This window comes from Kitasatospora sp. NPDC101447, assembly GCF_044767225.1.
Taxonomy (GTDB): Bacteria; Actinomycetota; Actinomycetes; order Streptomycetales; family Streptomycetaceae; genus Kitasatospora.
Genome location: NZ_JBIWNL010000026.1, coordinates 1 through 115,343, shown reverse-complemented (window position 1 = coordinate 115,343; position 115,343 = coordinate 1). Strand labels below are relative to the sequence as shown.

General features: G+C 73.7%; 83 protein-coding genes and 2 tRNA genes. 36 read left to right on the top strand and 49 right to left on the bottom strand.

The annotated features are described in order from the left end of the window. Nucleotides 1-566: 566 nt before the first annotated feature. Nucleotides 567-1,286 carry an SDR family oxidoreductase gene (locus ACIRST_RS29760; RefSeq protein ID WP_350521513.1) on the top strand — a complete coding sequence of 240 codons (720 nt, stop codon included), beginning with the start codon at nt 567-569 and terminating at the stop codon, nt 1,284-1,286. Between the two features lie 109 nt (nt 1,287-1,395). On the opposite strand, the gene ACIRST_RS29755 is transcribed toward ACIRST_RS29760, so the two are convergent. After that, entirely contained in the window at nt 1,396-3,678 is a 2,283-nt protein-coding gene (locus ACIRST_RS29755; RefSeq protein ID WP_402805786.1) for a heavy metal translocating P-type ATPase, read from the bottom strand. A gap of 80 nt (nt 3,679-3,758) precedes the next feature. Next, nucleotides 3,759-3,977, bottom strand: a complete 219-nt coding sequence (locus ACIRST_RS29750) for a heavy-metal-associated domain-containing protein (RefSeq protein WP_402805783.1) — start codon at nt 3,975-3,977, stop codon at nt 3,759-3,761. Between the two features lie 167 nt (nt 3,978-4,144). On the opposite strand from ACIRST_RS29750, the gene ACIRST_RS29745 reads away from it, so the two are divergent. Then, nucleotides 4,145-5,317: a PP2C family protein-serine/threonine phosphatase gene (locus ACIRST_RS29745; RefSeq protein WP_402805781.1), complete on the top strand. Its 1,173-nt coding sequence runs from the start codon at nt 4,145-4,147 to the stop codon at nt 5,315-5,317. Between the two features lie 172 nt (nt 5,318-5,489). On the opposite strand, the gene dhaL is transcribed toward ACIRST_RS29745, so the two are convergent. Together dhaL and dhaK are read right to left on the bottom strand one after the other, a co-directional pair. Beyond that, on the bottom strand, nt 5,490-6,143 hold the full coding sequence (gene dhaL, locus ACIRST_RS29740) for a dihydroxyacetone kinase subunit DhaL (protein WP_402805779.1): 654 nt from the start codon (nt 6,141-6,143) through the stop codon (nt 5,490-5,492). Nucleotides 6,144-6,155: 12 nt separating this feature from the next. Next, complete coding sequence (gene dhaK, locus ACIRST_RS29735; RefSeq protein WP_350521508.1) at nt 6,156-7,151, bottom strand: dihydroxyacetone kinase subunit DhaK; 996 nt, start codon at nt 7,149-7,151, stop codon at nt 6,156-6,158. A 148-nt stretch (nt 7,152-7,299) separates the two neighbouring features. Between dhaK and dhaM the strand changes: the two genes are divergently transcribed. Next, nucleotides 7,300-7,692, top strand: a complete 393-nt coding sequence (gene dhaM, locus ACIRST_RS29730) for a dihydroxyacetone kinase phosphoryl donor subunit DhaM (RefSeq protein WP_350521507.1) — start codon at nt 7,300-7,302, stop codon at nt 7,690-7,692. Nucleotides 7,693-7,757: 65 nt separating this feature from the next. Here dhaM and ACIRST_RS29725 read toward each other — a convergent pair whose 3' ends face one another. Next, nucleotides 7,758-9,470, bottom strand: coding sequence for a bifunctional 3'-5' exonuclease/DNA polymerase (locus tag ACIRST_RS29725; RefSeq protein WP_402805775.1), 1,713 nt, complete (start codon nt 9,468-9,470; stop codon nt 7,758-7,760). Nucleotides 9,471-9,623: 153 nt separating this feature from the next. On the opposite strand from ACIRST_RS29725, the gene ACIRST_RS29720 reads away from it, so the two are divergent. Further along, a complete protein-coding gene (locus ACIRST_RS29720) occupies nt 9,624-11,648 on the top strand; it encodes a M3 family metallopeptidase (protein WP_402805772.1) in 2,025 nt (674 codons plus the stop codon). Nucleotides 11,649-11,667: 19 nt separating this feature from the next. Here ACIRST_RS29720 and ACIRST_RS29715 read toward each other — a convergent pair whose 3' ends face one another. Both ACIRST_RS29715 and ACIRST_RS29710 read right to left on the bottom strand, forming a co-directional pair. Beyond that, nucleotides 11,668-13,122: a cellulase family glycosylhydrolase gene (locus tag ACIRST_RS29715; protein ID WP_402805770.1), complete on the bottom strand. Its 1,455-nt coding sequence runs from the start codon at nt 13,120-13,122 to the stop codon at nt 11,668-11,670. Between the two features lie 118 nt (nt 13,123-13,240). Beyond that, nucleotides 13,241-13,867, bottom strand: a complete 627-nt coding sequence (locus ACIRST_RS29710) for a TetR family transcriptional regulator (RefSeq protein ID WP_402805767.1) — start codon at nt 13,865-13,867, stop codon at nt 13,241-13,243. A gap of 147 nt (nt 13,868-14,014) precedes the next feature. Between ACIRST_RS29710 and ACIRST_RS29705 the strand changes: the two genes are divergently transcribed. Next, a complete protein-coding gene (locus ACIRST_RS29705) occupies nt 14,015-15,241 on the top strand; it encodes an acyl-CoA dehydrogenase family protein (protein WP_402805764.1) in 1,227 nt (408 codons plus the stop codon). A 78-nt stretch (nt 15,242-15,319) separates the two neighbouring features. Here ACIRST_RS29705 and ACIRST_RS29700 read toward each other — a convergent pair whose 3' ends face one another. Beyond that, nucleotides 15,320-16,129: an enoyl-CoA hydratase/isomerase family protein gene (locus ACIRST_RS29700; protein ID WP_350521501.1), complete on the bottom strand. Its 810-nt coding sequence runs from the start codon at nt 16,127-16,129 to the stop codon at nt 15,320-15,322. A 35-nt stretch (nt 16,130-16,164) separates the two neighbouring features. After that, entirely contained in the window at nt 16,165-16,860 is a 696-nt protein-coding gene (locus ACIRST_RS29695; RefSeq protein ID WP_402805762.1) for a TetR family transcriptional regulator, read from the bottom strand. A 169-nt stretch (nt 16,861-17,029) separates the two neighbouring features. Here ACIRST_RS29695 and ACIRST_RS29690 point away from each other — a divergent pair, with 169 nt between their 5' ends. Continuing rightward, nucleotides 17,030-18,544 (top strand): MFS transporter, encoded by a 1,515-nt coding sequence (locus ACIRST_RS29690; protein WP_350521499.1) that lies wholly within the window; start codon nt 17,030-17,032, stop codon nt 18,542-18,544. 171 nt (nt 18,545-18,715) lie between these two features. Here the strand turns inward: ACIRST_RS29690 and ACIRST_RS29685 are convergent, their stop codons facing one another. After that, entirely contained in the window at nt 18,716-19,264 is a 549-nt protein-coding gene (locus ACIRST_RS29685) for a GNAT family protein (RefSeq protein ID WP_350521498.1), read from the bottom strand. 77 nt (nt 19,265-19,341) lie between these two features. On the opposite strand from ACIRST_RS29685, the gene ACIRST_RS29680 reads away from it, so the two are divergent. After that, entirely contained in the window at nt 19,342-19,953 is a 612-nt protein-coding gene (locus ACIRST_RS29680) for a TetR/AcrR family transcriptional regulator (RefSeq protein WP_402805759.1), read from the top strand. A gap of 258 nt (nt 19,954-20,211) precedes the next feature. Here the strand turns inward: ACIRST_RS29680 and ACIRST_RS29675 are convergent. Further along, a tRNA-Arg gene (locus ACIRST_RS29675) sits at nt 20,212-20,287 on the bottom strand. A 634-nt stretch (nt 20,288-20,921) separates the two neighbouring features. On the opposite strand from ACIRST_RS29675, the gene ACIRST_RS29670 reads away from it, so the two are divergent. The 5 genes from ACIRST_RS29670 (at nt 20,922) to ACIRST_RS29650 (ending at nt 26,539) form a co-directional block, all read left to right on the top strand. After that, complete coding sequence (locus ACIRST_RS29670) at nt 20,922-21,500, top strand: single-stranded DNA-binding protein (protein WP_402805757.1); 579 nt, start codon at nt 20,922-20,924, stop codon at nt 21,498-21,500. 387 nt (nt 21,501-21,887) lie between these two features. Beyond that, entirely contained in the window at nt 21,888-23,327 is a 1,440-nt protein-coding gene (locus ACIRST_RS29665; protein WP_350521495.1) for a Cys-Gln thioester bond-forming surface protein, read from the top strand. Nucleotides 23,328-23,558: 231 nt separating this feature from the next. Continuing rightward, complete coding sequence (gene ettA, locus ACIRST_RS29660; RefSeq protein WP_350521494.1) at nt 23,559-25,223, top strand: energy-dependent translational throttle protein EttA; 1,665 nt, start codon at nt 23,559-23,561, stop codon at nt 25,221-25,223. 128 nt (nt 25,224-25,351) lie between these two features. Next, a complete protein-coding gene (locus ACIRST_RS29655; RefSeq protein ID WP_402805753.1) occupies nt 25,352-25,816 on the top strand; it encodes an acyl-CoA thioesterase in 465 nt (154 codons plus the stop codon). Nucleotides 25,817-25,846: 30 nt separating this feature from the next. Next, nucleotides 25,847-26,539 (top strand): hypothetical protein, encoded by a 693-nt coding sequence (locus ACIRST_RS29650; protein WP_350521492.1) that lies wholly within the window; start codon nt 25,847-25,849, stop codon nt 26,537-26,539. A gap of 116 nt (nt 26,540-26,655) precedes the next feature. Here ACIRST_RS29650 and ACIRST_RS29645 read toward each other — a convergent pair whose 3' ends face one another. The 10 genes from ACIRST_RS29645 to ACIRST_RS29600 form a co-directional block, all read right to left on the bottom strand. Then, a complete protein-coding gene (locus tag ACIRST_RS29645; RefSeq protein ID WP_402805750.1) occupies nt 26,656-27,060 on the bottom strand; it encodes a globin in 405 nt (134 codons plus the stop codon). A 119-nt stretch (nt 27,061-27,179) separates the two neighbouring features. Next, on the bottom strand, nt 27,180-28,325 hold the full coding sequence (locus ACIRST_RS29640; protein ID WP_350521490.1) for an ABC transporter permease: 1,146 nt from the start codon (nt 28,323-28,325) through the stop codon (nt 27,180-27,182). Next, nucleotides 28,322-29,239, bottom strand: coding sequence for an ABC transporter ATP-binding protein (locus ACIRST_RS29635; protein ID WP_350521489.1), 918 nt, complete (start codon nt 29,237-29,239; stop codon nt 28,322-28,324). Before ACIRST_RS29635 ends, ACIRST_RS29640 begins: the two co-directional genes overlap by 4 nt. Before the next feature lie 156 nt (nt 29,240-29,395). After that, nucleotides 29,396-30,685, bottom strand: a complete 1,290-nt coding sequence (locus ACIRST_RS29630; protein WP_350521488.1) for an FHA domain-containing protein — start codon at nt 30,683-30,685, stop codon at nt 29,396-29,398. Between the two features lie 73 nt (nt 30,686-30,758). After that, entirely contained in the window at nt 30,759-32,114 is a 1,356-nt protein-coding gene (locus tag ACIRST_RS29625; RefSeq protein ID WP_350521487.1) for a VWA domain-containing protein, read from the bottom strand. A gap of 116 nt (nt 32,115-32,230) precedes the next feature. After that, entirely contained in the window at nt 32,231-33,556 is a 1,326-nt protein-coding gene (locus ACIRST_RS29620; protein WP_350521486.1) for a PP2C family serine/threonine-protein phosphatase, read from the bottom strand. Nucleotides 33,557-33,559: 3 nt separating this feature from the next. Beyond that, nucleotides 33,560-36,100, bottom strand: a complete 2,541-nt coding sequence (locus ACIRST_RS29615) for a tetratricopeptide repeat protein (protein WP_402805745.1) — start codon at nt 36,098-36,100, stop codon at nt 33,560-33,562. Between the two features lie 5 nt (nt 36,101-36,105). Next, nucleotides 36,106-37,467 carry a hypothetical protein gene (locus tag ACIRST_RS29610; protein WP_402805743.1) on the bottom strand — a complete coding sequence of 454 codons (1,362 nt, stop codon included), beginning with the start codon at nt 37,465-37,467 and terminating at the stop codon, nt 36,106-36,108. Between the two features lie 201 nt (nt 37,468-37,668). Then, a complete protein-coding gene (locus ACIRST_RS29605; RefSeq protein ID WP_402805740.1) occupies nt 37,669-38,670 on the bottom strand; it encodes a glutamate ABC transporter substrate-binding protein in 1,002 nt (333 codons plus the stop codon). 21 nt (nt 38,671-38,691) lie between these two features. Beyond that, entirely contained in the window at nt 38,692-40,020 is a 1,329-nt protein-coding gene (locus tag ACIRST_RS29600) for a hypothetical protein (RefSeq protein ID WP_402805738.1), read from the bottom strand. Nucleotides 40,021-40,565: 545 nt separating this feature from the next. Here ACIRST_RS29600 and ACIRST_RS29595 point away from each other — a divergent pair. Then, nucleotides 40,566-41,141 (top strand): nucleosidase, encoded by a 576-nt coding sequence (locus ACIRST_RS29595; protein WP_396551536.1) that lies wholly within the window; start codon nt 40,566-40,568, stop codon nt 41,139-41,141. A gap of 52 nt (nt 41,142-41,193) precedes the next feature. After that, on the top strand, nt 41,194-41,796 hold the full coding sequence (locus ACIRST_RS29590; protein WP_402805736.1) for a DinB family protein: 603 nt from the start codon (nt 41,194-41,196) through the stop codon (nt 41,794-41,796). A 58-nt stretch (nt 41,797-41,854) separates the two neighbouring features. On the opposite strand, the gene ACIRST_RS29585 is transcribed toward ACIRST_RS29590, so the two are convergent. Then, the gene (locus tag ACIRST_RS29585) at nt 41,855-42,829 is read right to left on the bottom strand and encodes a sigma-70 family RNA polymerase sigma factor (protein ID WP_402805734.1); all 975 of its coding nucleotides are present in this window, start codon (nt 42,827-42,829) and stop codon (nt 41,855-41,857) included. Nucleotides 42,830-42,944: 115 nt separating this feature from the next. Between ACIRST_RS29585 and ACIRST_RS29580 the strand changes: the two genes are divergently transcribed. After that, nucleotides 42,945-43,727, top strand: a complete 783-nt coding sequence (locus ACIRST_RS29580; RefSeq protein WP_402805731.1) for an SDR family oxidoreductase — start codon at nt 42,945-42,947, stop codon at nt 43,725-43,727. Nucleotides 43,728-43,898: 171 nt separating this feature from the next. Next, a complete protein-coding gene (locus ACIRST_RS29575; protein WP_350521477.1) occupies nt 43,899-44,423 on the top strand; it encodes a hypothetical protein in 525 nt (174 codons plus the stop codon). 21 nt (nt 44,424-44,444) lie between these two features. Here the strand turns inward: ACIRST_RS29575 and ACIRST_RS29570 are convergent, their stop codons facing one another. Continuing rightward, nucleotides 44,445-45,041: a cysteine hydrolase family protein gene (locus ACIRST_RS29570; RefSeq protein ID WP_402805729.1), complete on the bottom strand. Its 597-nt coding sequence runs from the start codon at nt 45,039-45,041 to the stop codon at nt 44,445-44,447. An 85-nt stretch (nt 45,042-45,126) separates the two neighbouring features. Between ACIRST_RS29570 and ACIRST_RS29565 the strand changes: the two genes are divergently transcribed. After that, the gene (locus ACIRST_RS29565) at nt 45,127-46,086 is read left to right on the top strand and encodes a GlxA family transcriptional regulator (protein ID WP_402805727.1); all 960 of its coding nucleotides are present in this window, start codon (nt 45,127-45,129) and stop codon (nt 46,084-46,086) included. Here the strand turns inward: ACIRST_RS29565 and ACIRST_RS29560 are convergent. From ACIRST_RS29560 to ACIRST_RS29550, 3 genes are all read right to left on the bottom strand, one after another. After that, nucleotides 46,083-46,592: a hypothetical protein gene (locus ACIRST_RS29560; RefSeq protein ID WP_402805724.1), complete on the bottom strand. Its 510-nt coding sequence runs from the start codon at nt 46,590-46,592 to the stop codon at nt 46,083-46,085. The two genes, ACIRST_RS29565 and ACIRST_RS29560, sit on opposite strands and share 4 nt — an antisense overlap. An 86-nt stretch (nt 46,593-46,678) precedes the next feature. After that, on the bottom strand, nt 46,679-47,008 hold the full coding sequence (locus tag ACIRST_RS29555; protein ID WP_350521472.1) for a hypothetical protein: 330 nt from the start codon (nt 47,006-47,008) through the stop codon (nt 46,679-46,681). 196 nt (nt 47,009-47,204) lie between these two features. Then, complete coding sequence (locus tag ACIRST_RS29550; protein WP_402805722.1) at nt 47,205-48,662, bottom strand: aldehyde dehydrogenase family protein; 1,458 nt, start codon at nt 48,660-48,662, stop codon at nt 47,205-47,207. 58 nt (nt 48,663-48,720) lie between these two features. Between ACIRST_RS29550 and ACIRST_RS29545 the strand changes: the two genes are divergently transcribed. Beyond that, nucleotides 48,721-49,404: a TetR/AcrR family transcriptional regulator gene (locus ACIRST_RS29545; protein WP_402805719.1), complete on the top strand. Its 684-nt coding sequence runs from the start codon at nt 48,721-48,723 to the stop codon at nt 49,402-49,404. A 160-nt stretch (nt 49,405-49,564) separates the two neighbouring features. Further along, nucleotides 49,565-50,050 carry an SRPBCC family protein gene (locus ACIRST_RS29540; protein ID WP_402805716.1) on the top strand — a complete coding sequence of 162 codons (486 nt, stop codon included), beginning with the start codon at nt 49,565-49,567 and terminating at the stop codon, nt 50,048-50,050. A 238-nt stretch (nt 50,051-50,288) separates the two neighbouring features. Here ACIRST_RS29540 and ACIRST_RS29535 read toward each other — a convergent pair whose 3' ends face one another. Both ACIRST_RS29535 and ACIRST_RS29530 read right to left on the bottom strand, forming a co-directional pair. Next, nucleotides 50,289-52,049, bottom strand: coding sequence for a DUF885 domain-containing protein (locus ACIRST_RS29535; RefSeq protein WP_402805713.1), 1,761 nt, complete (start codon nt 52,047-52,049; stop codon nt 50,289-50,291). A gap of 88 nt (nt 52,050-52,137) precedes the next feature. Then, complete coding sequence (locus tag ACIRST_RS29530; protein WP_402805711.1) at nt 52,138-53,754, bottom strand: AMP-binding protein; 1,617 nt, start codon at nt 53,752-53,754, stop codon at nt 52,138-52,140. A gap of 292 nt (nt 53,755-54,046) precedes the next feature. On the opposite strand from ACIRST_RS29530, the gene ACIRST_RS29525 reads away from it, so the two are divergent. The 3 genes from ACIRST_RS29525 to ACIRST_RS29515 all read left to right on the top strand — a co-directional run bounded on the left by ACIRST_RS29525 (nt 54,047) and on the right by ACIRST_RS29515 (nt 56,382). Further along, nucleotides 54,047-54,130, top strand: a tRNA-Leu gene (locus ACIRST_RS29525). Nucleotides 54,131-54,490: 360 nt separating this feature from the next. Next, on the top strand, nt 54,491-55,711 hold the full coding sequence (locus ACIRST_RS29520) for a histidine kinase (RefSeq protein ID WP_350521466.1): 1,221 nt from the start codon (nt 54,491-54,493) through the stop codon (nt 55,709-55,711). After that, nucleotides 55,708-56,382 carry a response regulator transcription factor gene (locus ACIRST_RS29515; protein ID WP_350521465.1) on the top strand — a complete coding sequence of 225 codons (675 nt, stop codon included), beginning with the start codon at nt 55,708-55,710 and terminating at the stop codon, nt 56,380-56,382. The genes ACIRST_RS29520 and ACIRST_RS29515 overlap by 4 nt, the downstream gene beginning before the upstream one ends. A gap of 85 nt (nt 56,383-56,467) precedes the next feature. On the opposite strand, the gene ACIRST_RS29510 is transcribed toward ACIRST_RS29515, so the two are convergent. After that, nucleotides 56,468-57,880 carry an amidase gene (locus tag ACIRST_RS29510; protein WP_402805707.1) on the bottom strand — a complete coding sequence of 471 codons (1,413 nt, stop codon included), beginning with the start codon at nt 57,878-57,880 and terminating at the stop codon, nt 56,468-56,470. 124 nt (nt 57,881-58,004) lie between these two features. On the opposite strand from ACIRST_RS29510, the gene ACIRST_RS29505 reads away from it, so the two are divergent. The 8 genes from ACIRST_RS29505 to ACIRST_RS29470 all read left to right on the top strand — a co-directional run bounded on the left by ACIRST_RS29505 (nt 58,005) and on the right by ACIRST_RS29470 (nt 68,025). Beyond that, nucleotides 58,005-58,649 carry a TetR/AcrR family transcriptional regulator gene (locus ACIRST_RS29505; protein WP_402805704.1) on the top strand — a complete coding sequence of 215 codons (645 nt, stop codon included), beginning with the start codon at nt 58,005-58,007 and terminating at the stop codon, nt 58,647-58,649. 153 nt (nt 58,650-58,802) lie between these two features. After that, on the top strand, nt 58,803-60,050 hold the full coding sequence (aroA, locus tag ACIRST_RS29500; RefSeq protein WP_402805702.1) for a 3-phosphoshikimate 1-carboxyvinyltransferase: 1,248 nt from the start codon (nt 58,803-58,805) through the stop codon (nt 60,048-60,050). Nucleotides 60,051-60,244: 194 nt separating this feature from the next. After that, nucleotides 60,245-61,276 (top strand): RNA ligase family protein, encoded by a 1,032-nt coding sequence (locus ACIRST_RS29495; protein ID WP_402805700.1) that lies wholly within the window; start codon nt 60,245-60,247, stop codon nt 61,274-61,276. A gap of 187 nt (nt 61,277-61,463) precedes the next feature. Next, a complete protein-coding gene (locus ACIRST_RS29490; RefSeq protein ID WP_402805697.1) occupies nt 61,464-61,841 on the top strand; it encodes a YciI family protein in 378 nt (125 codons plus the stop codon). Then, nucleotides 61,838-63,181, top strand: coding sequence for an RNA polymerase sigma factor (locus ACIRST_RS29485; RefSeq protein ID WP_402805694.1), 1,344 nt, complete (start codon nt 61,838-61,840; stop codon nt 63,179-63,181). The genes ACIRST_RS29490 and ACIRST_RS29485 overlap by 4 nt, the downstream gene beginning before the upstream one ends. 673 nt (nt 63,182-63,854) lie before the next feature. After that, nucleotides 63,855-64,907, top strand: a complete 1,053-nt coding sequence (locus ACIRST_RS29480) for an alpha/beta hydrolase (protein ID WP_402805691.1) — start codon at nt 63,855-63,857, stop codon at nt 64,905-64,907. A gap of 260 nt (nt 64,908-65,167) precedes the next feature. After that, on the top strand, nt 65,168-66,115 hold the full coding sequence (locus ACIRST_RS29475) for a diiron oxygenase (RefSeq protein ID WP_350521457.1): 948 nt from the start codon (nt 65,168-65,170) through the stop codon (nt 66,113-66,115). 164 nt (nt 66,116-66,279) lie between these two features. Next, a complete protein-coding gene (locus ACIRST_RS29470; protein ID WP_402805688.1) occupies nt 66,280-68,025 on the top strand; it encodes an FAD-dependent oxidoreductase in 1,746 nt (581 codons plus the stop codon). Between the two features lie 466 nt (nt 68,026-68,491). Here ACIRST_RS29470 and ACIRST_RS29465 read toward each other — a convergent pair whose 3' ends face one another. From ACIRST_RS29465 to ACIRST_RS29435, 7 genes are all read right to left on the bottom strand, one after another. Beyond that, nucleotides 68,492-69,511 (bottom strand): aromatic ring-hydroxylating dioxygenase subunit alpha, encoded by a 1,020-nt coding sequence (locus ACIRST_RS29465; RefSeq protein WP_402805686.1) that lies wholly within the window; start codon nt 69,509-69,511, stop codon nt 68,492-68,494. Then, a complete protein-coding gene (locus ACIRST_RS29460) occupies nt 69,508-70,362 on the bottom strand; it encodes a methyltransferase domain-containing protein (protein WP_396551559.1) in 855 nt (284 codons plus the stop codon). Before ACIRST_RS29460 ends, ACIRST_RS29465 begins: the two co-directional genes overlap by 4 nt. A gap of 195 nt (nt 70,363-70,557) precedes the next feature. Next, a complete protein-coding gene (locus ACIRST_RS29455; protein WP_402805684.1) occupies nt 70,558-75,297 on the bottom strand; it encodes a DNA repair ATPase in 4,740 nt (1,579 codons plus the stop codon). A gap of 121 nt (nt 75,298-75,418) precedes the next feature. Next, nucleotides 75,419-77,449 (bottom strand): flotillin family protein, encoded by a 2,031-nt coding sequence (locus tag ACIRST_RS29450; protein ID WP_402805681.1) that lies wholly within the window; start codon nt 77,447-77,449, stop codon nt 75,419-75,421. A 151-nt stretch (nt 77,450-77,600) separates the two neighbouring features. Further along, nucleotides 77,601-78,449: a hypothetical protein gene (locus tag ACIRST_RS29445; protein WP_402805679.1), complete on the bottom strand. Its 849-nt coding sequence runs from the start codon at nt 78,447-78,449 to the stop codon at nt 77,601-77,603. Between the two features lie 276 nt (nt 78,450-78,725). Beyond that, nucleotides 78,726-79,841, bottom strand: a complete 1,116-nt coding sequence (locus ACIRST_RS29440; RefSeq protein WP_402805676.1) for a PucR family transcriptional regulator — start codon at nt 79,839-79,841, stop codon at nt 78,726-78,728. 169 nt (nt 79,842-80,010) lie between these two features. Beyond that, nucleotides 80,011-80,844, bottom strand: a complete 834-nt coding sequence (locus tag ACIRST_RS29435; RefSeq protein WP_402805673.1) for a GntR family transcriptional regulator — start codon at nt 80,842-80,844, stop codon at nt 80,011-80,013. Between the two features lie 229 nt (nt 80,845-81,073). Here ACIRST_RS29435 and ACIRST_RS29430 point away from each other — a divergent pair, with 229 nt between their 5' ends. Then, entirely contained in the window at nt 81,074-81,835 is a 762-nt protein-coding gene (locus tag ACIRST_RS29430) for a tyrosine-protein phosphatase (protein WP_402805670.1), read from the top strand. Nucleotides 81,836-82,011: 176 nt separating this feature from the next. Next, nucleotides 82,012-82,575: a DUF4291 domain-containing protein gene (locus ACIRST_RS29425; protein WP_402805667.1), complete on the top strand. Its 564-nt coding sequence runs from the start codon at nt 82,012-82,014 to the stop codon at nt 82,573-82,575. Between the two features lie 12 nt (nt 82,576-82,587). Here ACIRST_RS29425 and ACIRST_RS29420 read toward each other — a convergent pair whose 3' ends face one another. Beyond that, the gene (locus tag ACIRST_RS29420; RefSeq protein WP_402805665.1) at nt 82,588-83,460 is read right to left on the bottom strand and encodes an ABC transporter permease; all 873 of its coding nucleotides are present in this window, start codon (nt 83,458-83,460) and stop codon (nt 82,588-82,590) included. Then, nucleotides 83,457-84,383, bottom strand: a complete 927-nt coding sequence (locus ACIRST_RS29415) for an ABC transporter ATP-binding protein (protein ID WP_402805662.1) — start codon at nt 84,381-84,383, stop codon at nt 83,457-83,459. Before ACIRST_RS29415 ends, ACIRST_RS29420 begins: the two co-directional genes overlap by 4 nt. A gap of 134 nt (nt 84,384-84,517) precedes the next feature. Between ACIRST_RS29415 and ACIRST_RS29410 the strand changes: the two genes are divergently transcribed. Then, on the top strand, nt 84,518-85,696 hold the full coding sequence (locus tag ACIRST_RS29410) for a histidine kinase (RefSeq protein WP_350521444.1): 1,179 nt from the start codon (nt 84,518-84,520) through the stop codon (nt 85,694-85,696). Next, on the top strand, nt 85,693-86,370 hold the full coding sequence (locus ACIRST_RS29405; RefSeq protein WP_350521443.1) for a response regulator transcription factor: 678 nt from the start codon (nt 85,693-85,695) through the stop codon (nt 86,368-86,370). The genes ACIRST_RS29410 and ACIRST_RS29405 overlap by 4 nt, the downstream gene beginning before the upstream one ends. 91 nt (nt 86,371-86,461) lie before the next feature. Here ACIRST_RS29405 and ACIRST_RS29400 read toward each other — a convergent pair whose 3' ends face one another. The 9 genes from ACIRST_RS29400 to ACIRST_RS29360 all read right to left on the bottom strand — a co-directional run bounded on the left by ACIRST_RS29400 (nt 86,462) and on the right by ACIRST_RS29360 (nt 97,276). Further along, on the bottom strand, nt 86,462-87,550 hold the full coding sequence (locus ACIRST_RS29400; RefSeq protein WP_402805660.1) for a hypothetical protein: 1,089 nt from the start codon (nt 87,548-87,550) through the stop codon (nt 86,462-86,464). 354 nt (nt 87,551-87,904) lie between these two features. Then, nucleotides 87,905-88,570, bottom strand: a complete 666-nt coding sequence (locus tag ACIRST_RS29395) for a hypothetical protein (protein WP_402805657.1) — start codon at nt 88,568-88,570, stop codon at nt 87,905-87,907. Nucleotides 88,571-88,697: 127 nt separating this feature from the next. Then, nucleotides 88,698-89,717, bottom strand: a complete 1,020-nt coding sequence (locus ACIRST_RS29390) for an N-acetylglucosamine kinase (RefSeq protein ID WP_402805655.1) — start codon at nt 89,715-89,717, stop codon at nt 88,698-88,700. 147 nt (nt 89,718-89,864) lie between these two features. Continuing rightward, nucleotides 89,865-91,178: a 6-phospho-beta-glucosidase gene (locus tag ACIRST_RS29385; RefSeq protein WP_350521439.1), complete on the bottom strand. Its 1,314-nt coding sequence runs from the start codon at nt 91,176-91,178 to the stop codon at nt 89,865-89,867. Further along, nucleotides 91,178-92,095 carry a carbohydrate ABC transporter permease gene (locus tag ACIRST_RS29380; protein WP_402805652.1) on the bottom strand — a complete coding sequence of 306 codons (918 nt, stop codon included), beginning with the start codon at nt 92,093-92,095 and terminating at the stop codon, nt 91,178-91,180. Before ACIRST_RS29380 ends, ACIRST_RS29385 begins: the two co-directional genes overlap by 1 nt. A 21-nt stretch (nt 92,096-92,116) precedes the next feature. Next, complete coding sequence (locus tag ACIRST_RS29375) at nt 92,117-93,133, bottom strand: sugar ABC transporter permease (RefSeq protein WP_350521437.1); 1,017 nt, start codon at nt 93,131-93,133, stop codon at nt 92,117-92,119. A gap of 28 nt (nt 93,134-93,161) precedes the next feature. Further along, the gene (locus tag ACIRST_RS29370) at nt 93,162-94,517 is read right to left on the bottom strand and encodes an ABC transporter substrate-binding protein (protein WP_402805648.1); all 1,356 of its coding nucleotides are present in this window, start codon (nt 94,515-94,517) and stop codon (nt 93,162-93,164) included. 105 nt (nt 94,518-94,622) lie between these two features. Beyond that, complete coding sequence (locus ACIRST_RS29365) at nt 94,623-95,813, bottom strand: ROK family transcriptional regulator (RefSeq protein ID WP_350521435.1); 1,191 nt, start codon at nt 95,811-95,813, stop codon at nt 94,623-94,625. Nucleotides 95,814-96,097: 284 nt separating this feature from the next. Further along, nucleotides 96,098-97,276, bottom strand: a complete 1,179-nt coding sequence (locus tag ACIRST_RS29360) for a mechanosensitive ion channel family protein (protein ID WP_402805645.1) — start codon at nt 97,274-97,276, stop codon at nt 96,098-96,100. Nucleotides 97,277-97,776: 500 nt separating this feature from the next. Here ACIRST_RS29360 and ACIRST_RS29355 point away from each other — a divergent pair, with 500 nt between their 5' ends. Beyond that, the gene (locus tag ACIRST_RS29355) at nt 97,777-98,421 is read left to right on the top strand and encodes an HNH endonuclease (protein ID WP_350521433.1); all 645 of its coding nucleotides are present in this window, start codon (nt 97,777-97,779) and stop codon (nt 98,419-98,421) included. Nucleotides 98,422-98,535: 114 nt separating this feature from the next. Here ACIRST_RS29355 and ACIRST_RS29350 read toward each other — a convergent pair whose 3' ends face one another. Continuing rightward, a complete protein-coding gene (locus ACIRST_RS29350; protein ID WP_402805798.1) occupies nt 98,536-102,411 on the bottom strand; it encodes a beta-N-acetylglucosaminidase domain-containing protein in 3,876 nt (1,291 codons plus the stop codon). A gap of 321 nt (nt 102,412-102,732) precedes the next feature. After that, nucleotides 102,733-107,064: a ricin-type beta-trefoil lectin domain protein gene (locus ACIRST_RS29345; RefSeq protein ID WP_402805643.1), complete on the bottom strand. Its 4,332-nt coding sequence runs from the start codon at nt 107,062-107,064 to the stop codon at nt 102,733-102,735. 380 nt (nt 107,065-107,444) lie between these two features. Between ACIRST_RS29345 and ACIRST_RS29340 the strand changes: the two genes are divergently transcribed. After that, nucleotides 107,445-114,734: an RHS repeat-associated core domain-containing protein gene (locus ACIRST_RS29340; protein WP_402805641.1), complete on the top strand. Its 7,290-nt coding sequence runs from the start codon at nt 107,445-107,447 to the stop codon at nt 114,732-114,734. Nucleotides 114,735-115,343 lie beyond the last annotated feature (609 nt).

The following is a 115,343-nucleotide window of genomic DNA, read 5'->3' as shown; positions in this document are numbered from 1 at the left end:
GCGAAGACGCCGACGCCGGGCACCGACCCGGACGGAAGCTGAAAGGGGCCCGGCCGCTGCCTGAGCGACCGGGCCCCTCCGCGTCCCCGCACCGCACCCCCGGAGGGGTCCGTGCGGGGACGGAACCGTACGGCGCACGACTCCGGGGCCGGCCGCAGCCCGAGACGGCCGCTCAAAGCGTCCCTGGCCCGCCAGTACCCCGGCGCCGTGCGCGAAGGCCGTCGAGAAGACGACCCTTCCCGGGGCCCGCCGGAGCCCCGCCGGCGACAGCCGGTGGAAGCGCGGGGACACGTTGCCGTTCAGCGTGCCCCCGCCCATCGGAAAAACTGCCGCACTACCAACCTAAGACGTATCAGGGTGCGAGAAGTTACGCCCGGGGGGTGTGAGCTGCCTCTCGCCACGCTCCGTGTGCGCGTCGTACCCCGCCCATATCACACCTTCTCTCGCGCGGGACGTCACCCTCCCCGCAGTCACGGCAACCGAGCGTGATAGGAATCGTGGCATTCCGGTACGGACCGCCCCGCACACTCGCAGCGCGGCGGCGGAACTGGGGAGGGAGTGCGCAGATGGCCAGGAACGTCGTCGTCACCGGCGGTGGCACGGGAATCGGGTACGAAGTCGCGCGGCGGTTCGCCGAGGCGGGTGACCGCGTGGTGATCGTGGGCCGCCGCCGCGCGGTCCTGGAGAAGGCCGCGGCGGACCTCGGGGCGGACGTCACCCCGCTGGTGTGCGACCTCGCCGACCCGGACGCCGTGGAGGACGCGCTGCGCGAACTGCCCGAGCGGATCGACGTCCTGGTCAACAACGCCGGCAGTCGGGAGACCGTGGTCGGCGGCGGGCCGCACGCGCTGCTCGCCCGCTGGCGCGGCGACTTCGAGCGCAACGTGCTGACCGTGGTGCTGCTCACCGAGTCGATCCGCGACCGGCTCACCCCCGGCTCCGGCCGGGTGGTCACCATCAGCTCCATCGCGGCCCTGCGCGGGGCCGGCTCCTACGGCGCGGCGAAGGCCTCGCTGCACGCCTGGAACAACTTCCTGGCCGCCCAGTTGGGCACCTCGGGCATCACCGCCAACATCGTCGCGCCCGGGACGGTCAGCGGCACCGAGTTCTTCGGGCCGCGGCTGGACGAGGCCGAGGTGGCCCGGCGGGCGGCCCGCACCCTGCTCGGCCGGATCGGGGAGACCGGCGAGGTCGCGGCGGCGGTGCACTTCCTCGCCTCGCCCGAGGCCGGGTTCATCACCGGTGAGATCCTGCACTGCAACGGCGGCGAGCTGCTGGGGCGTTGACGTACGGCGAGGGGCCCGGACCGGTGGCGGTCCGGGCCCCTCGTGCGTGCCCCGGGGCGCGCGGGAGCCGCCTGGCCCCCGGGGCCACGCGGGAGCTTCCCGGGGCCGCTCAGGCGGCCCGGAAGCGGCGCAGGCGCAGGCTGTTGGTGAGCACGAAGACCGAGGAGAAGGCCATGGCCGCGCCGGCGATCATCGGGTTGAGCAGCCCGGCCGCGGCCAGCGGCAGGGCGGCGACGTTGTAGCCGAACGCCCAGACCAGGTTGCCCCTGATGGTGCCGAGGGTCCGGCGGGAGAGCCGGATGGCGTCGGCCGCCGCGCGCAGGTCGCCGCCGACCAGGGTGAGGTCGGCGGCCTCGATCGCGGCGTCGGTGCCGGTGCCCATCGCGAGGCCGAGGTCGGCCTGGGCGAGGGCCGCGGCGTCGTTGACGCCGTCGCCGACCATCGCGACGACCCCGCCCTCGGCCTGCAGCCGCCTGACCGTCGCGACCTTGTCCTCGGGGAGCACCTCGGCGATCACGTCCTGCGCGGGGATGCCGACCTCGGCCGCGACCGCCTCGGCGACCGCCCGGTTGTCTCCGGTCAGCAGCACCGGGCGCAGGCCCAGCGCGCGGAGCCGGGCGACCGCCTCGGCGCTGGTCGGCCGGACCGCGTCGGCGACCTCCAGGACCGCCCGCGCCTCGCCGTCCCAGCCGACCGTGACCGCGGTGCGGCCGGCCGCCTCGGCGGCGGCCCTGGCGCGGGTCAGGGAGGGCGGCAGGTGCAGGGCCCGGTCGGCGAGCAGCGCCTCGTGCCCGGCGACCACCGCGCGGCCCGCCACGACGCCCTCCACGCCCCGGCCGGGGACGCTGCGGAAGCCCTCGACCGGCGGCAGCTCGCCCGTCCGCTCCACGGCGGCCGCGGCGACGGCGGCGGCGATCGGGTGCTCGGAGGCGTGTTCGACGGCGCCGGCCAGGCGCAGCGCCTCGCTCCGGTCGACGCCCTCGGCGGTGTGCACGGCGACCACGGCCATCCGGCCGGTGGTGACGGTGCCGGTCTTGTCGAGCACGACGGTGTCCACCGCGCGGGTGGTCTCCAGGACCTCCGGGCCCTTGATCAGGATCCCGAGCTGGGCGCCGCGGCCGGTGCCCACCATGAGCGCGGTCGGGGTGGCCAGGCCGAGCGCGCAGGGGCAGGCGATGATCAGGACGGCCACGGCCGCGGTGAAGGCCTCGGTGGGGCTGTCGGTGACCAGCAGCCAGGTGACCAGGGTGGCCAGGGCGATCAGGATCACCACGGGGACGAAGACGGCGGAGATCCGGTCGGCCAGCCGCTGGGCGGCGGCCTTGCCGTTCTGGGCCTCCTCGACCAGCCCGGCCATCCGGGCCAGCCGGGTGTCGGCGCCGACCCGGGTGGCCTCGACCACCAGGCGCCCGCCGGCGTTGACGGTGGCACCGGTGACCGGGTCGCCGACGGTGACCTCGACCGGGGCGGACTCGCCGGTCAGCATCGAGGCGTCCACGGCGGAGCCGCCCTCGACCACCACGCCGTCGGTGGCGATCTTCTCGCCCGGGCGGACCACGAAGCGCGTGCCGACGGCCAGCCGGTCCACGGGCAGGCGCACCTCGCGTCCGTCCTGCAGGACCGCGACGTCCTTGGCGCCGAGGTCGAGCAGCGCGTGCAGCGCGGCGCCCGCCCGGCGCTTGGAGCGGGCCTCCAGCAGGCGGCCGAGCAGGATCAGCACGGTGACGGCGGCAGCGGTCTCCAGGTAGAGCGTCGCGGAGGCGTCGGTGTCGCCGACGGAGAGCGAGAAGGCGTGGTGCATCCCGGGCAGGCCGGCGTGGCCCAGGAAGAGCGCCCAGACCGACCAGCCGAAGGCGGCCAGGGTGCCGAGCGAGACCAGGGTGTCCATGGTCGCGGCGCCGTGCTTGAGGTTGGTCCAGGCGGCGCGGTGGAACGGCAGGCCGCCGTACACCACGACCGGGCCGGTGAGCGCGAAGGCCAGCCACTGCCAGTTCGTGAACTGCAGGGCCGGGACCATCGACAGCACGACCACCGGGACGCCGAGGACGGCGCCGATCAGCAGCCGGTCGAGCAGGGGGTCGGTCCGTTCGGGGCGGGCCGGCCCGGGCGCCGCGGTGGCGGGACGGGCCGGCCCGGGGACGGCGGGCGCCGGGGGCGGGGGGAGCTCGGCGGTGTAGCCGGTGCGCTCGACCGTGGCGATCAGCTCGGCCACCGTCACCCCGGGGCCGTAGTCGACCCGGGCCTTCTCGGTGGCGAAGTTGACGGTCGCCTCGACGCCGTCCATCCGGTTGAGCTTCTTCTCGATCCGGGCCGCACAGGAGGCGCAGGTCATCCCGCCGATCGACAGCTCGACCCGGTCCCGGGCCTCGACGTCGGGGGCGGACGTGCTCATGCGGATCAGCTCCTTGCTGGGGGCGTACGGCGGGGCCGTCGGTCGGGCCGCCGGTCGGGGCCCCGCCGTACCTCGGTGGTTCAGGCGCTGCGGCCGACCAGCTCGTAGCCGGCCTCGTCGACGGCGGCGCGGACCTGCTCGTCGTCCAACGGGGCGGCGGAGGAGACCGTCACGGTCCCGGCCTTGGCGTCGGCGGCGACGTCGGTGACACCGGTCAGGGCGGAGAGCTCCTCGCTGATCGCCTTCTCGCAGTGGCCGCAGCTCATGCCGGACACGGTGTAGGTGATGGTGCTGGACATCGGGGCCTCCGGGAGGTCGGTGCGGGTTCCTGTGCTGACGACTGTCGACGACTGCTGATGACACAATACCCCTGAGGGGTATCGGTCGAGGGGGTGGGGGAGGTGGATCGAATCGTAGGCGACGGGGTGGGCGGGTGGGTGCCGTGATCGTCCCTTATGTTCGGTATGTGTTTCCGATCCGCCGCGCCCAGTCACCCTCGGCACCCGGGGCAGCCGGACTGCCGCCGGACCGGCAGCGCGGCGCCCTGCTGGCCGCCGACCTCCAGGACGTGCCGCTGTGGCGGCGCGCCGCTCCGGCGCTGCTCGCCACCCTGCTGGTGGGGCTCGCGGACCTCCTCTCCGGCAAGGACCGCTACCTCGCGCCGCTGATGACCGTCGTGCCGACCATCGCGGCCCTCACCCTGCGGCCCCGCGAACTGCTCGCGGTCTGCACGCTCGGACTGCTCGCGGTGTTCGGGCTCAGCCACTACGACGAGGTCGACAACATCAACGACGCGCGGTTCCTCTACGGCGCGATGGTCAGCTACGTGGTGGTGACGCTGTTCTCGGCCTGGGTCGCCGGGCTCCGGATGCGGCGGGCGGCGGCCTTCGCGGCCGTCAGCTCCGTCGCCGAGGCCGCCCAGCGGGCCCTGCTGCGGCTGCCGGGGCCGGTGGTCGGGCCGCTGCGGCTGGCCGTGCGGTACGTGTCGGCGGCGGACGCCTCGCGGATCGGCGGGGACCTCTACTCCGTCCTGGAGACGCCGCACGGCACCCGGGTCGCGGTCGGGGACGTCCGGGGCAAGGGGCTGGCGGCGGTGCAGACCGCGGCGGTGGTGCTGGGCGCGTTCCGCGAGGCCGCGTACGACGAGGCCGGGCTGCGGGGTGTCGCGGCGCGGGTCGAGGCCAGCGTCGAACGGCACGTCCCGGACGGCGAGTTCACCACGGCGCTGTTCGCGGAGTTCCGCGCGCCCGGGGCCGTGGAGCTGCTGCAGTACGGGCACGTGCCGCCGATCCGGGTCGACGGCGAGGGGCGGGCGCTCGTCCTGCACGCGCCGGACCCGTGGGTGCCGCTGGGCCTCGGCCGGCTGGCCGCGGGGGAACCGACCAGCTGGGGGCAGCCGTTCGGGCCGGAGGACGTGCTGGTGCTCTGCACGGACGGGGTGATCGAGGCACGGCACCGGACGACCGGGGAGTTCTACCCGCTGGCGGAGCGGGTGGGGCCGCTGGTGCGGGGAGCCGCGCGCTCGGCGGGCGAGCTGGAGGCGGCGGTCGGGCGGGTGTACGGGGACCTGCTGGCGCACACCGGCGGGGAGCTGCGGGACGACGCGTTGCTGCTGCTGATCGCGCGGACGGACGGCTGATCGACGCCCGGGGTGCGGCGGGGGCGCGGAGTGCGGGGGAGGGCATGGGGGAGCGGGGCGCGGTGCCGGTCGGGGCCCTCCGTTCCGCGCAGTTCCCCGCGCCCCGGTCGGAGCACGGGGAAGAGGGGAGGGGCCGGGGACTGCGCGGGTAGGGGGCCGGGGCGGAGCGGGCTCAGGCGGTGGTGTCGGCGAGGGCGCGGAAGACGAGGGCGGTGGAGGTGGCACCCGGGTCCTGGTGGCCGATGCTGCGTTCGCCGAGGTAGGAGGCGCGGCCCTTGCGGGCCCGGAGCGGGACGGTGTCGCGGGCGCCCCGGTCGGCGGCGTCGGCGGCCGCGGCGGCGGCCTCGGCGAGCGTGGCACCGCCGGCGGCCGCGGCGCGGAAGGCGGCGAGGGCCGGGGTCCAGGCGTCCACGATGGTCTTGTCCCCGGGCTCGGCCTTGCCGAGGAGACGCACGGCGTCCAGTCCGGCGGACAGGGCCTCGGCGACGTCGGCCGGGGTGGCCGGCTCGGGCAGGGCGGCACCGATGGCGCGGAAGGCCTTGCCGTAGAGCGGGCCGGAGGCGCCGCCGACCTTGGAGACGAGCGTGGTGCCGGTCCTGGTGAGGACGGCGCCCGGGCCGGTCGGGTGAAGGCCGTCGAGGGCGGCGAGGACAGCTGTGAAGCCGCGGTGGAGGTTGCTGCCGTGGTCGCCGTCGCCGATCGCCGAGTCCAGCTCGGTGAGCCGGGACTGCTCCTCGTCGACGGCCGCGGCCACGGCGCGGATCCAGGCCTCGGCCCGTGCGGTGTCGAACAGCGGGGAGTCGAACGCCGGGGTGTCGGGGTCCATCGCGAATCCTCCTCAGGCCCGCTTGAGGGCGGGGGTGTCGACCGGGGCGTCCCACAGTTCCAGCAGCTGGGCGTCGGCCTTGGTGAGGGTGAGCGAGAAGCCCGCCATGTCCAGGCTGGTGACGTAGTTGCCGACCAGGCTGCGGGCCACCCCGATGCCGCGCTCGGCCAGCCGGGCGGCGACCTCGCCGTAGACCACGTACAGCTCCAGCAGCGGGGTGGCGCCCAGGCCGTTGAGCAGGGCGATCACCTCGTCGCCCGCGGTCAGGTGGTGGTCGGTCAGGACGGTCTCGACGACCTCGGCGGCCAGCTCGCGGGCCGGGCGGAGCTTCTCGCGGCGGCGGCCGGGTTCGCCGTGGATGCCGACGCCGACCTCGATCTCGTCCTCGGGCAGGTCGAAGCCCGGCTTGCCGGCGGCCGGGACGGTGGCGGCGGTGAGCGCGATCGCGAAGGAGCGGGAGGCGGCGTTGACCCGCTCGCCCAGGGCGGCCACCTCGTCCAGCGGGGCGCCGCGCTCGGCCAGCGCGCCGGCGGTCTTCTCGACCAGGACGGTCGCGCCGGTGCCCCGGCGGCCGGCCGTCCAGGTGGAGTCCTCGACCGCGACGTCGTCGTTGACCAGGACGGTGCGGACCTCCAGGCCCTCCTCGGCGGCGAGTTCGGCGGCGAGCTCGAAGTTCATCACGTCGCCGGTGTAGTTCTTCACGACGAAGACGACACCGGCGCCGTTCTCCACGGCCTTGGCGGCGGCCAGCATCTGGTCCGGGACGGGCGAGGTGAACACCTCGCCGGGGCAGGCGGCGTCGAGCATGCCGGGGCCGACGAAGCCGCCGTGCAGCGGTTCGTGGCCGGAGCCGCCGCCGGAGATCAGCGCGACCTTGGGCCCGGCCGGGCGGGCGGCCCGGGTGATCACCCGGTTCGGGATGTCCACCGCCAGCTCCGGATGGGCGGCGGCGAATCCGGCCAGGGCGTCCTCCAGGACCCCCTCCGGGGTGTTGATCAGCTTCTTCAACGCTCTTCGCTCCCTTGGTGAGGACGCTACGGTCGTCAACGCCGTCGACCCGACGCTACGCCAGACGGGGGTGGTGGGCACGGGGTGCGACACGCGCGTTTCCGGTCACCCTCCCGGAGCAGCGGGCGTTGCCCGTAGGGTCGTCGGCATGAGCGGAAACGTGGGCATCGTCCTGGTCTCGCACAGCGCCCGGCTCGCGGAGGGGCTGCGCGAGTTGCTCGGTGAACTCGCCCCGGACGGCGTGCGGGTGGTGGTCGCCGGCGGGACGGAGGACGGCGGGCTCGGCACCAGCTACGACCTGATCGCCGGGGCGGTCGCGCAGGCGGACGGTGGGGCGGGCGTGGTCGTGCTGCCGGACCTCGGCAGCTCGGTGCTCACCGCCGTCACCGTCCTGGAGGACGAGCCGCGGCCGGGCGTGCGGCTGGTGGACGCGCCGTTCGTCGAGGGCGCGGTGGCCGCCGCCGTCACCGCCTCGACCGGCGCGGGGCTGGCCGAGGTGGTCGCGGCGGCCGAGGACGCGCGCTCCTTCCGGAAGCTGTAGGGGCGCCGGCCGGGCGCGTCACTTGGCGCCGGCCGACGGCGTCACGTGGGCATCGGCCGGGGGCGTCACTTGGCGTCGGCGTAGCAGTCCACCACCGCCGTGGTCAGCGGGAAGCGCACCGGGGTGTCGCCGAAGACCAGCCGGCGGGCCTCCTCGGCGGCCTCGGCGACGGCGGCGGCCACGTCGTCGGCGAGGTTGGCCGGGGTGTGCACCATCACCTCGTCGTGCTGGAAGAACACCAGGTGCGGGCGGTCCGCCGGGCCGGTCGCGGGCAGCTCGCCCAGCCGCCGGCGCAGCGCCGCGAGCAGGGCGAGCGCCCAGTCGGCGGCGCTGGCCTGGATGACGAAGTTGCGGGTGAAGCGGCCCCGGGCGCGGGCCGTGCGGCCGCCGGCCTCGCCCGCGGCGTCGGCCTCGGTCAGGTCGAGGAAGTCGGCGGAGGCCGGCGGGCAGACCCGGCCGAGCCGGGAGGCGACCACACCGCCGTCCTCGCCGGTGCGGGCGGCGGCCTCGACGTAGCCCATCGCGGCCGGGTAGCGGCGCCGCAGGGTGTTCAGCAGCGGGCCGATGTCGCCGCTGGTCTGCCCGTACATGGCGCCGAGCAGGCCGAGCTTCGCCTTCTCGCGGTCGCCCTGGAAGGCGGTGGCGGCGAGCGCTTCGTACAGGTCGCCGCCGGCCGCCGTGCGGGCCAGCCCGGCGTCCTGGGAGAGCGCGGCCAGCACCCGGGGCTCCAGCTGGGCGGCGTCGGCGACCACCAGCAGCCAGCCCGGGTCGGCGACCACGGCCCGGCGCAGGATGCGCGGGATCTGCAGGGCGCCGCCGCCGCGGCTGGCCCAGCGGCCGGAGACCACGCCGCCGACCACGTACTCGGGCCGGAAGCGGCCGCCGCGGGCCCAGGCGTCCTGCCAGGCCCAGCCGTGCGCGACGTGGATCCGGGCGAGCTCCTTGTAGCGGACGAGCAGCCGGGCGGCCGGGTGGTCGATGCCCTTGAGCTCCCAGGACCGGGTGGAGCCGAGCTGGATGCCCGCCTCGCCGAAGGCGCGCAGCACCTGGGTGTGCGAGTCGGGATTGAACGGCTTGGCGCCGAGGGCCTCCTGGAGCTCGACGGCGAGGTCGGCGAGCCGCCGCGGCTGGGTGCCGGGGACGGCGGGGCGGGGGCCGAGCAGTTCGGTCAGCAGCCGGTCGTGGACGTCGGTGCGCCAGGGCAGGCCGTCGTACGCGATCTCCGCGGCCACCAGGGCGCCGGCCGACTCGGCGGCGACCAGCAGCCGGAACCGCTGCCGGGCGCCCGGCTCGGCGATCGCGGCGATCCGGCGCTGCTGCTCCGCGTGGACGGCGACCACGGCGGCCAGCGGGTCGGCGCCGGGGGGCAGCTGCAGCCGGTCGGGGGCGAACAGGGTGTCCTGGCCGCCGTCGGCGTCGGCCGGGCCGGGCTCGGCCAGGTCCGCCGGGACGGGCAGGCCGCGCAGCCGGCACCAGGCGGCGCCGAGCGAGCGCGGCGCGCCGAACCGGCCCTCGTGCGCCAGCAGCAGTGCCTCGACCAGCCGCAGGTCGTGGCAGCGGGCGAGCCGGTCGGGCAGCCGCGCCAGCAGCGGGGCGTACGCGGAGTCGGCGGCGGCCCAGACCCAGCGGGTCTGCCCGGCCCCCTCCCGGGCGGCGACCGCGGCGGCGAGGTCGCGGACGGTCTCGGGCGGGCCGAGCGGGGCGCCGGCGTCGTCCAGCGGCTGGAGGCGGCCGCCGGGGCCGTGCGGGTCGGGCGCGAGGGCCGTCCTGGGTGCCACGGGGGCTGCTCCTCTCCGGCGCGCGGTCGGGCGTGCGGGTACGGGCACGGATGTGCGGGCTTGCAGGTGTCCTCCGCTGACGTTAACGGGTGGGTACGACAACGGGCTCGGGCCGCATAGGCAGGGCGGGTGACACCGCGTATGGTCGGCGAAATGACCGAGAACCCGTTCTTCCGGCCCAGCACGCTGGACTACGAGCTGCCCCCCTTCGCGGAGATCCGGGAGGAGCACTACCTGCCCGCCTACGAGCGCGGGATGGCCGAGCAGCTCGCCGAGATCGCGGCGATCACCGCCGACCGGAGCCTGCCGACCTTCGAGAACACCCTGGTGGCCCTGGAGCGTTCCGGGGAGCTGCTGCGCCGGGTGGACGCGGTGTTCCGCAACCAGTCCTCCTCGGACACCACCGACCTGCTGGACGAGGTGGAGGCCAAGGTCAGCCCGCTGCTCGCCGCCCACCACGACGCGATCCACCTGGACCGCGCGCTGTTCGCCCGGATCGAGGCGCTGTACCGGACCCGCACGGAGCTCGGCCTGGACCCGGAGTCGCTGCGCCTGCTGGAGCGCCGGTACACGGGCTTCGAGCGTTCCGGGGCCCGGCTGGGCGAGGCCGAGCAGGCCCGGCTGCGCGAGCTGAACGCCGAACTCGCCGCGCTGGGCACCACGTTCCAGCAGAACGTGAACGCCGCGACCCGGGCCAACGCGCTGGTGCTGGACTCCGCGGCGGAGCTGGCCGGGCTGTCCGAGGGCGCGATCGCCGGCGCGGCGGAGAACGCCCGGGTGCTCGGCCACGAGGACAAGTACGTGCTGAGCCTGAAGAACACCTCCGGTCAGCCCGAACTCGCGCAGCTGACCGACCGCTCGGTGCGCGAGCGGCTGCTCGCCGCCTCGCTCGGCCGGGGCATCGAGGCCAACGGCCCGATCGCGATCCGGATGGCCGGGCTGCGCGCCGAGCGGGCCGCGCTGCTGGGGCACCCCAGCCACGCCGCGTACGTGGTGGCGGACGAGACGGCGGGCACGGTCGAGGCGGTCTCCGCCCTGCTGGCCCGGCTGGTCGGGCCGGCCGTGGCCAACGCCCGCCGGGAGGCCGCCGAGCTGGCCGCGGCGGCCGCCGCGGACGGGATCGGGGAGATCGCCGCGCACGACTGGGCGTACTACTCGGAGAAGGTCCGGCAGAGCTCCTTCCAGGTCGACGCGGCGGTGCTGCGCCCGTACTTCGAGCTGGAGCGGGTGCTGCGCGACGGCGTGTTCTTCGCGGCGAACCTGGCGTACGGCCTGAGCTTCACCGAGCGGCCGGACCTGACGGCCCACCACCCGGACGCGCGGGTCTTCGAGGTGTTCGAGGAGGACGGCACCGCGCTGGGCCTGTTCGTCGGCGACTTCCACGCCCGGGCGTCCAAGCGCGGTGGTGCCTGGATGGACTCGCTGGTCGAGCAGTCCGCGCTGACCGGGCGGCGGCCGGTGGTGCTGAACAACCTCAACATCCCGCTCCCGGCGCCCGGCGAGCCGGTGCTGATGTCCTGGGACGAGGTGCGCACGCTCTTCCACGAGTTCGGGCACGCGCTGCACGGTTTGTTCTCGGAAGTGCGGTACCCGCTGTTCTCGGGCACCTCGGTGCCCCGGGACTTCGTGGAGTTCCCGTCGCAGGTCAACGAGATGTGGATGGTCCGGCCGGAGGTGCTGGCCAACTACGCCCGGCACCACGAGACCGGGGAGCCGCTGCCGGCCGGGCTGGTCGAGCGGATGACGGCGGCCGAGGGCTTCGGGCAGGGCTTCCGGACGGTGGAGTACCTGGCGGCCACGCTGCTGGACTGGGCCTGGCACACCGTGCCGCAGGGCGAGGAGATCGCGGACGCCGAGGAGTTCGAGTCCCGGGCGCTCGCGGCCGCCGGGGTCGGGGTGGACGCGATCCCGCCGCGCTACCGGACGACGTACTTCCAGCACGTCTTCGCCAGCGGCTACAGCGCGGCGTACTACGCCTACATCTGGTCGGAGGTGCTGGACGCCGACACCGTGCAGTGGTTCGAGGGCAACGGGCGGCCGGTGCGGGAGAGCGGCGAGGTGTTCCGGCGCGAGCTGTTGGCGCGCGGGTTCAGCCGGGACCCGCTGGAGTCCTTCCGCGCGGTGGTCGGCCGGGCGCCGGAGACCGAGCCGCTGCTGGCCCGCCGGGGGCTGCTGTAGCGCGCGGCCCGGCGGGGCCTCACCGGGCCGTGAGGGTGACCGTCACGGCGGTGCCCGGTCGGGTGTGCGGGAGCCGGATCCGTACGGTTCCCGCGTGTCCGTCCGAGGGCTGCTCGACCTCGACGCGGGCGTCGGCGGGGGAGACCGCGACGCCCGCGCCGTGCGGGAACGCGGCGGGCGGCAGGACGAGTTCGCTGCCGTGCCCGGTGCCGTCGGCGCTCCAGCGGACGGTGTCGCCGTCCGTGCGGACCGCGGTGCCGGCCACGGCGGCCGGGTACGGGCCGAAGGCGGGCTCGTCGCCGGGGGCGGGGTGCCCGGCCGGGTCGAGCGCGCAGTAGCCGCCGGTGCCCCGGCACCAGTACCACATCGTCCAGCCCTCGGCGAAGCCGTCCATGGCGGCGACCTGTCGGCGGACCAGCAGGCGGTTGCCCGGCCGGCGGGAGTCCGGCGGCCCCCACTCGCCGACCAGGACCGGCAGGCGGTGGGCGGCGGGGTAGGCGGTGATCGCGGAGGCGTACTGCTCGACGAAGCCGTCGGACGGGTCCCAGTCGGCGCCGTTCTCGACGGCGGTGGAGTAGAAGTGCGGTGCGTAGCCGAGCCGGGGGGAGCCGGGGCGGGGGTCGGTGAAGCCGGGCAGTCGCGTCGGCACGCCCTGGCCGACCAGGACGGTCGGTTCCACGAACAGCCAGGCGCGGGTGTCGGCCCGGCGCACGGCGGCGATCAGGCGGCGGTACATGTCGGCGAGCCGGCCCTGTTCCAGGGCGGCGGAGGCGGCGGCCAGCACTGCCGGGTCGCTCGGGTCGCCGTCCACCGGGCCGAACGGCTCGTTGAACAGGTCGTAGCCCAACAGCGAGCGGTGGCCGCGCAGTTCGCGGGCGAGCCGGGTGTAGAAGTCGGCCTGCCAGGCGCGCAGGTCGGGGTCGTCGTAGAGGTGGCGGAAGGCGGCCTGGACGGCGGGCTGGAAGTAGCCGGCGAACCAGTCGTCCGGGTCCGGGGTGAAGGGCAGGCCGTCGTCCCGGGTGGCCCAGACCGGGATGCCGTTGGTGCCGCCACCGAACTTCGGGCCGTAGACGTCCTGGTGGAAGTCGACCAGGACGAGCAGGTTCAGGCGGTCGGCCCAGCCGAGGAGCCGCTGCAGGCGCTGCAGCTCGGCGCCGTCGAGGTGCCTGCGCCGGGGCTCCAGCCTGGTCCAGGAGACCGGCAGCCGGACGAGCGTGAAGCCCTGGGCGGCGACGGACCGGAGGTCGGCCTCGGTGGCCTCGGCGTACTTGTCGAGGTTGAAGCCGCGCAGCCCGAGCCGGCGGCCGCGGGCGTCGGTGAGGGCGGTGCGGCCGTCGGGGGAGGTGGCCGTGCCGGTGGGGAAGTGCGCGGTCGCGGCGGCCCGGGCCGGGTTCGGCGCGCCCTGCGCCGGGGCGGCGGTCAGCGCGGCGGTGGCGGCGAGCAGCAGGGCAACGGCGGTGCGGCGCAGGCGCATCGGGGACCTCGCACGGCGGGGGGTGGGGGCCCCGATGATGCCCGTGCTGGCGCCCCCTGCACAAGGGTCGTGCGCGAAAGGGGAGTTCGGCCGCGGGAGGTCGGTGCGTGCGGGGCGGTCAGTCCGCGGCGGGCTCGGGCGGGGCGGTCGGCAGGACGGCGGTCGGCAGGTCCGCGGCGGCGGCCAGGCGGCCCCAGAGCAGGTCGGCCAGGGCCTGCACCATCCGGGTGCGCGAGCAGGGCTTGGTCTCCAGCCACCAGTCCCCGGCGGCCAGCACCATGCCGGTGATGCCCCGGCCCCAGGCCTCGGCGAGCAGGTCGCGGTCGGCTCCGAGGTCGACCTGGCTCTGCACGGCCCGGGTGATCTCCTCGGCGATCTGCCGGAGCGCGGGGGCGAGTGCGTTGCCGGCGCCGCTCGGGTCGCCCGGCTCGGGGTGGGTGAGCAGCCGGTAGACCTGGGGCCGGGCCTCGATCCCGGCGAGGTAGGTGTCCAGCACGTGCTCGACCCGGTCGCGGCGCTCCAGCGGCTCGGCGAGGGCGGCGCGGACGGCGGCCAGCAGGCCGCCGGTGTGCCGCTCGGTGAGGGCTCTGATCAGGCCGTTCCGGTCGCCGAAGTGCCGGTAGAGGATCGGCTTGGTGATGCCGGCCTCGGCGGCGATGGCGTTCATGCTGGCGCTCGGGCCCTCGCGCTGGATGACCCGGTCGGCGGCGTTGAGCAGCTGCTCGCGGCGGGGCTCTCGGGACATGCGCTGCTCCTCGGAAGTGGGGGGCCGACTCGGTGTCGACACCGGTCGCGGGCGTTGACACCGGTTACCAATCAGTAGCAGACTCCGACGATGTTACCCGAGGTAACACCCCGGTCGGCCGCACCACGTCTTCGGAGGCAAGCACCCATGAGCAGCACGTTCTCGCTGGACCCGGGCGCGGACCAGCTCGCCGTACGCGACTGGCTGCACGGCTTCGCCGCCGACGTGATGCGCCCGGCCGCCGCCGAGTGGGACGAGCGCGAGGAGACCCCCTGGCCGGTCATCCAGGAGGCCGCCAAGCTGGGCATCTACTCCCTGGATTTCTACGCCCAGCAGTACTTCGACCCCTCCGGCGTCGGCATCCCGATCGCGATGGAGGAGCTGTTCTGGGGCGACGCGGGCATCGGGCTGTCCATCGTCGGCACCACCCTGGCCGCCGTCGCGGTGCTGGCCAACGGCACCGACGAGCAGATCGGCACCTGGACCCCGCAGATGTTCGGCACCCCCGAGGACGTCAAGGTGGCCGCCTTCTGCTCCTCCGAGCCGGACGCCGGCTCCGACGTCTCCGCGCTGCGCACCCGTGCGGTGTACGACGAGGCCAAGGACGAGTGGGTGCTCCACGGCACCAAGACCTGGGCCACCAACGGCGGGATCGCCGCCGTCCACGTGGTGGTCGCCACCGTCGACCCCGCGCTCGGCGCCAAGGGACAGGCCTCCTTCGTCGTCCCGCCGGGCACGCCCGGACTGAGCCAGGGCCAGAAGTTCAAGAAGCACGGCATCCGTGCCTCGCACACCGCCGAGGTGGTGCTGGACGGCGTCCGGGTGCCCGGCAGCTGCCTGCTCGGCGGCAAGGAGAAGCTGGACGAGCGGCTGGCCCGGGCCCGCGAGGGCGTCAAGCGCCCGGGCGCCAGGGGCAACGCGGCGATGGCCACCTTCGAGGCCTCCCGCCCGGCCGTCGGCGCGCAGGCGATCGGCATCGCCCGGGCCGCGTACGAGGTGGCGCTGGACTACGCGAAGACGCGCGAGCAGTTCGGCCGCCCGATCATCGACAACCAGGGCGTGGCCTTCCAGCTCGCCGACATGAAGACCCGGATCGACGCGGCCCGGCTGCTGGTGTGGCGGGCCTCCTGGATGGCGGTCAACAACCAGCCGTTCACCGCGGCCGAGGGCTCGATGTCCAAGCTGTACGCGGGCGAGACGGCCAAGTACGTCACCGCGCAGGCGATGCAGATCCTCGGCGGCAACGGCTTCACCCGGGAGTACCCGGTGGAGCGGATGCACCGGGACAGCGCGATCTACTCGATCTTCGAGGGCACCAGCGAGATCCAGCGGCTGGTGATCGCCCGGGCGATCTCGGGGATGCCGATCCGCTGAGCGGTCCGCAGGCCGTCCCGCGCCGAACCCGTGGGGGGTTCGGCGCGGGACGGCCTGTTTCCGACGCTCCCCCGGGGCTCAGAACCGGGGCGGGCGGCCCTCCAGGAACGCGGCGAGGCCCTCGTGGACGTCCGAGGCCTCGCGGGAGCGGCGCTCCCACGGCTCCAGCGCCTGCGCCGCCTGCTCCGGCGGGACGGCCAGCGCGGCCTTGACGGCACCGATGGTCTGCGGCGAGCGCCGGGTCAGCAGCCGGGCGAACTCCAGCGCGTTCCCGTCCAGTTCGCCGGCGGGGACGACCCGGTCGGCCAGGCCGATCACGGTGGTGCGCAGGCCCTGCACCAACTCGCCGGAGAACAGCAGGTACTTGGCCTGGGACGGGCCCACCAGCCGGGCCAGCCGCAGGGTCGGCACCGCCGGGTAGACCACGCCGAGCTTGGCCGGGGTGATGCCCATCCGCACGTCGTTCGCGACGAACCGCAGGTCGCAGGCGACCGCCAACTGGCAGCCGCCGCCGACGCAGGCGCCGTGCACCACCGCGATCGTCGGGTGCGGGAAGGCCGCCAGGGCCTCCTCGGCGGCCACGTTGACGGCGTGGTAGTCGTCGGCGCGGTCCGGGTCGCCGTAGACCTCGGCGAGTTCGTCGATGTCCGCGCCCGCGCTGAAGGTGCCGTCGGCGCCGGTGACCAGCAGGACCCGCACGCCCGGTTGCTCGGCGATCCGGAACAGCAGCTTGGGCAGGGCCTGCCACATGGCCAGCGTGATGGCGTTGCGGCGCAGCGGGCGCGAGAACGTCAGCACCGCGACGCCGTCCTCACCGATGTGGGCGAGCAGGCCGTCGACGTCGGTGGACAGCGGGGTGCGACCCCGGGTGAGCAAGGGCTGGTCCATGCGTACCTCCGGATGATCGTGGTGCGCACACCTTCTCAGGGCGTGTCGGCGCAGTAGTCCCCGAGTCCCCGTTCGACCAGGGCGAAGGCGCGGTGGGTCGCGTCGAGCGCGGCGGGCAGCGCGTCCTCGGCGCGTTCGCCGGTCAGCATCCGGCGCTGGTTCTCGCCGGTCAGGGTCAGCCGGGCGGCCAGCAGTTGGGCCGCGGCGACCCTGGCGGTGAGCTCGTCATGGGCCGGGTCCTGGGCGAGCAGTTCGGCGGCCAGCAGGGTCTGCGCCTTCTGGTCGAAGCCGGCGGTGGCGCGCATCAGCAGGGCCGGGGTCCGGTGGATCACCCGGACCACGTCGAGCACGACCGGGTCGTCGTTCAGCCCGGTGGCCGGGTCGAACTCCCCCAGCGCGGCGAGGAACTGCTCGCGCAGCGCAGCCACCGCCGAGGTGCCCGGGGCGCGCTCGCGCACCACCCGGGCCGGCTCGTCGAGGTGCTGCTCCATCGGGCCCATGACCAGGTCTTCCTTGGTGGGGAAGTAGTTGAAGACGGTCATCTTGGAGACGTCGGCGGCGGCCGCGATCTCGGCCACCGAGACCTGGTCGAAGCCCCGTTCGGCGAACAGCGCGACGGCGGTGCGCCAGAGCCGGATGCCGGTCTGGATCTTCTTGCGCTCACGCAGCGGGAGTGCGTCGAGGTCGAAGCCGTGATCGAGGCCGCGTTCGAAGCCGGAAGGGGACGCCATGGCCGAACTGTACCAGGAACAACGATTGACCGAGCTCATTGATTGGCTCGGATGAAATATGGCCCAGGATCAAGGATTGACCGAGTCCAAGAATCCTGTCATGGTGGTGCCGTTCCCGCCGGACCGCACCGGTCCGGGCGGACTCCGACGACCCCGGGGGGATTCGACGATGGCGCCCACCGCCCTGATGACACCGGCCCAGCGCAAGCTGGGCATGCTGATCTGCCTGGTCACGATCGTGCTGGCCGTGCTCGACATGAACATCGTGTCGGCGGTGAGCGTGCCGATCGTCCGCGAGCTCGACCCCGTCCACGGCGTCGACCGGCTGCCCTGGCTGGTCAGCGCGTTCGCCCTGGCCGCCACCGCGCTGCTGCCGCTCTACGGCAAGCTCTGCGACCTCTACGGCGCCAAGCGCGTGCTGCTCGGCGCGGTCGGCGCCTTCCTGCTCGGCTCGGCGCTCTGCGGGGCCGCCCAGACGATGGGACAACTGATCGCCTTCCGGGCCGTCCAGGGCATCGGCGGCGGCGGACTGATGAGCGTCACCATGGTGGTGATCGCCCACCTCAAGGACCCGGAGGACGCGGGCGGCGGCAAGGGCGGCGCGGTGGGCGGGGTCGTCGCCGGCCTCGGCATGGCGATCGGCCCGCTGATCGGCGCGCTGTTCACCGACCACCTCAGCTGGCGCTGGATCTTCTACGTCAACCTGCCGCTCGGCCTGCTGGTCGTGGTCGGCGCCGCCCTGGTGCTCAAGCTGCCCGCCTCGGCCGGGCGCCGCAGCCTGGACTTCCTCGGCGCGGCCCTCGCCGCCGCCTTCGCCACCGGGCTGCTGCTGGTCACCGAATGGGGCGGCAAGGACTACGCCTGGACCTCCCCGGTGATCCTCGGGCTCGCCGCCGCGACCCTGGCCGCGTTCGCGCTCTTCCTGTGGCGCCAGGCCACCGCGGCCGAGCCGGTGCTGCCGCTGTCGCTGTTCCGGATCCGCGCGGTGCGCCTCGGCTTCGCGATCCAGGGCCTGGTCGGGATGGCCATGACCGGCTCGATCGTCTACGTGATGATCTACCTGCAGCTCGCCCGCGGCGTGGCCCCGACCTCGGCGAGCCTCTACCTCGTCCCGATGGCGGCCGGGATGACCGCGGTCGGGCTGCTGGTGGGCAGGCTGACCGCCCGCGGCCACCTGCCGCAGACCTTCCTGGTGGCCGGCGCGGGCCTCGCGGCGCTCGCCCTGCTCCTGCTCGGCCTCAGCGGACCGGCCACCCCGCTGTGGGTGGTGCTGGCCGAACTCGCCCTGCTGGGCTGCGGGCTGGGGCAGCTGATCGGCCAGCTGGTGATGCTGGTGCAGGCCGCCGCGCCCGCCCACCAGCTCGGCGTCGCGACCACCGGGGTGCGCTTCTTCCAGACCCTCGGCAGCGCGCTCGGCGCGGCGCTGTTCGGCACCGTGCTGGCCCGGGTCTACGAGGCCGGCGAGCCCGGCGGGTCGTTCGGCGCGCTCCGCACCCTCGCCGGGGCCGCCCGCGAGCACGCGCTGGGCAGTTTCACGGACGCCGTGGACGTGGTGTTCCTGTCGGCGGGCGGGCTGCTGACGCTGGCGCTGCTGTTGGCGCTGCGGCTGCGGGCGGCCGGGGGCACGGGGACCGGGGCGGCGGAGGAGCGCTCCGAGGAGCAGCGGCCGGTGCTCGCGGCCTGAACGGCCTGAACGGCCTGAGCGGTCGGGGGGCGGAACGCCCGGGGCGGGCAGGGGCCCGGTGGACTGCGGGGGAGTCCACCGGGCCCCTGTCGTGTCCGCTCCCGCCGCCCCGGCTCCGGGCTCGGTCCCGCCGGGGCCCATGCCTGCCGGGGCCTCGGTCCTGCCGGGGCCTCAGGCCTGGGCGGACCACTCGTGGGCCAGGATCGCCCAGATCTCCTTGTCGAGGCGGACCCCGTTGTGCAGGTACCACTCGCGCAGCACGCCGTCCCGCTTCATGCCGACCCGCTCGGCGACGGCGCGGCTGCGGGCGTTGACGGAGGTGCACCACCACTCGGCCCGGTGCAGGCCGCGGGTGACGAAGGCGTAGTCGAGCAGGTGCCGCACGGCGGCGGTGATCAGCCCGCCGCCCTGGCCGGCCGGCTCGGTCCAGGCGCCGATCTCGCAGACGCCGGACTTGGTGTCGAAGCCGACGAACATGACGCCGCCGACCAGTGTGCCGTCCTTCCAGATGCCGAAGATCCGCTTCTGGTCGGCGGCCTGGCCGTCGGCGTAGCGCTGCAGGGTGGCGCGGGCGGAGTCCAGGTCGGTGGAGAAGGTGGCCCAGGGGATCCACGGGTCGGTGTGGGCGCGGGCCCGGTCGATGTGGGCCAGGAACTCCGGGGCCTGCCACGGCTCCAGCGGGCGCAGTTCGGCGTGGTCGGTGAGCTGTACGGCAAACACGGGCGGGCCTTTCGGGGGCGGTGCACGGGCTGGTCGGAATCATTCATAACAAACGTTTGGTATGTACGATAGCCCCCATGACACCGGCCCGTGGAGACCATGACGCCCGCCGCTCGGAAGTGTCCGAGGGGGTGTGGCGGGTGCTCTCCACCCGGGGCTTCGAGGGGCTGACCCTGCGCGCGGTCGCCGCCGAACTGGGCGCCTCCACGGGACTGTTGACGCACTACTTCCCGAACAAGCGGGCGCTGCTGAGCCACGCCCTGGAGGAGCTGGACCGGCGCTCGGGCGAACGGCCCCGGCGCACCGCGCCCGCCGACGGCAGCCCGCCGCCGCCCGCCGGGCTGCCCCGGCTGCGGGCGGCGCTGCTCGACGTCCTGCCGCTGGACGCGGACGCCGCGGCCGGCAACCGGATCTGGGTCGGCTCCTGGGACCACGCCCTGGCCGATCCGCAGCTGGCGGACGCGCACGCGGGCCGCTACGCCCGCTCGCGGGTGGCGCTCACGGAGATCGTCGCGGACGCCCAGCGGCGTGGGGAGCTCCCGGCGCAGGCCGACCCGGCCGAAGTCGCCGCCGGTGCGCAGGCCTTCGTGCTCGGGTTGGTGGTGCAGGCGCTGTTCGCCCCGGGGGAGTTCCCGCCGGAGCGGCAGATCGCCCTGCTGGACGCCCATCTGGCCGGGCTGGCGGGCTGACCCGCCCTCCGGCGGGCCGCCGGAATGCTCCCGGGTGGGGGATTCGCCCGGGATTCGCCCGGGATTCCGCCGTTCGCGGAGCCCGGCGGGACCGTCCGAGCCGTTCGATTCCGGAACCGGCGGCATTGGCCGCGGTTTTCGAAGCGGTCATGACACGCATTGTCACGGGTTATGCGCGGTGGGTGTTTGGCATTACCGGGAGAACCGGCGCGACTACACATGGTCGCGATCGGCGCGATGGCCTGCGGGAATTGCGGGTGGTGCCCCCAGCAGGATTCGAACCTGCGACCTACCGCTTAGAAGGCGGGTGCTCTATCCGCTGAGCTATGGGGGCGGGACGGGCGACGCCCGGGGGTGGGCGTGACCGTGGCCGGGATCGGGCGACGAGCGCCGGGGCGCGCGTTGTCCGGCCCGTACCTGAGGGTGGGGGTGGGGGTGGTGGCCCCTCGCCCTGTCGGGGACAGGATAAGGGTGTCCAGTTCCTCGGCCGGGTGTGACGACACCGTCGTTGGTGTGTCGGTTCGGTGGAGCGGTCCGATAATCGCAGGTGAAGGCCGTGAGTGCAGCGGTCTGGGAGTGTTCCGCGCCGGACGTTGTGCAGTCGTTACGGGGCTGCCTCCTCACCCGTTATGGATTCGACACGGAGAATGTGCCGCCGACGGTGCGGGTGGGGGGCGGTAATGGCGGTTGCACCGGTCGGATGACGTGCGCGGACGGCCCTCGGCGGGTGTTCCGGCGCGCGCCGCTCGGGGCGGCGATCAGCGGGTTTGTTGTCATGGCCGCGAAGAGATGGGGGCGAAGCGACCCCCCGAAGGCCGAAATTCACCCCTGCGAGTGACAACTGTTCCGCGGTGGCCGAGTTATCCACAGGATTTCGGAAGTCACTGGCCCGGATTTCTCCTGAAGTGCACGCTCAAGGCGCACCGGTCGATTCCGTACGGTGCATCGGCGAGAACGGAGAGTGTGCCGTGAACGAGGCCCATGTGACGGTGGTCGGCAATGTCGCGACGGAGGTGAGCTACGGGGAAACCGCCGGCGGGGTGCCGATGGCCAACTTCCGGCTCGGCTGCACCGAGCGCCGGTACGACCGGCAGCGCGAGTGCTGGGTGGACGGCGAGACGCAGTGGGTGACGGTGACGGCCTGGCGGGCGCTGGCGGTGAACCTGATCGGCTCGCTGGCCAAGGGCGATCCGGTGCTGGTGAGCGGTCGGCTGCGGGTGCGGGAGTGGGCGGAGGGGGAGGCGAAACGCAGCCGGGCCGAGATCGACGCCCGATCGGTCGGACACGATCTCACCCGCGGTACCTCGGCGTTCCGTTGGGCGGCCGGGGTGCGCGGGCAGCCTCCGGGTGGCGCGGGGCGGGCCGGGCCGGAGGGCGGGGGCGAGTCGGTGCCGGAGTGGATCGTGAGCGCACTGGAGGCGCGCAGGGCCGCCGCGGTCGCCCCGGCGCCCGGTCCGCGGGCGTTGCCGGCGGGCGCGCGGCCGCCGACGGGTGGGCCGGGCGAGGCGTCCGAGGGGGAGTCGGGGGTGGCGGATCGGGGTGACTGATCGGGGCGACTGATCGGGTGCCGAACTGACCGGTCGGTGACCCTACTCTGTCGACAAATATGTTGATCGAGAAGGTTGTTGCGCCCGCACGCGCAATCCGACCGGATAACGGAAAGTCAGGTGAGAATTTTCTGGCCGACCGTCAGCTTGTGTGGATCCTGAGAGGGTTGATAACGATACAGATACGGAATCGTCCTGATTTCGCATGGGGGTTTCGGGGCCTCTGGGGGTCAATAGGATTCGTCAGGTTCATACCCGCAGCAGTGCCACACCGGGCACGCGCGGCACGGCAAGTCGGCAGGCTGTCCCCATCGGGTGCGGCCTGTCCCGGAGGGATCCCAGATGTTCCAGAGGCAGGGGCGGAGTCTGTCCCGGATAACCACTGTCATGCTCACGACCAGCTTGGCGCTGGGCGGAGGCCTGTTCGCGGCCGGTGCGGCGGTCGCGGCCGACACCCCGGGTGCGGGTGTGACCGCCGTGGTGCAGAACACCATGCTCGGCGAGAAGATCAACGTCGAGGGCGAGGGCACCGTCGACGGCGGTCTCTTCACCCTCAAGACCGCCGACGGTGAGCTGCAGACGTACTGCATCGACTTCGGCTTCCCGGTGGACATCCGGAAGAAGATCCAGTACCAGGAGTCCGACTGGGCCTCCAGCTCCCTCGGCGACAAGAACAAGGTCGAGGCCGCCGCCAAGATCCGCTGGATCCTGGAGAACTCCTACCCGCAGGTCAAGGACCTCACGGCGCTCGCCAAGGCCGCCGGTGCGGCCGCCCTGAGCCCCGAGGCCGCCGCCGCGGGCACCCAGGCCGCGATCTGGAAGTACTCGGACAACAAGAACGCCGTCCCGCAGGACGAGAACGCCAAGAAGCTGCGCGACTACCTGACCGGCGCCGCCAACAAGGGCATCGCCGCCGAGCCCAAGCCGTCGCTGACCCTCAGCCCGGACTCGGTCTCCGGCAAGTCCGGCGCCAAGCTCGGCCCGTTCACGCTGAACTCCAGCGCCTCCGAGGTGAAGCTGGCCGTCAGCGGCGACGCCGCCGACAAGGTCAAGCTGCTGGACAAGGACAACAAGCCGGTCGGCGCCTCGCTCGCCGGTCCGATCGCCAAGGACACCCAGCTGTTCCTGGACGTGCCGGCCGGCACCCCGGACGGCTCGGTCACGGTGAACGCCAGCGCCTCCACCGTGGTGCCCAGCGGCCGTGTCTTCCTCAGCAAGGGCTACACCCGTGAGGAGCACAGCCAGACCATGATCCTGGCCGGCTCCAGCAAGCTCAACGTCGCCGACGCCGCCAAGGCCACCTGGAAGCAGGGCAAGGGCGCGCTGATCGACAGCACCGCCAAGGTCGAGTGCGCCAACGGCGGCGTGCGCGTCTCCGTCACCAACGGTGGCGACGAGGCCGGCACCGTCACGGTCGGCAAGCAGCAGCTGACCGTCCAGCCGGGCAAGACCGAGAGCGTGCTCGTCCAGGTCGCCGAGAAGACCGGTTACGACATCACCGTCACCGGCCCGAACGGCTACAGCCGCGAGTTCAAGGGCGTCCTGGACTGCAAGACCGGCACCGGCACCACGCCGACCCCCGGCCCGTCCACCCCGGCCCCGTCGGGCACCCCGACCGGCACCCCGTCGGGCACCCCGAGCACCGGCGCCGGCCACCCGACCCCGGCCCCGACCAGCACCGCCCCGGGCACCGGTGGCCTGGCCCAGACCGGTGCCAATGACTCGACCCCGATCCTCGCCGCCGTCGCCGGTGGCCTGGTCGTGGCCGGTGGCGCCGCCGTCTTCGTCCTGCGCCGCCGCGGCCGCCACGGTCGCACCACCGCCTGACCCGCTCCACGGGCCCCGAGGCGATGACCGCCTGAGGCCCTGAGACAGAGAGGCCCGGCCCCCCGCTCGCTGCGGGGGGCCGGGCCTTTGTGTCGACATGTGCCGACAGGGCCCGAAGACCGCCCGGGGATACCCCCGAGGGGCACCCCGGCGGTTCGGGGCCCGCGGCCGGGTGCGGCACAATGGAACGCTGCAAGCCGAATACTCCCGACGACGCCGGAGCGATCTCACGTGGCGGAATACATCTACACGATGCGCAAGGTGCGCAAGGCTCACGGAGACAAGGTCATCCTTGACGACGTGACGCTCAGCTTCCTCCCCGGAGCGAAGATCGGCGTCGTGGGCCCCAACGGTGCCGGTAAGTCCACCGTGCTGAAGATGATGGCCGGCCTGGAGCAGCCCTCCAACGGCGACGCCTTCCTGTCGCCCGGCTTCACCGTCGGCATGCTGCTCCAGGAGCCGCCGCTGGACGAGTCCAAGACCGTCCTGGAGAACGTCGAGGACGGCGTCAAGGAGATCAAGGGGAAGCTCAACCGCTTCAACGAGATCGCCGAGCTGATGGCGACCGACTACTCGGACGCGCTGCTGGACGAGATGGGCAAGCTCCAGGAGGACCTGGACCACGCCGAGGCCTGGGACCTGGACGCCCAGCTGGAGCAGGCCATGGACGCCCTGGGCTGCCCGCCCGGCGAGTGGCCGGTCACCAAGCTCTCCGGTGGTGAGAAGCGCCGCGTCGCGCTCTGCAAGCTGCTGCTGGAGGCCCCCGACCTGCTGCTGCTCGACGAGCCCACCAACCACCTGGACGCCGAGTCGGTGAACTGGCTGGAGCAGCACCTGGAGAAGTACAAGGGCACCGTCGTGGCCGTCACCCACGACCGGTACTTCCTCGACAACGTCGCCGAGTGGATCCTGGAGCTCGACCGCGGCCGCGCCTACCCGTACGAGGGCAACTACTCCACGTACCTGGAGACCAAGCAGTCGCGTCTGAAGGTCGAGGGCCAGAAGGACGCGAAGCGCGCCAAGCGCCTCAAGGAAGAGCTGGAGTGGGTCCGCTCCAACGCCAAGGGCCGCCAGGCGAAGTCCAAGGCCCGTCTGGCCCGCTACGAGGAGATGGCGGCCGAGGCCGACAAGATGCGGAAGCTGGACTTCGAGGAGATCCAGATCCCGCCGGGCCCGCGTCTGGGCAGCGTCGTCATCGAGGTCGAGAAGCTCAACAAGGCCTTCGGCGAGAAGGTCCTGATCGACGACCTCAGCTTCACCCTGCCGCGCAACGGCATCGTCGGCATCATCGGCCCGAACGGCGCCGGCAAGACCACCCTGTTCAAGATGCTCCAGGACCTGGAGACCCCGGACAGCGGCACGGTCAAGGTCGGCGAGACCGTCAAGATCAGCTACGTCGACCAGAGCCGCGCCAACATCGACCCGAAGAAGACCCTCTGGGAGGTCGTCTCCGACGGTCTGGACTGGATCAACGTCGGCCAGGTCGAGATGCCGTCCCGCGCCTACGTGTCGGCCTTCGGCTTCAAGGGCCCGGACCAGCAGAAGCCGGCCGGCGTGCTCTCCGGCGGTGAGCGCAACCGCCTGAACCTGGCGCTCACCCTCAAGCAGGGCGGCAACCTGCTGCTCCTCGACGAGCCCACCAACGACCTCGACGTCGAGACGCTCTCCTCGCTGGAGAACGCCCTGCTGGAGTTCCCCGGCTGCGCCGTGGTCATCTCCCACGACCGTTGGTTCCTGGACCGAGTGGCCACCCACATCCTCGCCTACGAGGGCGAGAGCAAGTGGTTCTGGTTCGAGGGCAACTTCGAGTCCTACGAGAAGAACAAGATCGAGCGGCTCGGCGCCGACGCCGCCCGTCCGCACCGGGCCACGTACAAGAAGCTGACCCGAGGCTGACACCCAGTCGACACAACGGCCCGGCAGACTGCCCTCCGGGGCGGCCTGCCGGGCCGCGGCCCGTCGCCACCGCCCGTCGCCTCCGAGGGGACGGCGGCGGCGGGCGACCGGAACCGAGGAGAACACCCGTGGCCCGCCACATCTACGCCTGCCCACTGCGCTGGTCCGACATGGACGCCTTCGGACACGTCAACAACGTGGTCTTCCTGCGCTACCTGGAGGAGGCCCGGATCGACTTCATGTTCACCCAGGCCGCCGCGGCCGGCGCCGGGGAGTTCGCGGGCGGCTCGGTGGTGGCGCGCCACGAGATCGAGTACAAGCGCCCGCTGGTCCACCGGCCGCACCCGGTCACCATCGAGACCTGGGTGACGAAGATCGGCGGCGCCTCGCTGACCGTCTCGTACGAGATCAAGGACGTCGCCGAGGACGGCACCGACGTCGTGTACGTCCGGGCGTCCACCGTGGTGGTCCCCTACGACCTGGCCGAGGGGCGGCCGCGCCGGATCTCGCCCGTGGAGCGGGAGTTCCTCGGCCGCTTCATGGACGGGGCCGCCGCCGACGAAAAGGCCGCGGCCGTTCCCGCCGCCGTCTGACCGCCACGTGATGATTCGAGCTGAGCTGCGTTGACCGTCACCGCCCGCCTCGCCCTGACCGACGCCGGGGAGGCCGCCGACCTCTCCGCCTTCCTGCTGCGCCTGCTGCGCTTCGACAAGGCGGCGGCCGTCCGCCTGCAGGCGGTGGGGCCCGGCGCCGACGACGGCGTGCTGGCGGTCTTCGGACGGCTGCCGCTGGGCGGTTCGGGCGCGCTGGCGATCCGCACCGCGCGGCTGGGCGGCCTCGACGAGCCGGTGGACCTGACCGTCTCGGCGGGGCAGCTGCTGGACGGCGTGGACGCCGAGGAGGGCACCGTCGCGCTGCCCGCACCGGTGACCGGCCCGGCCTGGGCCGGGCTGCTGCCGCCGCGCACCGGCTGGCGGCCGGTCGGAGCCCCGCCGGTGGCCGAGGTCTACCCCGAACTCATGGCCGGGGTGGGGGAGTTCCGCGAGCGCAGCGAGGCCGTGCCGACGCACCACCGCACCCGTGCGGTGCTGGACGCGCTGGCCGACGAGATCTGGTCCCGCCCGGTGTCCGCGCTGCCGGAGCTGCCGCTGCGGGCGGTGCACGCCGCGTACGTGATGGGCTTCCTGAAGCCCGGCGCCCCGCTGTCCGTGCACCGGGCGGGCGGCTGGCTGCGGTTGAGCGCCCCGGCGGGCTCGGTGGCGGTGCGTACCGTGGCCGCGCCGGGCGCGGGTCTCGGGCTCAGCCCGATCGGCTAGCGCGGGCCACAGGGCTACAAGCCCGGCGGGCCAATGGGCCAACGGGTCAACGGGTCAACGGCAAAGCAGGCCAACTGGCCGGCGCGGCCATCAGCCCGCCGGCCCGTCGGGGTGGCTCAGCCCTCGGTGTTGATCATCGAGGCCGCGGCGTAGGCCAGGTACTCCAGCAACTGCCGCTCCTGGTCGGCCGGCAGTTCCAGGCTCGCGACGGCCGCCCGCATGTGCTTCAGCCAGGCGTCGTGGGCCGCGCGGTCGACCTTGAACGGCGCGTGCCGCATCCGCAACCGCGGGTGCCCGCGGTTGTCGCTGTAGGTGCGCGGGCCGCCCCAGTACTGCATCAGGAACAGCGCCATGCGCTCCTCGGCCGGGCCGAGGTCGTCCTCGGGGTACATCGGCCGCAACAGCTCGTCCTCGGCGATGCCCTCGTAGAACCGGTGGGCCAGACGTCGGAAGGTCGGCTCACCGCCGACCTGGTCGTAGAAGGTCTCCTCGCTCAACGTGCCTCGCCGGATCTCTCTCACCCGACCATGGTCGCAGACGCCGACGGGGTCGTACACCAGGACCAAAGGCGTGGGTCCCGGGGCGTACGACCCCGTCGGGCTCGACCGTCAGCGGTGGACGGCCGGAACGGTCGGACGCATCAGGCGTCTTCCCACTTGAAGAGCTTCCAGGCGACGCCGGTCAGCACCGCCGCGAAGAGCAGCAGTCCGCCCATGGTCGGCAGGGCGTCCATGACGCCGCCGCCGCGGGTCAGCACCGACTTGGCGGATTCGACCAGGTAGTGCAGCGGCATGACCTTGGAGACGGTCTGCAGCCAGCCCGGAGCGCCGTCCAGCGGGAAGAACGAGCCGGACAGGAACGACATCGGCAGCACGATGACCTGCGAGATGCCGTTGGCCGCCTCCTCGGTCTTGGCGACCGAGCCGGCCAGCAGGCCGATCGACATGAAGGCGAGCGTCGCGCAGGCCACCAGCGGGATGATCAGCCACCAGTTCCCGGTGAGCTTGAGCCCGAAGAAGCTCGTGGCGACCACCAGGAAGACCGCGCTCTGCAGGAGCGCGGTCAGCAGCGAGACCACGACCCGCGAGCTGACGACCGTGCCCGCGCTGATCGGGGCCAGCCGCAGCCGGCGCAGCACCTTGGTCTTGCGCCAGTTGACCAGCGTCAGCGCGGCGCCGAACACCGCGCCGGTGGCGACGGCCCAGCCGAGCAGGCCGGGGGTGAGGAACTGGATCGGCTTGAGCGACTTGTCCTCGACCTGCTGGGCGTCCAGCACGTAGGCCGGGGGCTGCCCGGTGGCCGCCTGGTTGGCGCTCTGGACCACCGAGTTGAGGATGCCCTGGAGCGCGCCGGCCCGGACGGTGTCGGAGGCGCTGTAGCGCAGCTGGACCTTGCCGTCGGGGCCCTGCTCGATCATCGCGTCGAAGTCGCCCTTGCGGACCTTCTCCAGCGTGGCCGACTCGTCGTCGGTCCGGGTGATCGTGAGGACCTCGTTCAGCCCGGCCCGGGCGTCGCCCTGCATCGAGTCGAACAGCTTCACCGCGCCGACCTGCGCCACCTTGGCGTGCGGGCTGCCGGAGCCCTTGGTCACGGTGCCGAAGAAGACCAGGAACACCAGCGGGAAGAGCAGGATGAAGAAGGTCGCGGTGCGGTCGCGCTTCATGCCGAGCAGCATCGCGCGGGACAGGCTCCAGAACGCGCTGACCCGCTCCCGCTCGCCGGCGGCGGAGACCGGACCGCCCCGCTGCGCGGGGACCTTCGGTTCGGTCGGGGTGGTGGCGGTCATGCGCGGAACTCCCGTCCGGTCAGCTGGAGGAAGACGTCCTCCAGGGTGGCGCCGCGCACTTCGAGGCCGCGCAGCGCGTTCTGCTCGGCCAGGACGCTGAGCACCGGGGCCGGAAGGCGGGTGGAGACGGAGAGCGAGACGGTGTCGTCCTCCAGGTTGGCGATGTCGGCGCCGGCCGCGGTCAGCAGTTCGCGGGCGCGGTCGACCGGCAGCTGGCCGGAGGCCACGCTGATCCGGACGGTGTCGTCGATCTCGCGGATCAGCGCCGCCGGGGCGCCGGTGTGCAGGATCTTCCCGTGGTCCATGATCGAGACCCGGTCGCAGAGCACCTCGGCCTCGTCCAGGTAGTGCGTGGTGAGCACGACCGTGCGGCCCTCGGCGTTGATGTCGCGCAGGAGGTCCCAGAGGTTGCGCCGGGCCTGCGGGTCCAGACCGGTGGTGGGCTCGTCCAGGAAGACGAGCTCCGGGTCGTGGGCCAGTGCGCAGGCGATGGACAGGCGCTGGGCCTGGCCGCCGGACATCTGGTCGGTCAGGGTCTCGGCCTTGTCGGCCAGACCGACCCGCTCCAGCATCGCATCGGCCCGCTTGGGGCCGACCCCGTAGAACGACGCGAAGGTGCGGATGGTCTCCCGGGCCGTCAGTTTGCGGAAGAAGGCGGAGGCCTGGAACTGCACGCCGATGCGCGGCAGCAGTTTCGGATTGCGCGGCCAGGGAGCCATCCCCAGCAGCTCGACCCGGCCCTCGTCCGGTTCCCGGACGCCTTCCAGGATCTCCATGGTGGTGGTCTTCCCGGCGCCGTTGGGGCCCAGGATCCCGTAGAACTCGCCGGCCTCGACGGTGAAGGAAACCCCGTCGACGGCCTGCACATCCCCGTACCGCTGACGGATGCCGTCGGCGGATATAGCTGCAGTCATGTGCCCTGAGAATAGGGGTTCCGGAGAGCCCTGTGCACACCGGGGAGCGGGATTTGCGGATCCTTTGAGGAACGGGGAACGACGGCCGGGCCGGGCGGAGAGTCGAATTCCGCCCGGCCCGGCCGGAGTTGTCGCTGACGAACCCTCAGGGTGGCGTCAGGCGCGGTGCACCGTGATGGTCGTCCAGGCGCCGACGTGGATCCGGTCGCCGTCGTTCAGCGGCACCGCGGTGTGCGGGGCGATCGGCTCCGCGCCGCCGTTCACCGTGGTGCCGTTGGTCGAGTCCTGGTCCACCAGGACCCAGCTGCCGTCCGCCTGTTCGGCGAGCAGCGCGTGCTGGTGCGAGGCGCCTGGGTCCTCCGGCGGCACGGACAGGTCGATCTCCGGCACCGTGCCCCGGTGCTGGCTGCGCCGACCGATCCGCAGCTGGCCGCGGCCGGTCAGCGGGATCCGGCGCTCGGGGCAGTACGGCGGGAAGAACAGGCCGGCCGCCTCGGGGCCGCTGCGGGCCATCATGTCGGTGAAGTAGTCCCGGTCGGCCGAGACCACGGCGATCCAGGTGGTCCGCACCGGCTCGGCGGGGGCGGCCTCCTGCTGGGCCTGCTGCGGCGGGGCCAGGTGGAACGAGGTGCCGAAGTCGCCGCCGCGGTTGTTCGGGCCGGGGCCGGCCGGCTGGGCGTACACCGGGCCGGAGTCCTCGCGCACCGGGGCCTCGGGGAACGCGCCCTCCGGTGCGGGCACCTCGTGCCCGACGGCGGGCGGGTAGCCGTAGGTGTGCGGCTGCGCCGGGGCCTGCGGCTGGTGCGGGACGGGCGGGGCGACGGCGGCCTGCGGGGCGGCCGGGGGCTGCTCGTGCGGCGCCCGGCCGTACGGGTCCTGCGGCTGCTGCGGGGCGCCGCCGTACGCCGCCGGGATGTTCAGCGGCGGCGGCTGGGCCGGCCCGGGCGCGGGCGCGCCGACGGCCGGGGGCTGGCGGCGCGAGGGGGTGGAGAGGTCGTAGTCGTAGCCGCACTCCTCGCAGAACCGGCCGGTCTGGGGGCTGCGGCAGATCGGGCAGACCACCAGGCCCTCGGTGAGGCCCTGCGGTGCCGCGGGCGGCGGGACCGCCCCGGGCGGGGGGTAGGCGCCGGGAGCCGCGGGCCCGGGCGGGGGGTACGCGCCGGGGGCCACGGACCCGGGCGGCGGGTAGGCACCCGGCGGCGGGTAGGCCCCGGGCGGCGGGGGCACGGCCCCCGGCGGCATCGGCGGCGGGAGCGGCGGCGCACCGAAGGACGCGCCGCCGTGCTGCGGGTGCCCGGCGGGTGCGCCGGGCGCGGGGTCGGCGCCGGGCGCCCCCGGGTAGGCCCCGTGGGCGCCCGGGGTCGGGGCCGGCGGGGTCATGGGGAAGCCGCAGAAGTCGCACCAGTCCTCGGCCTGCGACTCGTGGCCCCTCGGGCAGATCGGCATCAGGTCCCCCTCGTTTCGGGCCGGCTGGGTGCGGCGTCGCGCCGGGGTGCCGGCCCGGTCACGTCTTCAGCGGTCACTTCTTCACACGTACCGTCTTGGTCGACCGGGTCTCAAGGGTCATCGAGTCGGCCTCGCTCACGTTCTTACGGAACCGAACGGTACCCTCCTTCGGGTCCACCACGTCCACCACCTTCTGCAGCAGCTTGTAGGTGCCCTCGTTCCCGGCCGCGTGCGCGATCCGGACGGCGGCGCCCAGCTTGGCGGTCGCGGTGTCGACGTCGCCGGCGCGGTGGGCCTCCAGGCCCTCCTGGATGGAGGAGGCGAGCTCGGCCTGCCCGGTGTAGTGGGCGACCTGCGGGCTGATCCGGGTGGAGGAGGCCAGGTCGTCCGTCCACACCGCCTTGACCAGGCCCTGGCTGAGCACCTCGGGGGTGCCGCCGCCGACCTGCGGGGGCAGCACCAGGCTGATCCGGGCGGCGAGCATCTCGTTGCCGATGGAGGCGGCCGGGACCTCGACGCAGACGTGGTAGTCGCGGCTCTCGTCGCCCCAGGAGCCGGTGGGGTAGTCGCCGGCCCGGGGCCCGGCCTCGGCGCGGCGGGCGGTCAGGTCCTCGACCGCGGGGGCGACCTGCTTGACGAACTTCACCGCGGCGTTGGCCGGGGTCCAGATCCGCAGCGAGACGTCGGCGACCTGCTTGCCCATCGCGCCGGTCATCATCGAGCGGAAGTCCTCGGCCAGGCCCGAGGGCTCGGCGACGATGTCGACGGTGCCGAGCAGCGCCGAGGAGATCTTGCGCAGCTCGTCGATCCGCCAGTCGGTGCCCACGCCGCGGCAGTCGGCGGTGAAGTGTCCGGTGACCCGCTCGATGTTGCGGGCCAGGTCCTCGGCCGACTCGTGCTCGTTGTTGCCGTCGGTGAGCAGGATGGCGTGCCGGATGGCGATGTCGGTGCGGGTGAGGAACAGCTTGTCGGCCTTGGCGAGCCAGGTGCCCATGGCGGTGCCGCCGGCGGCGGTGAGGCGGCGCAGCGCCTCCTTGGCCTGCTCGCGGGTGCCGGGCGAGGCGGTGGCCAGGGTGCCGTCGCCGGGGTAGATGTCCTTGGCCTCGTGGGTGCCGGCGACCACGGCGAAGGCGGTGCCGTCGCGCAGCGCGTCGATGGCGGCGGCGGTGGCCTCCCGGGCGCCGTTGATCTTGGTCTTGGGGTAGTCCATCGAGCCCGAGCAGTCCACCAGGATCACCACGGCGGCGCCGGCCCCGGCCCCGGCCGGCCCGGCGTCGGTGATCCCGAGCGGGCGGCCGCCGGAGGTGCCGCCACCGGTCGCGGTGACGGTGACGATGGCGTTGACCTCGCGGGCGCCGTCGGCCAGGTACTCGTTCTGGAAGATCTCCACGTCGAACCTGGGCAGGTTCGGCTTAGCCAGTGTTGCCATGGGGCGGTCGGCTCCCGTCGGGTGAGGGGTGGATGCGATCAGGACGGTGGGGCGGTCCGCCGGCCGGGCCGGCGGACCGTGGCGCCGTCCTGACCGGGCGTCCGGCGGACGCCCGGTCAGGCCGTCGGCGGGTGCGGCGGTTGCGGCGGGACGGGCGGTGCCACCGGCGGCGCGACCGGCGCGGCGGGCGGTGCCGGCGGAACGGCCGGGGGAACCGCCGGGGGTGCGGGCGGGGCCGGCGGTGCCGGGGGCAGCGGGGCGGCGGGCGAGCCGATCACCGGGATGTCCGGCAGGGTCGGCTCGTGGTCCTCGTCCTCCTCCGGTGCCGGTCGCGGCGTGATCACGGGCAGGTCCAGCGCCGTGGGGGTCTCCTCGACCTCCTCGACCCGGACGGCCGGCGGGTCGATCGGCAGCACGGCGACGGTGATGTTGTCGTGGCCGCCGGCGGCGACCGCGAACTTCACCAGGGTCTGCGCCGTCGCGAGCGGCTCGGTGCGGGCGTCCGGCCGGACGTAGTAGGCCAGGTCGGTGGCCGCCTCGGCGTAGTTCCACAGGCCGTCGGTGCAGATCAGCACCACCCCGGGGACGTGCGGGGTGAATTCGAGGGTGTGCGGCACGACCTCCTCGGCGTCGGCGCCGAGCCAGCCGGTGATGGCGTGCGCGCGCGGGTCGGCGTACGCCTCGGCCTCGCCCATCAGCCCGGCCTCGACCATCCGGGCCGCCCAGGAGTCGTCCTGGGTGAGCCGGAACGGCTCGGCGGCGGCGCGGTCGTCCGGGATCCAGTACGCCCGGGTGTCGCCGACCCAGCCGATGGTGACCCGGCCGCCCGCCGCTATCGCGCTGACGTAGGTGCAGGCGGGTGCGTTGAGGTCGGGGCGGACCGGGCCGGCGCCGTCGGTCGCCAGGTCGGCGACGGCCTTGGCGGCGTCGGCGATGGCCGTGCGCATCGCCTCGTTCGGGTCCCGGCCGGCCTCCAGCGAGGTCAGCAGTGACTCGGAGGCGGAGTCGACGGCGGTCGCCGAGGCCTCGTCCGGCCGGTCGGAGGAGGAGACGCCGTCGCACACCACGGCGACCACGACCGGCTCGCCGCCGGGCAGCGAACTCGCGGCGACGGTGAAGCTGTCCTCGTTGCGGTGGTGGCGCAGGCCGCGGTCGCTGACCCCGGCGACGCCGGCGAGGGCCTTCTCCATGTGGTCGCGCGGGCGCGGCTGGGCGCCGCCGCAGCCCTCGCAGTAGCCGTCCGCGGTGACCTGCGGCTGCCCGCAGTGCACGCAGACCGGCCCGCGCTGCTGCGGTACGGCCTCACCCCGGGCGGCGGCCCAGCCCGCGGGCATCGCGCCCGGGGCCGTCCGGCCGTCCCGGTCGGCCCCGCAGGAGCCGCAGTAGGCGTCCTCCGGGTCCATCGGCTCGGAACAGCTCGGGCACTCGGTCTGCTGCGGCATCGGCTACACCCACGTCCTGGGACGGGCACGGTTGGCCCGCTCCACCATCTCGATCCTGGTCTCGGCCCGGTCGGCCAACCGGGCGAGTACCCGGTAGGACTGTTCCAGGGCGAATCGCAGTTCCCGTTCCTGTACGGGACGTCCCAGTACCTCCAGGCCGGCGGCCGGCGGGGCCCCCGCCGACCCGGCGCCGACCCAGCCGAGGGCCGCGCCGAGCACCTCGACGGAGAGCTCCTCGCGGCGGCGGTCGTCCAGCCGCAGCGCGGTCAGCTGCGCCGAGCTCGCGCCGAGGTCGGCCGCCAGCTCGTCGGTGGCGGGTCGCTCGCGCAGCCGGGCGCGGACGGCGGCGATCCGGGCGGCGGTGTACTGGCTGGAGGTGGCCGGCACCGACTCCAGGACGTGGACCGCGCCGGTCCGGTCGTCCCCGCCCAGCCGGACCCGGGCCAGCCCGAAGGCGGCGCTCAGGTAGGCGTGGTCGGTGGCCCACACCAGCCGGTAGAACTCGGCCGCGTCGCCGCCGTCGCCGAGCAGTTCGGCGCAGATGGCGAGGGCCAGCTTGGGCGCGGCCTCGCCGGGGAAGGCGTCGTAGACCGCGTCGAAGGCCTCGGCGGCGGCCCGCAGGGAGGGCTCGCCACCGTCGTCGGCGGCCCCCACCAGGGCGGTGAGGCCGCGGTACCAGACCACCCGCCAGTCGTCCGGGTGGTCCTCCTCCAACGCGTCGAGGCGGGTCACGGCGTCGTCGTGGCGGCCGAGTTCGAGCAGGGCGCGCAGCTCGCGCAGCCGGCTCTCGACCGAGACGGCGGGGGCGCCGGCCAGGGCGACGAGCGCCTCCTCGGGGTCGGGGGAGAGCAGGGTGGCGAGGAAGCCGGCGTTGGGGTCCCCGGGGTCGACCCGGGGGATGGGCAGTGCGAGGGCGGCGGCGGCCGGGTCCAGCGAGGCCACCCGGAGCTGCCCGGCCTGCTCGGTGGGCAGCACCAGTTCGGTGTCCACGACGCGCAGTTCGGGGCCGAACAGGGTGGACAGCGCGGGGTAGGGCCGGTCGTTCTGGAGGGCCAGGATCTCCCGCAGCACGCCGGTCAGCTGGTCGGCCATCTCCTCGGCGGAGGCGAAGCGGCGGGCCGGGTCCGGGTCGGTGGCGCGGACCAGCAGGCGGTAGTACGACTCGTACCGGGCGAAGGCCTCGACGTCCTCCGGGCCGGGCAGCGAGTCGCGGAAGGTGGTGCTGTAGCCCTGGAAGTCGAAGGTGAGCACCGCGAGGGTGCGGGCCACGGTGTACAGGTCCGAGGCGGGGGAGGGGCCGTGGGTGGCGATCTCCGGCGCCTGGTAGCCGACGGTGCCGTAGATCGGGCCGTCGTGGTCGAGCCGGCAGACCGCGCCCATGTCGATGATCTTGAGCGCGTCGCCGCTCTGGATCACGTTGTCGATCTTGAAGTCGCAGTAGATCAGGCCCCGGCTGTGCAGGTACCCGAGCGCCGGCAGCGCCTCCAGCGCGTACGCGATCGCCACCTCCACCGGCAGCGGCTCGCGCCGGTTGTCCGGGGTGCGGCGCTCGTTGGCGATGTCCTTGAGCGACTTGCCGCCGACGTACTCCATGACGATGTAGCCGTCGGTGGAACCGGACCTCGGATCCGGGTGCTCGGCGAAGTTGATGATCCGGACGATGTTCGGGTGGTCCACCTCGGCCAGGAAGCGGCGCTCGGCGACGGCCGCGGCCAGCGCGTCCTCGTCGCCGGTGTTCAGCAGGCCCTTGAGGACGACCCACTTGTCGTTGACCCGGCGGTCTATCGCCAGGTAGATCCAGCCCAGGCCGCCGTGCGCCAGGCAGCCGACCACCTCGTACTGCCCGCCGACCAGGTCGCCCCGGCGCAGCTTGGGCGTGAAGGAGTACGGCGTGCCGCACTTGGTGCAGAAGCCCTCCGGGCGGCCGGGGCGGCCGTTCTTCTCCCGGCCCACCGGCGCCTCGCACTTGGCGCAGTAGCGCTTGCGCTCGGGCACCTCGGGATCGACCAGCACCGCCAGCGACGGGTCGGCCGTCGCCACCGTCGGCACGGTGACCAGACCGGCGCCCAGCCGGTTGCGGGTGCCCGCGCTGACGCTGCCGCGGGTGGAGCGCACCGAGACCGAGCGGCTGGAGCCGGTGCGGGTCGAGCGGTGCGAGCGGGAGCGGCCCGACATCGAGCGGGCCGAGCCGGTGCGGGCCGACAGCGAGCGGACCGAGCCGCTGCGGGCGGAGTCCGCGCCGACCCGCGCGGACGGGACGTAGGGCTGCGTGACGCCGGTGTCGCCGGCGGGCGGCGTGAGGCCGCACTCGTCGCAGTAGCCGTCCGCGTCGATGGTGCCCGAGCAGTCCCGCGGGCAGGTCGAGCCGGGGCCGGCGGCGTCCGGCGGCGAGGCCGCCCCCTCACCCGCCGGGGCGGGCGCGGACGTTCCCGCCGGGGCGACCGTCGAGGTCCCCGCCGGGGCCAGCCCGCACTCGTCGCAGTAACCGTCGGCGTCGATGCTGCCGCTGCCGGAGCACTCCGGCCGTACGCACGTCTCGCCCATCACCCTCAGCCCCCCTGAACCTGTCCGTCGACCGGCGCCTGGCCGGTCGCTTCCTGACCCTGTGCCGCCTCGGCCTGGGCGGGCCGCAGTGACTGCTGGAACCGGGCCACCGCGGCCGCCGCCGCCCGCAGGTCGCACGGCGCGCTCCACAGCAGCCAGCGCGCCTTCTCGTAGCGCTCGATCACTTCCGGGTCCTCGGAGACCCTCAGCCGGGCCGCCATCGCCTTGTAGGCGTCCAGCCGGCCGCGCAGCTCGGCCCGGACGGCCAGCGGCTGGGTCACCTCGGTGAGCGACTGCCGGGCCCGGGTCAACTCCTTGGCGGCGGCGTCCTCCAGCGTGTCCAGCAGCGGCGCCAGCCGGCCCCACTGCCCGGCCTGGCGCAGCTCCAGCGCCGCGACGATCCGCTCGCGCAGCGCCGAGGCCGGGCCGGGCACCGCCGGGACGTCGCTGGCCGCTATCTTCGCCAGCACCTCGCCGCGCGCCCGGCGGGCCTCGGCCAGGGTGGCGTCGGCCCGCTGGAGCAGGTCGCCGACGCCCTGCAGCCGCTCCTCGGCCTCGTCGCGCAGCCGCAGCAGGTCCTCCAGCTCCAGCCGGACGCCGTCCAGCGCCCGCCCGGCCCGGTCGAACCGCTCGGTGTCCACCACCCCGACCGGGCCGGCGAAGGCCGACTCCTCCGGCACCGTGCCGCGCTGGGCCGGCACCCGGGCCGGGCGCCACAGCGCCAGCGGGTCCCCGTGCACCTCGGTGCGCAGCTCGACGAGGTCCTTCTCGATCGCGGCCAGGTCGTCGCCCAGCGGGTGGCTGCCGGCCCGCACGCCGAGCGAGCCGGCCAGCGTCCGCACCCGGTGGAGCTCGGCCAGCAGCAGGTCGATCCGGGCCGGCAGCGCCGACCAGACCGCGTCGGCGGCGCTGACCACCTCCAGCACGGTGGCGTACCAGGAGTTCATCCGGGCCATCAGCGCGTCCAGGCTGATCCGCTCGACCAGCTTGGCGGGCGCGCCGAGCAGCTGCGGCCCGTCCGGCACCGCGCCGCCCGGGACGGTCACCGCGTCGCCGGTCAACAGCTCGCTCAGCTCGGCGAGTTCGGGCGCGCCGGGCTTGGCCTTCCGGGCCCGTACTGCGCGCGCCGAGGCCAGCGCCTCGGAGTAGCGGTCGAACAGCGCCCAGAGCAGCGGCAGGCCCTTCCCGGCGACCGACCAGCGTTCCAGGGTGCGCCCGGTCAGCTCGGCGCCGTCCAGCAGCCGCAGGCCCGGGTGGTCCTGCAGGGCGAGCAGGGCCGACTCGACCGCGTCCCGCTCCGCGCCGAGGCGCGCCAGCGCGCGGTCCACCTCCTCCCGGCTCAGTACCGGGCCAGCCGATGCCGCCACCGCGGTGTCCTTCCTTCCTCGCGCGCGATCCCGCCACGTGTGACGTGCGGTCCCGCGACAACCCCCGTGTCCACCACCGGTCTCCCCGCGGTGATCGTCCCGAACCCTAGCCGGTGACCGTTCGGGCCGGACGGGCGCGGGGCGTCAAGACGGCGTCAACGCCCCGGCCCGCCGGTCCGGCCGGTTCCCCGGTGCGGTGCCTCAGTGCGTGCCCGGCCAGTAGTGGTCGGCCTCGTTGAGCATGTACGGCTTGAGCCAGTGTTCGTACGAACGGGCCCAGTCGCCGCGCGCGTAGTAGTCGGCCAGCACCTGGTTGACCCGGGCGGTCAGGTCCGGGCTCTCCTTCAGCATGGCGACGCCGATCACCTCCGGCTGCGCCTCGCCGTCCACGATCCGCACGGTCTGGTCCTGGGCGGCCTGACCCGCCGCCAGGCCGTTGTCGGTCATGGTGGCGTCGACCTTGCCGAGCTGCATCAGCACCAGGCAGTCCAGCTGGTTCTCCACGGTGACGATCCGCCCGGCGGTCTTCTTGTCCTTGACCACGTTCAGAGCGGTGGAGCCGTCGGCGGCGCAGACCGTCCTGCCGTCGATCGCGTCGTCGATGTTCTTCGCCGGGGAGGCCTTCGGCACCAGGACGCGCTGGCTGATGTTGAAGTACGGCTTGGAGAAGGCGACGTCCTCCATCCGCTTGCAGTTGATCGTCATGGTGCGGACGATCAGGTCGACCCGGCCCTTCTTGATGGCGTCGATCCGGTCGGCGGTCGCCACCGGCTTGAGCACCACCTTGTCCGGGTCGCCCATGATGGCGGTGCCGATCGCCCGGGCGAGGTCGATGTCGAAGCCCTCGATCTGGCCGGTGTTCGGATTGCGGGCGCCCCAGCGGTAGCTGTTCTGGTCGACGCCTATGACCAGGCTGCGCTTGGCCTTGACGGCCTTCACGGCGGGGCCGTCCTCGGTGCTCGGCGGCACGCTCTTGTAGACGTCGCAGTCGGCCTGGTCCTGCTGGTCCTGCTGTCCCTGCTGTCCCTGCTGTCCCTGCTGGGTGGCGGTCCCGGCGGTGGTGCCGGCCGCGGCGGTCGGTGCGGCGCCGACCGGGCCGCCCCCGGCGAGCACGGCGGCCCCGGCCGCCAGCAGCGCCACGGCGGCGGCCGACCTGGTCCGTGACCACGAGCGTGACCCGGTGCGTGCGGTTGTCCTGCGCATCTGTCCGTTCCCCCTTGCCGGTTACCGGTACTCGGCCAGTCGCCGGCCCAGGCCCCGCAGCGCGGCGGCCGCGGCCACCAGGCCGAGCAGCGCGGCCGCGACGGCGGCGGTGCGGAGGTCCCCGCCGGTGCCCTTCGCGGACTGCGCGAACCGGTCCTGCTCGATGTCGGCGGCCCGGGCGAGCGCCCGGTCGGTGGTGCTGAAGAAGGCGTCGGCGGTGGGCGCGCCGGCGGTGGCCGTCACGGTCGCGTCCAGGGCGCCCTGGTAGTCGGCGTCGTCGACCTCCAGCTTCCGGGCCTTGTCGTGCTGCTGGTGCCACTGGTCGAACTGCGTCACCGCGTCCTGGATGCTCTGCTCGGCCGCCGCGGGCGCGAGCCGGGCGGCCTCCGGGAGCGAGCCGACGCGCCGCTCCAGCGGGATGTCCGCGGACGCGACGCTGTCCAGGTGCTCGGTGGCCTTGTTCCACTGGTCGGCGTACTTGGTGGTGGAGCCGCGGGCGACGAGGTGCAGGTTCTCCGCCAGCCGGGCGGTCAGCACGTCGACCCGGGCGTAGTTGAGCGCCCGCAGCGGGGTGGCGCCCTCGCTGTCGCTGCGCTTCAGGGCCGCGTCGGTGGTCAGCGCGGTGACGGTCAGCCAGAGCGCGCCGGCCAGCACGGCGGCGGTGGCGCCCAGCAGCCCGATGTTGAACACCCGGTTGGTGCGGCGGAACAGCGTCAGCTGCACCTGGACCAGCGCCGCCAGGGTCACCAGCGCCAGGCCGTACGCCCCCCACGGCACCGACTTGGCGGCGGCGTAGTCCTTCGCCAGCTCCTCGTTCTCGGCGGCGGCCAGCTCGGCGGCGGCCGGCAGCAGCACGGTCTGCATCTGCTCGGAGGCGTACCGCAGGTAGGCGCCACCGAGCGGGATGCCCTGCCGGTTGTCGGCCCGGGCGGTCTCCACCAGACCGGCGTACGAGGGGAGTTGCTGGTTCAGCCGGGCGAGCGAACCCTGCGCGGGGGAGGTCGAGGTGGTTCGGGCGGCGGCCTCGGCGACCAGCTTGGCGGCCGTGGCGAGGTCCTGCTCGTAGCGGTCCCGGACGTCCTTGGGCTCGGCGCCGGCCAGCAGGAAGCCGCTCGCCGCGGTGGTCGCGGCATCGGCCAGGTTGCGGTGGATCTCGGCGGCGTCCCGGCTGAGCGGCTGGCTGTACGAGACCACCCGGTCGGCGGCCTGCGCCCTGGTCTCCAACTGCCAGGCGGTGAGCCCGCCGAACGCCACGGTGAGCGTCGCCAGCACCACACCGGCCAGCCGGAGCCGGCCGGGCGCCGTCCGGCCGGCCTGCGCGAGCCGGGCGCGGACGCCGGTGGCGACCACCGTCCGGGGGCGCCGGGCGGGTGGTCCGCCGGGTGCTCCGGCGGGTGCCCGGCCGGGTGTCCGGCCGGGTGCAGTGCCGGGGCCGGCCGCCGGGGGGCCGCCGGGACCCACGAGCACCGACATGCCCGTCGCGGCCCGTGCTCCCGGTGGCCGGGCCGGGATCGCGGCCCCCGGTGCGCCGTTGCCTTCTGGTGTCGCCACCCGCCTCATCCTCCCCTGGAGCCGGGCCCGTTCGCCGGGGCCCGGCCGATGGCAGCAGTATGGCCGTGACTCCCCCCGGCCACACCCGACTTGCGCCGATCTTGAGCATGTCGTGCACGGTTCCCGCACGCCTCCGTACGGCTCGGGCATGCGGCCCGCACGCCCGCGGTGCTGCTCGCGGTGCCGTCCGGTCGGCGTTCGTGCCGTCGCCCGTACGGAGAGGTGGCGAACCCTCCGACGCCACCCGCACCCCGAGCGGTTCCCCCGACCGGGCGGAGCGCGGGGGTCCGTTCGTGGGCGCGCGCTCCCCGGTGCGGCACCCCCTCCCTCCGTACGATGGGCACATGCGCCTGCTTGGAACGATCTCGCCCGACCGCCCGCTGCTCGTCGTCGCCGTGCGCGAGGAGGCCGCCCACCTGGACGGCCGACTGCCCGTGCTGCTCACCGGGATCGGGAAGGTCAACGCCACCGCCGCCCTGGCCACCGTCCTCGCCGGGGGCGAGAAGCCCTCCGAGGTGATCAACCTCGGCACGGCCGGTGCGCTGCGTCCCGGCTGGGAGGGCACCCACCACGTGGTCCAGGTGATCCAGCACGACCTCGACACCGCAGCCCTGCAGGCGCTCACCGGGCGTCAGTACGGCGCCCCGCTGGTGATCGGCAAGGGCGACGGCCCGGTGCTCGCCACCGGCGACCTGTTCGTCTCCGACCCGGCCGCCCGTGACCGGCTCGCCGAGCACGCCGACCTGGTCGACATGGAGGGTTACGCGATCGCCACCGTCGCCCACCGGGCCGGCGTCCCGGTGCGGCTGGTCAAGCACGTCAGCGACGAGGCCGGGGCCGGAGCCGTGCGCACCTGGCAGGAGTCGGTCGACGACTGTGCCCGGCACCTCGCCGACTGGGTGGCCGCGCAGGGCTGGTGACGGGCGCTCATATTCCGTTCCCCGGCGGACGGGCGGTGGCTAGGGTGGCGCGGTGACCGACAACACCGACAACACCGCGCAGGCCGAGCCCGCTGACCGCACCGGCGGCGCCGCAGTCACCGAGGGCACCGGGAACGCCGCCCCGGGCGCCGCGCCGAGCAAACTCTCCGACACCCGGCCGCCGAGCGCGAACGCGGACGAGCCCACCACGCTGCTCGCCTTCCTCGACTACCTGCGCGCGGCGGTGCTCGCCAAGGTCGACGGGCTCTCCGACGAGGACGCCCGCCGCCCCGGCGTGCCCTCCGGCACCAGCCTGCTGTGGCTGGTGCGGCACCTGACCGTGGTCGAGCACAACTGGTTCGCGTGGGCCTACCAGGGCGTCGGCGAGAAGCCCCGGGACTCCGAAGAGAACCTGCTGGACGACGCGACCGTGGCCGCCGCGGTCGCCGCGTACCGCGACGCGATCGCACGCTCCAACGCGGTGGCGGCCGCCGCCCCGGACCTCGACCGGCCGGGCGTGCGCTCGCTGCGGCCGGACGCGGCCGAGGGGCCGTCGCTGCGGTGGGTGCTGGTCCACATGATCGAGGAGACCGGTCGGCACGCCGGCCACGCGGACATCATCCGCGAGCAGCTGGACGGCGCGGTCGGGCGCTGAGGACGCTCCGGGGGTGGACGGGGGTGGGAGGCGCTGGCCCTCCCACCCCTTCGCCGGCCTACCGCTGCTCGCCGTCCTGGCGCGCCTCGCCGTCCCGGCGGTCCTCGCCGTCCCGGCGGTCCCGGAACTGCGAGAGGTCCAGCGCGGCCAGCCGCTCGGGGTCGGTGAGCACGTCGATCGCGACGATCGCGCCGTCCGCCACGGTGAACGCCATGATCGACAGCGCCCGGCCGTTGTCGCCGATCACCACGGCGCCCGCAGTGCCGTTGACCAGCGCCGGGCGGGCGAACGGCGACAGCGTGCCCCACAGGACGGCCTGGCCGGCCACCGTGGCGGCGCCCGAGAGCACCACCGTGTGCCGGGCCATCGCCGCCCCGCCGTCCGAACGCAGCACCACGTCCGGGTCGAGCACGGCGACCAGGGCGTCGAGGTCCCCGTTGCGGGCGGCGGCGAAGAAGGCGTCCACGGCCAGCCGCTGGCGGCCGAGGTCAGGGTCGGGCACGGGCGCCTGCCCCTGCACCTTGCGGCGGGCCCGGCTGGCCAGCTGCCGGGTCGCGGCCGCCGACTTCTCGATCAGCGGGGCGATCTCGTCGAACGGTACGGAGAACAGGTCGTGCAGCACGAAGGCGACCCGCTCGGCCGGCGACAGCGACTCCATCACCACCATCATCGCCAGGCCGACCGAGTCCGCGAGCATCACCTCCTGCTCGGGGTCCACCACGCCCTCGCGTCGCAGCAGCGGGTCCGGGATGCGCGGCGGGCCCGGCTCACCGCCCGGACCGGCGGGCTCCAGCGGCTCCTCACGGCGCTGGGCGCGGGCGCGCAGCAGGTTCAGGCACACCCGTGACACCACCGTAGTCAGCCAGCCGCCGAGGTTCTCCACCCCGGCGGTGTCGGTGCGGTCGTACCGCAGCCAGGCCTCCTGCAGGGCGTCCTCGGCCTCGCTGATCGAGCCGAGCATCCGGTAGGCGACCGCGCGCAGGTGCGGGCGCTGCTCCTCGAAGAGCGCGGTCCGGGCAGATGTCTCGTCCACCGCGTCGTCCACGTGTCACATTCCTTCGTCGCCGGGGGTCAGGGCAGCAGGAGCCACCCAACAACGGCTGCGGCGGGGAGATCAACTCCCCGCCCCGGACGAATCGGAGACGATCGTGACGAACAATCCCGTCCTGGTCACCGGAGGCACCGGCACGCTCGGCCGGCACGTCGTGCCGCTGCTGTGCGCGGCCGGTCGGCCGGTGCGCGTGCTCAGCCGCCGCCAGCGTGCCGCCGCCGACGGCGTGACCTACGCGCGCGGCGACCTCCTCGGAGAACCGGCCGAGGCGGCCGTCCGGCTGGACGAGGCACTGACCGGCGTGGACACCGTGCTGCACCTCGCGGGCGGTCCGAAGGGCGACGACACCGCCACCGCGCTGCTGGTCGCGGCCGCCCGGCGTGCGGGCGTGCGGCACCTGGTGTACATCTCGGTGATCGGCGCGGACCGGATCCCGCTCGGCTACTTCCGGGCCAAGCTCGCCGCCGAGGAGGCGGTCGCCGGCTCGGGCCTGCCGTACACCGTGCTGCGGGCCGCGCAGTTCCACGACCTGGCGTTCACCGTCGTCGAGAAGATGGCGAAGCTGCCGGTCGTCCCGGCCCCCGGCGGCGTCCGCTGGCAGCCCGTGGACGTGCGCGAGGTCGCCGCCCGGATGGTCGAGCTGGCCCTGGACGAGCCCGCCGGGGCGGTGCCCGACCTGGCCGGTCCCACGGTGTACGAGATGCGCGAGCTGACCCGGCGGTACCTGGAGGCCCGCGGCCGCGGCCGGCGGCAGCTGCCGGTGCGGGTGCCGGGGAAGGTCGGGCGCGCCTACCGGGCCGGGGAGAACCTGGCCCGGCCGGGGGCGGAGCACGGGCGGCGGACCTGGGAGGAGTACCTGGCGCAGCGGCTGGCGGCCTGAGCCCCGACGGACCGGGGCCGGTGGGTCCGGGTCCGGCCGGCCCGGGTCCGGCCTGGTCCCGGTTCCGTCGTCCCGGTCGTCCCGGTCCCGTCCTCCCGGTCGTTCCGGGTCCCGGCGCCCGGTTCCGGTCGGCCTGAGTTCCTGTCAGCGGTACGCCGTAGGGTGGCCGCCATGTCCCTCCTCGACGCGATCCGCGCCAACCCCGCCGCCGCCGACTACCTGGCCTGGCCTGGCGAGTTCGACCCCTCCCGTTGGTACGAGCACGTCGAGGCGGTGGTGCTCGCCTCCGGTGAGGCCCTGGAACCGGTGGCCAAGGACGGCGCGGGCGGCACCTACTTCCTCTGCGGCGAGGGCGGCGAGGAACGGCCCGTGCTCTTCGCCGACTCCGAGGGCGGCGCCGCCCTGCTGGCCGTCGGGGTGCCGGAGCTGGTCCGGCTGCTCCTCGCCGTGCCGTGGTGGCGGGACTGCCGGCGGCTGACGGTGGAGGAGAGCGCGGAAGCGGCCGAGGAGTACCTGGAGGACGAGCCCGGCCACTACGCCGACCGGGACGCGGCCGCCGCCGCACTCGGCCTGGAAGTCCCGTCCGAGGCCGAGGCGTTGGCCCGGCTGCGGGAGGTCGCGCTCGGCCTCGGGGCGTCGTACGTGCTGCTCAACGCCGAGGAGGGGAACGCGTACCGGCTGCTGATCAGGGACTAGCCGCCCGGGCTCCGCCGCCGGTCAGGCCTTCGCCGCGTCGAGCACCTGCTCCGTCGTCACCACCTTGGCGAACCGCATCGCGTGCAGCACCGTGGCCGTGGCGCGGGCGAGTTCGGCGGCGGGGAGGGTGGTGCCGTCGGGGCCGGTCATGTCGAAGGCGTGCATGGCGTCGGTCGGGAAGATCGCGTCGTAGCCGAGGTTGCCGGCCATCCGGGCGGTGGTCTCGTTGCACACGTTGGTGATGATCCCGGTGACCACCAGCTGCCGGGCGCCGCGCTCCCGGAGCCAGGCGTGCAGGTCAGGGGTGCCGTAGAAGGCGCTGTTGACGGTCTTGGTGATGTGCAGCGCGGGAGTGACGTCGGCGACGAAGTCCTTCAGCTCGTACCCCGGCGTGCCCTCGACCAGCGGCCCGGCCGTGGAGGCGTGCTGCACGGTGACGATCGGGCGGCCGGTGGCCTGCCAGGCGGCGATCAGCTCGGCCATCCGCTGCTCGGCCTGCGGGTTGTCGCGGGGGCCCCAGAACTCGTGGTCCTCGAAGCCCTTCTGGACGTCGATGAGCAGCAGGACCGCGTCGGGGTCGAGGGTGAGCGGGGCGTCGAATGCGTCGGTGTTCGTCATGCGTCCATCGTGCTCGCCGGCGTGCCGGCGGCGTGATGGGCGGAGATGCCACCCATCGATGGATTCCTGCCATAGGTTCTCTGCCATGCGAACGGTGGGTTGTCTGATCTTCGACGGTGTCCGGGCCTTCGACTACGCGGTGATCGGCGAGGTGTGGGCCAACCGCGTCGCCCGGCCCGGACTGCCCGCCTTCGACCTGCGGGTCTGCGGCCCGGACGGCACCCGGGTCCGGCTGGGCGGCGGGCTGGAACGCGTCCCCGACCACGGGACGGCCGGGCTCGCCGACTGCGACCTGGTCGTCGTCCCGGGCGTCGAGGCCCCGGCGGCGGAGCGCGATCCCGCCGTCCTCGACGCCCTGCGGGCCGTCCACGCCGACGGCGTCCCGATCGCCTCGCTCTGCGCGGGCGCCTTCGTCCTCGCGGAGGCCGGCCTGCTGGACGGCCGCGAGGCCACCACCCACTGGGCCCTCGCCCCCGAACTCGCCCGCCGCTTCCCGGCGGTGACGGTCCGCCCCGAGGTGCTCTTCACCGGCGGCGAGGGCCTGTGGACCTCGGCCGGCGTCGCGGCGGGCATCGACCTCTGCCTCCACCTCGTCCGCACCGCCCACGGCCAGCAGGCCGCCGCCACCATCGCCCGCGCCATGGTCACCGCCCCCTTCCGGGCCGGCGGCCAGGCCCAGTTCATCCCCACCCCGGTCCCGGCCCCCACCGCGGACGACCCGCTCGACCGCGTCCGCGCCGAGATCCTCGCCTCCCTCGACACCCCGTGGACCGTCCCGCGGATGGCGGCCGCCGCCCTGATGTCCGAACGGACCTTCGCCCGCCGCTTCGCCGCCGCCACCGGCACCACCCCGACCCGCTGGCTCCTCGACCAGCGGGTCCTCACCGCCCAGCGCCTCCTGGAGGAGACCGACCTCCCCGTCGACACCGTCGCCACGCGCTGCGGCTTCTCCTCGGCGGTCTCCCTACGGCCGGTCTTCACCGCGCGCGTCGGCGTGGCCCCGAGGGAGTACCGCCGCGCGTTCCGCGGCCGGCAGGACGACTAGGCCGTACCGGTCGGCGCCGGCGTGGTCGGCGGGGCCGACTCGGACGGCGGCAGCAGGCAGGGAGTACGCACGGCGAGGGACATCCGGTTGTGCCCCCCTGTGCTGTCGACGTCGACGACGTACTGGCTGTCGGGGTGCCGGGCGGAGAAGGCGGCGGCGGGCTGGGCCGGGGGATCGCCGGCAGGGATCTCCTGGTACTCGGTGACCTTGAGCCCTTCGCCGGTGAGCAGGTCCCGGACCTTGCGGAGGACGTCGTTCTGCTGGTCGTCCGGAACATCGGCGTGGACGCCGTAGTCGAGCGTGTAGCGGTCGTCGGGCGCCTTCTCGCCGTTCCTGCCCACGCACGGATTGAACCCGTAGATCTCGGGTTCCGCGTTGATGCGGGCCCCGGTCGTCTGGGCCACGTGAGCGATGATCTGACGCGCCCAGTCCAAAGCCTCCTGCTGAGACTTGACGGGCAGCGGGTCGTCCTTGCCGTCGTACTTTCCGTTTCCGGGGCTGGACATGCAGGCTCCAAGGGTGGCGGTCAGCAATGCTGCAAGGACGAGGTGGCTCAGCCGCGTGACGGTGGTCCGCGCGCGAGCGACGCCGCTCACTTGGGCCCCTGCTGGGGTACGGCCCAACCGCCGGCGACGGCTTGGTCGTGGTGCTCGTGGGCGGACGCGTTGGCGTCCAGGTTGGTCGCCGTGTCCACGAGGCGCTGCCGCAGGTCGCCGAGCGGTTTGGCCCAGCCCGTTCCCAACTGCCCGAGGCCGCCGGATATCGACCAGCCGGTGAGCTGGGTCGAGACGGTGGTGCTGGTGGTCAGAGCGGCTTGGACGGGCTTGTCCAGTTCCTCGCCCAGTGCCTTGGCGATGCCTGCGGAGGCCCGCAGGTCGGCCGGTTGGATCGCGATCTTGCCGGACGTGTCCTTGTCGCCCATGTGGGTTCCCCTCCCCGGAAGCGGATGCGTGTGCCGCACCCGCCCGTAGGACGGTAGGCGGGGACTGCGTGCTCCGCATCCGTACAGATACTCGGATCGTACGGGCTCGGCCGGCGGGACTTCGTCGAATCGGAGAGAGTCGCCGGTTGCCGCCGGTAGGGGGAACGGTGAGGGCGGCGACCGGCGGTGTGGGGGTTCAGAGGAAGCGGCGGAGGATGCGGGACTTGAGGGGGGTGAAGGGCGGGTAGGCGAGGCGGAGGGTGTCGGCGGGGAGGGGCTTGTCGAGGACGGCCTTGGTGTGGCTGAAGGTGTCGATGGTGTGGGCGCCGTGGTAGGCGCCGATGCCGCTCTCGCCGACGCCGCCGAAGGGGAGGCCGGGGACGGTGAGGTGGGCGTTGGGGACGCCGAAGGACAGGGCGCCGGAGGAGGTCTCGGTGGTCAGGCGGTGCTTGGTGCGGGCCGAGGCGGTGAAGGCGTACAGGGCGAGGGGCTTGTCCCGGGCGGTGATGAAGGCGATGGCGGCGTCGAGGTCGGGGACGCTGACGATCGGCAGGACCGGGCCGAAGATCTCCTCGCGCATCACCGGCGCCTCCGGGTCGACGTCGGCGAGGACGGTCGGGGCGAGGTAGCGTTCGGCGCGGTCGTGGTCCCCGCCGGTGACGATCCGTCCGTCGCCGAGCAGGGCCGTCAGCCGGTCGAAGTGGCGCTCGTTGACGATGCGGCCGTAGTCGGGGCTCTCCTTCGGGTCGGTGCCGTACATCTCGCGGACCGCGGCGGTCAGGTGCGCCTCGATCGCGGTCGCGCTCCCGCCGATGGCGAGGACGTAGTCGGGGGCGACGCAGGTCTGGCCGGCGTTCATGAACTTGCCCCAGGCGATGCGGCGGGCGGCGGTCGCGAGGTCGGTGCCCGGCTCGACGACGGCGGGGCTCTTGCCGCCCAACTCCAGGGTGACCGGGGTGAGGTGGCGGGCCGCGGCGGTCATGACGATGCGGGCGACCGTGCCGTTGCCGGTGTAGAAGACGTGGTCGAAGCGCTGCTCCAGCAGGGCGGTGGTCTCCGGGACGCCGCCCTCGACGACGGCGACGGCCTGCGGGTCGAGCGTGCGGGGCAGCCAGTGGGCGAGCGCCGCCGAGGTGGCCGGGGCGAGTTCGCTGGGCTTGACCACGACGCAGTTGCCCGCCGCGATCGCGCCGACCAGCGGGGCCAGGGCCAGCTGCAACGGGTAGTTCCAGGGGCTGATGACCAGCACGGTGCCCAGCGGTTCGCGCACGGTGCGGGCCCGGGCGGGTTGCAGCGCCAGCGGCACCGGGACGCGGCTCGGGCGGAGCCAGCGGTCGAGGTGGCGCAGGGTGTGGTCGATCTCGCTGACGGTGAACCCGATCTCGGTGGTGTACGCCTCGGCGGCGTGCTTGCCGAGGTCGGCGTGGAGGGCGGCGGCGAAGACGTCCTCCTGTTCGACCAACAGGCGGCGCAGGGCGCGCAGTTGGGCCTTGCGCCAGGCGACGGGCTTGGTGCGGCCGGCGGTGAAGGCGGCGCCGAGGCGGGCGACGGTGGCCGCGGCGCAGGTTGCTGCGGCGGAGGTGGCGTCGGTGGGGGCAGGTGCCGACTCGGCGGGGGCGGTCGTGCCGGGCGTGGTCTCGGTGGAAGCGCTCATGCCGCCGAGCATAAACGAAACGAAATGATTTCGTTTCTATTGGCGGTAAACTGGCGGCATGACCCGCACCACCCCCACCCCGCCCGCGTCCCCGACATCGCCCGCGTCGCCCGCCCCGTCCGGGACCGCACCCCGCCGGGGCCGCCCCCGGGACGCCGCCCGGGACCGGGCGCTGCTGGAGGCCACGCTGGCCGTTTTGGCCGAGAACGGTTACGGCGGACTGACCACCGCCGCGGTGGCCGCCCGGGCGGGCGTCTCCACCGCGACCCTCTACCGGCGCTGGTCGTCCAAGGAGGACCTGGTGGTCGCCGCCGCCGCGAGCTTCGCCGAGGAGGACCCGTACGGCCTGCCCGGCACCGGCAGCCTGGAGGGCGACCTGCGCGTGGTGCTCCGGGACAAGGCCGCCGCCATGACCGGAGAGAGCGGCCGGGTGATGCGGGCCCTGATCGGCGAGGCGGCGCACAACAGCGCCCTGGCCGAGGCGCTCACCGTGACCCTCCTGGCGCCCGTGTACCGGCGGGTGACCGAGGTCGTACGGAGCGCCGTCGAGCGGGGGGAGATCCCGCCGGTCGAGGACGCCGAGCTGCTCGGCGAGGTGGTGGTCGGGCCGGTGATGGGCCGGTTCCTGCTCACCCCCCGGTTGCCGGAGCAGGTGGACGAGGCCACCGCGCGGGAGGCGGCGGACCGCTTCCTGCCCTTCGCCCTGCGGGCGGTGGGCGGCGGGGCGCCCGCCGGCGGGTGACCGGCCCCCGCGTCCACCGCGGACCGGCCCCCGCGTCCACCGCGGACCGGCCCCCGCGTCCACCGCGGACCGGCCCCCGCGTCCGGCACGGACTGATGCATCCGCACGGACAGACGTCGCCACACCGACAGGACGTCGCCACACCGACAGGAGGGGAACCATGCCCTGGTCCACGCTCGAACGCTTCGACGTGTCCTTCTTCGACACCGCCCCGCACCGCCACTCGTTCACCATGGACCTCCCCGTGGCGCCCGAGACCGTCTGGCAGGGCCTCGCCGGCGACACGCCGCTGTCCTGGTGCCGCGGTCTGAGCGGCGGCCGCTACACCTCGCCCGCCCCGCACGGTGTCGGCACGACGCGGGAGATCACCGCGCGCGGCGTGCTGCGGCTGCGCGAGGAGTTCGTGCGGTGGGAGGAGGGGGTGCGGCACTCGTTCTGCGTCGCGCAGGCCAGCCTGCCGCTGTTCCGGCGCTTCGGCGAGGACTACCTCGTCGAGCCCACGGCGAGCGGCACCCGCTTCACCTGGACCTTCGCCTTCGAGCCGGTTCCCCTGCTGGCACGCCCGGCGGCGCTGACCGGGGTCCCGGGTGCGGCGTTCCTGAAGGGCCTGATCGGCGACACCAAGCGGCACTTCGGCGCGGCCTGAGCCGCGCCGGACGGGCGGACTGCCGGGCGGACGGGCGGACGGCCGTCCGCCCGTCCGGACCGTGTGCGGAGCGGGGTGGCGGCCCTCAGCGCCGCCACCCCTCTTGCCTTCTCGGCACCCGCGTGGCACTTCGTTGAGCCAAACCCCACGGTGGGGTGAAGTCCGGTGGGGATCTCCCGGGGATTCGGCGGAGCTGCTGCGCCCGTTCTGCCGCGCTGGGCGAGCTGCGCCGCCGGCTCTAGAGCGCGGCGAGTCGGTCGGCCAGGTCGTCGAGTCCCAGTGAGCCCAGGGCGAGCGCCTTCATGTGCCACGTCTTGAGGTCGAATCCGGCGCCCAGACGGCTGCGGGCCGCGTCACGTCCGCGCAGCCAGGCGCGTTCGCCGAGCTTGTAGCCGATGGCCTGGCCCGGCCAGCCGAGGTAGCGGACGATCTCGCTGTCGCGCAGCTCGGCCGGGCTGCCGTTGTACGTGGCCATGAACTCCGTGGCGAGTTCCGGGGTCCAGCGCTCGCCGGGGTGGAAGCCCGCGTCGGCCGGGACGGCCAGGTCCAGGTGCATGCCGATGTCGATGATCACCCGGATGGTGCGCAGCATCTGTTCGTCGAGGAAGCCGAGCCGGTGCGCCGGGTCGTCGAGGAAGCCCAGCTCGTCCATGAGGCGCTCGGCGTACAGGGCCCAGCCCTCGACGTTGGCGCTGACCATGCCCAGCGTCGTCTGGTAGCGGCTGAGTTCGTCGGCGAGGGCGACCCACTGGGCGAGCTGCAGGTGGTGGCCCGGGACGCCCTCGTGGTACCAGATGCTGACGAGCTGCCAGGTCGGGAAGGAGTCCCGGCCGAGGGTGGGGAAGTAGGTGCGGCCGGGGCGGCTGAAGTCCAGGCTCGGGCCGGAGTAGTACGGCGAGGCGGCGCTGCCCGCCGGGGCGATCCGGGACTCGACCCGGCGCAGCGGCCCGGAGATGTCGAAGTGGGTGCCGTCGAGGGCGGTGATGGCCCCGTCCATGATCTGCTGCAGCCAGTCTCGGACCGCCTCCTCGCCCTCGATCGCGTGGCCGTGCCGCTCCAGGTGTCGCATCGCCTCCAGGGCTCCCGCTCCGGGCAGTACGCGGTCGGCCGCGGCGCGCATCTCGGCCGCGGTCCGGTGGAACTCGCTCCAGGCCCAGGCGTAGGCCTCGTCCAGGTCGACCTCGGCTCCGGTGTGGTGGCGCACGGCGAGCCGGTAGCGCTCCCGGCCCACGGCGTCCGGCGTGCCGACGGTGGCCGGGGCGTAGGTGTCACGCAGCCAGTCGCGGAACTCGGCGGTGGCGGCGGTGGCCCGGAGGGCGGCGGCGTCCAGTTCGCCGCGCAGCCGTTCGGGGCCGGGGGCGACGAAGCCGGCGAACCACCCGGCGTTCCCGGTGTCCTCGCCGGTCCAGGCGGTGAGCTGGTCGACGACCGCGGCCGCCTGGCGGGGTGCGACGAGCAGCCGCCGGGACATGCCCTCGGTGAGGGTCGCGCGGTACCCGTCGAGGGCGGCGGGCAGGTTGCGCATCCGGCCGGCCACCGCGGCCCAGTCGTCGTCGGTGGCGGTCGGCATGTAGCTGAAGATGTCCCGGACGTGGTGGACGTGCGCGGCGATGTTGCGCAGCTGGCGGAAGTTCTCGCCGGAGTCGTGCACGGCCAGTTCGGCGGTCAGCCGTTCGCGGAGCAGCCGGGCGCAGGTCCGGTCGGCGGGGTCCGTTGCGGTGGCGGCTGCGGTGAGGGCTGTCTTGTGGTCGCCGGCGGCGTCCGCCCCGGCGGCGTCGGCCACGGCGGTGAGGTCGGCGGCGGGGTGCGTGGCGTCGAGCGCGGTGAGGGTGCGTCGGGCGATGTCGGCGAGCGCCTCGAACCCTTCCGGGGAGAGGTCCGGCTGCCGGTCGTCGCCCGGGTGCAGGCCCAACCATGCGGCGTGCAAGGGGTCGTGGGCGGCCACCTGGTCGAGGTGGCGGTCGGCGATGGTGCGAGCGGTGATCGTTTCATCTGCCATGGCGCCATGATGGCCCATCCGCCGGGGGTGCTTCCGGTCGGATCGTCCGCGGAGGATCCGCCCGGAAGCGCCCCCCGGGGGGCAGTTCTCAGCCCGCGTGGGAGTCGCGCAGCAGCTTCTTGTCCGGTTTGCCCACGGCCGTCAGCGGGATCTCGGCCAGCACGTGCAGGGCCTCCGGTGCGTACATCCGGCCCTTGCGGGCGGTGACGAACGCGCGGACGTCGTCCAGTTCGGGCTGCTGCCCCGGCGCGGGGACGACGGCGACGTGGACGTGCTCCGCCTCCTGGGCGTCGCGCACCCCGTAGACCGCGCACTGGGCGATCGCCGGGTGGGTGAGCAGCAACTCCTCCACCTCGGTGGGGTAGACGTGCCCGCCGACCACGATGATCTTGTCCTTGCTCCGGTCGGCCAGGTAGAGGTAGCCGTCCTCGTCGAGGTAGCCGATGTCGCCGGTGTCCAGCCAACCGTCGCGCAGGACCTCGGCGGTGAGGTCGGGCCGCTTCCAGTACCCGGCCATGACGGTCGCCGAGCGGACGTGGATCCCGCCCTGCTCCCCGGCCGGCAGCTCGGTGCCGTCCTCGGCCCGGACCGCCACCTCGACGCCCGGGAGCGGCCGGCCGACCGAGAGCTGGCCGCCGCGCCCGATCCGGTCGTGCTCGTGCGGCGCGAGCATCGAGATGTTCTGCGCCTCCGACTGCCCGTAGCCGGACACCAGGACCGGCCCGAACACCTCGATCGCCTCGCGCACCCGGGACGGCGAAGCGGCGCAGCCGCCGTACGAGACCCGGCGCAGGCTGGACAGGTCGGTGCGGCCGATCGCCGGGTGGTCGAGCAGCTGGTACAGCAGCGGCGGCAGCACCCAGAGGTCGGTGATGCGCTCGCGTTCGACCGCCGCCAGGACCTCACCGGGGTCGAAGGAACGCTGGATGACCACCGAGCCGCCGCTGTGGAACGTCAGGTCGGACAGCACCCCGGCCAGGTGGGCGAGGGAGGTGGCGGCGAGGAAGCGGGGCGGGGCGGCATCCGGGTCGGGGCCGCCGTACTGGGCGTCGAAGGCGCTCCGGTACGGGCCGTGCAGGCTGCGGATGCCCTTCGGGATGCCGGTGGTGCCGCCGGTGTGGCGGATGCCCAGGTCGTCGTCTGGGCCGATCCGGACGGCCGGCGGCTCGGCGGGCCGGTGCGCGGAAGCGGCGACGACGTCCTCGCCGATCGCTGCGGCGCCGGACGCTGTGGCGCCGGTCGCTGCGGCGCCGGGCGTCTCGGGGCCCGGGCCCAGCGTGAGGACGGTCGGCACGTCGACGAGCGGCAGCAACTCGGCGGCCGTCGCGTACCGTTCGGCGTCCACCAGCAGGACGGCGGTGTCGACGCTCGTCGTGATCTCGGCCAGGGTCGGCGCGCTCATGCCGTCGTACAGGTTCACCACCCGTGCGCCCGCCAGCCCGGCGGCGTAGCGCGCGCTCAGCGCCTCGGCGGTGTTGCCCGTCAGCAGGGTCACGGTGGTGCCGCGGGTCGCGCCCCGGGCGACCAGCTCGTGGGCGAGCCGGTAGGTGGCGGCGGCGAAGTCGCCGGCCGTGATCACCGTGCCGTCGGCGGTGGTGATGGCCCGCCGGTCGGGGCGGGCGGCGAGGGAGCGGAGGATCAGAGCCGGGGCGCTGATGAACTCCTGTTCGTCCGTGGCTACTTGGTCTGTGCCATTCACAACCATGGCCCCAGACTAACCCCGTCCTTCGTGTCCGATCCGGGAGTTTCCTCCTCGGTCCTCCTCGCCGGGGTGGATTGTCGGAGGGGCTGGGGCTGGGGCTGGGTCGGGGTCCTCGTGCCTCACCCCCGCCGGCTCGGGCGCCGAGTCGCCCGCCCCGGCCGGCGCCACCTGGAACGGAGCCGGATGCCCGACGGAGCCGGGCTGGAGCCCGGCCGGAGAGGGTGACCGTGGGCGTCGCCCGGACGTGGTCGGAAGCACCCCTCCAGATGGTCTATGCTTAACCCATCACCCAGATGCGCGGGTGGCGGAATAGGCAGACGCGCTGGATTCAGGTTCCAGTGCCCGAAAGGGCGTGGGGGTTCAACTCCCCCCTCGCGCACAGCGAACGGCCGGTCGATCTTCGGATCGACCGGCCGTTTTGTTCTCCGCCGAGCAATCCGGTTCCCGCCGAGGGTCGACCCCGCGCCGTCCGGCCGATCCGTGTGTGGAACCCGGCCGGAAGTGCACCATGGGCCTGCTGATGGTCCGAAGCGCGAGGGGCGGGACGCGGGATGGGACCGCCTGTTCGGCACCATCGACCCCGCCTACGACCGCACCCGGACGGGCACGGCCACCCCGACGAACCGACCCTGCTGACCGGCCCAGGCACGGTGTCGGGACCGTCCGGTCGGATGCAGGGGCGAGCTGCTCCCTCGATCGGGGGAGGTGGGGTGCGGGGCGCGTGACAATACTGGCGACCATGATCAAGGTCCTTCGGCCGTTGTTGCGCGGCTCCACGTATTCGGGTGTGTTGTTCGCCGTTCTCGGGGCGGTGGCGGGGTTGCCGTTGGCGCTGGTCGCGGCGGTGCCCGCGGCGGGGATGCAGGCGGACCCGTACGCGCTGCCGGAGGTGCTGTCGCTCGCACTCTGGGTGGTGCTGATCGGGGTGGTGGGCCTGGCCGGGGTGACGCGGCGGGCGCTGGTCCGGGCGGCGCGGCGGCTGCTCGGGGTGGCGCTGCCGGATCCGGTGAAGGGTGCGGCGGGGGAACGGTGGCGGACACCGGCGTTCCTGGTGCTGCACGTCATGTCGGGGTGGGCGGTGCTGTTCGGCGGCGGTGTGCTGCTGACGATGGGACTGTTCCTGCCCACCGGATACGCGAAGGGGGACGCGCGGTTCAGCCTGTTCGGGTGGTCCAAGGAGCTGACGGGAGGCTGGGGCCGGCTGGTGTCGGTGGTCTGCCTGGTGCTGCTGGTGGTGCTGTTCGTGGCGGTGTCGGGTGCGTTGCGGTGGCTGGCGCCGCGGCTGCTCGGGCCGTCGCCGGCGGAGCGGCTGGCGATGGCGGCCGAGCGGGAGCGGGCACTGGCCGAACGCAACCGGCTGGCGCACGAGTTGCACGACTCGATCGGTCACACCCTGACCGCCGCCACCATCCAGGCCGCCGTCGCCGGTGAGGTGCTCGCCGCCGATCCGGCGGCCGCCCGGGCCGCCATGCGCAGCATCGAGGAGTCGGCCCGGGCGGCGCTGGAGGACCTGGACTACGTGCTGGGCGTGCTGAGGGAGGAGGCGGCGGGCGTCGCGCCGACCCGGACCCTCGCCGACCTGCCCGAACTGCTGGACCGGTTGCGCCACGCGGGCGCCGTCGTGGAGACGGTGGTCCTCGGTGATCCGGAGCAGGTCCACGGCACGCTCTCCCGCGCCGCGTACCGGATCCTGCAGGAGGGCCTGACCAACGCGCTGCGGCACGGCGCGGGCGGGCCGATCGAGCTGCGGGTGGTGGTCGCGGCGGACGGACTGGAACTGGGTGTGGTCAACGGGGTCAAGGCCGGCCCGAGCGGCTTCCCGACCTCCGGCCACGGCCTGCCCGGCCTCGCCGAGCGGGTCCGCCTGCTGCACGGCGAGTTCGAGGCCGGGCTGCAGGGTGCGCGCGGGGAACAGCACTGGCGGCTGGCGGTCCGGCTGCCGATACGGTTGTCGGCGTGAGCAGCCCGGAACGCCCCGTCACCGTCCTGATCGCCGACGACGACCCGGTGACCCGCAGCGGTCTGGGCACCCTGCTGGGTGCCCAGCCGGGCATCGCGGTGGTCGGGCAGGCGGCCGACGGGGTCGAGGTCGTCGAGCAGGTGCGGCGGCTGCGCCCGGACGTGGTGCTGATGGACGTGCGGATGCCGCGCCGCAACGGGATCGAGGCGACCCGCGAACTGCTGGCCGGGGACGCCGACCCGCCGAAGGTCGTCGTGATCACCACCTTCGAGAACGACGACTACGTCACCGCCGCCCTCAGCGCCGGGGCCAGCGGCTTCGTGCTGAAGCGGCGGCCGGTCCCGCAGATCGCCGAAGCGGTGCGGGTGGCGGCGGCGGGGGAGGCGATCCTCTTCCCCGCCGCGCTGCGCCGGATGGTGGCCGCCCGCCCGTTGGACTCCGCTCAGGCGCTGCCCCGGGCGGCGCTGACCGGGCGGGAGGAGGAGGTGCTGCGGCTGATGGCGACCGGGTCGTCGAACCCGGAGATCGCGCAGTCGCTGGCGGTGAGTCCGGAGACGGTGAAGACGCACGTCGGGAACGTGCTGACCAAGCTCGGCGCGCAGAACCGGACGCATGCGGTGGTGATCGCGTACGAGTCGGGACTGGTCGTGCCGGGCCTGCAGGGCGCGTAGCCGCGGCATTCCGCCGCCCCCGGCCCCCGGCCCCCGACCCCGCCGACTCCGCGGACCGCTATGGCGGCTACGGCGGCTACGGCCGCTACTGCCGCGGGTCGACCGGGGTGAGCACGCCGAGCCGGTCCTCGACGGCCTGGGCGGCGGCCAGGCACAGGTCCTCCCGGAACGCCCGCCCGACGAGTTGCACGCCGGTGGGCAGACCGTCGTCGGCGAGCCCGGTCGGGACGGCGACGGCCGGGACGCCGACGAAGCTGGTCACCGAGCAGAGCCGCATGCCCGAGGCGACGCGGTCCCGGCCGGCCTGGTCCCGCGACTCCAGGCCCGGTTCGACCGGCGGCTCGGTGAAGACCGGGCCGAGCAACAGCGGGTACTCGTGCAGGAACTCCGTCCAGGAGCGGCGGATGTTCATCCAGGCGCTCATGAGCCGGATGAGCCCGGGGGCGTCGGCGGGCGGAGTGCTGCGCATCGTCAGGTCGATGAAGCGGTCGCCGCCTTCGCCCAGCAACTGCCGTACGACGGGCCAGCTCGGGGCGAACTCGGTGACGGTGAGCCGGTGGTAGGCGTCGTAGGCCTCCTGCAGCCTCGGCACGTCGGGGACTTCCCGGACGTCGTACCCCGCGTCGCGCAGCGCGTCGGCCGCGGTCTCGACGGCCCGGCGGACGGTGGGGTGGACGCCGTGGCCGCCAGGGTCGGCGACGACGGCGACCCGTGGCGGGCGACCGGGAGGTTCGCCGTACAGCGGGACGGGGACGGCGCGCGGGTCGCGGGGGTCGGTGCCGGCCAGTGTCTCGTACGCGAGCCGGAGGTCGGCGACCGTCCGGGCCACCGGGCCGTCGGTGACCAGGACCTGGGAGGCCGGGCCGGGGTCGTCCGGACCGAGGAGGCGCTGGTCGGCGGGGAAGCGGCCGGTGGTCGGCTTGAGTGCGGCGACGCCGCAGAAGGTCGCCGGGATCCGCAGCGAGCCGCCGGAGTCGTTGCCGAGCCCGAGCGGGGCCATGCCGGCGGCGACCGCGACGCCGTCGCCGCCGCTGCTGCCGCCAGGGGTGCGGCTCGGGTCCCACGGGCTGCGGGTGTCGCCGTAGAGCTCGCTGCGCGTGTGCATCCCGGCCAGGATCAGCGTCGGCATGTTGCTGTGGCCGATCGGGATCGCCCCGGCGGCGCGCAGACGGGCCACCGGGACGGCGTCGACGGGCGCGACGTGGTTGCGGAAGCGCGGGGTGCCGAAGGTGGTGGCCACCTCCGCGATGGGGGTGCACTCCTTCACGGTGAACGGCACGCCGGCGAGCGGGCCCGGGTCCTCGCCCGCGGCCCGGCGCCGGTCGGTGTGCCGGGCGGCCTCGCGGGCGCGGTCGGCGAGGAGCTGGGTGACGGCGTTCAGGTGGGGGTTGACCTCGGCGATGCGGTCCAGGTGGCTGTCGACCACGTCGAGGGCGGAGACCTCGCCGGCCCGGACGGCGGCGGCGAGTTCGGTGGCGGTCCTGTTCCACAGGGGCATGGGTGCGGGTCTCCTCGGATTGGTTCCGATGCGGTTGCATCGGAACCATAGTCCGGGAACCGATACGCTTGCATCGAATAATTGACGGCCCCGGACCCCGGAGGCCGGGACGAGGAGGCCGGACATGCCGAAGCAGGTGGACCACGAGGGCCGACGCCGGCAGATCGCCGACGCCGTCTGCCTGCTGGTGGACGAACACGGACTGGAAGGCGTCACCCTCCGGGACGTCGCCACCCGCGCCGAGGTGTCGATGGGGGCCGTCCAGCGCTGCTTCCGCACCAAGGAGGAGATGCTGCGGTTCGCCCTCGCGCACATCGGCGAGCGCGTCACCGAGAGGGTCCGGAGGCGGCTGGCCGCCGGCCCGGCACAGTCGGCCGCCAGCGAACTCGGGCTGGTGGCCCGGGAAGTGGCGCTGCTGCGCGAGGAACACCGGGCCGAGGCCAGGATCTGGCTCGCCTTCGTCGCCGGGGCCGCGGTGAACCCGGCGCTGGCGGCGACCCTGCGGAGCAGCTACGCGGCCCTGGAGGAGTTGGTGGTGCGGCTGCTCGCGGAGGCTTCCGGGGGTGGGGGCGAGGCGGGGGGCGGGGGCGGGGACGGGGCTGGGCTCGGGGAGTCGGCGGAGGTTCGTGCGGCGGATCGGACCGAGGCCCGGACGTTGCTGGCCCTGGCGGACGGACTCACCGCGCACGTGCTGGTCGGGCACCGGACGGCGGAGGAGGCGGAGGAGGTCCTGCACGCCCACCTGGTCGGGCTCTGGGGGCGCCGCTGAGCCGGCGGGGTCCGCGCCGGGCGGGGTCCGGACCGGGGATGGCGGCCGTCGGGCCGTCGCCGTCCGGTCCGTGGAAGGCCGGGAACGGCAGGGCGCAGGTGCGGCAGGATCGGGCCGACATCGCTGGACACACCTGTGTAGGGAGAGCCTGCCGTGACTGCCGTCGAGATCCCGGGGTCCAAGTCCATCACCGCCCGGGCGCTGTTCCTGGCCGCCGCCGCCGACGGCGTGACCACCCTGCACCGGCCGCTGGCCTCGGACGACACCGAGGGCTTCGCGCAGGGGCTGGTCGCCCTCGGGTACGACGTCGAGCGGGCGGCGGACCGGTGGCGGGTGACGGGACGGCCAGCCGGGCCCGGCGTGGAGACGGCCGAGGTGTACTGCCGGGACGGCGCTACCACCGCGCGCTTCCTGCCCGCCCTCGTCGCCGCCGGCCGCGGCACCTACCGCTTCGACGCCTCCGCGCAGATGCGCCGCCGTCCGGTCGCCCCGCTGACCCGGGCGCTGCGCGAGCTGGGCGTCGACCTGCGGCACGAGGAGGCCGAGGGGCACCACCCGCTCACGGTCGTCGCCGACGGTGTCCGCGGCGGCGGACTCACCCTCGACGCCGGGGAGTCCTCGCAGTACCTGACCGCGCTGCTGCTGCTCGGCCCGCTCACCCGGGACGGGCTGCGGATCACCGTCACCCGGCTGGTGTCCGCCCCGTACATCGGCATCACCCTGGCGATGATGCGGGAGTTCGGGGTCGAGGTGAAGCGCGAGCGGACGCCCGGCGGCGAGGTGTTCGAGGTGCCGTCCGGGGGCTACCGGGCCGTCCCGTACGCCGTCGAGCCGGACGCCTCCACCGCGAGCTACTTCTTCGCCGCCGCGGCCGTCGCCGGACGGGAGGTCACCGTACCCGGCCTCGGCCGGGACGCCCTCCAGGGCGACCTGCGCTTCGTGGAGGTGCTGCGGCGGATGGGCGTCCGGGTGGACGTCGGGAGCGACTGTACGACGGTGGCGGGCGACGGCACGCTGAACGGCCTCACCGTCAACATGCGGGACATCTCCGACACCATGCCCACCCTCGCGGCGATCGCGCCCTTCGCGTCCGGGCCGGTGCGGATCGAGGACGTCCACAACACCCGGGTCAAGGAGTGCGACCGGCTGGAGGCCTGCGCCGCCAACCTGCGCGCCATGGGCATCACGGTCGCGACCGGCGACGACTGGATCGAGATCCACCCCGGTGCGCCGCGCCCGGTCGAGGTCACCACGCACTCCGACCACCGGATCGTGATGTCCTTCGCCGTCACCTCGCTGCGCACGCCGGGGATCACCTTCGACGACCCGGGGTGCGTGCGGAAGACCTTCCCCGGGTTCCACGAGGCGTTCGCCCGGCTGCGCTCGCAGTGGGCGGTCTGACCGCGCACCGGGGTGAGCGCGGACCGGGCCGCCGACCGCGGCGCACCGGGCTGACCGCGGCGTACGGCTCCGAGCGTGTCCGGGCCGGGCGCGTCCGGTCCGAGCGTGTCCGGTCCGAGCACGCACCCCGTGGGATCGGCGGGGCCGGGAATCCCGGTTGCCGGCGGGCGGATCCGGCGGCGAGGATCCTGTTCGTGTCCGAGACGACGACGGTGTTCGACGCGGCCGAGCTGCAGCCCTATCCCAAGATCCCCGCGCGCGGCCGCTCCGGCGGGCCCGGCAGCCGCGAGTGGGTCGCGGCGGAGAAGGTGCACGGCGCGCACTTCGCGGTGGTCTGCGAGGGCGACTCGGTGCGCCCCGCGAAACGACGTCAACTGCTCGACGACGAAGGACTGGACGGCTTCTTCGGCGTGAGCCGCATCTGGCCCCGGCTCGCCGTCGCCGCGGCCCGGCTCGCCGGCGCGGTGCGCGGGCCGTGGGGCCCGTCGGCGGTGGTGACCGTCTACGGCGAGCTGGCCGGCGGACGCTACCCGCACCCCGACGTGCCCGCCGCCGACGGGGTCGAACCGGTGCAGACCGGCGTCTGGTACGACCCCGGCCTGCGCTGGCTGCCGTTCGACGCCACCGTACGGACACCCGAAGGCCGTTGGTGGATCGCCGACCGCGCCCTGCGCACCGCCGCGGGCACCGCCGGGCTCACCTGCGTGCCGCTCCTCGGCCACGGCCCGCTGAACGCGCTGCAGGACCTCCCGGTGCTGTTCCCGAGCCGGGTACCCGCACTGTTCGGACTGCCCGAGCTGGCGGACAACCTCGCGGAGGGGTACGTCCTCAAACCGGCCGGGCAGTGGCGGGAGTCGGGCGAGGCGGGGGCGGTGGCCCGGCCGCTGGTGAAGGCGAAGCAGCAGGCCTTCGCCGAGGACGAGCGCTACGGAGGCGCCCGCCCCTACCTGCCCCCACCGGAGGGCGCGGCCGGGGTGCCGGCGTGGCTGCTGGTCCAGGCGTCGGCCCTGCTCACGCCCGCCCGCGCGGCCGCCGCGGTCAGCAAGCTGGGGCCGCGCACGGCCACGGAGGCGGTGGCCGAGGAGATCGCACAGGACGTGACGGAGGAACTCGCCGACGCGCTGGGCGGCCTGGACGCTCCCGGCCTGGCGGCGCTGCGTCGGGCACTGGAACCGGGCGCTCGGGCGCTGGCGGCCTTCGACGCCGTGGACCGGCGCGGCGCCTGAGAAGGATCCTCCGACGGCGCATCTCCGACGGCGAGTGCTTGACGGCGAGTGCTTGACGGCGAATCTCCGACGGCGAAAAAACTTCGAAGAAACCCCGTCGGCGATGTCGAGGGCCCCTGCCGCGGCTCCGACTGAGAGGTGACAGCGCGCCGGAGGGGCGTGCGGGACGGAAATGAGGACACCCGGCATGAAGTACGTCGCGATGATCTACGGCAACCAGGCCAAGTGGGACTCCTTCCCGGCCGAAGCCTGGCCGGAGGCGATCGCCAAGCAGGAGGCGTTCAACACCAAGTACCGCGAGAGCGGCGAGCTGATCGGCGCGTACGGGCTGGCGGACGCGGCCGCCGCGCAGCTGGTGCGGCGGGCGGAGGGCGTGCCGGTGATCACCGACGGGCCGTACCTGGAGACCAAGGAGTACCTGGCCAGCTTCTACCTGCTGGACTGCGAGAGCCCGGAGCGCGCCCAGCAGATCGCGGCGGACATGCCGTTCGCGGACGTCGAGCCGGTGGAGCTGTGGCCGATCCTGCACGAGTCGCCGACGAACGACCTCGCGGCGGACGGGTGACCGAGCCGAACGGCGTCGAGGGCCTGCTGCGCGAACTGGCGCCGCAGGTCCTCGGCGCGCTGGTACGCAGGCACGGCGGGGCCTTCGACGCGTGTGAGGACGCGGTGCAGGAAGCCCTGCTCGCCGCCGCACTGCAGTGGACGGCGGGCGGGGTGCCGGCCAACCCGCGCGGCTGGCTGGTGACCGTCGCCGACCGCCGACTGGTGGACCAGGTGCGCAGCGAGTCGGCCCGGCGCCGCCGGGAGGAGACGCTGGCGCTGGCCACACCGCAGGCGGCGCTGCTCGCCCCCGCCGCCGACGAGCCCGACCCGGCGGCGGACGACTCGCTCGCGCTGCTGTTCCTCTGCTGCCACCCGGCACTGTCGGTACCGAGCCGGATCGCGCTGACCCTGCGCGCCGTCGGCGGCCTGACCACCGCGCAGATCGCCGCCGCGTTCCTGGTGCCCGAGGCGACCATGGCGCAGCGGATCAGCCGGGCCAAGCAGACGCTGAAGGCGGCGGGCGGACGACTGGCGCCGTCGGAGGGGGACGGGGAGGGGGCGAGGCAGGGGCAGGGGGCGAGGCAGGGGAAGGGGCAGGGGAAGGGGGAAAGGGACGGCGGAGCGGCGCGGCTCGGCGAGGTCCGACACGTGCTGTACCTGATCTTCAACGAGGGCTACACGGCCAGCGGCGGCGATGAGTTGACCGTGCCGCGGCTCGCAGTCGAGGCGATCCGGCTCACCCGACTGCTGCGGCGCCTCACCCCGGGCGACGCCGAGACGGCGGGACTGCTCGCCCTGATGCTCCTCACCGACGCCCGCCGACCCGCCCGCACCGGACCGTACGGTGAGCTGGTGCCGCTGGCGGAGCAGGACCGCGACCGCTGGGACCGCGAACTGCTCGATGAAGGGCTGGAGTTGATCGCCTCCGCGCTACCGGGCGGGCAGCCCGGGCCGTACCGGGTACAGGCGGCGATCGCCGCGGTGCACAGTGAGGCGGCGACCGCCGAGGCCACCGACTGGCCGCAGATCCTGGCGCTGTACGACCTGCTGCTGCGCTTCGACGCCAACCCGGTGGTCGCCCTCAACCGGGCCGTCGCGGTGGCGATGGTCCACGGGTCGGCGGCCGGGCTCGCCCTCCTCGACGCGCCGGCCGCCGACCGGCGCCTCGCCCGCCACCACCGCCTGCTCGCCGTGCGCGCCCACCTCCTCGACCGGCTCGGCGCCGACCCGGCCGCCGCCGCCCGCGCCTACCGCGAAGCCGCCGCCCGTACCTCCAGCGCCCCCGAACGCCGCCACCTGGCAGCCCGGGCCCTGCGGCTTGAGGGTGCGGGCGAGCGAATATGTAGGTCGGTCTACTGATTCCTGCGCGGGTGGGGGCCGGGGTGGGTGCTGGTGGTGTGGTGTGCGTGGGAAGTCGGCTGGGTCGACTTCCTGTGCGGCTGGGTGTGACGGTGCGGGCGGTGCGGGTGCCAGATTATGTCGGTCGGTCTACTGATTTGTTGCGAGCGCTGGGGCTTGAGGGTGTGCGGGCGGGTGAATATGTAGGTCGGTCTACTGATTCCTGCGCGGGTGGGGGCCGGGGTGGGGGCTGGTGGTGTGGTGTGCGTGGGAAGTCGGCTGGGTCGACTTCCTGTACGGCTGGGCGTGGTGCCGGGGGTGGTGTGGGCGCCAGATTATGTAGGTCGGTCTACTGATTCGACCCTCGAAGTGGTGCTCCTTGCGCAGGAAGTCGGCCTGGCCGACTTCTCGTGCGCAGTGGCGCCGGGCGGCGGCAAGAATGTAGACCGGTCTACATAATTTCCCCGGGTGCCGGACCAGGGTGGGGGTGTGTCGGGTCGAGGGTGGGTTCAGAGGGCGTCCAGGAGGCTTCCAACTCTGCTGGGACGGCCCCATCATGGGCTCCCGTTCGGGCAACACCGTCCCCGGCCGGTCCCGAGCGCGGTCCCCAGCCGGTCCCAAGTGCGGTCCCAAGCACGGTCCCGAGCGCGGTTCCCAGCCGAGTCCCCAGTTCCGTCCCCAGGAGGCAGAAGAGATGACGATCCCACTTCCCGTCCGGATCCAGGCCGCCGTCGTCCGGGGCATGTACGCCCTGCCGGAGGGCCTGCGGCGGGCGATCGCGGGCAAGCCGGTGGTGCGGGACGGGCAGACGCTCGCGTTGGACGCGCAGTTGATACTCAAGCTGCAGCGGCAGTCGAAGGCGGCCCTGGTGATGCCGGGTGGGGTCGAGCCGTCGCGGGCCGCGATGGAGTACGCCCGGTACCTGGTGGGCGGGCCGACGCTCCACACGGTGGCCGCGCGGGCCGTCGGGATCCCGCAGGAGCAGGGCGAGTTGGCCGCGACCCTGTACACGCCGGAGGGCCTGGCGGAGGGTTCCGGGCTGCTGGTGTACCTGCACGGCGGGGGCTGGGTGGTCGGCAGCCGGGCCAGTCACGACCACGTCGCCCGGTTCCTGGCGCAGCGGGCGCACGTGCGGGTGCTGTCGGTGGAGTACCGGCTGGCGCCCGAGCACGCGTTCCCGGCCGCGGCCGAGGACGCGCTGGCCGCGTTCGACTACGCGCACGCCAAGGCGGCCGACCTGGGTGCGGACCCGGAGCGGATCGCGATCGGCGGGGACAGCGCGGGCGGCAACCTGGCCGCCGTCGCGGCGCAGCAGGCCGTGCGGCGGGGCGGTCCCGCGCCGGTGTTCCAGCTGCTGCTGTACCCGGCGACCGACGCGTCGACCCGGCGCCCCTCGCGGGAGCTGTTCGCCGACGGGTTCTTCCTGACCAGCGCCGACATGGACTGGTTCCTGGAGCGGTACGCGCCCGAGCCCGCCGACCGCGTCGACCCGCGGCTGTCGCCGCTGCTCGCCGGGGACCTGGCCGGTCTGCCGGCCGCGTACATCGGCACCGCGGGCTTCGACCCGCTGCGCGACGAGGGCGAGGCGTACGCGCGGGCGTTGGAGGAGGCCGGGGTGACGGTGCGGCTGAGCCGTCAGCCGGACCTCATCCACGGGTACGCCAACTACATCGGCATCGGCCGGCGCTTCCGGGAGGCGACCGCGGAGGCCGCCGAGGCGCTGCGCCAGGCGCTGGCCTCGGCGTAGCGGAGGCCGGCGAGCAAAGCGGCGAGCGAAACGGCGAGCAAAGCGGGGAGCGAAACGGCGAGCAAAGCGGCGAGCGAAACGGCGCGCAGGGCGAAGAGCACAGCGAAGGGCGGGGCCTCGACGGTCCCGCCCTTCGTCGTGCCCGCCCGCGCGCCGGTTCGCTGCTGCGCGGGGGGTTCTCGGCGACAGGGTCTTATTGTACTGTCCGTCTAATAAGCGGGTGAGCGGGAACCCGCAGCAGCAGGCACCTGGAGGCAGCCATGGCTCTCACCGACCCGAGGGCGCGGAGGCGGGACCACCGTCAGGACGAGCGCCGGAGTGACCGTCACACCACCGCCGACGACGACGTCTCGAAGCGGCTGCTGGAGTCGGCCGCCGCCCTCTCCTTCGACCCCTCGACCGAGATCGACTGGGACGCCCCCCTCCCCGAGGAGCACTACGGCCTCAACCCGGAGTGGAGCACGCTCTACGGCACGCGGCTGTGGGACGAGATGACCGAGCGGCAGCGGGTGACCCTGACCCGGCACGAGGTCTGCTCGATCATGAACACCGGCATCTGGTTCGAAATGATCCTCCAGCAGATGGTGCTGCGCGACCAGTACCTCAAGGACCCTGCCAGCGCCGAGTTCCGGTTCGCCCTCACTGAGATCGCCGACGAGTGCCGCCACTCGATCATGTTCGCCCGGGCGTGCGAGAAGATGGGCGTCCCCGCCTACCGGCCGAACAAGCTGATCGCCCAGGCCGGACGCGTGTTCAAGGCGCTCGCCAAGGGCGAACTCGCCTACGGCGGCATCCTGGTGGCCGAAGAGGTGCTCGACGTCATGCAGCGCGACTGGATGCGCGGCGAGAACGTGCTGGAGATCGTCCGCGGGACGTCCCGGATCCACGTGGTCGAGGAGTCGCGGCACATGAAGTTCGCCCGGCAGGAGATCCGCGAGCGGATGCGGCACGCGAGCCCGGCGCGCCGACGCGCCTCGGCGACCGGCATCGCCGTGGGCGCCTACGTCATCGTCACCAGCATGGTCCACCCGGGCGTCTACCGGGCCGCCGGGCTCGACGTGCAACGGGCGCTCGCCGAGGTGCAGGCCAACGAGCACCGCAAGGCGATGATGCGCACCAGCTCCCGGCACCTGATGGCCTTCCTCGCCGAGACCGGGCTGCTCACCGGCCGCTCGGCGGCCGTCTACCGCCGCGTGCACATGCTCTGACCTGCAGTTGAAAGCGCACCCGCGCCGCCCGCCCCTGCCCGCCGCACCCCCGTGCCCCCGCACCGCCGTGCCCACCGAAGCCCCCTGCCACCGCACCCTCCGCCACCCCCGACGCCATCCCCGACGCCACCCCCCCGACGCGCAGCGAGGACCCCACTCCGGCCATGGCCTACGCGATCACCCAGACCTGCTGCAACGACGCCTCGTGCGTGTCCGTCTGCCCGGTCAACTGCATCCACCCGACCCCGGACGAGCCGGAGTTCGGCACCACCGACATGCTGTACATCGACCCGAAGGCGTGCATCGACTGCGGCGCCTGTGCGGACGCCTGCCCGGTGGACGCGGTGTTCCCGGTCGACCGGCTGCGCGGTCCGGACACCGTGTTCGGGGACCTCAACCGCGACTGGTTCCGCGACCACCCCAACGACCACGCCTGGGGCCGGCCCAGTTTTCCGCGCAGCCTGCCGGGGGAGCTCGGCGCGCTGCGGATCGCCGTCGTCGGCACCGGGCCGTCGGCCGGGTACACCGCGCAGGAACTGCTGCGCAGCACCAGCGCCGAGATCACCATGATCGACCGGCTGCCGGTCGCCGGCGGTCTGCTGCGGCACGGCGTCGCGCCCGACCACCAGTCGACCAAGCGGATCGCGGAGAGCTTCGCGAGCGTCTTCCGCGACCCCCGGCTGCGGATGCACCTGAACGTGGAGATCGGTGCGGACGTCACCCACCGGGAACTCGCCGCGCACCATCACGCGGTGGTGTACGCCGTGGGCGCGGCCGCCGACCGCCGGCTCGGCGTCCCCGGTGAGGACCTTCCCGGCAGCCTGCCCGCGACCGCCTTCGTCGGCTGGTACAACGCCGATCCGACCGTGCCGGCCGACGCCGTCGAGCTGTCGGCGGAGCGGGTGGTCGTGGTCGGCAACGGCAACGTGGCCGTGGACATCGCCCGCATCCTGTTCACCGACCCCGACCGGCTCGCCGCCACCGACATCGCCGACCACGCCCTCGCCGCGCTGCGCGGCAGCCGGGTGCGGGAGGTCGTGCTGCTCGCCCGACGCGGTCCGGAGCAGGCGGCGTGGACCGCGGCGGAGTTCCTGGCGCTGCGGCAGCTGCCGGGCGTCGAGGTGGTGGTCGAGGACCACCCGCAGGTCCGGGCCGCCATCGACGCAGCGGTGTCGTCGGTGGGGGCGGCGTCAGCGGAGGGGGAGGAGGCGTCGGCGTCGGCGTCGGCCGAGGAAGCGGGCCCGGGCGCCGCGCCGCCGCCCGCGGGCTCGCGGGCGGCGTTGCTCGCCGGCCTCCCGCTGGTCCCGTACGACGGGGCCGCCGAGCCCGGCGCGGGGCGGCGGATCGTGCTGCGGTTCCTGTCGGCGCCGGTGGAGCTGTCCGGGGACGGGCGGGTCGAGGCGCTGACCGTCGAGCGGACCAGGCCGGTGGACGGGGGCCGGGTCGAGCCGACCGGGGAGCGGGACGTGCTGCGGGCCGGGCTGGTGGTGCGCTCCATCGGGCACCGCGGGGTGCCGCTGCCGGGGCTGCCGTTCGACGAGCGGGCGGGGACGGTCGCGCACCGGGGCGGCCGGGTGGTCGACCCGGAGACCGGGCAGCCGCTGCCGGGGACGTACGTGGTGGGCTGGGCCAAGCGCGGCCCGTCCGGCGGGATCGGTGCCAACCGGGCCTGCGCACGCGAGACCGTGGACGCACTCCTGGACGACGCGGCCGCCCGCGTGCTGCCGGTACCGGAGGCGGGCCGCAAGGACTTCGACCGGTTGGTGCGGCGCCGTCGGCCGGATGCGGTCGGGCTGAAGGAGCTGCGGGCGGTGGACCGGGCCGAGCGCGAGCGGGGCGAGGCGGAGGGGCGGCCCCGGGTGAAGCTCGCGACCGTGCCCGAGCTGCTGGCGGCGGGCCGCCGACGGTAGGCGGCAGGGCGCCGTACGCGTCGTGCGTCGGGCGTCGTGCGTCGGGCGTCGTGCATGCACACGGCCGCGCAGGAGGTCGGCCCGACCGACTTCCTGCGCGCGAACCCCTGTCCGCAGCAGCGCCCCTCGCATCCCCTCACGCCCCCTCGCATCCCCTCGCGCCCTCTCTCCGTTGTCCCGACCGGAGCGCGCGAGGGGTTGATGTGCGGGCCGCCCGGTTGACGGAACCGTGTCCCGGCGCGGCCGGGGCGCGTTGGGTGGGTGTGAGTGGATTTGGGGTGATGCCGGTCCCGCGGCGGTGGTCGGCCGAAGAAACGATCCTGCATGGGCTGGAGCCGCCCGGAGAACCCGATCCGGAGGCTCCCATCTATGCCGAGCTGGCCCGGCGGTGGCAGGCGGAGGGACGGTCCGTCCCCGGGCTGCCCGACCCGGTGTGGGAGTCGCTGGCCGCGCCCCGGGGTCGGGGTCAGTCCGCGGGATTCGCCTCCGGATAGAACTGCCGGGCCCAGCGGCGGAACAGTCCGATCGAGCGCTCCCCGGGGACGAGCCGCGGCTGCTCCAGGTACCGCTTGTGGGCCAGCACCGGCCGGTCCTGCTTGATGATCCGCACCGAGGCCTGCAACGCCAGCCAGGACGCCGCCCGGTCGAGCGCCTTCGCCGACCCGCCCCCCGGCACCAGCGCCGGTACCAGCGCCGACACCGGCAGCCATGCCGGCACCGGCACCGGCACCGTAACGGTCGCCGCGAACCACACCCTGGTCCGCCACGGCGCGACCGGTGTCGCCAGCACCCAGACCCGCAACGTGCTGCCCAGTTGCGGAAGTTCGGCCGTCAATCGCATCATCCCCAGCCCCGCCAGCATCACCGGCTGCTCCAGGCTGACCGCGCCCAGCCCCGGGAAGCGGGTCGTGGTGCGCTGGTGGACGGTGAACAGCGGGCCGTCCACCTCCGGCGGCGCGGTCTCCCGGGTGTCCAGGCCGTGCAGCACGCTCACGTGCCGGAAGTCGACGCTGTTCTCCATCACCTCCTGCGGGTGCGAGCGCACCTCGCCGCTCCACCAGGCGAGCGGACGCACCCCGACCGCCGGCGGCAGCTCCCACCCGGGCGGCTGCCCGTCCGGGCCCCGCCAGACGAACAGCGCGCCGTCCCGTTCGCGGAGGTGGTGCGTCGTCAGCGACGCGCGGAGCCGGGTGCCGTCCGGCGCCCCGGTGCACGAACCGTCCGGACCGAAGGCGAAGCCGTGGAACGGGCAGACCAGTTCCTCGCCCCGGACCGTCCCACCGGCGCCGAAGTGCGCGCCCAGGTGGGGGCAGTGCGGCCCGACCGCGCGCACCGCGCCCCGGCGGGTCCGGTACAGCACCACGTCCTCGCCCATCAGCCGGGCCGTCCGTACCCGCCCGGGCGGCAGGTCCCGGGCCCGGCCGACGCAGAACCAGCCGCTCGGGTACGGCAGCGGCGCCGGGCGCCCGTCCACGGCGGAGGTCACCGCGCCGGCTTGACGGCGGTGTGGACGTACCAGGCGATGTACTCGCGGACGGCGTACATCTCCACGGTGGAGCGGAGGTTGAGCCACTTCGCCGGGTCGCCGAAGCGCCGCAGGACCTCCCACGGCAGCCGGAAGTACGCGTACACCGCCTCCGACGTGGGCGTGTAGTACGGCGTCGCGTCCAGCGCCTCCTCGACCTCGAACCCGGCGTCGGCGAGCAGTCGCGGCAGGTTGCGGGCGTGGTAGAGCTTGGCGCCCGTCATCGTCATCGCGTCCAGGTACGGTTCGAGCAACGCCCGTGCGCCAGGCTTCAGTTCGTCCAGCGGGACGGTGCTCATCGGGCCGAGCAGCACCAGCCGCCCGCCCGGGCGCAGCACCCGGTGGAACTCGGCCAGGGCGCGCGGCGGGTCGTAGGAGTGGACGAGCGTCTCCATCGAGTAGGCGCCGTCGAACTCGTCGTCCCCGAAGGGGAGCCGGTGGTAGTCGCCCCAGGAGAAGGCGGTCCGGTCGTCCAGTGCGGCCCGGACGCTGAGCCGACGGGCCTCGGCGAGGTGGAAGTCCAGCACGTCGACCCCGGTCACCTCCAGTCCGAACCGCGCGGCCATCGCCCGCGCCACCACCCCCGCCCCGCACCCGGCGTCCAGCACCCGGGCTCCGACCGGCAGCGCCAGTTTGCGCCCCAGTACGTCCTCCAGCTGCTGCTGCGCCCGCCACAGCCGCCACTTCGACTGCCCCGGCTCCGTCCACCCCCAGTGCCGGGCGTTGCGCGCCACCCGGGTGTAGAACCACCGGCTCCCGGCCCGCCCGTACACCCGGCGCAGCCCGGTCAGATCGAGTTGCTGAGCGCCCATGCGGACACGCTAGCCGCGGGCCTCGGGCGCGACCCGGCGGCGCCACGGAGGGTTGCCCCGGTGGGGCGTGTTGTGTGGTCGTCCGACCGGCTGATCAGCGGACCGGTGCACGCGGCGGCACAGTGAGCCCCGACGCCAGTCGCTGAGCCCGGCGAGGCCCGACGCCAGTCGCTGAGGGCTGGGGAGGCCCGGTCGTCAGAGACCCGGGCCCTGCCCCCGCCGGGCGCGCTTCAGCTCCTCCCACCGCTGCGCCTGCTCCGGGGTCAGGGCGCCGCGCAGCTCGGCCAGCTTCAGCAGCTGCGCCTCCGCCTCGGCGCCCAGCGGCTGGGCCTCGGCACGGTAGTGGTCGGTGAGGAGGGCGTCCAGCTCGGGCCGGGTGAGGGCGGGGTCGAGGCGCTGGGCGAGCTTGGCCATGTTGCGGTACGAGCCCTGGAGCAGGAACGGCGGCTCGGTGCGGGTGCGGTCGTCCTGGGCGGCGGAGTCCAGGTAGGCGCGGTTGACGGCCAGGACGGTGGTGCGCAGGTGGAGCAGGCCGGCCAGGACGGCCGTCATCCGCTCGACCTCGGCGGCCGGCCAGGCGCCGGTCAGGGTACCGCCCGGGACGCCCGTGGCACGGGCGAGCAGGGTGTCCAGGTCGGCGCGCTCGGCGGTGGCGAGCGGGGCCAGGTGGGGGTTGGTGGGCAGGGCGTTCTCGATGAAGCTGAGCGCGAAGAGGTCGTCCCGCCCGGCGACGGCGTCGCCGAGGTTCCAGACGTCGGCGCGGTTGGCGAGCATGTCGGGGAGCCGGAAGAGCCGGCCGGACTCGGTGTACGGGTTGGCGGCCATCACCACGGCGAAGCGCTTGCCGCGCAGGTCCCACTCGCGGGCCTCGCCGTCCCGGACGCCGTCGATCCGGCGCTGCGCGTCGCACAGCGGGATGAACCGCTGCAGGAACTCGGGCGAGGTGTGCTGGACGTCGTCCAGGTAGAGCAGCACGTTGTCGCCGGCGTGCAGGGCGAAGTTGAGCTTCTCGACCTCGCGCCGGGAGGTGGCGTCGGGCGCCTCGGCGGGGTCGAGCGAGGTGACGCGGTGGCCGAGCGCCGGGCCGCTGACGGAGACCAGCAGCAGGCCGAGTCGCTCGGCGAGGTACTCGACGAGGGTGGTCTTGCCGTAGCCGGGCGGGGAGACCAGGAGCAGCAGGCCGCTGCGGTCGACCGGTCCGCCGGACTCCGCCGTGCCGAGCTGCTTGGCGAGGTTGTCGCCGATCAGCGGCAGGTACACCTGGTCGATCAGCCGGTTGCGGACGAAGCCGTTGAGCGGGGCGGGCCGGTACTGGTCGAGGCGCAGCCGGGCGTGCTCGGCGGCCAGGAGCTCGCCGCGCAGCTTCCGGTAGGCCCGGTGTCCCGGCACCTCGACTTCCTCGAACTCCTTGACTCGGGCGAGCAGTTCGTCCAGTCGGAGGTCGAGCGCGCCGCCCGCCAGGCGCGGATGGTCGCCGAGCAGTCCGGTGAGCCGGGTGGCCACGGCGGCGTCCACCGGCCGACGCGGCAGGGACGGGCAGAGCAGCACGGCGGCGGCCTCGGCGAGGTCGGCCGGATCGGCGTCGGCGGCTCCCGCCGTCAGCCAGGCGGTGGCGAGCTGGCGCCGTACGGGCAGCAGCGCGGGCTCGTCGGGCAGGGCGGCCAGCGCCTCGATGAGGCCGGCCGACTCGGGGGCGGCGCGGAACTTGTCGAGCAGCGCGGCCGCGCCCGCCGAGTAGGCGAACGCGGGTGATTCGGCGGTGAGTTCGGCCACCAGGTACGGTCCGGCGTCGGCGGCCCCGGGGCCGGCGGACTCCGGGTCGAACTCCGCGACGGCCCGCGAGAGTTCGGCGGCCAGCCCGTCGAGCGCCGGCACGCCGCCGAAGGCCTGCCGGGCGAGCCCGAGCGATCGGGCCCGGGTGTGCCAGAGCAGCCGCTGCCGCTCGTCGGCGCCGTGTGCCCAGTACAGCTGCGCGGCCGCCCGGGCGGCCGCCGGGTGCCGCAACAGGCCGGCGTCGGAGCCGAGTTCGATCAGGGCGCGGAGCAGCAGCGCCGCGTCGTGGTCGTGCACGCCGCGCTGGTAGCCCTCGTCCGGCCGCTGCTCGGCGGCTCGCCGGACGTGGTCCAGCAGGTCCGCGTCGGCGGAGAGCGAGCCCGGTTCGGCGGCCAGCAGCAGACTGGCGGCGAGGTACTCGGCGCGGTAGAGCTGCGGGGTCTCCGAGGGCAGCGGGCGTTCCCAGTAGCGCTCGGTGGTGGCGAAGGCCGGGTCGGTGACGGGGGAGCGGTAGTCGGTACCGGTGAGGGTGAAGGCGGGGCGCCCGCGCCAGGGCACGAGGGCGAGTTCGGGCCGCTGGGTGGTGACGGCGAACAGGTGCCGGCCCAGCCGCAGGGTGCCGGGGCCGTCCCCGGCGAGTTCGGCGCGGTCGCGCAGGGCACGGTGGGCGCGGCCGCGGGCGGCGCGCAGCCGTCCGGTCAGCTCCTCGGCCCGGACCCGGTCGCCGAGCGCGGTCAACTGCCCGGCGAGGTCGCGGAGTTTGACGGCGGTCGGGTCGGCGGCGAGCGCGGCGTCGATCTCGGCGGCGGTGTCCAGCGCGGTCAGGCGCCGGTGCAGGGTGTCGAGGATCCGCTCGGCGGAGGCGGCGAGCCGGTCGGCGCGGCGGGCCCGTTCCTCCAGCAGGTGCTGGCGGCGGGCGGTGAGCGCGTCGTGGATGGCGGTGCGCCGGTCGGCGAGCTGCTCGCCGAGGGCCGGGTCGGCGTCGGCGAAGCGGGTCTCCAGCTGCTCGATCCGCAGCAGGAGCCGGCCGAGCTGGTCGTCGCAGGCCTCCGGGGTGTCGGCGGCGGCGAGCGCGGCGGTGGTGGCCTGGGCGAGCAGGGCCGTCTCGGCGGCGAACTCGGCGGCGGCCTCGCGGGTGCGCAGCTCCCGGCGGCGCACGGTGAGCGCGGTCCGGGCCCGGTTGAGCAGCCCGAGGACGTCGGCGAGGCGGTCCAGGATCGCGGTGCGGGTGGTGGCGTCGGCCAGGTCGAGGGTGCCGACCAGCTCCGAGACGGTCTGCAGCGCCTCGCTCTGGGCGTTCAGTTCGAGGCCCAGTGGCTCGGCCTCGGCGGCGGTCGCGATCACGGCGCACTGCTCGGCCAGTTCGGCGGCCCGCTGCCGGTGCGGTTCGAAGGCGGTGGGTTCGGCCAGCCGGCCGACGGCGCGTTCGGCGGCCTCGGCCAGGCCCTCGGTGAGGTGCGCGGCGAGCGCGTCGATCCGCTCGGCGTCGGCCCGCGGCAGGTCGCGCAGCGCCTCGACCCGGCCCTGGGCGCGGCGCAGCGCGGCGAGCCGGTCGACCCACTCGGCGGCGTCGGCCAGGGTCTCGCCGCGGGCGGTGCGCAGCAGGCCCTCGACGTGTTCGGCCGCCTCGTCGGTCTGCCGGGCGGCGTGCGCGGTGAGCTGGGCGATCGCCTCGTACTCGGCGATGACCTGCCGGGCGGTGTCGCGGATCTCGGCGAGCGGTGCGGCGAGGTCGCCGAGGCCGCTCTGGCCGAGCCAGTGGTGGCGGTCGGCGGTGCGGGTGCAGGCGGCGAGGACGGCCCGGTGGCCGGCCGGGGTGTCGGCGCCGGCCGCGGCCAGCCGGGCGAGCGCGAGGCAGTCGGCCAGGCCGCGTACCAGGTCGGCGTTGCCGATGCGGGCCAACGGCCCGGTGCCGGGCGGCTGTCGGGCGGCGAAGCGCTCGCTGGTGAACGGGGTCTGCCAGAGCTGGACGGGGTGCAGCCGGGTGGGCCCGTCCTCGGCCGGGCGCAGCGCGATCAGGGTGCCGTCGGCGAGCAGTGCGTACCCCTGGCAGGACAGCGGGGCGGCGGCCTCCTGGCGGACGCTGTTGTACGGCTGCAGCAGGGCGCGGCCGTCGGCGGGGGAGCGGAACTCGTACAGCACGTCCTCGCCGTTCGGCGAGACGACGGTGCGCTCGTGGACCAGGCCGTCCACGGGCTGGTCGAAGGTGCGTACGGTGCCGTCCGTCAGGTGGCAGCCGCCGGGGAAGGCCACGCCCTGGTCGGCGGGCAGCCGCAGGCAGGCCCGGCCGAGCGCGTCGATCCGGGTGACCTTGCCGGTGGGCAGGTGCACCACCAGGTGCCGGACGCCCTCCTCCTGGTACGGGCGCACGCGCACCAGCAGCAGGGTGCCCAGGCGGGTGTGGGCGATCTGCGCGTCGGCGAGGGTCTGCAGGGCGTCGGCGAGCGACTCGTGGTGCAGCTCGCGGCCGTCCGGGGTGGTGAGGGTCAACCGGCCGCCGTCGACGCCGAGGTGGAGCTCTCCGGCCAGGTCGGCGCGGGGCGGGCGGCCGGGGCCGGCCGGCAGCTGGTCGTCGCGGGTCAGTGCGGTCCAGGCGAGCTGCTGCCCGTCGGCGGGTGTGTGGTCGCGCTCGCCGCGCCCGTCCAGGTAGGCGGGGCGGGCGTCGTCGGCGTCGTCGTCGAGGCGCCAGCGCAGCACCCGGACGTCGGTGGCGGCCGGGCCGGTGCGGAAGACGGCGAGCAGCCGCCCGTCCACCGGCCGCAGGCGTTCGAGGCGGGCGTCGCGGAAGTAGCGCCGCAGGTCGGCGAGGTCCTGGCACAGCCGGGGGTCGTCCAGCAGGGTGCCCTCGGCGGGGGCGGGGGAGAGGTCGGGGCCGTGGAGGCCGAGGACGTCGGCGAAGTCCTCGGCGCCGTCCGCGACGTCGGTGGGGCGGGTGCCGAGCAGGAGCAGCCCGCCGGCGGCGGTGAGGTCCTGCGGGAGGCAGGCCCGGGCGGTGGTGAGCCGCCCGGTGCCGGTCAGCCGCAGCTCCCCGCCGCCGAACTCCTCGACCCGGCGGGCGTTCAACGCCTGTGCGCGGTCGGCGAGTTCGGTGGCGGCCCGGGCGAGCCGGTCGCGCAGGACCTCGTAGGTGCCGGCGTCGAGCCGGTCGTCGAGGACGTCCACGGTCAGTTCCTCAGGTACTCGGCGGATCGTTGCTCGGAGCGGTGTTGCCCGGAGCGGTGTTGCCCGTTGCCCGGAGCGGGTGCTGCCCGTTGCCGGGAGCGGTGTCGCCCGGAGCCGTAGGCTACTTGGAGCCGTTCAGCGCGGCGCCGCCACCGGCCAGCGTCCCGATCGGGGTCTCGGCGATGCCCAGCTTCCGTGCCGACTCCAGGAGTTGGCGCAGCTGCCCGGACTGCGCGCCGGCGCCCGAGCCGATCAGCTGCATCAGCAGCGCGGAGACGGTCAGGTTCTGCACGTCCGCGGTGGAGACCGAGGACAGCACCCGGGTGAGGTCCTCGGTGAAGCTGGCCCGTCCGTCCAGCCAGGGGCCGGCCAGGGTCTGCGCGGTCTGCGAGTGGCCGACGAAGGCGTCCACGCTCTTGCCGGCCGTCACCGACTGCACCAGGCGGTCGAAGAAGACCGAGTCCCCGCCGACGATGTCGATCTTGGCCTTCTCCAGTCCGGTCGCGACCAGCGCGGCCTGCGCCTCGGCGATCTGCCGCTGCGCGTCCAGCCCGGCCAGCCGGACGTCCTTCTCGGCGGCCAGCCGCAGCCGGTACTCCTCGTGCTCGCGCGAGGCCTCGTCCAGCTTGGCCATCGCGGCGGCCTTCTCGGTCAGGCCCTCGGCCTCGGCCTTCAGCTTGGCGCCGACCTCCAGCGCGGCGGCCTTGGCCTTCTCGGCCTGGACGACGGCCTCGGCGAGGCCCACCTTCTCCACGGCCGCGGCCTCCTGCTCCCGCACCTGGACGCGGGCCAGACCCTCGGCGGCGGCCTCCGCCCGGACGCCCTCGGCCATCCGGATCTTGGCGGCCGCGTCCAGCTCGGCGGCCTGCTGCCGGGCCTCGGCCAGCACCAGCGCCTCGCGGGCCTTGTGCGTGGCGGCCTGCTCGGCGGCCTCGGCGGCCTTGATGTCCTTGACGAGCTTCTCCTGGGCCTCCGCCTCGGCCTGGATGACGACCGCCTTGCGGACGCGCTCGGCCTCCTCGGTGGCGCGCAGCGTCTTGACGGCCTCCTCCTGCTCGGCGACGGTCCGGTCCACCGCGACCCGCTCGCGGACCACGTCGGCGACGTCCCGCTTGGCGGACTCGACCTCCTTCTCCTTGGCGATCGAGGCGAGTTGGGTCTCCCGCTCGCGGCCGACGACCTCCAGCAGGCGGTCCTTCTCGATCCGCTCGTTCTCCACCGCGATCACCCGCTCGCGGTTCTTCTGCGCCACCGCGACCTCGCGGGCCTGGTTCTCCCGCTGCACCCCGAGCAGTTCCTCGGTGCGCAGGAACGCGGTCTGCGCGTTGAGCCGCTCCTCCTCCTGCACCCGGGCGATCACGGCGTCCTCCTTGGCCCGCAGGGTCTCGATCTCGCGGCGCTGGCGGATCTCGGCGTCGGCCTGGCGCCGTTCGAGCTCCAGGACGGTCTCCCGGGCGTCGACGTTCTGCCGGGTGATCTCCTTCTCCTCGGTGCGCTGGTACTCGTTGGTGCGCACGTGCTCGATCGCGGTCAGCTCGGTGATCTTGCGGATGCCCTGGGCGTCCAGGATGTTGTCGCCGTCCAGCTGGCTCATCGGGGTCTGTTCGAGGTGGTCGATGGCCGCGTCCTCCAGCGTGTAGCCGTTGAGGTCGGTGCCGATGACCGCGATGATCTGGTCCCGGAACTCGTGCCGGTGGGTGTACAGGTCGGTGAAGTCCAGTTGCTTGCCGACGGTCTTGAGCGCCTCGGCGAACTTCGCCGCGAAGAAGTCCTGGATCGCCTGCGGATCGCTGGCCCGGGCGGTGCCGATCGACTGCGCGACCTTGACGACGTCCTCGACGGTCTTGTTCACCCGGACGAAGAAGGAGATCCGGATGTCCGCGCGGATGTTGTCGCGGCAGATCAGGCCGTCCCGGCCGGCCCGGTGGATCTCCACCGTCTTGGCGGTGATGTCCATCAGCTCGGCCTTGTGGATGACCGGTAGGACGATCGCGCCGGTGAAGGTGACGTCCACCTTCTTCGTCCGGGAGACGATCAGTGCCTTGCCCTGCTCGACCTTCTGGAACAGGCGGCCCACGAAGAGCAGCATGGCGAGCACGATGAGCAGCACGACGGCGACGAGTACGCCGAAACCCACGGCGATGGTGTCCATCACGGAGTCCTTTGACGATGGCGAGACGGTGCGAACAGGAGAGTTGGGGAAGTGAACCGACGGGGAGCGCCGAACGGGATCCGGCGGGTCCGGGCCGGCGGGTCCGGGCCGACAGGTTCGGCTGTCGGGCTCGGCTGTCGGGCTCGGGCCGTCAGGTGAGGCCCGGCGGCGACGGGTCGAAGGGCGCCACCAGGAAGTGCTCGCCCTCGGCGTCGTAGTCGAAGATCAGGGCGGTCCGCCCGACGGTCAGCTCGGGTTCCGGGGTGGTCGTGCGGACCTGGACGGTCGCGGTGGAGCCGTCCTCGGCGGTGACCTCGGCCTGCCCGAAGTCGGCCGTCACCCGGCCGGTCCGGATCACGCAGACCCGGCCGACGAAGTCCCCCCGGGTGGTCGGCCGGTCCTGCGGGAAGAGCCGCCGCAGCGGCTTGACGAGCACCCGGGTGCCCGCCCAGGAGGCGACCAGCGCGACGGCGAACACTCCACCGCGCGCCGGCGCCCCCGAGGTGAGCACGGTGCCGGCCAGGCTGACGAACCAGGCGAGCGCGACCAGCAGCGAAACCGCCACCGTCACGGGCACGCCGCCCAGCCCGAGCGCGTCCAGCGCGCCCCCGTGGTGGCCGGCCCCCGTGCGGGTGCCGTCACCGCCGTTCCCCCCGTCGGAGCCGCGTCCGTCGGTGCCGTGCCCGCCGTGTGCCCCGTGTGCCCCGTGTGCCACGTGGCCCCCGTGTGCCACGTGGCTCCCGGCACCGTGCCCCCCGGCACCGTGCCCCCCGGCACCGTGCCCCCCGGCACTGTGCCCGACGTGACCCGCATGGCCGACGTGACCGACATGCCCGGCATCCAGGTGGTGCCCGACGCCGTGCCCCCCGTGCAGGGCGTCGAACCCCAGTCCGCCGAGCAGCATCAGCAGCCAGTACCCGACGACGACCACCAGCGCGAAGCTGAACAGCGCGGTCGGAAAGGCCAGCGCGGCCGCGAAGAATTCCCCCGTCCCGGCCACGCTCCCCCGCCTTTCCCCCGGCACCGCGCTTCGGCGCCGGGGAGATCATGGCAGTGGAGGAGCCGGCCGCACATTGCCAGGATCCGGCAATCTTTACGGCTCTTTGACACCCTGGTACGCGCGACCCACGTGACACTGCAACAGCCGGGCAACAGAACGGCCGCCGGACGGTCGCAGCGGGCCCGCGCGGGTTTGGCGAACGGGCTCGGCGAGCGTCCGGCGGGCGGGTTCGGCGAGCGTTCGATGACGGGCTCGACGCCGGGCTCGACGCCGGGCCTAGAGCGGCTGCTCCGGCCAGTTCAGCAGCCGCGCGCCCATCGCCGCGGTCTCCAGCGTGAAGCGCTGCAGCGCGTCCGACGGGTCGTACCCCGTGAGCGCCTTGATCCGCTCCAGCCGGTAGCCCAGCGTCCGCACGCTCAGCCCCAGCCGCCGCGCCGCCTCCGCGTTCACGTACGCGGCCTCCGCCTGCACCGCGATGGTGTCCAGCAGGGGGCGGGCGCCGCCGCGCGACTCGGTCAGCGGGCCGAGCACGCTGCGCACCAGGTCCGCCATGGCCGCCCGGTCGCGCATCAGCACCGGGAAGACCAGCAGTTCCTCGGCCTTCAGCTGCCGGGTCGGCAGGTTCAGGCGCTGCGCGTAGTCCAGCGCGTCCAGCGCCTCCTCGTAGCTGCGCAGGACCCCGCTCGGCCCCGAGTGCCGACGGCCGGTGGCCACCCGCTGCACCGGGCGGTAGCCGGAGCCCGGGCGCAGCGTCAGATCGGCGAAGGCCTCCAGCACGGCCCGCTCGGAGTCCGGGGCTATGCAGACCAGCCGGCCGTCCTTGCCGGCCAGCAGGACGTCCCGCTCGCCGAACCGCCCGGCCAGTTCCCGCTCCACCCGGTGCACCATCGGGTGCACGTCCGCGAAGGGCTCGTCGCCCACCGCGACCGCCACCGTGTACGCACCCGCCAGCCGCAGCCCGAACCGCTCCGCGCGCTCGGCGAGCAGGCCGAGGTCGCTGCGGCCGAACAGCAGGTCGTCGATGAACTCCCGCCTGGCTGCTTCCTCCTGACGGACCGCCAGTCGCTGCGCGCGCTCGTGCCCCTCGCCGAGTGCGGCGAGTGCGGCGTCGGTGGCGGCGAGCACGGCGTCGCCCATCCGGCGCAGTTCGTTGACGCTGGTCGCCGAGGCCGTCCCGGGCAGCGTCTGCCAGGCCCGGCGGGCCGCCGCCAGGCAGTGCGCCACCACCTCGCGCAGCCCGTACCCGGCCTCCGCGCAGTGCTCGCCGAGCCTGCGCAGACCCTCCAGCTCGTCGCGGCGCAGCAGCCGGCCGGTGCGGGAGACGTCGGCGAGCAGGACGAGGTAGGCCTCGGCCAGCTCGGTGGGTATGTCGTGCTCGATCCCCTCGGTCACCTTGTCCTGCCATCCCCCGAACGACCTGGTGATTCGGCGCTGAACACTAGCAGGACCGATACGGCCGGAGGCCGGTGCCGCCGCACGCGCGGGCCCTGCGCCGCCCGGCCTGCGCGACCCGGCACCGCCCGGCCTGCGCGACCCGGCACCGCCCGCGCGGGAGCCCGCGCTAGCGGTCGCGGAAGTGCAGCACGAACCGGGCGCTGCTGCCGTCGATCCGCCGCCGCACGTACAGGGCCGGGGTGCCGTCCGGGGTGCAGCTGACGCCTTCGCGGACCAGCAGTGCGGTGCCCGGCGGGACGCCCAGCAGTTCGGCGTCGGCGAGGTCCGCGCCGACCGCGCCGAAGGCCCGCCAGTCGTACTCCAGCTCCACTCCGGCGGCGCGCGCCAGGTCCAGCACGAGGTTCCCGGGGCGCCCGGGCCGGACCAGCTCGTCGGGCAGCGGGCCGAACGGGACCCAGTAGCTGCAGGCGGCCCGGGCCCGGCCGCCCAGCCGGATCACCGAGTCCACCCGGGACAGCTCGCCGGGCTCACGCCCCAGCTGGCGGGCCGCCTCCGCGTCCTCCGCCGCGCCGGTGACGGGCGGCGCGGCGACGACGAACTCGCCGTCGTCCTGAGCGCCGTCCGGGCCGCCGTCCCGATCGCCGCCCTCGTCGCCCTCCCGGCCGGGGCCGGGGCCGTGGCTGCCGGCGGGCAGGGCGGCGTGGACACTGCCGAGGTCGAAGCGCTGGCTGCGCGGGTCCACGGTGATCGACACGCGGACGGCGGGCGGGCGGACGAAGGTGCCCACGCCCCGGCGGATCTCCACCACGGCCGCCCGCTCCAGCTCGGCGACCGCCTGCCGCACGGTCAGCCGGTTCACGCCGAACTCGGTGCTCAGCTCCGGCTCGCTCGGCAGTCGGGCGCCCGCCGGGTACGTGCCGGCGTCGATGCGCTCCTGGAGCCGTCGCGCGAGGCGGCGGTACAGCGGGGTGCTCGGGGTGCTCGGAGGGTTGGTCGCCACACCGTCGATCCTACGAAGCCCGCCGCCCCGAGCCCGCCGCCCGGAACCGCCGCCCCAGCCCGCCGCCCCTTCCGGGTCGCCCCGGCGCACGGACGGGGGTGGGATGGAGGGAGCGCCGTCGGCCGCCGCTTGCCCGGCGACCCCCGGAGGGGTTAGACATCTAGACGTCTAGATGTCCGTCCGGATGCCCCACCCCTCCCGAGCGCGGCTCCACCGAAAGGCCTCACGCATGTCCCTGGTCAACTTCCGCGACGCCGCCGTCCTCGGCGACCCCGAGGGCCGTCGGGTCCGCCCCGGCGTGCTGTACCGCTCCGCCCAGCCGTTCCCGGCTGCCGACGAGGCCACCGTCGCCCAGCTGCGCGCCTGCGACATCCGTACGATCGTCGACCTGCGCGACCTGCGGGAGACCGACCCCGCCGACTGGGCCGCCGCGGAGGCCGCCGGGATAGCCGTCGTCGCGGCCCCGGTGAACCCCGCCGCCGACGCCCTCACCGCGCGGATGAGCACCATGACCACGGCCGCCGACCTCGGCGACTTCTACGTGCTGCTGGCCGAGTCCGCCCCCGAGGCGGTCGCCGCCGCCGTCGAGGCCACCGTCCGCCCCGGCGCCGTCCTGCTGCACTGCGCGGCGGGCAAGGACCGCACCGGCCTGCTGACCGCCCTGCTCCTCGACCTCCTGGGCGCCTCCGCGGACCGCATCGTCGCCGACTACGCCCGCACCGCCGACGCCCTCCCGCAGATCTTCGCGGGCCTCGCCGAACGCCACCGCGCCGCGCTCAACGATTACTCCCCCTCCCGCGTCACCGACTCCCAGGGCCGCCACCTCACCATCCCCGCGCCCCTGCTGGAGGCCCCGGCCGAGGCCATGTCCGTCTTCCTCGACCGCGTCCGCACCCACCACGGCGGCGCCGCCTCCTTCCTCCCCGCCTGCGGCGTCCCGGCCGCCACGATCACCGCCTTCCGCGCCAAGGCCGGCGCCGGCGTGAGCTGACCTGGCGCCCCCCGGCGCCTCCCGGGGCCCCGCCGCCCCGCCCGCGCGGCAATTCCGTTGCGCCGCCCCGCCCACCCTGGCAGCGTGCCCTGCGGGGGACGCTGCCAGGACGGCAGAGGACGGCAGAGGACGGCGGGGATGCGCCGGGGAGCAGGAAGACCAGGGGGTGCGCCGCGATGACCGCGCTGCGGGAGATCCGCGCCGACCACGACGACCGGACGATCGTGGTCTACCAGGCCTACCCGCCCGCCGTCGCGGACGCGGCGCTGGCGGCGGGGCGCTTCGTGGCGCCGTTCGGCTTCCACCGGATGACGTGGATCAAGCCCTCGTTCCGCTGGCTGATGCACCGCAGCAACTGGGCGCAGAAGCCGGGGCAGACCCGGGTGCTGGCGGTGCGGATCACCCGTGAGGGCTGGGAGGACGCGCTGGCCCGGGCCGTGCCGACCACGGCGCACCCCGACGAGCTGGCCCGCGCCGAGGTCCACGTCCAGTGGGATCCGGAGCGCACGCTGCGCGGGGCGGCGCTCAACCACTACAGCATCCAGGTGGGCGTCGGCCGTTCGCTGGTCCGCACCTTCGCCGAGGAGTGGGTCACCGGGCTCACCGACCTCACCCCGCAGGTGCGGCGGATCGCCGCGCTGGTCCGCGGCGGGCAGGGGGCGAAGGCGCAGCGGCTGCTGCCGCCCGAGCGCCCGTACCCGCTGCCCGCCGCGACCGCGCAGCGCCTCGGCCTCGGTTAGGGGCGCGGCACCTCACACGTCCCGTCGCCGCACCACGACCACCGTGACTGCCACCGAGACGGCGGCCCACACGCCCATCGTGATCCAGGAGTCCAGCACGGTCGGCGCGTACTTCCCCATCGTCGTCGAGGAGTCGGGGTTGATCGTGAGCCGGGTGACGGTGCTGAGCGGCAGGTGGGTGCCGATCTCCTTGAGCCAGCGGTAGCGGTCCCCGCCGAACATCAGCGGCAGGATGAACATCAGCACCACCAGCGACACGATCGAGGCGGTGGCGTGCCGCAGCACCGCGCCGAGCGCCATGCCGATCAGCGCGCAGGTCGGCACGATCGCCGCGAAGCCGAGGACGGCGCGCAGGCAGCCGTCGTCGGCGATGGAGAGCCCGACGTGCCGGGAGGCGAGCATCGCGTTGGTGGCGAGGAAGGAGCCGAACGACACCACCAGCCCGGCGAGCGCGGTGATCCCGCCGATCAGCACCACCTTGGCCGTGACCACCGCGCGCCGGTCCGGTACGGCGGCGAAGGTGGTGCGGACCAGGCCGGTGGTGTACTCGCCGAACACGGTGATCGCACCGAGGCTGCCGGCCGCGATCGCCATCAGGTCGCTCGACATGCTGCTCAGGCCGTGGAACAGCGGGTCGTACCGGTACGGGGGGAAGCCAGGCGGCGGTGGGCTCGGGCGGTCGAGGTACGGCAGGTCACTGTGGACGGCGTTCAGGTTCACCACGATTGCCGCCAGTGCGGCGAGCGCGAGCACCCAGTACGTCGACCGCAGTGATCGGAGTTTGATCCACTCGGCGGCGAGCAGGTCGGTGAAGCGGGGTGCGGGTTCGGCGGTGTGTGGGGCGGTCGGGGCGAGGGGGGTGAGGGCGGTGTGGCTCGTGCTCATCGGGGTTCTCCAGCCGGGTGTTCGGCCGCCGGGTACTCGACGCTGTCGGCGGTCAGGGACATGAACGCGGTCTCCAGGGACGAGGTGCGGGTGGTCAGTTCGCCGAGCACCACGCCGTGCCGCAGGGCGAGTTCGCCGATCCGTTCGGCGGTCAGCCCGGTGACGACCGCCGACTGCGGCTCGTGGAGCTGTACGTCGGCGCCTTCCGTCCGCAACGCCTCGGCCAGCAGCGGGAGTTCGGGTGAGCGGACGGTCACCGAGGTCGTCGCGTTGCGGGCGGAGAACTCCGCCAGGCCCTCGTCGGCGATCAGCCGGCCGCGCCCGATCACCACCAGGCGGTCGGCGGTGTGCTCCATCTCGGCCATCATGTGGCTGGAGACGAACACCGTGCGCCCCTCGGCGGCCAGGCGGCGGAACAGCCCGCGCACCCACAGCACGCCCTCCGGGTCCAGCCCGTTCAGCGGCTCGTCGAAGAGCAGCACCGGCGGGTCGCCGAGCAGCGCGCCCGCGATGCCGAGCCGTTGTTTCATGCCCAGCGAGTAGCCGCCGATCCGCCGTCCGGCGGCCCGGCCCAGCCCGACCTCCTCCAACACCTCCTCCACCCGCCCGGCCGGGATCCGGTTGCTGCGGGCCAGCGCCCGCAGGTGCGCCCTCGCGCTGCGCCCGCCGTGGACGTCGCCCGCGTCCAGCAGCGCGCCGACGTGCCGCAGCCCGCGCGGCCGGCTCGCGAAGGGCACGCCGGCCACGGTGACGCTGCCCCCGGTGGGGGTGTCGAGGCCCAGGATCATCCGCAGTGTCGTGGACTTGCCGGCGCCGTTGGGGCCGAGGAAGCCGGTGACGGCGCCGGGCCGGACGGTGAAGGTCAGTTGGTCGACGGCCGTGGTGGCGCCGTACCTCTTGGTCAGTCGCTCGATCTCGATCACGGGGACAACGCTGCCGGTCGCCGCCCCGCCCGGGCGTCGGGCGGCGGGCCACAACTGCGGGCCGGCGCACTGGCCCCGGGGATTACGCCCGCCGGCCAATGCGCCGCCGAACGGGACGCGGCTACCATCGCGTCATGATCACCGAAGCCCGCCCGCCGCTGCTCAGGCGCCTACCGCCGGGCGTGTGGGTGGCGGCGCTCTGGACGGCCCTGGTGGTGTTCCGCTGCTTCACGCGTGAGGACGAGCTGAGCCACCTGTTCAGGTACTACGGCAACCCGGAGGACATGCCGCTGGTGGTCACCGCGGTGGTCACCACGTCGGTCGCGACCCTGCTGGTCCGGCTGCCGCTGGCGGCCATCGCGGTGGCGCTCGGAGGCAGCGTCTTCGCGCTCGGGATGTGGGAGGTTCCGGAGACCACCGGGCTCCAGTTCCTGATCGCCGACGGGGTCGTCGGCTACTGCGCGGCCACCCGCTCCCGGCGCGTCTCGCTGAGCGCCCTGGCGCTGCCGCTCGCCACGCTCGCCGGGCTAATGCTCTGGGGTGCCGTCCACGACTACCCCGTCAACCCGCTCGCCTACGCGGGCTACGCCGCGACCGTGCTGATCGCCTGGCTGGTCGGCAACACCGTGCACCAGACCCGCGCCCACACCGAGGCGCTGCGCGGCCGGGCCTCCGAGCAGGCCATCACCGCCGAACGGCTGCGGATCGCCCGGGAGTTGCACGACATGGTCGCGCACAGCATCGGCATCATCGCGATCCAGGCCGGCATGGGCAGCCGGGTCATGGACACCCAGCCCGCCGAGGCCCGCAACGCGCTGGCCGCCATCGAGACCACCAGCCGGGAGACCCTGGCCGGCCTGCGCCGGATGCTCGGCGCGCTGCGGGCCGGCGAGCAGGAGTCCGCACCGCTCGAAGTCGCCCCGGGTCTCGCCGAGTTGGACCGACTGGTGGAGAAGAGCGCGGGCGCCGGCGTCCGGGTCGCGGTGACCCGCGGCGGCGAGTCGCGAGCCCTGCCCGCCGACGTCGACCTCGCCGCGTTCCGGATCGTCCAGGAAGCGGTGACCAACGTGGTCAAGCACTCCGGCACCCGCGACTGCCACGTCACCGTCGACTACCGGCCGGACGAACTGGCCGTCACCGTCGTCGACCTGGGAGCCGCCCCGGCGACGCCCACCCCCGGCACCGGCTACGGCATCGCCGGCATGCGCGAGCGGGTCGCCCTGCTGCACGGCGAGTTCAGCGCCGGCCCGCGCCCCGAAGGCGGCTTCCTTGTCGCCGCCCGACTGCCGATCCCCGTGGAGGTGGGACCGTGATCCGCGTCGTTCTCGTGGACGACCAGCCGCTCATCCGCACCGGCCTGCGCGTGCTCATCGCCGACGCCCCGGACCTGGAGGTGGTCGGCGAGGCCGGCGACGGCGCCGAGGCCGTCGACCTGGTCGCCCGGCTGCGCCCCGACGTCGCGGTGATGGACATCCGGATGCCCGGGACGGACGGCATCGAGGCCACCCGCCGGATCACCGCCGACCCGGACCTGCCCACCCACGTCCTCGTGCTCACCACCTTCGACGACGACGACTACGTGTACGGCGCCCTGCGGGCCGGCGCGAGCGGCTTCCTGGTCAAGGACCTCGCCCTGGAGACCATCCTGGACGGCATCCGGGTCGTCGCCGCCGGGGACGCGCTGATCGCCCCCGGCATCACCCGCCGTCTGATCGGCGAGTTCGCCGCCCGTCCGGACAACGGCGGGGGCAACGGCGGGGCGGCCCGGCAGCCCCGGCGGGCCGTCACCGGGAGCGTCACCGAGCGCGAGCGCGAGGTGCTCACCCTGGTCGGCCGCGGTCTGTCCAACGCCGAGATCGCCGAGGAGCTCACCATCAGCGTGGCCACCGCCAAGGCCCACGTCGCGCGGCTCTTCACCAAGCTCGACGCCCGCGACCGAGTTCATCTGGTCATCCAGGCCTACGAGTTCGGGCTGGTCAGCCCCTGACGGCGCCCCTTGGGAACGCCGAGCGCCGGGGCGGGCCCGCACGGCCCGCCCCGGCACCCCGACGTGCCGGCGCCTCAACGCACCGCCGGCGTCAGTGGACGATCGCGTGCGAGATCTGGCAGCCGCTGACCGCGTTCGACCAGGTGCCCTGCATGGCGAACGACCCGGTCGCGAAGGTCACGTTCTGCGCGCCGCCGGTCCCGCCGGTGCCCTTCCAGGCACACTTGTCGGCGTTCTCGTACCCGGTCGAGTCGGTCCAGCCGCCGGCCGGGTTCTGGTCGGTGACGGTCTCCGAGTACTCGTGGCCGTACACGATGGTCACGCCGTCCAGCGTGCCCGCACTGCCGCTGTTGACGTAGTTCTGGCCGCAGGAGGCGCCCATGTCCGTCACGTACGGGTCGTTGGTGAACGCCACGTCGCCGTACGGGGACGGGGCGGCGCCGCCGGTCAGCGTGGTGTCGCCGTTCCAGTCGTGCCAGGCGCAGAAGCCCCCGTTCGGGGTGTTGAAGCCGTCCGGGTGCGTGCCGGTGGGCGAGAGCACCACGTACTGGACGTTGCGGTTGGACGCGGCCGTGGTGTTGCCGAAGTGCCCGGCCGCCTTGACGGCCTCGGCGGCCAGCTGGTTGCCGGTGGCCTGGCCCGGGGCGGCGGCCGAGGAGTCCACCCAGACGCCGGCCAGCGCGCCGCCGGTCGGGTAGCCGACGTGCGCGGCGGTGGCCGGGCAGCTGGTCGCGCCCTTGGCGACGCCCTCGCAGTACTGCGTCATGACGCCGGACCAGGTCTCGTTGTTGGTCCCCAGCCCCTTGAACAGCTGCTGCGCGCGGACGGCGACGCCCTTCGGGTCGCCGGTGAGGGTGGTGTAGCCGTTGGCGTCGGTGCCCTGGGTGCCCCACTGGGTGCCCCAGAAGACCAGGTAGACCTTGGGGGCGCCGGTGGTGACACCGATGCCGTCCACGGCGCCGCCGTACTTCAGGTTGCTGGTCCGTGCGGCGGCGGAGTTGCCCGCCTCCTTGGTCGGGTGGGCGCCGTGCCGGTACGGGTGGGAGTTCCCGGCGAACTCGCCGCCCGGCTGGTCGGCCTGGGCGACCGGAGCGGCGAAGCCGGTGACGGCGAGGGCCAGCGCGCTGAGCCCGGTCAAGGCCCGGACACGCATCCGGCGGGAGGTGGGGGAGATGCCCATCGTGAGGGTTCCTCTCTCGCGCCGGCCGCACCCGGGTGGGGAAGCGGCGGCGCTGTGGGGGGACGAGCGGGGCGACGACGGCAGGCCGGAGCGGCGGACCGCCCGTCAGGGGCGGCCGGCGAAGAGGGGATGGGGGACCGGCGCACCGTCGACCGCCGGAAGCAAAGCAGAGCCGCCGAAACCGGGTCAACGAGGCTGAGAGTAAGACCAGCCCCAAGGGCGGCCCACGCGGAGGTATGGAACGTCAAAAGTCCCCAGCTGCCGGGCTGCTGACGCGCGTAGCTCAGCCGAATGTCAACAGTTGCGGGGAGGTTCTACACCGTATGCCGCCCCACGCCCACCCTGACGCCCGCCCTACGGCCGCTCGACCTCGCCGATCCGCATGATCCGCCCGTGGGAGTCCAGCACCACGTCGTAAGCGTTCCCGTGACACCCGTACGGGGGCGTGGGGTCCCGCTCCGCCAGGCAGTCGTCGAGGTGGGCGACCAGTTCCGTCAGCGGGACCGCCCTGGCCGGCTCGTCGTGCGGGCGGTCGACCAGGGTCGCCGCCACGCCGGCCGCCGCGAAGCCGTAGTGGACGGGGGTGCCGGTGGGGGCGTAGCGGGCGGGGCCGCAGGTGAAGCGGGCCGGCTGGGCGGTGAGTGCGGCGGGGCCGGCGGCCACGACGACGAGGACCTCGTGGCCCGGGAGCTCCGTGGGCGCCGTGCAGCCGGGGGCCGGGCCGGACGGAGCCGGGAGGGAGGGGTCGGCGGCGGAGGGGCCGGCGGCGGACGGGTCGGCCGTGGACGGGTCGGCGGCGGACGGGTCGGCCGCGGGGGAGTAGGCCTCCTCGACGTCCTCCTCCTCGCCCAGGAGTTCGTCGTCCTCGTCCAGCAGGTCGTCCGCCGCCTCGTCGGCGACCGCCGCGGCGGAGGCGGCGGCCACCGTCGGGCGGGAGTCGGCGGGGGTGCAGCCGGTGAGCGCGGCTGCGGTGCCGCAGGCCAGCAGGGCGGCGGCGAGGAGGTTGCGGGGCACGGCCATGGCACCAGTCTCCCCGGGCGGCGGCGTCCGCCGGTACTCGGGTCGTACGAGGACGACCGGGAGCATGGGTTCCCTCCTCCGCCGGACGTGCGGATCCGGCGGAGGAGGGAAGTTCGTTGACGCCGGGTCAGGCCGCGACCGGCCGCGGTCCCTCGTAGGCCTCGCGCAGCCGGGCCTGCGCCTGCGCGCCCGCCTTCAGGTGGTCCAGTCCGAGCAGTGCCGCGCCCAGCACCGGCGGCGCGACGACGACCCGGGGTTCGGCCAGCGGTGCGGCCTGCGCGAGGCGGGCCTTCACGTTGTCGAGCAGCAGCGGCTGTTCGGAGGCGAGCACGCCGCCGCCGAGCACGACCGGGGTGGGGGAGTCCAGCAGGTCGAGCCGTCTCAGGGCGACCACGGCGAGCCGGACGATCTCGTCGGCCTGGCGGTCGATCAGTTCCAGGGCGACGGCGTCCCCGTCGCCCGCGACCGCGAACAGCACCCGGACGAGTTCGTGCAGCCGGTCGCTCGACAGCTGCCCGAGGTGGACGGCCTCGGCGACGGAGCCGGCGCTGGGCAGCCCGAAGTGGTCGGCGATCGCGCGGGCGAGGGCGGTGGGCCCGCCGCGGCCGTCCTCGGACCGTACGGCGTGCCACATGCTGGTGATGGCGAGGCCGCCGCCGCCGCCCCAGTCGCCGGTGAGTTCGCCGAGGGCGGGGAAGCGGGCGGTGCGGCCGTCCGGCAGCAGGCCGACGCAGTTGATCCCGGCGCCGCAGACGACCGCGACGCCGCGCGGGCCGTCGGTGCCCGCGCGCAGCAGGCCGAAGGTGTCGTTGACGACGGTGGTGGTGACGCCCCAGGGGTGGGCTTCGAGGGCGTCGTGCAGGGCCTGCTCCTCGACCGGCAGGTCGGCGTTGGCGAGGCAGGCGCTGACGTGGCCGGTGAGCACGCCGTTCCAGGTCGGGTGGCCGGCCTCGGCTGCGGCCTGCCGGACGAGCGGGGCGAGGCCGGCGACGGCCGCGGCGCCGCCGATCCGCTGGGGGGCGAAGCCGCCGCCGCGGGCGGTGCCGAGGACGCTGCCGTCGACGCCGATCAGGGCGACGTCGGTCTTGGAGTTCCCCGCGTCGATGGCGAGTACGCCGGGCAGGAGTGGTTCGGGCTGGTGGGTCATCGGGTCCCCGCGGCTCGTACGTGGCCCGGCCGGGAAGTCGTCGGCCGGGGGTGCCCGGCCGGGTGTGGGCGGCCGGGTGTGGGCGGTCTCCTCGCAGTGCCGGCCCGCGCTCTCCTCGCGGGACGCGGGCCGGTACCGCGGGCCGGGTCAGGCCCAGGCGAGGTGCTCGCGGTTGTGGGCGAGCAGTCGGTCCGTGAGCCGGTCGGCGAGTTCGATCTGGCCGACCAGCGGGTGGGCGAGCAGCGCGTCGAAGACCCGGTCGCGCCCGCCGTGCAGCGCGGCGTCCAGGGCGAGGTGCTCGTACGCGGTGACGGCGGCGACGAGGCCGGCGTACAGCGGCTCCAGCGGGCGTTGCGGCAGCGGGCGCACGCCGCCGGCGTCGACCTCGGCGGGCACCTCGATGACGGCGTCGTCCGGCAGGAAGGGCAGCACGCCGTCGTTGCGGGTGTTGACGACCTGCACGGAGGTCCCGCCGCCGGTCCCGAGCAGGGCGGCGATCAGCTGGACGGCGGCTTCCGAGTAGAAGGCGCCGCCGCGCTTGCCGAGCAGCTCGGGCTTGGTGTCCAGGGTCGGGTCGGCGTACAGCTCCAGCAGCTGCCGCTCGATCTCGGCGACCTGCGCGGCCCGCGAGCCCTGTTCCCTGAGCTCGGCGACCACCGCGTCGTGCTGGTAGAAGTACCGCAGGTAGTAGGACGGTACGACCCCGAGCCGCTCGATGACGGCCTGCGGCAGGTGCAGGTCCTCGGCGATCTCCTTGCCGAAGCCGCCGAGCAGCTCCGGCAGCACCTCCCGCCCGCCGGCTGCGCCGGGGGCGTCCAGCAGGGTCACCCCGCGCTCCCAGGTCAGGTGGTTGAGCCCGACGTGGTCGAGCCGCACCAGCTCCGGGTCCACCCCGAGGTGCGCGGCGAACTTGCGCTGGAAGCCGATGGCGACGTTGCAGAGCCCGACGGCCTTGTGGCCGGCGGTCTGCAGGGCCCGGGTGACGATGCCGACCGGGTTGGTGAAGTCGACGATCCAGGCGTCCGGGTTGGTCCGGCGCACCTGCTCGGCGATGTCCAGCACCACCGGGACGGTGCGCAGCGCCTTGGCGAGCCCGCCGGCGCCGGTGGTCTCCTGCCCGACGCAGCCGCACTCCAGCGGCCAGGTCTCGTCCTGGTTGCGCGCCGCCTGCCCGCCGACGCGCAGTTGCAGCAGGACGGCGTCGGCGTCCGCGACGCCCGCCGTCAGGTCCGTGGTCACCGTGACGGCCGCGGAGTGCCCCTGTCGGGCGAAGATCCGCCGGGCGAGGCCGCCGATCAGCTCCAGCCGTTCGGCGGCCGGGTCGATCAGCACCAGTTCGCCGATCGGCAGGGTGTCGCGCAGCCGGGCGAAGCCGTCGATCAGCTCCGGGGTGTACGTCGAACCCCCGCCGACGACGGCGAGTTTGAGCGCGGCGGTTCCGGACGTCTTCGGTGCGGACATCAGCCCTTGACCCCTGTCAGTGTCACGCCTTCGATGAAGGCCTTCTGAGCGAAGAAGAAGAGGACGATCACCGGTGCCATCACCAGCAGGGTGGCGGCCATGGTGAGGTTCCAGTTGGTGTGGTGGGCGGCCTTGAAGGACTCCAGCCCGTACGAGAGGGTCCAGGCCTCGCGGTTGTTGCTGGCGTAGATCTGCGGGCCGAAGTAGTCGTTCCAGCAGTAGAAGAACTGGAACAGCGCGACCGCGGCGATGGCCGGCTTGGCCATCGGCAGGACCACCCGCAGCAGGGTGCGCAGGTCGCCGCAGCCGTCGATCCGGGCGGCCTCGATGTACTCCCGGGGGATGGTCATCAGGAACTGGCGCAGCAGGAAGATGGAGAACGCGTCGCCGAAGGCCATCGGGATGATCAGCGGCCAGAGCGAGCCGCTCATGCCCATCTGCTTGGCCCAGAACAGGTACATCGGGATGACGGTGACCTGCGGCGGCAGCATCATCATCGCGATGACCGCCATCAGTGCGAGGTTGCGGCCCCGGAAGCGGAACTTGGCGAGCGCGTAGGCGACCGGCAGGCTGGAGACGACGGTCAGCAGCGTGCCCGCGCCGGCGTAGAGCAGGGTGTTGCGCCACCAGGTGAGGAAGCCGGGGGTGTTCCACACCTTGCCGTAGTTGCCCCACTCCCAGTGGGTGGGCCAGTAGTCGGTGGTGAGCGCCTGCTGGTCGTCCATCAGCGAGGTGAGCAGCACGAAGACGAAGGGCAGCAGGAAGAACAGCGCGGCGGCGATGGCCAGCGAGTGGACGGCCACCCAGTGGAGCAGGGCGCGGCGCCGGGCGGCCCGGGCCGCGGGGCTGCCGGGCCGGCCGGGGCGGGCGGGGCCGGCCGGGGCCGGCGCCTCGGTGAGCGTGTTGCCGAGAGTCATGATCAGGTCCTCACTGGCCCGTTAGTCGTCGCTCGCCATGAAGCCGGACCGGCGGCGGAGCAGGATCGAGGTGACGGCCATCGAGATGGCGAACAGCACCAGGGCGACGACGCAGGCCGCGCCGTAGTTGAAGCGCTGGAAGCCCAGGTTGTAGACCATCTGCGGCAGGGTCCAGGTGGAGCCGCCCGGGTAGCCCGGTTCGAACTGCTGGCCGGAGTTGCCCGCGATGCCGCTGGCGACCTTCCCGGCGACGATCGCCTGGGTGTAGTACTGCATGGTCTGGATCACCCCGGTGACCACCGCGAACATGATGATCGGCGAGATGTTCGGCAGCGTGACGTACCGGAACCGCTGGAACGGGCTCGCGCCGTCCAGCTCGGCCGCCTCGTACTGCTCCCTGGGGACGTCCAGCAGCGAGGCCATGAAGATGACCATCAGGTCGCCGACGCCCCACATGGCGAGCAGGGTGAGCGCGGGCTTGGACCAGTCCGGGGACGCGAACCAGCCGGGCTGCGGCAGGCCGAGCTCGCCGAGCAGGTGGTTGACCGGGCCGGTGCCGGGGTTGAACAGGAAGGCGAAGGCCACGGTCGCGGCCACCGGCGGGGCCAGGTACGGCAGGTAGAAGACGGTGCGGAAGAAGCCGGCGCCGGTCTTGACCCTGGTGATGAGCATCCCGATGCCGAGGCCGAAGGCGACCCGCAGGCTCACCATGACGACGACCAGCCAGAGGGTGTTGCGCAGGCCCTGCCAGAAGGTCGGCAGCTGGCCGAGGACGTAGTCCCAGTTCTTGAGGCCGTTGAAGGTCGGCTGGCCGAAGCCGTTGTACTGGGTGAAGGAGAAGTAGGCGGTGGAGACCAGCGGGTAGACGAAGAAGACGCTGAACCCGATCAGCCAGGGGGAGAGGAAGGCGAGGGTGCGGGCCGCCTCCCGGCGGCGCTTCCGGCGCAGCAGGTGCTGCGTGGAGGGCGCCGCCGGGCCGGCCGGTCCGGCGCCGGCGTTGCCGCCGCTCTCCTTGCGGGTGCCGAACGCGAGTGACATGGGAGCTCCGTGGGCCGTTCGCGGGCGCTTACTTGGCCTGGGCGATGTCGGTGTCGATCTGCTTGGCGGTGGCCGCCAGACCGGCCTGCAGGTCGGTCTGCTTGCCGGACTCGTAGTCGTAGCCCAGGTTCTGCAGCGAGCTGATGTAGCCGCTGCCGTTGACGGCCGGCGGGGTGGTGCCGGAGTGGGCGTTCTTGGCGATGTCCAGGAAGGTCCTGACGTTGTCGTCGCTGACCAGCTTCGGCGAGTCGAGCGCCGCGAAGGTGCTGGGCACGTTGTGGATCGCGTTGGCGAAGCCGACGACCGCGTCGGTGTCGGTGGTCAGGTACTTGACGAGCTCCCAGGCCGCGGCCTGCTTCTTGCTGGTGCTGGCGATGCCGACGATGGTGCCGGTCTGGTAGCCGCGGCCGTAGGTGTCGGCCTGGTCGTCCGGCACCGGGAAGGCGGCGGTGCCCCAGTCGAAGTCGGGCTTGTTCGCGGCGAGCGAGGCGGTGCGCCACTCGCCGTCCATGGCCATCGCGACCTGGCCGGTGTGGAAGGGGTTCTTGGCGCTGAACTCCTCACCGAAGGTCGCGCGGAACTTCTCCAGCTTGTCGTAGCCGCCGAGCTGGTCGACCAGGCCCTTCTGCCACTTGAGCATCGCGGCGACCTTCGGGTCGGTGGCGAGGTTCGACCTGCCGTCGGGGCCGAAGTAGGTGGGGCCGTACTGGCCGAGGTAGTGCTCGGTGGTGGACTCGTAGCCGTGGTACAGCGGCATGAAGCCGAGCTGCTTGTACGAGTCGCCGTCGGCCTTGGTCAGCAGGGCGGCGTCCGCGGCGAACTCGCTGAAGGTCTTGGGCGGGTGGGCGATGCCCGCCTCGGCGAAGGCCTTCTTGTTGTAGTACAGGCCGTACGCGTCGCCGAGCAGCGGCAGCGAGCACTGGTTGCCCTGGAACTGCGTGTAGTCGAGCATCGCGGCCGGGAAGGTCTTGGCCGGGTCGATGCCGCTCTTCTGGAGCAGCGGCTTGAGGTCGACGAAGGCCTTGGTCGAGCAGAACATGCCGACGTTGTTGGTGGTGAAGGAGGAGACCACGTCCGGTGCGTCGTCGCCGCCGGCCCGCAGGGCCTGGTTGACCTTGTCGTCCGGGATGTTGCCCACGGCCTTGACGTGGATGTTGGGGTGGGCCTTCTCGAAGGCGGCGATGTTGTCGTCGATCGCCTTGGTCTCGTTGTCCTGGCTCCAGCCGTGCCAGAAGGTGATGGTGACGTCCTTGCCGCTGGCCGAGTCGTCGTTGCCGCCCGAGTCGCTGGAACCGGTGCAGGCGGTGGCGAGCAGGGCCAGGACGGCGCTGCCGGCGACGGCGGCGATCGTGCGGCGGCCTCTGCGGGAGGTGGTGGCGTGCACTGGGAGGTCCTCCTGGAAGTGCGCGGGCAGGCTTCGTCGCCTCGGGGCCCGCGTTCGGGGGTCGGGGAGAGGTGGGTGCGGGGGGAGCGTCGGTGGGCGGGAGCGTCAGTGGGTGGAGAAGACCGCCTCGCGGGCGTCCGACAGGGCGCGTTGCAGGGCGCCGAGCAGGACGGGGGAGCCGGGCAGGGCGCTGCTCCTCACCTCCGGCCGGGCGATGGAGAGTCTGGCCAGTTCGTCCTCGACGAGCGCGCGCAGGCGTTCGCCGCCGGCGCTCGGCACCGCGCCGGAGAGGACCACCAGCTGGGGGTCGACGACCGAGACGATCACGGTCAGTCCGACGGCGAGCCGCCCGGCCAGCGCGGCGAGGAAGGCGTCGCCGGCGCCCGGGGTGGCCAGGGCCCTGGCCACCGACTCCTCGGCGGTGGGCGCGCCGAGCCCGTGCTCGCGGGCCAGGGCCCGGACGGCGGGCGCGCCGACCAGGGCCTGGTACCCGCCGAACTTGCGGCGGCGGGAGTCCCACTCGACCGGGGAGTCGGGCACCGGCATGTAGCCGACCTCCCCGGCGCCGCCGGTGAAGCCGCGGTGCAGCCGCCCGGCGATCACGATCGCGGCGCCGACGCCCGCCTCGGCCCAGAGCAGGACGAAGTCCTCGAAGCCGGCCGCCGCACCGGAGGCCTGCTCGGCGACGGCGGCCAGGTTCACGTCGTTCTCGATCGACACCGGCGCGCCGATCGCCTCGGACAGTTCCTCGACCAGCCGCGGCGAGTGCCACCCGGGCAGGTGGGAGGCGTAGCGCAGCTTGCCGGTGACCGGGTCGGGGGCGCCGCCGACGCCGATCGCGACGGTGCGCAGGCTGCCCTCGGCGAGTCCGGCGGCCCGGACCGCCTCGGCGACGGCGGAGGCGACCGTGGCGACGGTCTCGGCGGCCGGCACGCCCTTGGTGCTGACGGTGTGCTCGACCAGCGTGGTGCCGGTGATGTCGGCGACCGCGACCCGGATCCCGGTGTTGGTGACGTCCAGGCCGGCGACGTACCCGGCGGCCGGATTCACCTGGTAGAGCTGGGCGTTGGGCCCCGGCCCGCCCGCCGTGGTGCCGACCGGCACGACCAGCCCGGCCGCCTCCAGCCGGGCCAGCAGCTGGGAGGCGGTGGGCTTGGAGAGCCCGGTCAGCGTGCCGATCCGGGTGCGGGAGAGCGGGCCGTTCTCCAGCAGGAGTTCGAGGGCGGCGCGGTCGTTGATGGCCCGCAGGAGGCTCGGGGTGCCGGCGAGGGGGGCCTTGGCGGTGCTCTTGGTCATGCCCGAATCCTCCTCTTTCGGCTGGTCGGGGTTGCCGCCGGGGGACGTCGGGGTGGCTCTCGGGCGGCGTCCGTGGGGACGGGTGCGAGCTTCGGGCGAACTGTTAGGAAACTTTCCAGTCGCTTGGGAAGGACCGTAAGGGCCGCGTCAGCGGGGTGTCAATGGTCGGTGGAACGGAGGATGCCGAAGCGTTACCGGCAGCAGGGAGCCCCGCCCCCACGGTGCCGGGGCGGGGCTCTCGTCCCCTCTGCGGGGAGCCGTTTCCGCTACGGGGCCTACGGGGCCTACGGGGCCGGCTCCGGCTTCGGCACCGGGATCGGCTCGGCAGCCTTGAACCGGGCCGAGTTCGGGTCGGCGAACGCGGACGGCGCCACCTGCTCGACCGCGGGGGCCTGCGCCGGCGCGATCACCGCGGCGGCCACGGCGGCCGCCGCCGCGGCCGCGGCCGTCGGGGCCTCCTCCTTGACCTTGATCCCGGCCCCGTCGAAGGCCGCCTTGAGCCGCTGGCGCAGCGCCCGGGAGACCACCGCCGCCTTGCCGGGCGCGGTCCGGGCCTCGACCCGCAGCATCAGGGAGTCCGCCGCCACCGACTCCACGCCCAGGATCGACACCGGCGCCCAGACCAACTCGTCGTACGGCGTCTCCTTGGCCAGCTTCTCGGCGGTCTGCTGGATCAGGTCCTCGACCCGCAGCAGGTCCTCCTTGTACGCGACCTGGACGTCCACCGAGGCCGTCGACCAGCCCTGGCTCATGTTGGCAATCCGCTTCACCTCGCCGTTGCGGATGTACCAGATCTCGCCGTTCGCGCCGCGCAGCTTGGTCACCCGCAGGCCGACCTCCAGCACCGTGCCGGTGGCCACCCCGGTGTCGATCTCGTCGCCGACGCCGTACTGGTCCTCCATGATCATGAAGACCCCGGAGAGGAAGTCCGTGACCAGGTTGCGGGCGCCGAAACCGATCGCCACACCGGCCACACCGGCGCTCGCCAGCAGCGGCGCCAGGTTCACCCCCAGCGCGGAGAGCACCATCAGGGCCGCCGTGCCCAGGATCGTGAAGGAGGCCACGCTGCGCAGCACCGAGCCGATCGCCTCCGAGCGCTGCTGGCGCCGCTCCGGGTTCACCACCCCGGTGTTGGCCAGCAGCCCGCCCAGCCGGCTCTCCTCCTGGTGCTCGGGGCTGCGTGCCATCCGCCCTATCAGCTGGGTGATCAGCTTGCGCACCACGGCCCGCAGCACCATCGCCAGCACCACGATGAAGACGATCCGCAGGCCCGAGGCCAGCCAGCTCTGCCAGTGCGTGTCGAACCAGCTGGCGGCCTGCTTGGTGGTGTCCGACACCTCCTGCGCGCTGGTCGGGATCCGCAGGTCCAGGTTCGGCAGCTGCGCGGTGGGGCTGGGGGTCGGCGTCGGGACGGAGGGCGTCGGGGACGCGTCGGACAGACCGGTGGCGCCGGAGCTGAACACGTGCGGACCTTCCTTGCTGGGTGCGTGGCGGGCCCACACCGCCGGCAAGCGGCCCGCGGACCGTGCGCCTTAGCCTATCCGCCGCCGAACGCCCGCCCGGACACGCCGAACGCCGTCGGCCGCCTCGCGCGAAGCCTCCCGAGGGCGTACGGAAGGGCCCGGACGCCCCGTCAACACCCCGGTGCGCTCCCCCCGCACCCCGCCCCGGAAGCCGCCGCGACCCGGCCGGACACTGCTCCGACCGGCCGATCCGTCCCCCGGGAGGGCCACCGGCCGGGCCCGGGCGGCACCCGGGCGGCACCCGGGTGCAAGTCGACCTTCCCCGGGCATACCGGTTATGACAGAGACCACACCCGAAGTTCACGGCAGGTCCGTTACACAGGAGTGGTGGCGCCGTACAAAGGCGTAAGGCGACACTGGGGGAGATCGCGCACTCGTTGTGCGATCCAACCGCTCGTCCCGGCGCGAGCCACGCGCCGCAGGCGTCCAAGGAGGCATCCGTGCCGCATGTCCTGGTCCTCAACGCGTCCTACGAGCCACTCGGCGTCGTATCGATGCGCCGCGCACTCATCCTGGTCCTCAACCACAAGGCAGTCAGCCTGGAGGACACGGGAGTCACTCTGCACAGCGCCACCAGCGCCCTTCCGGCGCCGTCCGTCGTCCGTCTGACCCGCTTCGTCCGGGTCCCGTTCTGCGGGCCCGTCCCGCTCACCCGCCGGGCGCTGTTCGCCCGCGACCACGGCCGCTGCGTCTACTGCGGGGCCGCCGCCACCAGCGTCGACCACGTGATCCCGCGCAGCCGGGGCGGCCAGCACCGGTGGGACAACGTGGTGGCAGCCTGCCGCCGCTGCAACCACACCAAGGCCGACCGTCACCTCACCGAACTCGGGTGGCGGATGAAGCGCCCACCCGCACCGCCCAGCGGACTCGCCTGGCGGATCATCGGCACCGGCATCAAGGACCCGCGCTGGCGCCCCTACCTGGAACCCTACGGCGGCGGCGACCAGCTGCGCGCCCCGCAGTGGGGCGAGTACGAGCACCACGACCATACCGAGCCCAACCACTCGGTCCCGATCGGCCGGGCGCACGGCGCCCACCCCACCCCCGTCCGCCGCGGCGAGCAGCCCGAACCGCTCTCCGCCTGACCCCAGCGACACAAGGGCCCGCCCGTCACACCGTCGGTACGCGCCTCATGGGCCGCCGCGCCCCCCGCAGCGGGGAGCACGGCGGCCCGCCGCGTTCTCGGGGCCCGCGGCCGGCTACGGCTTCGCGGGCGTCGCCGGAGGAGTCGCGGGAGCGGCCGGCGCACCACCCGGCTGACCCGGCTGAGCGGGCTGCCCCGGCTGGCCGGCCGGCGGCTGCGGCTGGGCCGGCGGGGTCACCGCGTACAGCTCGACGCCCCACAGCGAGTAGCCGTACTTCGTCGCCCGCGCCACGCCCTGGACCCGGACGAACCGGACGCCGGGCGCGTCGAAGCGCACCGTCTCGTCGCCGCCCTTGCCGTTGTCCACCGTCGCCGCGTCCGTCCAGGAGTTCCCGTCCGCCGAGACCTGGATCTTGTACGCCGCGGCGTACGCGGCCTGCCAGTGCAGCACCGCCGCGCCCAGCCGGGTCGCCTGCGGCAGCTCCAGCCGCACCCAGGCGTCGTCCTTGGCCGGCGAGGACCAACGGCTCTTCGGATCGCCGTCGGTGACCGCCGAGGCCGGGAAGTTCGACGTCTCGTCGCCCGAGGAGGTGGCCTTGGCGCCGAGCGCCAGGTCCGGCCCGCCGGTCGGCGGCACCACGTGCACCTGGAGCACCTGCTTGACGCTGGTCGCCCCGGACACGAACTGCACCGGCACCTGGTACGTCCCGGACGGCGTGCCCGGCGCGGCGGCGACCTGCAGCGGCACGCCCACCCGGCCGCCGCGCGGCACGGTCACCGGGCCGGCCGGGGTCACGGTCAGGCCCTTGGCGGCGACCGGCACCTCGGCACGCAGCTCCCCGGTGGTGCCCTCGGGGCGGCCGGCCTCCACGGTGGCCTGGGTCTTGACCGGCGCGGCCGCGCCGGTGACCACGTCCATGGCGGGGTCGGACAGGCTGAGGCGGGCCGCCGGGGCGTCCGCGTACCAGGGGATCACCTGGTTGACGACCGGCGGGTCGCCGCCGGGCCGCCAGGTCAGCCGGAACGCGTCGGCCACCTGCCCGCCGGCCGGCAGTTCGTTGTAGCCGGGCACCACGGTGCCGATGTCCGCCCAGGTGCCGTCGGCGCGGCGCACCGCGACGGTGGCGGTGGCGCGCACGCCCGGGTCGGTCAGCACGGTGAGCCGGTCCAGCGGGCGGGCGGCGCCGAGCTCCACGGTCAGCGGCGCGTCCTGCGCGGTCGGCGCCTTGGCGGCCCGGTACGCGGTGTCCGGGTTGCCGTCCAGCACCGCGGCGGCGGAGGAGCCGGGCAGCGCGTCGGGCCCGCCGGTGACGCTCGCCGGGGACTCGTCCGGGGCGGTGACGGTGAACTCGCGCACCGCGACGGCGGTCTTCTGCGCGGCGGTGGCCCGCAGCCGCACCGCCCGGACGATCGTGCCCGGCGGGAGCTGGGCGCTGACCGTCTTCTGGTTCTTGACGACGGCGAGCTGCTTCCAGCCGCCCTCGCCGGTGGAGTACTCCAGCACGCCGTCGCGGATGTAGTCGTCCACGGCGGTCCGGGCGTCCGGGCCGTTGCCCCAGCTGCCCATCAGCACGGTCACTCCGCTCACCGGGCGGCCCGCGCCGAGGTCCAGGCCGACCGCGTCGCCGGGCTGCGGGGGAGCGGAGCTCCAGTAGAAGGTGTCCGCCACGCCGTCGGCCATCAGCGCGGGCAGGTGGTCCTGGGCGGTGCCCAGGGTGGTGGTCGCGGTGACCCCACCGCTGACCACGCCGGCCCAGTTGTCGGCGGCGCGGACGGCGCGGTCCAGGAACGGGGCGAGCACCCCGGCGCCGATGGTGGCCGGGGACCGGTCCAGCTGCTCGCGCAGCCGGTTGAGCTCCACCCGGGCCTTCCAGGCGGCCGCGCCGTCGCCGCCGTGCTGGGCGAGCAGCATGTTCAGGGCGGCCTGCCCGGCCAGCCCGTAGTCGCGCAGCGGGCCCAGCCACGGCGCGGCCTCGCCGGCCAGCTGGGCGGTGGCCGGGGTGCCGGCCAGCGTCTGCTGGGCGGTGGCCATCGCGGCGAAGGCGTCCCGCAGCGGGGCGGCGGCCTCTATCAGCCTGGCGAGGTCGGGGGCCGCGCCGGAGGTGGGCTCGGCGGCCGCCCAGAAGCGGTCGAGCAGCGGCGTCAGGTAGCCGGACTCCTGCTGGGACAGCGGGGAGGAGACGCTGTTGCCGGCCAGCGCGGTGACGGCGGGCAGCGCCGTCCCGGCGGGCGTCGCGGCGGCGCCGGTCGGCCCGGCCAGCGTGCGCACGGCCGCCTGCCAGGACTCGTCCGACTTGTAGCCGACGGGGTTCCAGGCGAAGTCGCCGGCCGTGGCGATGGCTATCCGCGAGGCGATCGGCTGCTGCATCGCACCGGTCAGCATCACCGCCGAGCGGGTGGCCACCCCCGGGTCGCGCCCGGTGTAGGCGCCGAGGAAGAGCCGGTCCGGGCTGGCGTCGTTGACCGGGTAGTTGTCCATGGTGACCAGCGGGTGCCCGTACAGGTCCGCGGTGTCGGAGGCCTGAGCGGTGGTGATCTTCTCCGGGATCACCCCGACCCCGCTCCAGGCGACCTGCACGTTCGCCGGCAGCGCCGCGGCCAGCGCCTTGCGGTACGGCGTGGCCCCCTGCTGGTGGTACTCGGTCGGGACGACGGACAGCGGCGCCAGGCCCGGGTTCCGGGCGATCAGCCGGTCCTGCACCTTCTTCACCAGCTCGGCCTGCGCCTTGGCGGCCGCGGCGGGCCCGGTGCCGTACTCGTCGCGGTCGTCGCCGCAGTGCCACTCGTCGTAGCTGACGTCCAGGAACTGCAGCTGGAAGGCGCTGAAGCCGAGCTTGCGCAGCCCGTCCAGCTTGGCCACCAGCGCGTCCACGTCCTTGCCGGAGCTGAAGCAGAGGGACTGCCCCGGGTCGATCGCGTAGCCGAGCGTGACGTGGTTGCGCCGCGCCCGGTCGGCCAGCTCGCGCAGCTCGTCCGCCTGCGCGGCCGGGTAGGCGTTGCGCCAGCGGGAGAGCCGGTACGGGTCGTCACCGGGGGCGTAGAGGTAGAAGTTCTGCTTGGAGCGGCCGAGGAAGTCGACCTGGTCCAGCCGCTGCTGGGCCGTCCACGGGGTGCCGTAGAACGCCTCGGCGGTGCCGCGCACCGGCGCGCCGGTCGGCCAGTCCCGCAGCGTGATCCCGGGCAGGCCGAGCCCGTTCGCGCCCGCCGCCTGCCCCTGCCCGGCCGGCACGGCGGCGAGCAGCTGGCGCAGGCTCTGCGCGGCGTAGAAGGTCCCGGTGGAGTCCGTGCCCGCCAGCACCACGGCGCCGTACGTCCCGCCGCCCTGGGCGGGCAGCTGACCGGCCGACAGCACGTACCCGCCGGCCGGCAGGTTCGCGGTCGAGGGCGCGGTGCCCTCCTTTCCGCCGGCCGCGGCGCTCAGCTGCCGCAGCACGCGGTCCACCTCGCCGTCGGCGCCCTCGGAGGGCCCGCCGACGTACACCACCAGCGAGCCGGCGGCCGGCGTCCCGCCGTCCGCCTGCGGCGTCACCTCGGTCGCCCCGGCGACGTTCAGCACCTCACGGACGGCCAGGACCGCGCCGATGTCCGCCTTCGGCGAGGCCACCAGCGTCACGGCGGCCGGCACCACGACCGCCTTGCCCGCCACCGTCTTCTCCTGCGGCCGCGGGAACACCTGAGGGTCGGTCACGCTCCCCAGCGGCGTCTGCGGCGCGGTGGACACCACGTCCGGCCCCGGCGTGGCCGCGTACGCCGCCGACGGCAGCGGCCCGGCCAACAGCCCGCCGACCACCGCGGCGGTCGCCACCCCGGCCGCGATCTGCATCGCCCGCCGCCCGGGACGCCCGGCCGCACGCTCCGCCCGCACCGAGGCCAGCAGCGGCTCCGTCCCCTTGAGGTCGGCGATCAGCCGGTCCGCCGTCCGGGGCGCCAGCTGACGGCACGTCCGCGCCGTCGCCCGCCGCGCGGCCAGCGCCGCCGGGTGCTGCAGCACCTCCCGCAACGCAGGACTCTGCTCCAACTGGGACCGCAGGCGTCGCCCGGCTGCGACGGACACTCGGGCTTGCACAGGAGCCTCCTCGCCAGGCCAGGACCACAACGCGAGCAACCCCACCAGGTACCCAACCCGGTGTCAACGCCGTCGACGGCTATGCCGATCTTGCCCCGATTCATCCCCTCGCGGGGCCCTCCAGAGCCCCTCCCCGAACTCTCCTCGAACCCTCCTCCAATCCTGTCCGAAGCCACCCCGGAAGCCCGCAAAGCCCGCTCCGCCGATCGGCGGAGCGGGCCCTGCCTAGCCACTCAGGACACGGTGTCAGGAACGCGGCGGAGCGGGCAGCACAGCCGTCCGCAGCATCGGGACGCTCCACTGCTCGTTCGCCTCGTAGCTGCAGTCCCACAGGTCGAGCCGGGCGCCGTCGGTCGCCAGCCACTGCGGCAGGTCGAGGCAACGGCCCGAGGCCGGGTGGTACAGCGCGTTGTTCGCCAGCGGCACCCACTTCTGCGCCGCCGTACCGTCGCAGGTGTGGAACTCCAGCGGCGTGCCGTTGCCGGTTCCTGCGTTCAGCGGGGCGATGCACCCGCCCATGACGCGCAGGGTGCCGTCGTTGCCGAGCGAGAGCTGCTGCGAGGGGCCACCGTGGCAGCCGTAGAGCTGGATCGCGGTGCCGTCGGCGGTGCCGGCTCCGGTGTCGTCGATGCACATGCCGCCGTTGACGGCCGAGCGGACGGTACCGGTGATGCCCGGCGCGGTGGGTGCCACCGCGAACGGGTAGACGGCGGTGCTGCTGATGCTGCCGTCGAAGCTCGGGCTCGGCTTCGACTGGTACCGGTAACGGCCGAGTGTGAACGGCCCCGAGGACGGCGGGCCGGCGCTCGCCTTGTGGACGGTGGTGCCGGCGAGTACGCCGTCGACGTAAAGCGCCATCATGCCGGTGTTCGCGTCGTAGGAAGCGGTCAGCCGGGTCCAGACACCGGGACGGGTCTGGGCACTGGAGTTCACCACGCGGGTGAAGTCGTAGGACCAGTTGTCGTCGTCCGCGTACGCCAGGGCGAAGCTCCAGTTCTGCCCGGGGCCGTCGGTGTACAGCATGAAGTTGCTGCCGTGGACCGTCTCCTGGCTGGCGACCACACCACCGGCGGGACCGGCCTTGGCCCAGGTGGAGACGGTGAAGCTCTTGCGGGTGTCGACCACCGGGCCCGACATGGTGATGTTCGAGCCCTCGCCGGGGCTGAAGGCGCCCACGGTGACCGCCCGGCCGTCCACGGTGTCCCCGACCCAGCCGACGCCGGAGGCCGTCCCGTCCGTGCGCTTCTGCCCGTCCTTGACGGTGTTCCCGCCGTCGGGTGCGGCCAGCCAGTTGCCGACCGGGTGGTCGAGGCTGCCGAGCACGACCGGGGTCGCCTCCAGACCGGTCACGGTCGGACCGCTGTTGACGTCGGCGGCCTTGGCGCCGACACCGGCCCAGGCGACCAGCTGGTTGTCGGTGTCGACGGCCCAGAGATCCGGGACACCGTCACCGGTGACGTCACCGTTGGAGCCGACCTTCGGGTACAACGTGGCGTCGACACCGTTGGCCAGCCAGCCCTTCGTGGGGTCGGCGAAGCCGGAGGCGTCGAAGGTCCCCGGCGCGCTTCCCTTGGCCAACTGGTAGGCGTGGACAGTGCCGTCGCTCTTCGACCGGCCCCAGACCGTGGGGACGTTCGTGCCCTTGGACGGGCCGGGAGTGATCAGGTCGTAGTGGTCCCAGTCCTGACTCTGCGACAGCAGGACGGCGGGCCCGTCGAGCTTTCGGACGATCGACGACAACGCGAGCCAGAGCCTGCCGTTCTCGACGTAGAGCAGGGATGAACGCGGCAGGCCGGCTGCGGTCGTCCCCGGCTTCCTGGGGGTGTCGCCCGTGGGCGATCCGAACGCAGCGATCTGGGTCACCGAGGACCAGTCGCCACCGTTTCCGTAGTCCGCGCACGTGATCGGCGTTCCGTCGGGGAACGCGCAACGGCTGGACTTCGCCATGGGGACCGCGGCCTGCCCGTCGAGGTGCGCGGCGATGTCGTCGTTGGCGTAGAGGTACAACTCGGCGGCGCCGGGCGCATGCGCCACCAGGTCGTCGACGTTCCGATCGCTGAACGAACCCCGGTGGGTGATCTGGACGGTGCTCCAGTCCTGGTTGCCCGCCGCGCCGGGGGCCGAGGCGGGCTTGGTGTTCGGGGCCGCGTACGGGTCGGTGTTCGCTCCCACCAGGCGCAGGGAGCCGGTGCCGTCCGGCAGGAGGACGTCGCCCTTGCGGTCGCCGTCGATGTCGCCCATCACCGGGTCGCCGGCAGCGGGGTTGCCCGGCACGAAGTAGGTGTAGGCGACCGGCTGCGACATGTTGCCGGCGTTGTCCTGGGTCTGCAGGTAGAGGAAGTTGGTCCCCCAGTGCCAGGGCGTGTAGTTCAGCTGGACGCTGCCGTCGCCGTCCATCTTGACGACGTTACCGCCGTCGGTGCAGTTCCATCCGGTGGCCGCGGCCTGGACGGGGTCCGTGGTCCAGCGGGCGCAGGCCAGGCCGGAGGAGCGGCCGCCGCCGGCCGGGGCCGGGTCGGTGCCGGTGAGGGTGAAGACGCCCTCCTGGCCGACGAGCTTGGGGTGCCCACCCAGGGTGCCCGACTCGGGGAAGTCCGTCGAGGTGACCCGGGCGGTCGGCGGAGTACGGTCGATGCGCAGATAGCACATCGGGGAGTTCCCGCTGTGAAGCGTGCCGTCATCGGTGACGGCGTACCAGCCGTATTCGTGCCCGTCGGTCAGCGAACCGACGCTCACGTTCTTGCGACCGGAGCTCGCCGCCCAGTTGGTGTCGCGGAGCTGGGTGGAGCCGTTGTCGTCGTCGTCCCAGATCTTGAACGTGGTCCAGAGCTGTTCGCCGGTCGGAGACCAGGTGTCGACGCTCAGGTTGATGTCGGTGTTGATCCCGACCCAGCCCGGGTTGTCCCACGGGTTGCCCGTACCGGGGGTCTGGCACTGGCTGTAGGCGCCGTCACGGGCGAAGCCGGGCGTCGGGCTTGTGGCGGGGCTGCCGACGGCGGGCGCGAAGTCGTAGGTGACGACGATGTGCGGACTGTTCAAGAACCGCTGGTGGTAGTACTTGTTGGTCTCGTCGTCGGGGGTGAACATGAAGGTCCACCCGCCCCAGTGCTCGCGCGCCGCCTGGGTCATCTGGGCGAGGACGTCGAACTCCTTGCCGCCGGCCCCCTGGATCCAGTTCAGGCCGACCTTGGCGCAGCTGGAGGGCTCCGGGCAGGGCTGGGCCTCCCAGCGCGTCCACTGGTTGATCGGGTTGTTGGTGCCCGAGCCGGTCGAGTAGAGGCCCATCGGCGTGGACGTCGAGGGGCTGGACGACTCGGCGACGGTGGCGTAGAGCTTGGCGCTCAGCACGGTCGAGTCCCAGAACACGGGGTTCAGGCCGACCTGGAAGTAGGCGCGTTCCTTCCCCTCCTTCTCGCAACGGTGGGCGGTGTCGATGTAGCCGCAGTAGCCGGACCCGGGCCTGTCCTGGCCGTACTGGGTGCCGTTGTACTCCGGCGTCTTGGGGTAGGCCGACTGCACCTGCGCCCAGGCCTGGGTACCGTTGTCGGCGCTGGGGTTCCAGCCCGGGTCGAGGTACCAGGGACCGGTGCCCTGCCCGAGGACCGAGGGGTCCGGCACCAGGTCGATGCCGCTGCCGCTGACGGTCGTGGCGATCGGTGCGGTCCGGGCGCCGGGGCCGGGGGCCTTGCTGTCGGACCCGGCCGCGGGCGTGCCGCCGTCCGCCGAGGGTGCCGCCGCTGGTCCGGCCTGCCCGGCGGACTTGGCCGGGGCGCCGGCCTGAGCCGCGGAGACGGGGGTGCCCGCCGTGCCGGAGTCCCACATCACCGGCGCCGGAGCGGTGAAACGCACCTTGCCGGCGGTGTCCTCGGCCGTGAGGTTGCCGTTGCCGTCCGCCTTGACGGTCAGTCCCTCGGAGACGGTGTCGAGGTGCAACTTCTTGATCTTCGGGTCGGCGGCCGCCTGCGCGGTGCGGACGATCAGCACCTGCCGCCATCCACCGGCGGAGGTGGCGCTCAGCTCCAGGTCGACGTCCGGCAGGACGGATCGGTAGAGCGCGTCGCTCCCGCTGAGTTCGGGCTTCGGCAGGGCGAACGGCGCCTTGACCGACAGCTTCCTGCCGTCCGCGGTCGTCATGGTGGCCAGCGCACTGCTCCCCCCGCCGGAGAACGTGAGCGCGGACGGGACGGCGATCGGCGTGACCGTGCCGTCGGCGTTGGCCCGGAGGGTCGCGTCCACGGCGCGCCAGGTGCCGTCGGCGTTCTTGACCCGTTCCGCCACCGGTGAGGAGTCGCTGGTCAGCGTGCCGTCGGGGTTGGCCGTGGTCCGGCTGCTCCCCGTGGTCAACGCGTCGACGACGACCGGCTTTCCGGTGCTCTTCGCCTTCGCCTGTGCGGTGCGGATCGTCGCGGTCTGCGCCGTGCGGGTGTCGGACTGTCCCTTGGCCGGAGGCGGCGGAGGTGTGGGCCAGGAGGTGTCGGCAGGACCGTGGTTGCGGTCGGCGGGAGCCGCCGCAGCGACACCGGGCACTGCGAGCAGAGCTGCACCGAGGGCGAGGACCGCCGTGCAGGAGAGCGGCATCAGAGCGGCGCCGAATGTCCGAATTCTCTTGCTCCGTGCGGGAGTTGAAGGATATGGAGGTTTTGGCCTCGACATGAAGACCCCGTCGTCGAAGGTGAGGTGAGCAGAAGTCAGCCGCACGCTGCCTTCACATTTGCTTCGCTGTCAAAGCGTTTTGTCGACAGGGTGTCCGAGTTGTCACGGGGGGTCACGCATTGCTCTCCGGGTGATGATCCTCACACTGCGTGATCATGCACTCTTCCTGTTCCGGATAGGTCGTATGCCCCTAGGGTGCCGGAGGTCCGGGCCGGAGAGGTCGGCCCGATTCGAGCTCCGGTGATCTGTGGGGGGATCAATTGTCTCGTCGCGTCCGCGTTTTCACGCGCCCGCGCAGCCTGAGAGTGGCCGTCGCGGCCGCCCTGGCCGTCTGCATGTCGGTGGTGACGATCCCCTCGGTCGAGGCAGTCACCCACGCGCCCGATCCACCCAAGGTCTGGGTGCCGCCGAACACGCCGGTGCCGCAGACCCACCCCGTGAAGGGCACGAACGGCAAGGTCGCCGGTCACCAGCCCGACCCGGGAAAGAAGTGGGCGCCACCGGCTGATTCCAGCCCGCCGGCCGGTCGGGCCACCGCCGTCCTCGACGGTGCCGACGCCAAGGCGGCGTCGGCATCGGCCGCATCCGACGCGGCGCCGACGGCTGCGGCCCCGAGGCCGGTCCAGGCCGGCTCCCTGCCGGTCTGGATCGCCCCGGCCCCCGGCGCGAAGTCCGCCCGGAGCGCATCGGCTGCCCCGGCCGAGGACGGCTCCCCGGCGCTCCAGGTCGACCTGGCCGATCAGGGCCGGGCCAAGGCGGCCGGCGTGGCCGGTGCCCTGGTCGCCCTCACCGACACCGGCGGCGGCGCGCGGGCGGGCCGGGTCCAGGTCGGGATCGACGTTCAGCCCTGGGCGAAGAACGCCGGTGCCAACTGGGCCTCGCGGGCCAGGATCGTCCAGTTGCCCGGGTGTGCGCTGACGACCCCGGGTGCTGCGGGTTGCAAGGCGCGGACCCCGGTGCCGACCCACCGTGACGAGGCCACCGGCCGACTGGTGGCCGAGGTCGACGTCCCGCAGGCGTCCACCGGGGCCGCCAAGTCCTTCACCTCGGGCGCCTTCGAGGGCGCGGCGACCGCCGCCCCCACGGTGGCACTCGCCGTCGAGGCGGAGGCCAAGGGCAGCAGCGGTGACTTCACCGCCTCCCCGATCACCCCGTCCGCCTCCTGGCAGGCCGGCTCCAACGCCGGCAACTTCACCTACGGCTACACCGTCGAGCTGCCCTCCGCACTCGCGGGACCCGCCCCCGACGTCTCGCTCGGCTACGACTCCTCGGCCGTGGACGGCAGGACCGCCTCCACCAACGCCCAGCCGTCCTGGGTCGGCGAGGGTTGGGACTGGCAGCCCGGCTCCATCGTCCGCGGCTACAAGGGCTGCAAGGACGCCGGCATCGACAAGTCGGGCGACCAGTGCTGGGGCGGTGACCTGCTCCAGCTCTCGCTCGCGGGCCACGCGGGCCAGCTGGTCAAGGACGACAAGTCCTGCGACTGGCACCTGCAGGGCGAGGACGGCACCAAGGTCGAGCGGCTGACCGGGCAGAACAACGGCGCCTGGAACGGCGAGGCCTGGCGGATCACCACCGTCGACGGCACCCAGTACTACTTCGGCGCCAACCACCTCCCCGGTGGTGACGGCACCGACCAGGCCGCCAACTCGGTCTCCACCCTGCCGGTCTACTGGCCCGGCGGTCAGGACCCGTGCCTGAAGACCGGCTCGCCAGCCACCGGCTCCTGGAACCAGATGGGCTGGCAGTGGTCGCTGGACTACGTCGTCGACCCGCACCAGAACCTGATCACCTACCGGTACGAGCAGGAGCAGAACTACTACGTCAAGGGCGGCGGCCAGAACAACGGCAACGGCCCCCGGACCCAGTACCAGCGGGCCTCCTACCCGACCTGGGTGGGCTACGGCCAGCGCCTGCCCGACCAGATCGCCGCCAAGGGCAAGGCCAACCCGGCCGCCCAGGTGTGGTTCCGCACCGCCGAGCGCTGCCTGCCGGACAAGGACTTCGGCTGCGACCCGTCCCAGCGGACGAAGGACAACGCCAAGCGGTGGCCGGACACCCCGGTCGACCAGAACTGCGACGCGACCGGTGACTGCACCGTCTACTCGCCCACCTTCTGGACCACCAAGCGCCTCACCAAGATCGACACCGAGGTCCGGGACGGCGCGGTATACCGCCCGGTCGACTCCTTCGCCCTCAACCAGTCCTTCCAGGACCCGGGCGACGGCACCTCCCCGTCGCTCTGGCTGGACTCGGTCCAGCACACCGGAACCAACAACCGGACGCCGATCACCCTGCCGGCGGTGTCTTTCCAGCCGCTGCAGATCGCCAACCGCGTGCAGGGGCAGATCGTCGCTCCGGACGGCACGTCGTCCTCGGTCGAGCCGTACAACCGCCCGCGCATCCAGAAGATCACCACCGAGACCGGCGGCCTGATCGACGTGGTCTACCGGCCCGCGGAGTGCTCGCGGGAGGCCGGCGGGACGATGCCGGCCTCGGAGGACGGCAACACGATGGCGTGCATGCCGGTCAAGTGGTACCTGCCCGGGCAGAGCGCGCCGGACCCGGTGAACGACTGGTTCAACAAGATCGTCGTACAGTCCGTCACCCAGGAGGACGCGGTCGCCGGCGGCCAGCCCGCGGTCGTGACGAACTATGTCTACGGAGGCGGAGCGGCCTGGCACCGCAACGACTCCGAGATGACCGACGCCAAGACCCGCACCTGGGACCAGTTCCGCGGGTACGCGACGGTCACCACCCTCACCGGCAACGGCAGCGATGTCGAGTCACCGCGCACCAAGTCGGTCGCCACGTTCCTGCGCGGCATGGACGGTGACGTCCTCAGGAACGGAAGCACCCGTCAGGTGTCCGTGACCGACGTCCACGGCGGCACGATCAAGGACGAGAACGTCCTTTCCGGGTTCATCCGGGACTCCGCCACCTACAACGGTGAGAACGGCGAGGTCCTCTCCACGGTGGTCTCCGACCCGTGGATCGGCCCGGTCACGGCCACCCGTGCCCAGTCCGGCGGCATGCTGGCCATCACCGCCCGGGCCGTCAACGTCCTCAAGGTGACCAACCGCGACAAGCTGGCCGACGGCTGGCGCACCCGCGAACGCTCCACCTCGTACGACTCGACACCGTTCGCCCGTCCGCTGACCGTCTACGACACCGGCGACCCGACCCACCCCGAGCAACTGCTCTGCACCGCCTTCGAGTACGCCACCGGCCCCGGCGGCGCGCCCACGCAGCTGGCCTCGCGCACCCTCGTCCTCAAGGGCGCCTGCGGCCGGACCGCGACCCAGGACAACACCGTCGCCGACACCCGGGCGTACTTCGACGGACTGCCCCTCGGCCAGGCCGGCGCCAAGTCCGAGCAGACCTCCACCGAGGTCCTGGAGCGCTACGACACCGCAGGCAAGCCGGTCTACCGGACCACCGCCCGCGCGAGCTTCGACGCGTACGGCCGCGTGATCAGCACGGTCGACCCGACCCGCACCGACGCCACCCACCCGACCGGCGCCGAGACCAGGACCGAGTACTCCCCGGCCGCCGGCCAGCTGCCCACGCAGGTCACCCACACCAACCCGATGGGCTGGCAGACCGTCAGCACCCTCGACGTGGGCCGCGGCTCACCGCTCAAGATCAAGGACGAGAACGGCCGGATCAGCGAGCAGGACTTCGACGCCCTCGGCCGCGCACAGGCCAGTTGGGGCCCGGACAACAACCGGTCGCAGAACCCGAACCGCCCCAATCGCAAGATCTCGTACTCGGTCAACGGCGCCAACGCACCTTCGCAGGTGCTCACCCAGGCGCTGATGGGCGACCTGAAGACCTACACCTCCAGCTACACCATCTACGACGGCCTCGGCCGGGTCCGGCAGACACAGGCCAGCACGCCCTCGGGCGCCACCGGCCGCATGATCACCGACGCGCTGTTCGACTCACACGGCTGGCAGACCAAGACCAGCGCCGCCTACTACAACGACCAGGCGCAGCCCGGCGGCCAGCTCTTCCTGCCCAACGGCGGTGTCGAACCGGACGGCAAGATCCCCTCCCAGACCGTCCAGAAGTTCGACGGCCTCGGCCGCACGACCGACTCGATATTCCAGTCCTACGGTGTCGAGCAGTGGCGCACCCACACCGACTTCGTCGGCGCCGACGAAGTCCGCACCACCCCACCGGCCGGCGGCTACGCCTCCGCGACCATCACCGACGCCCGCGGCAAGACAGTGGCCCTGCGCCAGTACAAGGGCAACACCCCGACCGGCGCGTACGACGAGACCACCTACGGCTACTCGCCGGACGGCAAGGAGATCTGGCGCAAGGACGCGGCCGGCAACCGGTGGACGTACGAGTACGACCTGCTGGGCCGTCCGGTGAAGGGCACGGACCCGGACTCGGGCACAGGCACGACGACGTACGACGACAGCAAGAACCTCGTCACCGTCACGGACTCCCGCGGCAAGAGCGCGACCACGGCCACCGACCTGCTCGGCCGCACCGTCGCGGCCTACGAGGGTGCGGCGGTCGACCCGGCCAAGCAGGTCGCAGCCTGGACCTTCGACACCCTCGCGAAGGGCAAGCCGACCTCCTCCACCCGCTACGTCGGCGGAGTGAGCGGGGCCGCCTACACGTCGGAGGTGACGGGCTACGACGTCGGTTACCGCGAGACCGGTTCGAAGACGACCATCCCGGCCGTCGAGGGGCAACTCGCCGGCGTCTACCAGACCGACAACGTCTACGATGCCGCAGGCCGCCTCGACAGTACGACGATGCCCGCGGTGGCCGGTATGGGCCGGGAGACGCTGAGCTTCGCCACCGATGTCGTCGGTCAGTTCGTCGGCCTGAGCAGCGTCTTCGGGTTCAGCTCGACAACCTACGTGGCCGACGTCCGCTACGACCCGTACGGCCGTCCGTACCGCACTACCGTGGGCGGCGCGGGTACCCAGGTGGTCGCCACGCTCGACATCGACAACGCCACCGGCCGAGTCACCCGCTCAACCCTCGACAAGCAGACCGCCGAGACCGCCCACGTCGACTCGGTCGACTACACCTACAACCCGCTCGGCCAGGTCACCTCGGCCCGCAACGCGCAGGACGGCGAGGTCGCCGACCTGCAGTGCTTCACCCACGACTACCTCGGGCGGCTCACCCAGGCCTGGACCGACACCGGCAACCAGACCACCAGGCCCCAGCCCAGCGTCCCGGGCATCGGCGCCTGCGCCAACCCCGACGGGCCGTCGGTGGACGCCGGAAAGCCGAGCGTCGGCGGTCCGGCCCCGTACTGGCAGCAGTACGAGTACGACCTCATCGGCAACCGCACCAAGCTGGTCCAGAAGGACACCGACGGCGACGCGACCAAGGACGTCACCACCACCCAGACCTTCGGCACCGGCCCCAACACCCCGTCCACCGACCCGAAGACGGGCGGCGGCACCGGTGGTCCGCACGCGCTGATGAAGTCCACCCGGACCGGCCCGGCCGGCACCGCGGTGACCTCGTACACCTACGACGCCGCGGGCAACACCACCTCGATCACCGACACCCCGGGCACCAGGACGCTGAACTGGAACGCCCAGGGCAAGCTCGACCAGATCACCGGCACCGGCCAGAGCGGCGCCACCAGTTACCTGTACGACGTGTCCGGCAACCAGCTGATCCGCCGGGACCCCGGCAAGGTCACCCTCAACCTGGGCGCCGACCAGCTCACCCTGGACACCACCACCAAGGCCGTCACCAACGTCCGCTCCTACGCGGCACCCAACGGCCTCTCCATCACCCGCACCACCACCAGCGGCACCTCCACGTTCGCCTACCAGGGCGCGGACCCGCACGGCACCAACGGCGTCCAGTTCGACGCGGACACCCTCGCCCATGTCCGCCGCCCCACCGACCCGTTCGGCAACGATCGCGGCACCCAGCCAGAAGAAGGCGTCTGGGCCGGCAACAAGGGCTTCGTCGGCGGCACCAAGGAGAAGACCACCGGCTTCACCCTCCTCGGCGCCCGCGAGTACGACCCCAGGACGGGCCGCTTCATCAGCCCCGACCCCATCACCGACCCCGGTGATCCGCAGCAGTGGAACGCGTACGCCTACGCCAACAACAGCCCGATCAACAAGTCGGACGCCAACGGCCTTCGGCCCACCTGTGACACCACGGCCGAGTGCAACGGTCTCGCGGCCGAAAGGGACGACGGTCACGGCTACTCCTACATCACCAAGCCGCCCCCGCCGTCCGGCGAGCCGGACCCCGCGCCCTCGCCGGAAATGCAGAACGCGGCACACAAGGTCGACACCGCATACAAGAACCTCAACGAGAACAAGCGCAAGCGGGACGAACTCGTCCACAAGGTGGTCGACATCGTCGGCGATCTGATCGGCTTCAACGACGCCCGCGACTGCTTCACCAAGGGCGACGTGATGGCGTGTGTCAACACCGCGCTCAACGCGGTGCCCTGGGGCAAGATCTTCAAGGCCATCAAGGTCGGTATCCAGGCCCTCAAGATCTACAAGGAGATCAACAAGGCTTACGATGCGATCCGGGCTGGCGAGCGCGCAGCCAAGGAAGCCGACGCCGCCTACGTCACCGCCAAGACAGCGGCAGCGGAAGCCCGAGCAGCTGAAAAGGCCGCTGCCAAGGCAGCAGAAGAAAAAGCAGCAAAAGAAACAGCAACAGATGCTGCCGGAACAGAGAGCAAAGCAGCAGCTCAGGAAGCCGACGAATCGGCCGCTGCCAGCTGCTCCCTCGTTCGCAACAGCTTCCCGACGGGCACCCAGGTCCTGATGGGAGACGGCAGCCTCAAGTCCATCGAGGACATCCACGAGGGCGACGTCGTCATGGCGACTGACCCCCAGACCGGCGAGACCCACCCCGAGCCGGTCACTGCCACCATCACCACCCCCGACGACAAGGACTTCACCGACCTCACCCTCACCGACGACGCCAGCCCCCGCGGCCCCCCGGCCGCCGACCAGGCGAAGATCACCTCCACCCACCACCACCCCTACTGGAGTGAGACCCGCCAGCAGTGGGTCGACGCCGGCGAACTCACCCCGGGCGAACACCTCCGCCGGCCCGACGGCACCGCCCTCACCATCCAGTCCGTCCGCAACTACCCCTACGCCGTCACCACCCACAACCTCACCGTCAACCTGCTCCATACGTACTATGTGCTGGCAGGGGCCACGCCGGTCCTCGTCCACAATTGCGGAGAGGCTTTCGAAGAAGAAGAGGGCGTTAACTACCTGTACCGAGGAGTCTCGGAAAAGAGTCCCGCGTACGGAAATGCAAAGCAGGGAATTGCGGAACCGAGGGGTGGTCACTCCGACATGGAGCGCCACCATGATGGCAATACCTCTAGCATCTTTACGTCCTGGACGACCAATAAGGATACGGCAATCAGTTATGCGCGGGGTGCTGCCGAAGGCCGCAAGGACTTGGCTGGAGTAGTTCTCCAGGTGAGGCTACCCCTTGGGCAGCCGGTCTATCCATCAATTATGTTCAGCTCGGATCTGTGGGAAACGTCGGAGAATCTTGTTGAAGGAGTCGTGCGGGGGGCTCGGGTAGTGGGCATCGGTCGGAAGGTCGGATAGATCAATGGCTGAACCGAAGGAGGTGATTCTCGATATGGCGAACCCCTCGGTAGTTTCCGCGGCGATGATTGTCCGACTCTGGTCAGGCCTGTCTCGACTTGGGTGGGATTCCGCTGGGATTGCGATGTCAAGGCTTGAATTGCTCGGAGACGCTCCGATCGAGTCCTCTCAAGTGCGCGCGTCCACTCTGGCGGGAATCTATGGACTCCGCGACGAGCTCCTGTCGAAGGAGCCGCAGAGAACCCTAGACCTGCGGAGATTCGTCGAGGCATTGACTCAAGAAGAGCAAGCGCTCGTTCGGTTCTTCTCTGTAACGCTTGGGGATTGGCGGTTCTTGTGTGTGGTGTCTGATGACCTCATTCGCCCTGTGGGCCTAACTGCGGTGAGGGGAAGGGGAGGCGCTTCGGCGATCCACTCCGGAGCTGTAGGGAGAATTTCAGTAACGCGAGCCTTGGAGCTATGCGCAAAGCTCTCTGGCGAGGGCTGGAACTCGGCGGGTATCTGCTTTCAGCAGCTTCAAATGTATTCGGAGTCGAAGATTCCCGTTTGGCTGGCCAGCGCCTCAACGCTGACTGTTAATTTCGAGCGAGCCTCTATGGGTAGTAAATA

Excerpts from the sequence above, each read along its gene's own strand:
- ACIRST_RS29760 (WP_350521513.1), top strand. The coding sequence starts at position 567 with ATGGCCAGGAACGTCGTCGTCACCGGCGGTGGCACGGGAATCGGGTAC.
- ACIRST_RS29755 (WP_402805786.1), bottom strand. The coding sequence starts at position 3,678 with ATGAGCACGTCCGCCCCCGACGTCGAGGCCCGGGACCGGGTCGAGCTG.
- ACIRST_RS29750 (WP_402805783.1), bottom strand. The coding sequence starts at position 3,977 with ATGTCCAGCACCATCACCTACACCGTGTCCGGCATGAGCTGCGGCCAC.
- dhaL (WP_402805779.1), bottom strand. The coding sequence starts at position 6,143 with ATGGACCCCGACACCCCGGCGTTCGACTCCCCGCTGTTCGACACCGCA.
- dhaM (WP_350521507.1), top strand. The coding sequence starts at position 7,300 with ATGAGCGGAAACGTGGGCATCGTCCTGGTCTCGCACAGCGCCCGGCTC.
- ACIRST_RS29720 (WP_402805772.1), top strand. The coding sequence starts at position 9,624 with ATGACCGAGAACCCGTTCTTCCGGCCCAGCACGCTGGACTACGAGCTG.
- ACIRST_RS29715 (WP_402805770.1), bottom strand. The coding sequence starts at position 13,122 with ATGCGCCTGCGCCGCACCGCCGTTGCCCTGCTGCTCGCCGCCACCGCC.
- ACIRST_RS29710 (WP_402805767.1), bottom strand. The coding sequence starts at position 13,867 with ATGTCCCGAGAGCCCCGCCGCGAGCAGCTGCTCAACGCCGCCGACCGG.
- ACIRST_RS29705 (WP_402805764.1), top strand. The coding sequence starts at position 14,015 with ATGAGCAGCACGTTCTCGCTGGACCCGGGCGCGGACCAGCTCGCCGTA.
- ACIRST_RS29700 (WP_350521501.1), bottom strand. The coding sequence starts at position 16,129 with ATGGACCAGCCCTTGCTCACCCGGGGTCGCACCCCGCTGTCCACCGAC.
- ACIRST_RS29695 (WP_402805762.1), bottom strand. The coding sequence starts at position 16,860 with ATGGCGTCCCCTTCCGGCTTCGAACGCGGCCTCGATCACGGCTTCGAC.
- ACIRST_RS29690 (WP_350521499.1), top strand. The coding sequence starts at position 17,030 with ATGGCGCCCACCGCCCTGATGACACCGGCCCAGCGCAAGCTGGGCATG.
- ACIRST_RS29680 (WP_402805759.1), top strand. The coding sequence starts at position 19,342 with ATGACACCGGCCCGTGGAGACCATGACGCCCGCCGCTCGGAAGTGTCC.
- ACIRST_RS29665 (WP_350521495.1), top strand. The coding sequence starts at position 21,888 with ATGCTCACGACCAGCTTGGCGCTGGGCGGAGGCCTGTTCGCGGCCGGT.
- ACIRST_RS29640 (WP_350521490.1), bottom strand. The coding sequence starts at position 28,325 with ATGACCGCCACCACCCCGACCGAACCGAAGGTCCCCGCGCAGCGGGGC.
- ACIRST_RS29635 (WP_350521489.1), bottom strand. The coding sequence starts at position 29,239 with ATGACTGCAGCTATATCCGCCGACGGCATCCGTCAGCGGTACGGGGAT.
- ACIRST_RS29630 (WP_350521488.1), bottom strand. The coding sequence starts at position 30,685 with ATGCCGATCTGCCCGAGGGGCCACGAGTCGCAGGCCGAGGACTGGTGC.
- ACIRST_RS29625 (WP_350521487.1), bottom strand. The coding sequence starts at position 32,114 with ATGGCAACACTGGCTAAGCCGAACCTGCCCAGGTTCGACGTGGAGATC.
- ACIRST_RS29620 (WP_350521486.1), bottom strand. The coding sequence starts at position 33,556 with ATGCCGCAGCAGACCGAGTGCCCGAGCTGTTCCGAGCCGATGGACCCG.
- ACIRST_RS29615 (WP_402805745.1), bottom strand. The coding sequence starts at position 36,100 with ATGGGCGAGACGTGCGTACGGCCGGAGTGCTCCGGCAGCGGCAGCATC.
- ACIRST_RS29605 (WP_402805740.1), bottom strand. The coding sequence starts at position 38,670 with ATGCGCAGGACAACCGCACGCACCGGGTCACGCTCGTGGTCACGGACC.
- ACIRST_RS29595 (WP_396551536.1), top strand. The coding sequence starts at position 40,566 with ATGCGCCTGCTTGGAACGATCTCGCCCGACCGCCCGCTGCTCGTCGTC.
- ACIRST_RS29575 (WP_350521477.1), top strand. The coding sequence starts at position 43,899 with ATGTCCCTCCTCGACGCGATCCGCGCCAACCCCGCCGCCGCCGACTAC.
- ACIRST_RS29570 (WP_402805729.1), bottom strand. The coding sequence starts at position 45,041 with ATGACGAACACCGACGCATTCGACGCCCCGCTCACCCTCGACCCCGAC.
- ACIRST_RS29565 (WP_402805727.1), top strand. The coding sequence starts at position 45,127 with ATGCGAACGGTGGGTTGTCTGATCTTCGACGGTGTCCGGGCCTTCGAC.
- ACIRST_RS29560 (WP_402805724.1), bottom strand. The coding sequence starts at position 46,592 with ATGTCCAGCCCCGGAAACGGAAAGTACGACGGCAAGGACGACCCGCTG.
- ACIRST_RS29555 (WP_350521472.1), bottom strand. The coding sequence starts at position 47,008 with ATGGGCGACAAGGACACGTCCGGCAAGATCGCGATCCAACCGGCCGAC.
- ACIRST_RS29550 (WP_402805722.1), bottom strand. The coding sequence starts at position 48,662 with ATGAGCGCTTCCACCGAGACCACGCCCGGCACGACCGCCCCCGCCGAG.
- ACIRST_RS29545 (WP_402805719.1), top strand. The coding sequence starts at position 48,721 with ATGACCCGCACCACCCCCACCCCGCCCGCGTCCCCGACATCGCCCGCG.
- ACIRST_RS29540 (WP_402805716.1), top strand. The coding sequence starts at position 49,565 with ATGCCCTGGTCCACGCTCGAACGCTTCGACGTGTCCTTCTTCGACACC.
- ACIRST_RS29535 (WP_402805713.1), bottom strand. The coding sequence starts at position 52,049 with ATGGCAGATGAAACGATCACCGCTCGCACCATCGCCGACCGCCACCTC.
- ACIRST_RS29530 (WP_402805711.1), bottom strand. The coding sequence starts at position 53,754 with ATGGTTGTGAATGGCACAGACCAAGTAGCCACGGACGAACAGGAGTTC.
- ACIRST_RS29520 (WP_350521466.1), top strand. The coding sequence starts at position 54,491 with ATGATCAAGGTCCTTCGGCCGTTGTTGCGCGGCTCCACGTATTCGGGT.
- ACIRST_RS29510 (WP_402805707.1), bottom strand. The coding sequence starts at position 57,880 with ATGCCCCTGTGGAACAGGACCGCCACCGAACTCGCCGCCGCCGTCCGG.
- ACIRST_RS29505 (WP_402805704.1), top strand. The coding sequence starts at position 58,005 with ATGCCGAAGCAGGTGGACCACGAGGGCCGACGCCGGCAGATCGCCGAC.
- ACIRST_RS29490 (WP_402805697.1), top strand. The coding sequence starts at position 61,464 with ATGAAGTACGTCGCGATGATCTACGGCAACCAGGCCAAGTGGGACTCC.
- ACIRST_RS29480 (WP_402805691.1), top strand. The coding sequence starts at position 63,855 with ATGACGATCCCACTTCCCGTCCGGATCCAGGCCGCCGTCGTCCGGGGC.
- ACIRST_RS29475 (WP_350521457.1), top strand. The coding sequence starts at position 65,168 with ATGGCTCTCACCGACCCGAGGGCGCGGAGGCGGGACCACCGTCAGGAC.
- ACIRST_RS29470 (WP_402805688.1), top strand. The coding sequence starts at position 66,280 with ATGGCCTACGCGATCACCCAGACCTGCTGCAACGACGCCTCGTGCGTG.
- ACIRST_RS29460 (WP_396551559.1), bottom strand. The coding sequence starts at position 70,362 with ATGGGCGCTCAGCAACTCGATCTGACCGGGCTGCGCCGGGTGTACGGG.
- ACIRST_RS29450 (WP_402805681.1), bottom strand. The coding sequence starts at position 77,449 with ATGGACACCATCGCCGTGGGTTTCGGCGTACTCGTCGCCGTCGTGCTG.
- ACIRST_RS29430 (WP_402805670.1), top strand. The coding sequence starts at position 81,074 with ATGTCCCTGGTCAACTTCCGCGACGCCGCCGTCCTCGGCGACCCCGAG.
- ACIRST_RS29425 (WP_402805667.1), top strand. The coding sequence starts at position 82,012 with ATGACCGCGCTGCGGGAGATCCGCGCCGACCACGACGACCGGACGATC.
- ACIRST_RS29420 (WP_402805665.1), bottom strand. The coding sequence starts at position 83,460 with ATGAGCACGAGCCACACCGCCCTCACCCCCCTCGCCCCGACCGCCCCA.
- ACIRST_RS29410 (WP_350521444.1), top strand. The coding sequence starts at position 84,518 with ATGATCACCGAAGCCCGCCCGCCGCTGCTCAGGCGCCTACCGCCGGGC.
- ACIRST_RS29400 (WP_402805660.1), bottom strand. The coding sequence starts at position 87,550 with ATGGGCATCTCCCCCACCTCCCGCCGGATGCGTGTCCGGGCCTTGACC.
- ACIRST_RS29395 (WP_402805657.1), bottom strand. The coding sequence starts at position 88,570 with ATGGCCGTGCCCCGCAACCTCCTCGCCGCCGCCCTGCTGGCCTGCGGC.
- ACIRST_RS29390 (WP_402805655.1), bottom strand. The coding sequence starts at position 89,717 with ATGACCCACCAGCCCGAACCACTCCTGCCCGGCGTACTCGCCATCGAC.
- ACIRST_RS29385 (WP_350521439.1), bottom strand. The coding sequence starts at position 91,178 with ATGTCCGCACCGAAGACGTCCGGAACCGCCGCGCTCAAACTCGCCGTC.
- ACIRST_RS29380 (WP_402805652.1), bottom strand. The coding sequence starts at position 92,095 with ATGACTCTCGGCAACACGCTCACCGAGGCGCCGGCCCCGGCCGGCCCC.
- ACIRST_RS29375 (WP_350521437.1), bottom strand. The coding sequence starts at position 93,133 with ATGTCACTCGCGTTCGGCACCCGCAAGGAGAGCGGCGGCAACGCCGGC.
- ACIRST_RS29365 (WP_350521435.1), bottom strand. The coding sequence starts at position 95,813 with ATGACCAAGAGCACCGCCAAGGCCCCCCTCGCCGGCACCCCGAGCCTC.
- ACIRST_RS29345 (WP_402805643.1), bottom strand. The coding sequence starts at position 107,064 with ATGCCGCTCTCCTGCACGGCGGTCCTCGCCCTCGGTGCAGCTCTGCTC.